We start from the raw sequence: 114,884 nt of genomic DNA on the forward strand, positions 1-114,884 counted from the left end.
TGCGATTACCGCGCGTAAAGTGCCGATTGTGACCGGTGCGGCGCTGGCAGCTTGCTTTGTGGCACCGATTCCGTTTGTCGATAGCACGCCATTAGCGATTGGTTTGCTGGCGATGGGCTACTTCTGCTCGCAGATGCCACAAGGGGCACTTTGGACGCTGGCCAGTGATATTGCACCAAAATCTCAAGTGGCTTCATTGGGTGCGATTCAGAACTTTGGTGGCTTCCTGGGTGCGGCAATGGCACCGATTGTCACCGGCATCATCCTTGATACCACCGGCAAATTTACCAATGTCTTCTTGCTGGGGGCGGGTTTGCTGATGCTGGGCGCGTTGAGCTATGGCTTGTTTGTGCGTAAGCCGCTTGCCGTAAAATAGCCTGAAGTGCCGTCCATCGTCGATTAACTGGTCAATGTGAGCTGAATCGCGCTAGCATTAAACAAACTCTGACTTAACCGAGGATGTTATGGCGATAAAATTGATTGCGATCGATATGGACGGCACGCTACTTAACCCGCAGCACGAGGTCACGGCAGCTGTAAAATCGGCGATTGGGCGTGCGCGGGATAAAGGGGTTTCCATTGTGCTGGCAACCGGTCGCCCTTTAGTCGGCATCGAGCGCTATCTGATGGAACTCGATATGCAGCAGCCTGGCCAGTATTGCATCAGCAACAACGGCGCTTTGGTTCATAGCGCGGTTAACGGTGATGTCGTGGCTGAAAAGACGCTGAGCTTTGATGACTATCTCTACATTGAACAGCTGGCGCGCGACCTCGGCGTGCATTTCCAGGCGTTCGACAAATCCTTCCTCTACACGCCAAACAAAGACATCAGCGAATACACCATCCATGAAGCCAGCCTGACCGGCATTCCAGTGCGTTACCGTGCGGTGGAGGAGATGGACCCCGCCACGCGCTTCCCGAAACTGATGATGATCGACAAGCCACATCTGTTGGATAAGGCGATTGCTGGCCTGCCTGCGCGCGCCCGTGATAGCTACACCATCCTGAAAAGCGCACCTTATTACCTGGAAATTCTCAATCCGCTGGTCAACAAAGGCTACGGCGTGAAAATGCTGGCCGATAAACTGGGTCTGCAGCAGTCGGAAGTGATGGCAATTGGCGATCAGGAAAACGATCTGGCGATGATTGAATATGCTGGAACCGGCGTAGCGATGGGCAATGCGATTGATTCGGTAAAAAGCATTGCGCAGTTCGTGACGAAAACCAATATGGAAGATGGTGTCGCCCACGCTATTGAAGAGTTAGTGCTGTAATCCTTTCTGTTGCGGGCAGCGCGCTGCTGTCCGCCTCTCTGAGTTCATCCCTCAAATGCCGACTGATCGCCATAAATGGCGACACGACGAATGATTGTTCCGATTCCCGTAAAGCATGTCTTCATACTCCAAAAGGGATGAACCAGCGAACGATCAGTCCCGTTTCCACCCGGTGCGCATTGCTACACCATCAATGATCACCCAACGAGGTTGCCCCTGAGTTTCTGCCGAGTGCGCACTGATCCGTCATAAGTGATGCCCCAACCCACACTTAGATCGATTTCGTCGGGTGCACATTTATGCGCCGATGGATTGTCTATTATGTGATCCAGATTGTAGTACAACTTGATATGTTGGTACTACAATCTGCGTCATGGCGTGAGGTGGTGGTTAGTTTTCACGTGTCGAAAGCAGTAATCTGGTGAGCGACCGTCTTTCACTGAATGGAACATCATGACGCAAGAACAATTAAGCAAAACCGAGCGCATCATCCTGACGCTGGGTGAAGAAATTGTCGCAGGGAAGTATGTGCCAGGTGCTGCGTTGCCCGCCGAAGCGGAGTTGTGTGAGCGCTTTGGCACCTCGCGCAACATTATCCGCGAAGTGTTTCGCTCGCTGATGGCAAAGCGGCTAATGGAGATGAAGCGCTATCGTGGCGCTTTCGTCACCTCGCGCAATCAGTGGAATTACCTCGATAGTGATGTACTGCAGTGGGCGCTGGCGCACGACCAAGATCCAAGGCTGATTGCTGCGATGAGCGAAGTGCGCGTGCTGGTGGAGCCCCAAATTGCACGCTGGTCGGCTGAACGCGCGACCTCAACCGATTTGGCGGCGATTGAACAGGCTTATAACGACATGGTTGCTCATCATCTCGATCGTGAAGCGTTCAATGAGGCAGATATCCGCTACCACGAAGCAGTGCTGGCCTCGGTGCACAATCCGGTACTGCAGCAGCTTAATGTGGCGATCAGTCAATTGCAGAAAGCGGTGTTTGCGAAAACCTATATGGCGGATTCCGGCAACATGCCGCGCACCTTAGCCGAACACAAAGCGCTATTCGATGCCATTCGTCATCAGGATGGCGACGCGGCGGAACAGGCGGCAAAAGCGATGATCGCCAGCTCCACCGCCCGACTCAAGGAGATTATGTGACCAGCTATATCGCGATTGATTGGGGCTCGACCAATTTACGTGCCTGGCATTATCAGCAAGGCAACTGTGTTGAGGAGCGCCGTTCAGAAGCGGGCGTCACGCGTCTTGGCGGGCGCACGCCAGCAGAGGTATTTGCCAGTGTGACTGACGGCTGGCCAGTGAACGATGTCCCGGTGGTGATGGCGGGTATGGTCGGCAGTAATGCAGGCTGGCTTGCGGTGCCTTATTTGGGCTGTCCGGTGGCGCTGGACCAACTCAGCAGCCGCCTGACCCGCGTTGAAGATAAAGCATGGATCGTGCCGGGATTGAGCGTCGAACGCGCTGACAACTACAACGTGATGCGTGGGGAAGAGACGCAACTGCTGGGTGCCTTCGAGCTGCAACCTGCAACGCAGTATGTGATGCCTGGCACGCATGCTAAGTGGGTGCAGGTAGATCAACAGCGTGTGCAGGATTTCCGCACGGTGATGACGGGCGAACTGCATCATCTGCTGCTGAAACAGTCGCTAATCGGTGCGGGTTTACCCGAACAGGAAGAGAGTCCCGCCGCTTTCCGTGAGGGCTTAGCGGTCGGCAGCCACGACGCATCGATCCTTTCCCGGCTGTTCGAAGTGCGCGCTTCTCATGTGTTGGGCGCGCGCGATCGCCGCCATATCAGCGATTTTCTATCCGGCCTGTTGATTGGTCATGAAGTGGCGCTGATGACGCAACAAGCGGATCGCAGCCAACCGATCATCATTATTGCCGGGAACGCGCTGGCTCAGCGTTATCAGCAGGCGCTGAAGTTTATCGGTGTGGATTCAATCACGCTGGAAGGCGATCGTGCGTTCCAGCATGGAATAAGGAGTATTGCAGATGACCTGGCAAACTAAGCTGCCGTTGATCGCTATCTTACGCGGCATCACGCCAGAAGAGGCAGAAGCGCATGTGGGCGCACTGATTGATGCGGGTTTTGATGCTATCGAGATCCCGCTGAACTCACCGGAATGGGCCAAAAGCATTGGTGCGATGGTGCAGACTTTCGGCGATAAAGCGCTGATTGGTGCGGGCACTGTGCTGAATCCGGCGCAGGTCGATGAGCTGGCCACGCTCAACAGCAAGCTGGTGGTGACGCCGAATACCGATGCGGCAGTGATCCGTCAGGCCGTGGCGCAAGGGATGATTGTTGCTGCGGGTTGCGCCACCGCCACTGAAGCCTTCACCGCACTTCAGGCGGGCGCCCAGGCGCTGAAAATCTTCCCATCGTCGGCGTTTGGTCCGGGCTACATCAAGGCCTTGAAAGCGGTGCTGCCGCCGGAAGTGCCGGTGTTTGCGGTGGGCGGCGTGACGCCAGAAAACTTGCATGAATTTATGGCCGCAGGCTGCATTGGCGCAGGCTTGGGCAGCGATCTTTATCGTGCTGGCCAGCCGCTGTCACGCACTGTGGAGAAAGCTCGCGCATTTATTGCTGCTTATAAGGATGCTGTACGATGAAAATTACCAAACTGACCACTTATCGCCTGCCGCCGCGCTGGATGTTCCTGAAAATCGAAACCGACGAAGGCATCGTTGGCTGGGGCGAACCGGTGATTGAAGGGCGTGCGCGCAGCGTCGAAGCGGCCGTGCATGAGCTGTCGGAATATCTGATTGGTCAGGACCCGGCACGCATCAACGACTTGTGGCAGGTGATGTATCGCGGTGGATTCTATCGCGGCGGTCCGATTCTGATGAGCGCTATTGCCGGTATCGATCAGGCATTGTGGGATATCAAAGGCAAGGCGCTGGGCGTGCCGGTGTATCAGCTGCTCGGTGGCCTGGTGCGTGACAGCATCAAGGCTTACAGTTGGGTGGGGGGCGATCGCCCGGAAGAAGTGGTCGATGGCATCAAGAAACTGCGCAAGATTGGCTTCGACACCTTCAAGCTGAATGGCTGCGAAGAGATGGGCATTATCGATAATGCGCGCAAAGTGGATGCTGCAGTGAACACCGTGGCACAGATTCGCGAAGCCTTTGGTAAAGAGATTGAGTTCGGCCTCGATTTCCACGGTCGCGTCAGTGCGCCAATGGCCAAAGTGCTGATTAAAGAGCTGGAGCCATATCGTCCGCTGTTTATTGAAGAACCGGTGCTGGCGGAGCAGGCGGAATACTATCCGCGCCTGGCGGCGCAAACCCATATTCCGATTGCGGCGGGCGAACGCATGTTCTCGCGCTTCGAGTTCAAACGTGTGCTGGAAGCGGGCGGCCTGGCGATTCTGCAACCGGATCTGTCGCATGCGGGCGGTATCACCGAGTGCTACAAAATTGCCGCAATGGCGGAGTCCTATGATGTGGCGCTGGCACCGCACTGTCCACTCGGCCCAATCGCACTCGCTGCCTGCCTGCACGTCGATTTCGTGTCACGCAACGCGGTGTTCCAGGAGCAGAGTATGGGCATTCACTATAATCAGGGTGCTGAACTGCTGGATTACGTCATCAATAAAGATGATTTCAAAATGGATGATGGTCACTTCTATCCGCTAAATAAACCGGGCCTCGGCGTGGAAATTAACGAAGAGCTGGTGATTGAAAGAAGTAAAAATGCACCGGACTGGCGCAATCCATTATGGCGTTTCCCAGACGGATCGGTCGCTGAGTGGTAATACCCGCCATACTTCAATTTGTAGATGCGTTGGCTGCGCTCATTCAATTTGAGTAAGCGCTGGGGAGTGTATTCTCTTGCCGCCATTCTGCACGTCGAATTATTTAGGGTTTAAGAATTAATAAAATCTTTTAGATAAAGATATGCCGGTGAAATAAGGCATAGGGCCTCGCTCAGCCTTATCCCGGCAGATGACATTTACCGCCTGTGCGGTTTTACCTTCACTATCCTTACCCTGCATTTGTAGCGGCGTGCTTCGTCACGCCTGAACTACAAACAAGATTACGGAGAAACACCATGGATCTCTCTGCTGTTCAGGCCAAACCAACCCGGCGTCGTTATATTACGCTGTTGATGATTTTTATTACGGTAGTGATTTGTTACGTCGACCGCGCTAATTTAGCGGTGGCCTCTGCCCATATTCAGGAAGAGTTCGGTATCAGCAAAGCGGAGATGGGATATGTCTTCTCCGCCTTTGCCTGGTTATATACCCTGTGCCAGATCCCGGGCGGTTGGTTCCTTGACCGCGTCGGTTCCCGCTTGACCTATTTTATTGCCATCTTCGGCTGGTCGGTCGCCACCTTATTCCAGGGCTTTGCCAGCGGATTATTATCGCTGATTGGCTTGCGTGCGATTACCGGTATTTTCGAAGCGCCCGCGTTCCCGACCAACAATCGCTTGGTCACCAGCTGGTTCCCCGAGCAGGAGCGCGCCTCCGCTGTCGGCTTTTATACCTCCGGTCAGTTTGTCGGTCTCGCTTTTCTGACGCCTTTGCTGATCTGGATTCAGGAACTGCTGAGCTGGCACTGGGTGTTCATCATCACAGGCGGTATCGGCATCATCTGGTCGCTGGTGTGGATCAAGTTTTATCAAGCCCCAAGCCAGAGCAAAGGCATCAACCAGGCGGAACTGGACTATATCCGTGAAGGGGGTGCGATGGTGGACGGCGATGCACCTGCGGCGAAAAAAACGCGCACCAAACTCACCGCAGCCGACTGGAAACTGGTGTTCCATCGCAAGCTGTGCGGCGTGTACCTTGGGCAATTCGCTGTTACCTCCACGCTATGGTTCTTCCTGACCTGGTTCCCGAACTACCTGACACAGGAAAAACACATCTCTGCGCTCACGGCCGGTTTTATGACGACCGTGCCGTTCTTGGCTGCCTTCTTTGGCGTGATTCTTTCTGGCATCGTGGCCGACCGCCTGGTGCGCAGCGGGCGTTCCCTTGGTTTTGCGCGTAAAACGCCGATTATCTGCGGATTGCTGATCTCTACCTGCATCATGGGAGCTAACTATACCAACGATCCGGTATGGATTATGACGCTGATGGCCATCGCATTCTTTGGCAACGGTTTTGCCTCCATCACCTGGTCGCTGGTGTCCTCACTGGCACCGGTGCGTCTGATTGGATTGACCGGTGGGATGTTCAACTTTATCGGCGGATTGGGCGGTATTACTGTGCCGCTGGTGGTGGGCTATCTGGCGCAGGATTACGGCTTTGCCCCGGCGCTGGTGTATATCTCTGCCGTGGCGTTGGTCGGTGCGTTGTCGTATATCCTGTTGGTCGGGGATGTAAAACGCGTGGGGTGATTGCCAAACTACATGGGTTATTTGCAGGGTCGCCATTTATGGCGTAATGCTTGTCAGTTAAGCATTAGGTGATAACGCAGTCTGGTGCCGCTCTGGGGCTGGCTGTCCTCGCGCCGCTCACGCGGTACCTTCACTTCACTCTTCAGCCTGACGGACCGGCGCAGACGGGACTTTCCCTGTCCCGGCTGCACCTTTCGCCAGCATCCATGCTGGCTCTCCTGGCTTCCTCATTCCGTTCAGCGCTGCGAAATGCCATCCCCAGAGCGGCACCAGCCTGCTTGCTAACATCCCTGTACGCTGTTTGATAGGGCACGATGACTCAGGCGATAGCGCTTTTTCTGCCACAAAGGGCACATTGTCTGAGGCCACAGCGCCTCTGCTGCTGCAACGGGCTATTCGCAGCGCTGAGGCGGAGACGTTGTGCCAGGAGCCAGTCGCAGGGATGCGACAGGCAGTTCGGGTAGGCCAGGACGGCCGTACCCGAACGTTCCGGCCGGCACGACGTTGCAGCCGAGGGCACCGCGAAGCGGCGCGAGGACGGCCCGGCAGCAGCAGAGGTGCTGGGGCCCGCACTAACATGCCCACCTGCGCATAATAAAAAAGGCCGCCATTTTAAGAAAATGACAGCCTCACCTGAAGAGCCCCTTAACTGACAAGCATTACGCCATTTATGGCGGCCTTGTGAATGGCAAACTTGCTGCACCCCCTCTCATAATCGCGTAATTTGTTCGGCAACTGTTGGATGTAAGGTTGCCTCATGTCAGAAAAACAACTCACCTTTGCACAGCGTCACCATCAACTTACCAATATCAACGTCTGGACCGCCGATAGCCAGTGGCTGGCGTTTGACGTTCGCCCGTCGGGGGCTTCTTTTACCAGCTTGACCATCGAACGCGTCAACGTGCAGAGCGGTGCGGTCGAAGTGCTGTATCAGGCCCGCGAGGGGGCGCACGTTGGTGTTGTCACCGTTAGTCCAGATCTGCCGCCGCGCTATGTCTGTATCCATGGCCCGGAGCATCCCGATGCACACTGGCACTATGATTTTCATCACCGCCGTGGCGTGATCGTGCAGCAGGGCCATGCCGAGAATCTCGATGCCTGTGACATCACCGCGCCCTACACGGCGGGTGCCTTGCGTGGCGGTTCACATGTTCACGTCTTTAGCCCAGACGGATCGCGCCTCAGTTTTACCTATAACGACCATGTGATGCATGAGAAAGATGCGCGTGACGATCTGCGTAACGTGGGCGTAGCGGTACCGCTGCATCCGGTGTGCCCGCCTAAGCAGCATCCCCGCGAGTATGATGGCAGCCATTACTGCGTATTGGTAAGCCAAACCACGCGCGACCCGCTGCCGGGCAGCGATCAGATTGACCGCGCTTATGAAGAGGGCTGGATTGGCGATCGCGGTTATCAGAAACCCGATGGCAGTTGGCAGCGCTGGGCGCTGGCCTTTATTGGCGATACCCGCGCCGCGAACGGTGACAAAGTCCCCGAAGTGTTTGTAGTGGATCTGCCAGAGGCATCCGGTGATTACGCGAAAGCAGGCGCATCACCGTTGCAAGGCACAGCGGATAAACTGCCTGCGCCACCGGCGGGTGTGCAGCAGCGCCGGGTTACGTACAGCAAAGGATTGGCATTGCAGCCCCGCCATTGGCTGCGCGCCTCACCAGACGGTAGCGTCATCGCTTTTCTGCTGACAGACGATCAGGGTGTCGTGCAGCTGTGGAGCGTTTCGCCAAACGGTGGCGTACCGCGTCAGATTACCCAGCTCAGCAGCAGCATTCAGTCGGCATTCAGCTGGCAGCCGTCAGGCGAGGCAATCACCTTTATTTGCGATAACAGCGTGATGCGCTGTGATGTGGCGACTGGGCACTGTACGCGTTTAACAAAACGCAGCGACCAGCCACCTTCCGGTGATGCGGTAGTGTGGTCACCGGACGGCAAACAGATCGCCTATATGCGGGAAATTGAGGGCTGGCGTCAGCTGTTCTGCGTCAGTGCGACGTCGAAGGCATAGCAGCGGCAGTCGCCAGGCTGGCATCGGTGCCAGCCATTTTTTCACTCTGCAGCACACGGTCATGCGCCGAATTATTGTCAGAACGAAAGTAATCCCACGGCAACAGAATCGTATCTAACACCGCTGAAAACGGCAGATCGATGGCCGCCAGTGGCTTGATCGCCCAACTGGTATTATCGTCGGCAATCATATCTGCGCTGGCACGCGTGCCGGGGTAATAGCCTTGGCTGGCGCCAGTGTGAGTCATGACGCTGGAGCAACCCGAAGTAGTCAAGACGCCACAGACCAGCAGGCCCGTGAGCGGAAAGCTTTTCATCATTTTCATTTCATCATCCCTACAGCCATCACCTCTGGCTGGAGTGTGTCTCCTGCAGCAGCAAAGCTCTGTGGCGATGTCGTGCGATGCAGGCGAAGAATTCCTGAGTGTATGCTATTTCGTCAAAATTGCTGCAAAAAAATACGTATTGCCCTTGAAAGCGATTAAAGCGCACCCATTTTTACCTCAGGGTCGCGTTGCTGTTGCCGACAGGGACAGCAGCGGGCCTCACAACCTGTCCATGGTGGAAGGTTGCCAAAACTTGCTGATTTTCAGGAGTCTTTTTATGCGTAACTTTGATCTCACTCCGCTTTATCGTTCTGCAATTGGTTTCGACCGTCTGTTTAGCCTGCTTGAGTCCAATCAGAACCAGGCCAATGGTGGCTATCCTCCTTACAATGTCGAGCTGGTGGATGAAAACCACTATCGCATCACCATTGCCGTTGCGGGCTTTGCCCAGAGCGAGTTAGATATCACCTCACACGACAACGTGCTGGTTATTCGCGGCGCGCATCCTGAAGAGCAACCGGAGCGCAAATACCTGTATCAGGGTATCGCCGAGCGTAATTTTGAGCGCAAATTCCAGCTGGCCGATCACATCGTGGTGCGCGATGCGCGTCTCGAACTGGGCCTGTTAAGCATCGATCTGGAACGCATCGTTCCTGAAGAGGCGAAACCGCGCCGGATTGAAATCCTTAACTAAGGATGTTGTGTTGAGAAGTGAAACGCCGCAGAAATGCGGCGTTTTTGTTTCTGCAGATCAGGTCCGTACCCATAATCGCTGGCTCACCATGCCACCAAACACATTCACCAGCAGGCCGAGAATAATGACCGACGCCCCAATGATTTCTTGTGCAGACAGGGTTTCGTCCAGAACGAGTACGGCACTCAGGATGCCAACGACGGGCACCAGCAGTGACAGCGGTGCCACACGCCAGGTCTCATAGCGACTGAGCAGATTACCCCAAATCGCATAGCCGACGATGGTGGCAACAAACGCGAGATAAATCAGTGCCAGTACCGTCTGCAAAGAGATGTTGAGCAAATTGGTGACGATCTGAGTCTCACCATCAAACCACCATGAGCAGGCGAAAAACGGCACCACCGGTACCAGTGCACTCCAGACCACCAGAGACATCACCGGCACGTTACGATTTCGCAAAATGATCTTGTTGGTGATATTGCCTAAGCCCCATGACAGTGCTGCTGCCAGCGTCAACATCATGGTCGTCAGGGTAATGCCTGCCGTGGTCTGGCCTTCCATGCCCGCGCTGGCCAACATAAACATGCCAAGTGTCGCCACCAGAATCCCGGCGATGTGGTTCCAACGCAGCTTCTCCGCCAGAAACAAGGCACCCAGTAACAGGGTAAAGAATGCCTGCGCTTGTAAAACCAATGAAGCCAGTCCGGCTGGCATTCCGAGCTTGATCGCCAGGAACAGGAAGGCGAACTGACCAAAACTGATGGTCATGCCGTAGACCACCAGCCAGTGCAGTGGGATCTGCGGGCGCTTCACAAAGAAAATCGCGGGAAACGCCACCAGCGCAAAGCGCAGTCCCGCCAGTAAAAACGGTGGCATGTCATGCAGACCCAATTTGATCACCACAAAGTTCACACCCCACGCCACCACCACACACAGCGCTAACATCATATCTTTGACTGACATACTCGTTCCTTACAGCCGCTTCAGGCAGTTGCCGTCATCGGAGTGGCGATGTCTGCACAACAGTCATCGCCGACAACACGAAAGAAATCATCCACATTCAGCGCCACAGAGCGCTCCAACGCGCCTGCGTTAAACCACAGCGTGCCGACATCACGTAGGCGCGCATCGACGCGCAGCGCCAGCCGGTCATCAAAACTAAAGGGTGGCACCGCACCCATCACGCACTGCGTTAACTCCTGAGCTTTCTCAGGTGCAGCAAAGCTCGACTTCTTGCCACCGATGGCGCGCGCGGCGCTTTTGAAGTTGATCTTGCAGTCGCCCGGCACAATCGCCAGCAGGTAACGCGCATCGGCACCGTCAGGCATGGTCACTTCCAGCACCATCGCTTTGGCGGCCTGATTCAGATCGTTGCCGCGAATGGCGCTGATCACATCGGTCTGGCCGATGGCCTCATGCTCCACCACGCGATATTCCGCGTGGTGTTGATCCAGCAGGGCGGTGATTTTTTCATAGGTATTCATGTTGATCTCCTCGTCGAAGGCCTGGGATTAGCTCCAGGCAATGGCGTGCTTCATTTTTTTGTCGGTCAGGCCAAAGAAAAAGCCCATAGTGATGCGCGTGTCGCCTTCCACGCGATCAATCTCGTGATAAAAAGCAGGATTAAACAGATAGATATCGCCGCTGCGGGGGGAGAACTCACATGCCTCGCTTTGCTCAATCACGCCGGTTTGATATCCAAGTTCACCCGGCGTTTTGAAGCGCTCATCAATCGGCTCCCACTTCTTATTGAAGATGCGCAGCTCACCACCTGCATCGCACTCTTGCAAGCAGACCACGCAGCTCAGTTGATGCAGGATGTTGGTCACGGCCAAACCACTGCCAGCGGCATCGCGCACGATGTTGTCGTTATGCAGTGGGTTGGCAACGCCATTAGCGTGAAAGCGTACAATCGAACCGGCGTAATCGCCCAACTCTGGCTCCCTGGCCGTTTGCAGGCTCTCCAGACGCAGAGAGTGTTTCACCCAGTTGTAGACCTGATCGCGTAGGCAGTGCAGCGAAGGGGGCAACGCAGGCTGAATATCACGCAGTTCGGTGAAATAATTTTCTGGCGCGCGGGTGTGCTTGGCCAAATAGGGGCCGAGAGTGGTCAGTGCCCCGTTAGGGTAGTGCGAGACGCGCACCTCTTGGCGGCACTGTTGCAAATCATTGACCACTGCTTCGCGCACTTCAGGCGTCAGAAAATTGCGCAGCACCAGCAGCGGTACGCGCGCTGTGACAATGTCATCCAGCCAGGCACTTTCGACAAACATCTTAGGATTGATAACGCGTATCTGATTGAAAATGGCCATGCTGATCACTCCCCAAATGGAAATTCATGAAGTTCATGGTTGTTCATACGGTGCCAGTCAGACGCCGTGCCCAGTGCTGTAATAGGTTCAGAAGAGATAATAGTGGTGCTGTTGTTATGCAGACGGTGCAGCGTGAAATAGTTGGGATAAGGGGTGTCATCGGGATGCCACTGCCACGCCCAAGCCTTATCGCGCGTCACAAAAATGGCATTGGCGGCACTGCCGCCCGGTGCCACACGGGCCATTTTTTCACGCAGATAATCACGCGTGAAATCAGCGGGGGTGGCTTGGTCAACGATATATTCCAGATATTCGGCAGAGTCGAAACGCGACTCGGCCATCCCTAATTGTGCGTACACAGTGGGCAAAAAACCGTTGTGCATCATGTACCACTGCGTTGCACCGCTGGTGCGCCATAGCGGATGGGAAAACTCGATACCCTGATTTTTGCTGAGCGTAGCGTGGCGTACATGTACCGCCAAAAAACGACTGTGGCGCAGGCGGTCCACATCAATGCCGGGCAACGCATCGGCGAAAGTGCCTGTGCCGTGCAGGGTGCGAATATGCCCCTGTTCCCGCCACAAACATCCCCAGCCGTTAGGATGTTGCTTGATTGGCCCCTCATGCGTGGCGGTTTCGCCACAACTCATGGCGCGTGCGGCATCGAGCACCGCCGCGGCATCAAACTGGCCGTGTGCCAGAATCATTCTGCACATAGTAAATCTCTCCGTGAAACCAAAGCGGGAACGTCGAGGATGTGATGGAACACCGCCAGCACCTCGTCACGGCTGTCAGCGGCGAGGCGGAAGGTAGCGAGAATCCCGGCATGGCGAGTAAGGTCGGAATAGAGTGAGGATCGCGGTGATACCTCAAACGTCGGCAGATTGAGTGGCGGCAGCAGTTGGCCGCGCTGGTGCTGCGCGATCCAGCGCTCTGCGGCGTCATGCTGCAAACGCTGACGCAGACGCAAGCGCCCAATGGCTTGGGATTGCGGCGAGAAGTGTAGCCGAGGCAAGCCTTTCCCCGCTTCAATCTGAAACGCCACATCGGCCCAGTTGATGCCGGTGACTTCCTGTACCAGATTCACCACCCCCATGCCTGATAAGCGGAAGCCCATTTCCAGGAAGTGCGGTTCACCGTTCACCATAATAAAATCGATGTGAAATGCGCCCTGACGATAACCTAATGTTTCACAACAGAAATTCATCAGGCTGGCAAACGCGGCCGGCAGATGCTGTGCTGACGTTGCCACATGGCCAGATTCGTAGAAGCTGATACAGCCGTCACTGTCGATATGGTGCTCGATCACCTTCTGGCAGCAGGTCAGCGCCATCGCATGGCCGTTATCCACGACACCCTGTAGCGAGTATTCATCACCCGCGAGCCAGCTTTCGACAATAAAGCCACTAAAGCCGCGTCCGCCATAGTTTACGGTGTCCACCAGTTTGGCGATCACCGCATCCAACTGGCTGGCCTCTTCCACCAGCCAGATACCCAGCCCCCCACCGCCATCAACCGGTTTGATCACGCACGGATAGAGCAGCGCATTGCGCGCATCTCGGATGCTAAGCGGCGAGGCAAAGAAGCGGAACTCCGGCTGGGGAAAGCGTGGCCAGGCTTTACGCAAGGCCATGCGCTGTGCGTACTTATCCGGCGGAATAAAGCAAGGTCCGGCATCCGGCCCGGCCAGCAGTTCGCGTACGCGACCGGCGCTGGCGTTGTAGGCTTCAAAGCCTGCCAGCACCACCTGAGGATGTTCCAGTAAGCCCGCGCGCAGACAGGCTTGTAACACATCCCACGGATTTTCCGGGCGATCGAGACGCACAATCAGATCGAACGGCAGCTGAATGCTTAAGCTTTGATAGTCGACAAAGTCGCCCATCTCCGCCAGCACGGTAAAATAGCCCTCACGTTTTGCCACCGCACAGTACGGATTTTGCCCGTCACGGGTGGCGCCAATCTGCAGGAAAATCTTTCTCATCGCGTCGCCTTACCGGGTTAGCGCCCGGAGATCACTTCAGTGACGATGTCTTGCAAGGCACCGTTATTGACCTGAATCACGGCCTTATGTGGATCAAAACGCAGTACGCGTGATAGCGCATCGCCACGCGTTCCATCCAGCAGTGAACTGACTTGCGCGCTGCGCCAGCATTGACGCAGCTGCGCGACTGTCAGGCCGGAAAGTTGCTCTAACTGTTGAGCCAGTAGCACGTCATCGCTGTCACCGCGCAGTAGCGCTCGAATCGACTGCTCATCGGGTGCCTCGTTTAACTGTTTTAGCCAGGCGTTAAGCTGATGGCCCTGCGCGATAAACGGCGAGTAGATCATGCACACCAGCTGTGCTTCATTTAGGCCAAACGCCTGCTCGGCAAACTCCGCTGCACGCTGGCGCGCCCTGTCAATTGCGGCATCGTCCTGATAACGCGCAGCCATTTCCGCTATCAGCTGGGGTGGAAAATCTTTCTGCTCCATCAGGCCGAGGGCAAAGCGCACATATTCGCGAATGCCTTCGGCGTAGCTGCGCTGCATCAGCGTCTCCGCACGCAGACCGCGAATATGTGCCATTAACGTCGGGTTGCCACAGTCCGATTCAGAGAAGCTGAACATCAGCTCATCGAAGCGGAAGTGCATGAATTCGGTCAGTAACGCCCAGTGCGCACCGGCTTCATAGGCGGTGTCCTGATAGATATTGAAGAACAGCGGATCACGCTCCAGCTGCCAGGTGATGCGGTGCGCCGGGGTGACCTGATCGGCACCATAAATGTCGGCAAAGTAGCGTTCCGCCACGCCATCCAGCGTTTGCAGGAAACCGCTAAAGCCGCGTGATTTATCGGCCACAGGGGCATTAAACAGGCGGGAGAGATGGCGAGCCCAGGCCAGATAGGCGGTTTGTTCCTGTGGTGAATCACCCGTGATGATCACATCAACACCACCCTCAAAGTGGGCAGCCAGGCCAAAGGAGTTGACCATGCTGAGGTTGCAGGCGTTGCAAAAGGTCGATCGCGCATCCGCCCGGAAGCGGTGACCATTCATCAGCACATCGTTGCGATTTTGTTGGCGCACGCTGTCGGGCATCGGCAGGTGGCGATCGAAGTGGCGGATTTGCAGGCCGTCGGTCACCAGGCATTCGGTAAAGTCATCGTTGTGAATCTGCAAAGCGCGGTACACGCGATCAATATTCTCCATCACACTGCTGTTCATCGCCGCGTGGCGGTTGGTACTGATGCGCAGTTGGAAGGTGCTGCCGTGCTGCTGCCAAATCAGCCCCTGGATGTAGCGTACATACGCCACCATATAGCTGCTGTCTTTGCCACCGCCATAAGCGAGCAGGACACGGTTGTTCGCAGGGTTTTCGCTGTCGGGTAGGGCGGCCAGTAAACGTTGAGAACAGCGTTGAGCAGAATCGATAATTGCAGGGGTGAGATAGCCTTCAATTTCTCTCATCATGGTGGACAGATTATTCATTTTTCACTTCATCCTTTGGCTAATAAAATCGCAGCTGCCTTGCTGGCGGCAACTGTCGGGAAAATGGGCCACGAAGGTGCAACGGAATGAATGTCTGAGGCTGAATTAACTGATGCAGCCTAAAGTACTTTGAATGTAATCTGATGGATACGCACAGATCAGCACGATATGGGGTGGAACAGATGACGGATGGAACGCGTGAACAGGAGAGTCAGAGTAGTCGCTACCGTCAGATCGCAGAGCAGATAAAACAAGCGATTCACAGCGGATCGCTGCCGCCCGATAGCCGTTTACCTTCGGTGCGCACGCTGGCGACGCAGTACAGTGTCAGTATGACCACTGCGCTGAAAACATTACGCACGCTGGAGGATGAGCACTATGCCGTGGCGCGTCCCAAGTCCGGTTTTTTTGTCGCGTCGCGTCAGATAGAGAAGGTGTTACCCGCCACGATCAATAGCGAGCAGCCGCGTGAAGTGGCGCCGCTGGATGAGCAAACAGAACTGCATTTGGCGATGCTCGGTTCCGATTGTCGAGTGCGGCTGGATCTGGCGAACGGTGATATCTCGCTTTATCCGGTCAAGAAAATTGGCCTGTTGATGCGCCAGATGGGTTACAGCAAACCGGCGCTGCTGGGTAACACCGTGAAAGGTACGGGCTATGCGCCGCTCAAAGCTGAGATTGCACGCCGTGCGGTGGATTATGGCTGCAATATCAGCGCTGATGACATCCTGATCACCAACGGCTGTATTGAAGCGATTTCACTCGCACTGCGGGCGACCACGCGTCCCGGTGATATCGTAGCAGTGGAATCGCCCTGCTACTTCGTGCTGCTACAGATGCTGCATAACCTCAACCTGCGCGTGATTGAAGTGGAAGCTGGGCCAGAGGGCTACGTCAACGTCACCAAACTCACCGCCCTGTTCCAACGCAAAGCCGTGCAGGCTTACCTCACCATCAACAACATCAACAATCCGCTGGGAAAAAGCATTCCCAACGAGCAGAAGGCGTACATTGCACGTCAAGCGGATGAGAACGATGTGGTGATCATTGAGGACGATATCTTTGGTGATACGGCGTTTGGCGATCGCCGGCCCTTCCCGATGCGCGCGTTCAGCCCGAATGCCATTCTGTGCAGTGGTTTTTCGAAAACGGTAGCGCCCGGCATCCGCATTGGCTGGGTGCACAGCAGCAATTACATGCGCAAAATCGCCTCGCTGAAATACACCACCAGCATGGGTACGTCGGTGTTGTCGCAGGCAGCCATTGCCGAACTGCTGCGCAGCGGCGGTTACGATGCGCATCTACGCAAATTGCGTCGTGAGCTCAAGAATCAGATCCACCATATGCGCCAGGCGGTGTTGCGCTATTTCCCGGCGGGCACGCGTGTGTCTGAGCCAGAAGGTGGTTACGTGCTGTGGGTGGAGATGCCAATGCAGGCATTGAACGTGCGCGCACTGTTTCTGAAGGCGCGTAACGCGGGAATTGGCATCGCGCCGGGGCATATCTTTGCTACCGATCACCGCTACGATCACTGTTTCCGCTTGAATGCCGGTTTTGGCTGGAATGCGGAAGTGGAGGAAGCGATAAAACAGCTGGCGCAGTGGTGTCAATTATCGTTAGTGGCGAATAAATAGCGATTATTTGGAAGCGGTTCACAAAGTTAAATAAATGTCGGCGGTTCATCTTATTATTCGCTACCAGTTACTGGAATCGCTAATTTATTCTTGTTTGGCTTGGTTTATTATTAGATCTATGGAATAGATGAAAAGGATAAGTAATGAAGATTTTTGGAAAGGATATCCCTACACGTGGAATCATTATTAGCGCATTGTGGATTTGGACTTTTTTTGCTCTGTCGCATGAATCATCGCCCTATGTTCCGGTGAATAATCCCGGCTGGAAAGGGGTTGTGGCATGGCTATTCATGTTGATCGGAGCCTATGCTTTTTATTCAAGCCTGTTCCGCTTTTACGACTGGTACAATAATAAATAATCAATTAACGCCTCCGAACCTTATTCGAGAGGCGTTATTAAAAGATCGGTTTAGCCAATCTTCTCCAGCTCTTCCGCCAATATCTGCACCGCGCGTTCAATCTGCTCCGCATCCGGTACATAGTTCATGCGCATGCACTGATGCGTATGCGGCGATTCCTGTTCCAGGCCGGGGAAGAAGAAGTGGCCCGGCACCATCAGTACACCGCGCGCTTTCAGACGTTGATAAAGTGCTTCAGTGCTGATTGGCAGGTCACGGAACCACAGCCAGAGGAAAATCGCGCCTTCGGGTTTATGAATCAGACAGCGGTCTTCTGGCAGATAGCGGCGCAGAATCGCAATCGTCTCGCTCACCTTGGCCTGATAGAACGGTTTGATCACCTCTTCCGACAGACGCAGCAAATCGCCGCGTACAATCATTTCGGTCGCGATGGCGGGCCCAATACTGCCTGGCGCTAAGCTAATAATCCCATTCATGTTGCCAATGGCACTGATGGTGTTCTCATCGGCGACGATAATGCCGCAACGTGCACCAGGCAGGCCGAGTTTCGACAAACTCATGCACAAGATGGTGTTTGGGTTCCACAGTGGACGCGCTTCGCTAAAGATAATGCCAGGGAAGGGAACACCGTAGGCGTTGTCGATCAACAGAGGCACGCCATGTTGCTGTGCCAGTGCATCCAGCTGCATCAACTCATCATCGGTGATCACGTTACCGGTGGGGTTGGTGGGGCGTGACACGCAAATCAGACCCACATCGTCATTCAGCGGCAGGTGATCAAAATCAACGTGATACTTGAACTGGCCTTCAGGCAACAGCTCAATGTTCGGCTTGGCAGAAACGAACAGATCCTCTTCTAACCCTGCATCCGCGTAGCCAAGATATTCCGGCGCTAAGGGGAACAGCACGCGCTTTTTACTGCCATCCGCGCGGCGACCGGCGAACAGGTTAAACAGATAGAAGAACGCACTCTGGCTACCATTGGTGAGCGCAATGTTCTGTGCGGAGACTGGCCAGCCCAACTCTTCACGCAGCATCTTCGCCAGCGCATCCAGCAGCAGCGCTTTGCCACGCGGACCGTCATAATTACACAGCGCTTCGCTCAGTTTGCCGTCCTGATGCATCTGCAGCAGTAACTGGTTGAAGTAGTCATTGATGGCCGGGATCTGCGCCGGGTTTCCGCCACCCAGCATAATGGTACCTGGCGTGCGCAGGCCTTCACCCATGTCTTCCATCAGACGTGAGATGCCGGAGTGTTGAGTAAATTTGTCGCCGAACTGAGAAAAGGACATAAGAAGTTAAAACATTGTGAGCAGGGGGAGACCACCATAGCGCCCACCGGGGGCAGGCGCAATGGTTAAAGCAGCAAGCTTACGCCTGAATCTGCGGGTTAACGCAGTTTTTTTCCACCTTACCGCTCAATGCAGCGATCAGGTTATCCACTGCATCACGCGCCATACCGTAGCGAGTTTCATGGGTCGCTGAACCGATGTGCGGCAGGGCGACCACGTTTGGCAGCGTGAGGATTTCTGCCTCGGCGGGGACTGGCTCCACTTCAAACACGTCCAGACCGGCAGCATGGATGGTGCCGTCTTTCAGTGCGGCGGTCAGCGCCTCTTGATCGACCACGGGACCACGGCCAGCATTAATCAGAATCGCGCTGGACTTCATCATCTTGAGCTGTGCTGCACCAATCATATGGTGCGTCTGCTCGGTCAGCGGCAGGCTGATACACACAAAGTCGCTCTCTTTCAGCAGGGTTTCCACATCGCAGGCGCGCGCGCCGAAGCGGGTTTCCGCCTCTTCATGTTGGCGACGTGCGTTATAGAGAATATTCATACCGAAACCGAAGTGCGCACGCTGTGCCAGCGCCAGGCCGATGCGACCCATGCCGAGGATACCGAGGGTTTTGTGATGAACATCCACGCCGTAATATTCTGGCCCGATGCTCTTCTTCCACTCGCCCGCCTTAACCCACTTATCCAGCTCGGTAACACGACGCGCGGTACTCAGTACCAGCGACATCATGGTGTCAGCAACGGTTTCAGTCAGAACCGTCGGCGTGTGCATCAGCAGCACTTTGCGCTGATTGAGCGCATCAACGTCAAAGTTGTCGTAGCCTACTGACACGGTGGAACAGACACGCAGTGCTGGCATGGCAGCCAGCAGATCGCCATTCACTTTGCCACCCGAACCCAACAGACCCTGTGCTTCAGCAAACTGTGCCGCATGCTGTTTAATGGTTTCTGGCGCAATGTTTTGCACTTCAGTGACGGTAAAATGGGCATCCAGTTTAGCGCGCAGATCATCTGGCAGGCTCTTATACAGAATCACAGCAGGTTTCATCTTTTGCTCCCTGTAGAACGTGTGACGGGCGACCAGAGCCGCCCGGAAATGTCATTTTTTACGCTTTCAGGCGTGCTTCGCCCCATGAATCGGTGATGTCTTATTCTCCGCTGGCTTGACGATTAACGTCAGCCACACCGACACCAGCAACGCGGCCCCCATGAAAATGTAGGAGGCGGCAGGGCTGCCGGTTGCGCCATTAAGATAGCCTACAATCCACGATCCGATGAAGGAACCGAGTGCGCCCATGCTGTTGATCAACGCCATGGCACCGCCCGCAACATTGCGCGGCAGCATTTCAGTAATCAGGGCGAAAAACGGACCGTAAGGCGCATACATCGCACCCCCCGCAATCACCAGCAGTGCATAGGATAGCCAGAAGTTGCTGGACCCGACCAAGTACGATCCGAGAAACGCTAACGCGCCAATCAGCAGCAACGGCCAGACGAACAACTTACGGTTCTGCGTTTTATCGGAGGCCCAGGAGACGACAATCATCGCGATGGTCGCGACCAGGTAGGGCACCGCTGAAAGCCAACCCGCTTCCACCATACCCATCTGCGTACCGTTTCGCAAAATCGAAGGCAGCCACAGCACAAATCCGTAAACGCCAATGCTCCAGGCAAAATATTGCATGCACAGAATGATCACGTTGCGATTGCGGAAGGCTTCGCCATAGTTACGTACCGCTTTGATCCCTTCCTGTTCCTTCTGCAACTGGGCCTGCAGGGCGGATTTCTCTTCGTCGCTCATCCATTTGGCCTGCGCAGGCTTATCCTGTACCAGGAACCACCAGGCCACCGCCCAAATCACGGCTGGAATGCCCTCGAAGATGAACATCTCTCGCCAGCCGAAGGCGTTGATCAAATAGCCCGACACCACCGACATCCACAGCACCGTCACCGGATTGCCAAGGATCAGGAAAGTATTGGCGCGTGAACGCTCGGACTTGGTGAACCAGTTGCTGATGTAAATCAGCATCGCGGGCATGACGGCGGCTTCTACCACACCGAGCACAAAACGTATGGCGGCCAGCATCGGGATATTGCTCACCACGCCCGTTAACGAGGCACAGCCGCCCCATAAAATCAGGCACCAGAAAATCAGCTTCTTCACGCTGCGGCGTTCGGCATACACCGCACCGGGGATTTGGAAGAAGAAATAGCCAAGGAAGAACAGGGCACCCAGCAGCGATGACATGCCTTTGGTGATGCCGAGATCGTCATTAATCCCTGCGGCAGAGGCGAAGCTAAAGTTCGCCCGGTCCAGATACGCCAGACTGTAGGTGATAAACACGATGGGCATGATAAACCACCAGCGTTTTGGCGCGATTGTCTGCGATTTCATGGGTGACTCCTCTGTTTTGAGGTGGGCACATTCAATGGATGCGCCTCGAAATAATCTGTTGGTAGAGACAGCTGTATGACATTGATTTGGCACCGTAGCGGCACGAGTTATCGCGCATAGATCAGGCGCACAGTGCCGTCTGACACGTGCAATACCTCGCGCTGCTACGATGTGGTGTAACGATTAATAATCACCAAGCGCAGCGCGCGTTGGCAGCCCTTCACTGTCGCCCGCGACCTGTATCGCCAGCGAACCGATTTTGTTGCCACGCAGAATCGCCTGCGGCAACGATTTTCCTTCCAGCAGTGCGCTGATCAGCCCAACCGCAAAGCCATCACCCGCGCCGACGGTATCCACCACATTATCCACTCGAATCGGTGCGACCTGGCCCTTTTCGCCCTCGGCGGTTTTGTACCAGGCACCGTTGCAGCCGGTTTTGATCACCACTGCGCGCACGCCTTTATCCAGATAGAAGTCCGCGATGGCTTCCGGCTGATGATAGCCGGTCAGGATAAAGCCCTCTTTCTCACCCGGTAGCACCCAATCTGCGTATTCTGCCAGTAAATTCAGCTGCTTACGCATCTCCGCTTCGCTACGCCACAGCACTGGGCGCAGGTTAGGATCAAAGGAGATGGTTTTACCGCGCACGCGCATCTCTTTTGCAGCGTGCTGGGTCAACGCCAGCGAGCTGTCAGAGATCGCAGCCGCGACACCACTCAGATGCAGATGGCGCGCGTTGCCGAAGTAATCGGCGTTGAAATCGTCAGGCGAAAGGTGGCTGGCGGCAGAGCCTTGACGGAAATATTCCACTTCAGGATCTGAACCGTCATCCACGCGTGACTTAAGCTGAAAACCGGTGCGGTAGCGTGCATCGGTGGTGACGCAGTGATGGTCGACATGCTCCTTCGCCAGCTGTTGTAGGGTGAAACGACCAAAGCTGTCATCGCCCACCCGGCTAACCCAACCCACCTGTAAGCCGAGTCGTGCCAGGCCAATCGCCACATTGAGTTCCGCACCCGCAATACGTTTTACGAAATGCTCTGCCGACGCGAGATCGCCAGCCTGCTGTGCGATGAACATTGCCATCGCTTCGCCAATGGTCACGACATCCAGCTGCTTCATAATAGAGTCCTTAAAGCGCACGCAGCACATCAACATAGTGGCGTGTTACCGCCAGCAGATCCGCACCTTCCAGCGGAAATTCAATGCCACGCGGCGCATCTTTCGGCAGGGCGCTGAGCAACGCACGCCAGCTGCCATCGGTCTCATCCAGCGCAATAGCGCGGAAGGTCTCGCCATGCGGCACGGCCGCCTTAACATGAATGTAGCTGACGTAACGGCTGAGCTGAGCGGCAGCCTGCAGCGCGTCTTCTCCCGTCCACTGCCAGTTGCCCATGTCGAACGTCATGTCCAGCGGCAAGGCCGCATCACAGGCGCGGTGGAAGAAGTTCAGCATCGGTGCCAGCTTGCTGTCGGGCTTTTGATCGTTTTCAACCACCAGTGTCACGGGCGATGCGCTGAGCATCTCGGCCAGTTGGCGATCGGAGAGATCAACGAAATGGCCAAGGGCGATTTTCAAACGTTTTGCGCCAATCTGCTCCGCTTCCAACAGGAATTGCGCCAGGCGCGGATTGAGCGCGCCATCTGCCAGCCATAATGCTTCTGGCACGGAGTAGCTGGCGCTGAGCTGCTGCTGCGCAATGGCTTTATTTAGTGTATGTAACCTGAGCAAATCGTCTTCGCTAAACAGTTCACGGCGGATTTCAACGCCATCAGCCCCCGCGGCTTTGATCAGTGGGAGGAGTGCGGTTTGGCCACCTAGCTCGGCAACTTTCTGTGCGCCATAGGCAGCGGCGGTGACGATGATTTCTGGGCTTGCCATTCTTGTTTCTCCTTTTGTCAGGTACGCCAGTTTGCGCACCTACAATCATTCGGTGATGATAAAAACCTAATTGGAACCGGTTCCAAAGAAAAGCCGCAGAATGTGGATTTATGATCCTGCTCACGAAGTGAGCCAGAGAAAGAGGGGTTAGCGCAGCGGCTGGCTGGAGCCGCGCACAATCAATTCACCGGAAAAAACTTGCTCGCTGATCGGTTGTTCATTGCCATCAATGCGGGCAATGACCTGCTCCAACGCCGCATAGCCAATTTGCCATGTGGGCTGTTTCAGCGTGGTGATGCCTACGCCTGCTAATGCTGCCCACTCCAGCTCATCAAACCCCAGCAGGCCAATGGTTTCTCCCCAGTGCAGGTCGAGTCGCTGCAAAGCCCGGGCGACTTGCAACGTCAGTGCGCCGTTGGCGGCCATCACTGCGCAGTGCTTGTCACTATGGCGCTGCTGGAACTCGCGCAGGATTTTTTCCAATTGCTCTGGCTGGTGCAGGGGGATTTCGGCATTTTCCGCCACCACGTTTGCACGTGTTTTGCTGGTGTCATAGAAAGCGCCAAGGCGTTCACGACGGGTGTTGACGCTACCCAAAGGTTCACTGAGGAACAGCAGGGCTTCGTAGCCATTATCCAGCAGGTGCTGCGTGGCAATTCGTGAGGCTTCCGGGTTATTCAGCCCCACCACATCGCAGGCGAAGTCGGGGATTTTACGGTCAATCAGTACCATTGGCAGCATCGACTGTTGTAAGCGCTTGAGCACCTCTTCGTGCATACCAACCGCATTCACCACAATTCCCTCGACCTGATAACTGCTGAGCAGTTGCAGATAATATTGCTCACGGTCGACTTCGTTATTGGTGTTACACATCAGCAAGGTAAAACCCTGCGCGCGGCAGGCCGCTTCAATACCGCTCAACACATCGACGGAATAAGGATTGGTGATATCAGCAATAATCAGGCCGATCAGGCGTGTGCGCCCGCGTTTCAGACCGCGCGCCATCTGGCTGGGACGATAATCGAGATCGGCGATGGCCTGTTCAATGCGGGCTTTAAGATCGGGCGAGAGCAGGTTTACTTCGCCATTAAGATAGCGGGAAACGCTGGTTTTACCGGTTTTTGCCGTGCGGGCAACGTCACTGATTGTGGCTCGTGGCGGCCTGGTTTTCATTGCGTACACCTGAATAATTGAATCAGGCGAAGACTATCACAGCGCGAGCGTCACGCAATCATTGTGCATCAGAAGTGAGGCGTAGTGTCGGTTGCCACAGTGTTTGTAGCGTATCAAGGGGCGCTCCCTCCAGCAGTTGCAGCACCATCTCTGCCACGCACTCGCCAATGCGCTGTTGTGATAGTTGCAGAATGGCATTGACCGGATCTTCAATAATGGTGTCGTGCGGCAAGCCATCATAAACATAAAGCGGGATTGCGTGCGGACCGCTCAAGCGTCCGGCCTGCTGAAGCGCAATCGCCGCGCCTTCCCCCAGTGGCGCACAATCGGTCACGATCGCCTGCGGTGCGATATCCTGTGCCAGCCATAACTGAGTTTGCTGATAGCCAGAACGTCGTGTCATCGGCAATGCGGCCAACATGGTGGGGGCAATCGAAGGAGAGTGCTGCATGAGCGCGTCGACGAACCCTTGACGCCTGTCGAGGATGTAGGTGCAAGGCTCATCGCCACCGAGATAAGCAACACGCGTCAACCCTTGTTGCAGGCAGTGTTCAGCGGCTAACAGAGTTCCTGCATAGTTGTCGTAGTCAAACCAAGCATAGGGCTGCGGTAACTGACTGCGACCGAGCGTAAGAAAGCGAAACCCCTTCTGCTGCAAGCGTTCCAGACGGGCATCATGTGGCATGGTGTGGGTGAGAATCAGCGCATCAAGCGCGCCGCTGCGCAGCATACGCATCAATGTTCGATGCTGGTCCTGCGGTTTGTCCGGCAATATAACCAAGTCGATTTCATGTTGAGCGAGGCGGAGATCAAGCGTCTGCAGCATCTCGCTGTAGTAGCTATCGTTTAGGGAAGCCGTACTGACGGGAAAAACCAGGCCAATGGTATTCGCGCGCCCCGTCTTCAAACGCCGCGCGGCGTCATTAGGGCGATACCCGCGTAAAGTGGCCTCATCTTCTATGCGCTTACGTGTTGCAGCAGCAACATCATCATAACCATTTAGCGCACGACTCACGGTGGTGACAGAGAGGCCGAGGGCGGCGGCAATGGCTTTAAGCGACATGATGTTAACTTCCATTGATCAATTTTTGATCACGCTAGCATAAAGTATTCTTCGGCTCTATCGGTTGCCCTTTAATGAGCGATTTCTCGTCCAAATAGTGTCAAAAATGGCGTAAAAAAGCGCTGAAAAGCCGATCTGCAGAGGCAGACCGGCAATCAACGGGTTAGCTCAACGGGCTCAGCGTAATCTCTACGCGACGGTTTTGTGCTTTACCCGCCTCGGTGGTGTTGCTGGCAATCGGATTGTCCGGTCCCATGCCCTGAGTGCGCAGGCGGTTTTGCGCCACGCCTTGCAGGATCAGGCCGCTGGCCACGCTTTCCGCACGTTGCTGCGACAGGCGCATATTCAGTGCGCGCGTACCGGTGCTGTCGGTGAAGCCCACCACATTCACGGCGGTTTTCGGGTACTCTTTAAGCACCATCGCCACGCCGGTCAGCGTGTTGGCGCCTGCCGGTTTCAGGTTGCTGCTATTGGAGTCGAACGTCACATTATTCGGCATATTCAGCACGATATTGTCGCCCTGGCGCGTCACGCTGACGCCAGTACCGCGCATTTTGTCGCGCAGTTTTGCTTCCTGTACATCCATGTAATAGCCCACGCCACCACCCAGTGCAGCACCTGATGCGGCGCCAATTAGCGCACCCTTACCGCGATCTTTTTTCGATGATGACAACATGCCGACGCCGGCACCCAGCACCGCGCCCAGGCCAGCACCAATACCGGATTTACCCGCTTGCGATTCGCCGGTGTAAGGATTGGTGGTACAACCCGACAGCGCGACGCTGCCACTCACTAACAAGGCCAGCGCTAAAACACGCTTATTCATTGGAAATCCCTCACAATTTTTTACGGGGAAAATGCCCCAAAACGGCACCATTATGCCGTTCAATAATGGGGAAATGCGTGAGGGTGAGTCTTAAAGTGTAAAGAATTGCTTTAAAGATTATCGGGATGACAGAAACAGCTGGTTTGATGATCGTTAATCAGGCCGCAGGCCTGCAAAAATGAGTGGCATGTTGTCGGGCCGACGAATTTAAAACCACGCTTCTTCAATGCCTTCGACAGCGCGATAGCGGGCTCAGAGGTGGTCGGTGCTTCTTTGTAATCGGCATAACGATGCAAAATCGGCTGATTATCGACAAATGACCAGATAAAGCGCGAAAAGTCCTCGCCTTCGGCTTCCAGCGCTAACATCGCGCGGGCGTTATGGATGATGGCCTCCAGCTTGCCGCGATGGCGAATAATCCCGCTGTCCTGCAGCAGGCGTTGCAGGTCAGCTTCATCCATCAGCGCGACGGCATCGGGATCAAATTCATGGAAAGCGCGGCGATAGTTTTCTCGTTTCTTCAATACGGTAATCCACGATAACCCGGCCTGTTGCCCCTCAAGGCACAGCATCTCAAATAAGGCACGCTTATCGGTTTGCGGTACGCCCCACTCGTTATCGTGGTACGCCAGATAGAGCGGATCCTGTGTTACCCAGCCACAACGTTGCATTGCATCACTCCCTTAGCATGAGGAAAAAACAGTTAATCCCTTGACGTAGAGCAGAATAGATTAATAGTTAATCAATGGGTGCCGATAATATACCTGTCATTCTTTGTGCTGCAGCTGCGTGTGCTCGCCTCGGTCACTGAGAGGACTCAGCGTACAGCGCAAATGATTTAGGGTAGACATAACCTTAACGCCCAATCCCTTTCTGGCTCGTCAGGAGTCTTTCATGTTGCAGAAAAGTCAGCGGACAGGCCAGCACATTCTCATGCTGGCTTTTGGCGGTTTTTGGCTGTTGTTTATGGCCATGCCCGCTAGCGCCTGGGGCCAGGCCAGCGGCGATAATGTGGCAGATTACAACGCGATACTGGCTGAAAAAATATCCAGCAATCGCCTGATGCTGACAGAAGATCGTGATATTAGCCTGATGGATGCAGCGCTCAACTCACCCGATGAGGGTGTCATGGTGCTACACAATGAAACGGCCAGCGTGGGGAATGCCCCGTTCGCCAACCGTTATTCGGCAGGTTGGCAGATGCCGATGAGCGAGACGCTGCGTACGGGGCCGGTGGCGCAGTTTGCCGTGGATGATTCGATGATGAGCTGCCCCAAGTGCGAATTTGTTGATGGTAATAACGCCGGTCATATTGCCTCGCTGGGTTGGCGGGTTGATTCCACGCTTGGCTGGATTTCGCCTTGGGCACAGGTTAGCTATAGTCATCAATTGAATTACGATAGCCCTGCCGCCACGCGGGATCGCCCGGAAGAGATCAACCATGAAAGCCGCTGGATGGATGTGAGCGTAGGCGCCAACGTACCCATAGGGCAAAATATGGCGGCCTTTGCCTCCTTTTCCCAAACTGGAGCCGTTATCAGCGGAGAACAATTTATCTATAGTCTCGGCGTCAGCGCCAGCTTCTAATTCCTGCGCGATCCGCCGCATTAAAAAAGGTACACTGACCGCTTAGCGCCTAACCTATCGGCGCTCCGGGTTGGTCAACGTCAGGTTTCTTCATGTCAGTTAAAATCTTATCTTCAACGCTGGTGGGGCTGGATGGCTTTTGCCAGGATCCGCTTGCCGTGTTGCAGCAGGCCGATAACGGCGTGCTGGCGGTTTTGCACAACAATGCGCCGGCATTTTATGCGCTCACGCCACAGCGGCTGGCACAATTGCTGGCGCTGGAAGCGGCCGCGCAGCAACCGAATGATGTCACCTTAGATGACAGCCTGTTCCACAGCGAGGTAGCGCCTATTGCCACGCCGGTCGGGAAATTCGCCATGTATTCCGGTTGGCAGCCGGATAACGATTTTCAGCGTCAGGCCGCCATTTGGGGTGTTGCATTGAGTGAGCCCGTCACCGCCGCCGAGTTAGCCACTTTTGTTGCTTACTGGCAGGCCGAAGGTCGACTGTTCCACCATGTTCAGTGGCAACAGAAACTGGCGCGCAGCGTGCAGATGAACCGCGCGGCCAACGGCGGACAGCCTAAGCGTGATGTGACGCAAGTCAGCAAAACCGATTACGATATTCCCGATGGATTCCGAGGTGAATAATGAAAACGCCCAACGATCTTTTCAGTCGCCTGAAAAAATTTATGCCAGCGGATGTACAGCCGAAATTCAAGAACGGTGAGGAGCTGCTGGCGTGGAATCAGGAGCAGGGCCGTTTACGCTCCGAAGCCATTGTGCGAGAAAACCGTGCCATGAAGATGCAACGCATCATGGGTCGCTCCGGCATTCGTGAATTGCACATGAACTGCTCGTTCGACAACTATCGGGTGGAGAATGATGGCCAACGCAAAGCCCTCGCCTTAGCCCGCGAATATGCCGCCGGTTTTGACAGCAGCATTGCCAGCTTCGTTTTTTCTGGCCGTCCGGGCACGGGTAAAAACCACCTTGCTGCGGCGATTGGCAATGACCTCATTCTTCGTGGCAAAAGCGTACTGATTGTGACCGTGGCTGATTTGATGTCGAGCATGAAAGGCACCTTCAGTGGCGGCAGTGATCTTACCGAAGAGCGCCTGTTGCAGGATCTCAGTCATGTTGATCTGCTGGTGATCGACGAGATCGGCATGCAAAGCGAATCGCGCTATGAAAAGGTGATCATTAACCAGATTGTCGATCGCCGTTCCTCGTCGAAACGGCCGACGGGGATGTTATCGAACCTTGACCCAGCAGGGATGAATGCGCTGCTGGGCGAACGCGTGATGGACCGTATGCGTCTCGGCACCAGTTTGTGGGTGCGCTTCGACTGGGAAAGCTACCGCAGCCGCGTGCGCGGCGATGAGTATTGAGACAGGTGAGCGTGCGATGAAAGCAGCCGGTAAAGGCCCAGCATTACTTCGACTCAACAACCTCAAACGCGTGATGACGCAATTGCGTGCCACTCGTATTACCTCCCGCCAGGATTTGGCGCTCGCGCTCGAACTGAGTAAAAACACCGTTTCCCTGATCGTGGATGATTTACTTGAGCAGGGGCTGATTAACGAACTTGGCCCGGTGAGTGTGGCTGCCGCCGGTCGACCAAAAATTGAAATTACGCTGCGTGCGGAGAAGTTGAAAAGTGCGGGCATCATGGTGGAGCGCAACGCGATTCACTGGCGCGTTTGTGATTACTTCTCACAGGTGATTGCCGAGCAAACCTGGAATACGAACACCGCCGATCCCGCACTGCTGCTGCCGGAGTTGGTGGAAGTGTGCCAGACCTTGCATGCCGCGCATCCCGAGTTGTTAGGTATCGCCGTTGGCTTCCCTGGTATCATCGATCCTCAGCGTGGCTGGGTGCATTTTTCGGCCCATCTTGGCTGGCAGGATGTGGATGTTCTTACGCCACTAAAAAATGCCACCGCGCTGCCGCTGCGTATCATGCACAACGTGAAAGCCGCTGCTTTGCTTTCTGTACAGCAACTCGACCTGAATAAATCGCAAAGCCATTTCTATCTGCGTATTGGTGAAGGTGTCGGGGGGGCGCTGGTGGAACAGGGGGAAGTCCTCGTCGGCAGCAGTTGGACTGCGGGTGAAATTGGTCATATGCAAGTGCAGCCACAGGGTATGCGTTGCAGCTGCGGTCGATTAGGGTGCCTGGAAACACTGGTGAGCAAGCCGGCTGTTCAACAGCAACTGGGCCAACGTAAATCTGGGCTGCGCTGGCAAAACGCTGCCAGTGAACCGCAGATCGTCAATGAGGTGATGACGTCAACCGGACAGCATTTGGGTTCTGCACTCAGCCCGCTGATGCAGCTCGTGAATCCCGCCAGCATCATCATTGATGGGCCGTGGAATAGCCATCCTGCGTTTGTACAGGCTGTGCAACAGACCGCCCAAGCCAGCACCTTAGCCTTTACCTTCACGCATACTCAGCTGCATTTTCTGCCGCAGCGTATCGATCCCGCCAACGGTTTGGCGCTGGCGGTCGTCGAGCAATATGAGCGTGCTATCGCGTAGGGCGAACCCTACGCAATAGTCACACTGTCAATGCCTTGGAATATCAAATGACTCGCTAGCCTTCGTACTGGTGGTGCTCTGCGGCAACTCCGCTTCAACGTTAAACTTCTCCAGCACCAGACCGTGGATTTTCTCCAGTGACACACCTGCGGTTTCCGGCAGATAACGGAAGGTAAAGAAGTACATCCCCAGTGAGAAAATCGCGAACAACAGCAGTGGGAAGCCACCGTGGAACAGATCCAGTAGCAGGGCGCTGCTGTTCATGATCGGGAAGGTGCTGCTGATCACGAAGTTCGCCAGTGACATCGCACAGATTGAGATCCCAACACAAATCGAACGAATCTCCGTCGGGAAAATCTCGCCCAGTACCGTCCAGACGATCTGGCCCCAGGTCATGCCGAAGAAAATCATGTAAGCAAACAGCCCCACCACCGCCAGCATGCCCGGAAGATGATAGAAGAAGGCAATAAACGAATACGCCAGGCAAACGCAGGAGGTGATGGCACCCAGTAAGAGCAGCTTACGACGCCCCACTTTATCGATCAGCACCATGCCTGCCAGCACACCGATGAACTGACAAATAGAGAGCCAGAAGGTTTGTAGCAGCGCGGAATCCGTACTGCCCGCCACGTTCTTTAGCAATGTAGGACCGAAATACTGAATTACGTTGATGCCGCTGATTTGGTTGCCCACGGCCAAACCAATACCGATGACCAACAGCGGGATCGTGGTTTTATCCAGACGCAGACGTGACTTATGTTGCTGCGCAATTTTGTCTGAGAACGAATGTTTAATTTCATTGAACACGCTCTCGGCATGCTCACGGTTGGAGATTTTGGTCAGCGTATCCAGCGCTTCATCGTATTTACCCTTCAGCACGTTCCAACGCGGTGATTCCGGGATAAAGGCGATGAAGAAGATGAAGAGTGCGCACGGCACCAGTGCAGTAGCCAGAATGTAACGCCAGCCCATATTAATCATCACATCGGGGAGCGTTGATTTGGTGATGAAGTAGTTGGTCAGCAATACCACAGATTGCCCGCCGACGCAGCACACCGCATAAAGTGCTGTGGTACGACCGCGAAACTTCGACGGTGAAAGCTCAGCCAGGTAAATCGGTGAAATCACCGATGCCAAGCCAATCGCCAACCCACCAATAATGCGAAAAATCACAAACACCGTGAAATTATGCGCGATAGCAGTACCAATTACTGACACGGTAAACAGTAGGGCAGTGATAGCGAGGGATTTTTTACGTCCTAGTTTGTCACTGAGACGCGGAGCAACAAAGCAGCCGACTAAGCTGCCCAGCAGGATGTTCGAGACGGCCCAGCCGGTTTCAGCGGGCGACAGTTGGAAATACTCACTTAAGGGTTCGATTGCACCGGAAATGATAGAGGAGTCATATCCCATCAACAGCCCGCCAAAAGCCGCGACGGTACAGCAGAGAATGACATACTTCATGTTATAGCGATTTTGCCTGGTATCCATTGTTATAGCCCCTTGTCTCTACGGCCTGAACGCTACGTGTTCAGAAAGAGGAGTGGTGTAGGTTATCGATGTTCAGCGTTATTCACTCAAGGTCATCACATTGGAATATATGTTCTAAATGATGGTTTTTGGATCATTTTTTCCAAGAAGTGTGAGGGAGGTTGCGAAAATTGCGGTTAACGATAACAAAGCCAGGGCCATATTTGGCTGAAAATAGGGGTTTTTTATCATTTTCTATTTAGTTGATGTCGCGATTCTTGTTTTTATTTTTATTAGTATGAAATTTTTATTCTGATAATTGACAATTGCTTATCGCTCTGAGGAATGTTGCCTGCTCGTTTCATTTTTTAGTCGGCTAAGGGCATAATACGTTGATTGACAGGCCATCTTTGCGGACGTCGCAATGAAAACGCAGCGCATCACTCTGGACGATATTGCTACCCTGGCGGGGGTCACCAAAATGACGGTGAGCCGCTATCTTCGTACCCCGGAAAAGGTCAAAACGGAAACGGCGGAGAAAATCGCCAGTGTGATTGCCGAAATCGGTTATGTCCCCGATCCCGCAAACGCCGCAACGGCGAAGCAGAGTCAGCCGCGCATAGGTGTGCTCATTCCCTCATTCAACAACCAAATCTTTGCAGATTTACTGGCCGGTATCGAATCCGTCACCAGTGCGCAGGGCTATCAGACGCTGGTGGTCAACTATGACTACAATGCGCAGCGCGAAGAGGAACAGATTGCCACCGTACTCGCCTTCAATATCAAAGGGCTGATTCTCACCGAGTCAGTCCACACTGTCCGCGCCGAAAAGTACCTCAATGCCGCTAACATCCCTGTGGCCGAAGTCATGGGGCTGACAGAGGCGAGCGGCCGCATCAACGTCGGGTTTGATAACTATCGCGCAGGCTATGACATGACCTCGATGCTGCTGGCCAGCGGCAAGCAACGCGTCATCTATTTTGGTTCGATGTCCGATCGCCGTGATGAGCAGCGCTATGCGGGCTATCGTGATGCGGTTGAAGCCGCAGGATTCCCGGCGGGGCGCATTGTGCCGAATAAAGTCTCTTCGGTCTCGATTGGCACCGGCATGATGACGCTGGCGCGCCAGCTCTATCCAGAAATGGATGCCATTCTTTGCACGAATGACGATTTGGCAGTAGGCGTCTTACAGGAGTGCCAGGCCGCAGGCATTGCCGTGCCGCAGGCGATGGCGATTGCAGGATTCCACGGGTTGGATATTGGCCAGGCAACCACACCGCGCCTTGCCAGCGTGATCACGCCGCGTTTTGAAATGGGAAAAGTGGCGACGGAGATTGTGCTGAAGAAGATTAACCAGCAGCCCACCATCGAACAGGTTAACCTCCATTACCGGCTCTCAATGGGCGCCACCATCTGAAATACCTTCGCTGCGTATCAGTGCGCACCCTACGAAAACCGCGCGCGATCGTCGTAGGGTGGTTAGGCATGGCAAGCGAAAAGCGCTTAACTGACAAGCTTGGCGCTATTCATGGTGAACGGGTCATTAACTCAGTCGCGTGCGGTGCTGGTCGGCGGTGTAATCGAGGGTTGAGCATGATGCGCGCGTTTCAGGAAACGGCTCTCCAGCACATTCCACGAGGTATAGGCCAGTGCCAGCGTAATCACGATGGTTAATCCCAGTCCCAGGAACGCATTGGCATTAAACACCCCAAAGTGCTGCAGAACCTGAATAATCGGCCAGTGATAGAGATACATGCCGTAAGAGAGATCGCCGTACTGGCTGATTTTGACCTCTTTACACAGGTTGGTGCAGAACAGAATCACCACCGATGAGAAGGCAACCGGCTCGATAATGAAGGAGTAGTCGGTATTCTTGAACAGCAAGAACACCACCAACGACACAATGGTAATCTCTTTAAGGCGATCAAAGGTGGGTTGATGCACCGCCAACAGGCTGCCAAAGAAGAAGAATGAAGAGAGCGAGACAAACTGTTTTGCCAGCGTATCGGCTTTTGGACCGTTATACAGCGACGTGAAATAGAAGAACCAGGCGCAGGAGATAACAAAAATGATACTCCAGACTTTCAGCGGGCTCTTCTTCATCAGTGGAATGACAAACGGCAGCAGGACATAGAGCGTCAGTTCAGCCTTGATTGTCCATAGCGAGCCATCCATCGGCTGATTTGGGTTGCTGGTGAACACACCCGGTAGCGAGGCCTGGATAAAGTTAAGGAATGAGAAGTTGGCGAGCAGATACTTAATGGTCTCTTTATTTTTCAGGAAATCCATCAGCGGCAGCGTGGTAAGACACATGCCGATCACGAAGCAGAGAATCACCACAAATATATAAGCGGGCAAGATACGTTGTGCACGTTTAATAAAATAGGATGTCAGTGATTTACTTCTTAAGTAACTTTTTGCAATAAGGAATCCACTTATTGCAAAAAATCCCCTTACGGCAAAATCACTGTTAAGGAAATGAGACAGGAAACGAATATCGGCGTTTCTTGTTACCTCGGCGGAATGCACCAGCATTACGATAAAGGCGAGAGAGAATCGGACGATGTCAAAATTATTTTTTTCGTTCATATCTACATTCTTTCATTGAGTGGCTTGGCACCAAAAAATTCAGGAATTAAATGGCATTAACCCATTAAGATTATTCCTAACTATTCTGGTGCAGATGTTAGCCTATTAGAGGTTCAATGAAAGCAAAATGCAAGGAATGCGCAGTGCCATAAAAACATTCAGACTTTCCTTATGCGTCTATCAGGTTTATCTGAGATGTAAAATAAAAACGCTAACCGATGGCTAGCGTTTTTGAGGGAGGTTAGCGGAACAGTTTGAAGGTCTGCGAGACTTCGTAGCCGGTTATCGACTGTTTGCTTGAAACAGTATTGTAATAAAGATAATAGAGCACCATTAAAACAGTAATGCCCACAGCAATCACTTTCTTCAGCTTTTGGGTTTCCCAAATACACAGGGAAATAAGCACCGGTTCAACCTGCAACAGGAAGTTTGCCAGACGGCCACCGGAGGCATAATCCTGCAGCGCCATCCTCAGTCCTGCACCGAGGGCGAAGGTGATCACCAGGATGTAGTAAGTATTGAACTTAGTGGCATCGAAGTTTTTGATTCTGTTGCTCAGCAGCATAAAGCTAAAGATAAAGACGAAGCCGATATTTTTCAGGTTAGAGAGCGTCAGAATCCCTTGGTCCTGAGTCGATTCCTGATTGGCATATCCCATGGCCCTGTCCCCTAATCCTCCCAGATGACTGGAAAGCAGACTAATCAATGCCGAGCTGCCCATAAACGCAAGAGGTAAGCTGGCGATGACAATCAGAATGGGTATGTATTTGTTCTTTCTTACAATCATTGCCAGCGGAATGAGGATCGCCACAATCCCCGTGGCGTGGCTAATAAAAGAAAGAATAAAGGTGGTAATCATCCCGGATTTACTGCGGCGGGACATATGATAAACAAAGCCCATTAAAAAGGCAGAACATAAACCAAATCGGATCTGGTTCATGTCTTTGTTAATAAATAAGTGAGCCGAGTAGACCGCCAACGCAACGATGGGCAATGGAGTGAGCTTGCGGAAATACCATGCATTGATACCCACCGCGATCACGGTGAAAACATAAATAAAGATATCTGGGTTAGCAGTAAATACGCGAGTAATACCGGCTATTGCATATATCGCAGGTTCATAACGGAATTCTTCTGCTGTGCGCCAGAACCCTTCTATTACTATTTTATCGACGAAATGAACAAAGAAATCACGATACTGGAAATCATCGAGACCCGTACCCAGACCACGAATGCCACCGAAAGTAAAAAGCACTACAACGGCAACAAAATAAACGTATGATCTGATTTGTGCTGTGTTTTCATTTTTACTTAACATAACTTCGACGAGTGCGACGAAAGTCAGGCTAAGACTTATGATCCAGTAAATTCCCATGGTCACAGATTCTTATAGTTTAAAATTTACTTATAACATATGGCCTTGTTAACGTAAACATGAGAAAAGTCTAATTTTTTCTGGTCCGGTATTATAGTGGATGCGGTCAGGTAATATTATTTGTTACTTTACCAGATGTGTTCGTTTATTTGATTTTCTCTGGGGTAAGTGTTGCGTGGCAAAGCCTGAGATTGTGTTTCAGCTTTGTCTTTTGTCACTGTTTTTACTCAGAATCTGGAGCCGTATAGATGAAGTTTCTTCGGTTATTTCCCCTGTTTGTTTTGCTGCATCTTCCTGCGGCTTTTGCCAATAAGGAAATTCCTATCTGGCCAAATGAAGTGTCAGGGAATAATAAAGTCGTTAATTTTAGTAAAAAACCGACCATCAATAATCGCGCTGTCACAAAAGTTGATTCACCTGAAATGATTTATGTTCCGCCTGCAGGAAAAAATAATCACTCGGCTGTGCTAATCATTCCCGGTGGGGGTTTTTCTTATATTATGCAGGATGCTGAAGGGCTCGATGTCGCAAAGGTCTTGAGCCAAAAAGGATATTCCTCATTTGTTTTACTTTATCGCATGCCGCGTGATGGATCAGAGATTAACCGCAATAATGCCTTTTCTGATGTTCAGCGCGCGATGCGCCTCATTCGTGGTCAGGCAACGGCGTATCAAATTGCGGCCAATCAGATTGGGGTGATGGGCTTTTCTGCGGGCGCTTTCCTCGCCGCCAATGTGAGTAACAGCCCCGACGCCAACAATTACAAGGCAGTGGATGCGCAGGATAAGATTTCAGCACGGCCCGATTTTACCGCGCTGATTTATCCGGTGCTGTCGCTGAAAAATGGCGTGACGCACGTAGGCACACGCACGGCGATGTACGGCAAAGATATCAGCCAGCAAGATATTGAGCAGTATTCGCAGGAAGATCGCGTCACGGCCAAAACCCCGCCGACCTTCCTGGCGCAGGCGCTGGATGACGGCACGGCATCCCCTAAAAACACGTTACAGATGTTCGACGCGTTGCGTCAGAACCACGTGAAGGTTGAGATGCACCTTTTCCAGCAGGGCGGGCACGGTTTCGGCACCGGACAGAAAAAGAATATCCCGGCTAAGAACTGGCCAACGCTGTTCAGTGACTGGCAGGCCAGCCTGGTGCCGCAGACGTCATCAACGCACTAGACGTAAGTGGATAAGCGGAAAAGGATTTCCCTGTCCATCAAGCGGCGAGCGGCCGATCACCGAAAATCCCTGACTTTGATAAAAGCCTAAAGCCTGTGGGTTCTGTTCATTCACATCCACTTCAGTCACGCCCATTTTATCAATGGCGTAATGCAGCAACTGTTTGCCAATACCTTTGCCACAAGCTTCTGGATGGACAAACAGCATCTCCAGTCGATGTTCCGCTGTGCCCACAAAACCCCGAATGTGACCTTGTTCATCACGATAAACGCGCAGATCAACCATAGGTAGATATTGATCGCGAACCTGCGGGCGCAGCGACGCAATATCTGCTTCGGACAGAAAATGATGCGTGGCGCGCACTGAGGCTTCCCATAAAACGGTAATGGCATCGAGGTCACTCGCCTGTGCCGGATAAATCCCTTTCATTGCTTTTTCCATCCTGTTTGCTTTCTTAGCCAGAAAGTCTGAAACAGTTCCCACTGGCAATCAACCCCAGACTGGCGGGATAAATTGTTGCAGCCGGGCGGCTTTGCTAGAGTGTCGTGAACTTTAGAGGAATGATCCATGCCCCGCGACAACCGAATGTCCCGCTCCCTACACGCGCTGATTCATCTTGATCGGCACGTTAAACGCGCCACGTCTGAAGCGATGGCCAAGATGCTGGGTACCAATCCGGTGGTGGTGCGCCGTATGATGTCCGGGCTGCGCGAAAAAGGCTATGTGGTGTCGGAGAAAGGGCATGGCGGTGGCTGGGAACTGAGTGTTGAACTCAGCGCCATTACGCTGCTGGATGTTTATCAGGCGATGGGTTCGCCAGCGCTGTTCAGCATCGGGCCTGCTGCCGATCCTTCGCCGTGTTTAGTTGAGCATGCGGTCGATGAGCGTCTGGATCAGGCGCTCAATGAAGCAGAAGCACTGCTGCTCAAACGCTTTAGCCAAATCACCGTGGCCGATATTGCCGATGATTACCTCAATAAAATGGCAAAACTGGGGCTGGAAGCCGAGCCCCATCCGCTGTGCAGTAACGAGTCTTAATCCTGCTTCTGTAAGGTGATCTGCGCGTTATGTTTCATCACGTGCGTGGTCACCGCTGCCTGGAATACCTTGAACATCAGACCGTTGATAAAGGTGGTCAGCGTTAAGGTAAGAAACGCCGTCATCACCCAATCAATCACCGCCACATCGCTGTGCAGCAGGTAAGGGCGATAAATCAGCATACCCACCAATACCGTCCAGTGGCTCATGCAGTAAAAGCAGTGGAACAGATGGCCGAGTAGCGCGTGCTTTTTAGCGGTCCATGCACGCAATCCTGCAAACAATTCCGTTTGGGTAATGGTCATTGAGGTACTGGCCGCTGCCAATGCAATCGCCACACATATCCATACGTCCGGGGTGATCAAGCTGTTCATCTTCTCTCCTGCTCTGTGTTTATCATGTAACTTACAATATTACATGATGGGTTAAGCCGCAAGCATGCAACTTAAGCAGCCTGTGCGCCACATTGGCGAGATTTCGTTATTTATTGGCTTTAACGCTAAACATAGCCAGCGACGGCTTTTTTATAATGCTGCTGACTGGTTAAACCGCCATCAGGAGGAAAGATGGATATTCACGCAGCCTGTATGCATCAACTGATGCTGTGGATTGAAGACAATATTGAACAGCGACTGATTCTGGAAACCGTGGCGCGACGTGTGGGTTACTCGCAGTGGCACTTACAGCGACTTTTTCGCAGCCATACTGGCATTGCGCTGGGCACCTATATTCGTGAGCGGAAGTTAACGGCGTCGGCGATTGCCTTGGTCAATGGTGACCAGCCGCTGATGGAGATCGCGATTAAATACGGCTTTGAGTCGCAGCAGACTTGGTGCCGTACTTTTCGCCGCATGTACGATCTTCCGCCTGGCGCGTTTCGTCGTAAATATCAGCACTGCTTGCCTGATATTGATGGGCCTACGAGTCTTCTGATGTTGCAACCGCAGACCCGCCAGGCGGCATAAAGTATTTACCTGGCGTCGAACCAAAGGCGCTGCGAAAGGCGCTGATGTAGCTGCTGACGCTATCGAAGCCAACCTGCCAGGCCACCTGCTGCACACTTTTACCCGCAGCCAGTCCTTCCAGTGATTTCAGTAAGCGAGACACCTGACGATAGCGCGACAGGCTCATGCCCACCGCACTGGCCCAATGACGGCTCAGGCTACGCGGACTTAATCCCGCCCACTGTGCCAATTCCGGGCCGGTGCGTGCATCTGCGGGATTGTCCATCAATAGGCGTGCAATCTGGCGCAGGCGCGGCTCTTCCGGCAGAGGCAGTGTTAAAGCATGCTCAGTAGATTCATACAGTTCATCGAGAAACACATCACACAACCGGTTATAGCGTTCGCTGCCCCAGGCATCCGGTGACAAACTTGCCAGCCGCTCGGCCAGTGGCTCCAGCACCGAAGGGCAGGAGAGCAGCACAGGATGTTTCGGCAAGGGTGCGCTGAGCGCTTCATCCACTAACACCGTCCAGCCGAGTACGCGACCGGGTCCGATAATCGCGTGTTCAAAGTGCGGTGGAATCCAACCCACCAGGCGTGGCGGATTGGCGAAGATGCCCGACGGCGTGTTTACCGTCATCATCCCCTGCTTCAGGCAATAAAGCTGGCCCGCCGCATGGCTGTGGGTGCGGCTTTCGCGATCGAGCTGTTTCGATAATGACGCCGCAATCACTTTGGGTGCATTGGGTTGCAACAGCCGTTTACGCAGCTCATCCGCACGCGGATCGCCAGAGAAGGTGAGGTTGTCGGTGGGATGGATGAGCATGGGGGATTCCGCAATAGCCAGCGTGAAAGACAGTATAGAATCATGAACAAGCCGATTTTTAAACAGAGCTCAGTTGTTCGGTTTTACTGAATAACTGCATTGTGCAGGCGAGATAAAGAGATTGGAACAAGTGGCGGAGAAGAGTGCAGAAGTAAAGTGCCAACCTTGCTCTACATCCTCAGGCTGAATTTTCTAACTTGTAATGATGGCTTACAGGTTGCCTAAGCCAATCATTTAGAAATGAGTAACAGTAAGATGAAGGTGGCGGAAGATCACAGGAGTCAAATATTAAATATAACTACATGAAAAATATGATTATATTTTTTACATCAATGTTTTTTTATACGCATTTTTATACATACTTATACGTGGTCAAAATTTATACGATTGAATTTTTTTGATGATCTTAGCACTGAATTTTTCACATAGTGCATTTATGAATAGAGGTTCAACACTGACACAATATGAGAGGTAACCTTGCAAGTACTTCTTTTTCTCAATGGGTAAAGTATCCCATTTATGAACAAGACTTCGTATTTCACGCTTTTTCTCTCGTCCTATTGAAATTGTACCCATGTTGGTTATTTTAAGTCCAGTAATAGTCATCCTTGTCTTTTTAGAAGAATGTTGAGTTTTACTTGTGTTTATTATTAAGTGCTTAGGATAATCAATCTTCCTTAAGATATTAGTTATTTTTTTAGGCATCATCCCTAGAATATTAGGGGTGTTGGTTGACAGATAAATATCATCTGCATACCGACTATAAATAATATCTTGAATGTTGCAAATAGACTCGATTGCTTTATCAAGTTTGTTGCATACCAGATTGGATATCATAGGAGATGTTACAGAGCCCATTGTTAACCTACCGTTATAACAGACTAACTTCAATAATAGTTCTGTATCATTGTCATTCCATTGTGGGTGTATTTTATTCTCAATTAAAAACGACAATATATCGTTGTGAGTTATTGATTTAAAAAAATCAACAAAATCGATGCGGAGTAGGTATTTGTTATTTTTGTGTCTTTCTGCATTTTCCTTAACTGATGCCCCATCAAGATAAGCGCTGCATGCAGGATGGACGGGTAGTATTTTAAGGAAATCATCGTGAATTACACGCTGTAGCAATTTCAGTTCTTTATTAGGTTGATAAACAACCCTTGTGCCACCATTTTTCTTGGGAACACTAAATTTATTATAATTTTTACTTGCTGTATCAGCCAGATCATTTATAAAGTCATTTGTCAGGATTAAAGTATCTGAAAGATGTTCAATAAGCATTTTTCATTACCTTTCCAAGTTCACTTTTGAATGCGGGTATCATTATTAAATTTGATAATGCTCTTGCTCTGCTTTTTAGAATTTTAGTTAGTATTTTTTTTGTAGACTCGTGGTTAAAGAACTTTTCAAAGTCCACGCAGGAATAATAAATTTCTTCTCCAACTAGAGTCTTTTTAAATAATCCAAGAGCAATTCCTAATGATAGCATGAAATTGATGCTATTTCTGTTCCTATCTTTTAGATCAATTATATCATAACTAAGATTAGATATTTCCTTGGAACCGATTGGGCCTAGTGAGGCAATTACATATAAAAGAAAGAAAAGTAGTACTTTTGGTGAGTATTGATATTTACCATGAAGATTGTTTTTAGAGACAGAAGACTTTATTTTTCTGCTGAGTCTATCATTAATTTGAGGTATGCACGTCAATATTGTTTTAAAGTCAGTATATATTGTTGGGTTGAACTTTGAGTCGTTGTTTACCCACATTACTGGGCCTGTATTAATAAAAGAATTATGCCTTTCAAATTGTTTATCCAAAATTGGCAATAATTTTTTTCTCAAACTGGGACTAAGTGAAAATGCGCCCAGTTCTGCGACAGTGCCAAAACTCTCGACTAAAATGATTACAATATCAGAAATGTCTGCCAACCATTCTTCTAATGCTAATGCATTTACATTCTTTGAATTTCCACCACTGCTGATTACATCCCAAGCAAGTTCGGCTCGAAATGTTAGATACTCTTTGTGATGTTTCCTGATGTAGTTTTCAAGAATTCCTCTGTTTTTACAGTTTTTTTCTTCTCCACCGCATATAAATAGAATCTTTGGCAAAGAATAGCTCAGTTGCGTTAATTCACTTGCGGAAAAATTCGCGACAAAATCTTTACGAGCACTGAAATATTTAGGATGTTTTGACCACATCAATAATGCCCTTACACAGGTTACGAGGCGCAAGATCGCGAGGTGGCTCGAGGCGAGTGGAGCCTCGTGACGCCTCGCGTTCTTGCGACGAGAAACCAAACAATAGTAACGGGTCGGATATACACCAACCACAAGAAATGCCTAAGCACTTCCAAACTAAGGGTAATTTGAAAGTATCATCAAAATGGTTAACCTGGAAGAAAAAAAAGATTTTAGTAAAAAGTGTTCACACTGTTCACTTTTGATTTTAATCATTTTAAATCAATTATTTAGTTAGTGAAGGGTTAAGGGGGGGTGTACACTTGTGTTCATATGGAGTGATCACTCCGGGCTTAAACGTAAAAAAAAACCGGCCTGAGCCGGTTCGTGATGTGTGGGTTACTGACTGCACGCGGGCAGCCAGTCGGCCTCGCTGTCCTCGTGTAGGGTGAGGTTGGTCTGGACGCCGTTATTTGTTCTGCGCTTCAGCAGGATGCGCTCATATTCCTTAAGCGTCTGCGGCACCGCCTGGCCGAACGCGGTCAGGCTCAGCGGGTGCTGATGGCCGCGCGATTCCATAAATGACAGGTAGGCATGGTACAGATAGCGCTTCGGATTCAGCGGGCGGATATTCGCGTTACCCATAAACAGGCCGGTCGCGGTACTTATCGGCATCAGGTAGGCGCAGAAATCGACCAGCGGGTCAGCCTGGCGTTTAATCTCCAGCGCCTCGCCGGACGTCTGCTGCGCCTGTAGCAGCGCGCGGGCTTCCTCCGGCTGACTGAAGCGCTGCATCAGGTGGCGCACGATAACGGACAGCTCGGTGCTGATTTTGTCCAGCAACTGCGGGTCACGCTCCTTTGCCGGTATCACCTCCGGGAACGTCAGGATTACCCGGCGGCGCGACACGCCGCCGCTGCGGTCGCTGAAGCGCATCGGGTTGTTGTTCACCGCCAGAATGACCGCCGGGATGTGTGCCGAGTAGGCGTCACGGTATTTCGGATCAATTGCCACCGCGTCGCCGCCGGTAATCGCCTTGATGCCCGCGCCGTCGCCGCTCCATTTCTCCTGGTCAGGCAGGATAATCAGCGAGAAGCCCACCACGCTGGCGCGCTCGCGGGAGGATTCCAGCGTGTCGATGGTGGCGGACGTGGTGTTGTCTTTTCCGGCCAGCATTGTGGCAATCGAAGCCATCACGCTCTTGCCGCTGCCGCCGGGGCCGGTGACCTCAAGAAACATCTGCCAGTCATAGCGGTTTGCCAGCACCATAAATAACGCCGCGAGGATACGCTCCTGCTTGTCGTGATTATGCCCGGCGGCCCGCGTTAACCAGCGCCAGAAAGCCGGGGCGTGGTCTGCGAGGTTTTCACAAGCACGCGGCGCGGTGTAGTCCACGCTGTTCACCGTGCGCAGCCAGTGCTCCCGGCGGTGCGGGCTGAACGTGCCGGTGGCTGTATCAAACACGCCGTTACGGAAGCCAATCAGGCGGCGGGACGGTTCCCCCATCTGCGGCACCATCAGTTTGAGCGTGTCCAGTACGCTGCCGATACCGGCAGCCGAGAACGGGGCGCGCACCTTCTGAAACAGCGCGGCGATTTCCCGGCGCAGCGTCTTCGTCTCCATCACCTGCCATGCGCCGTTCTCATAGCGGCAGATTTCTTCCCCGACCGGCGGCACGGCCAGCGCCTGCCCGTAGTGGGCGACCAGCAGCTCCGCCTTCTGGCTGGCGCTCATGGCCTTCAGGTCGGCCTCGCTGACGGATTCAAACGGGCTGAGTGGCTGCGGCTGGGTGAAGGCGGTGAGCTGCGCCTGCGTGGCGATATCCCCCTGCGCCTGCCACATGTCGTTCCAGTCACCCGACACCGGCGGCAGGGCGGCTTTCCCGCCGCAGGCTCTGGCCGCTTCCTCTGCCTTTAGCTGGCCGGTCCCGTTGTCGTCACGGTCGGCGGCAATCAGCATCAGCGCATCAGGATGTGACCCACGCAGCCGCTTCGCCAGCGCAGGCAGGTTGTTGGCGCTCAGCGCCACGTATACCGCCTGGCCGGTCAGCCGGTGCACGGTCAGGCCGGTGGCGTACCCTTCGGTGAGCCACAGCGTTTTGCCGTCCGGCTCGCCAGCCAGCCAGTACGTGCCTTTCACCTGCCCGCCAGGCAGGGTGCGCTTGTCGCCTGCGGCGCTGATGAGCTGCACGTTAACGGGCGTACCGTTTTCGCCGGTCAGGGGGATAAGCACATCCCCGGCGGCAAAGCTGACGCCACCACAGCGCAGCCCATCAGAAAGTGTCAGCGCCTGCGTGCCGTGCAGCCCTTTGGCTGAAAGGTAGGCGTTGTCCGTGCGGCTGACAGCGGCGGCGATAAGCGTCTGCGCCCGTGTGGCGGCATCTGCCTGCGCGCGGGTTCGGTCGGTGGCTTCATCCTGCATAACCGGAGCTGACTCCGGCAGCGTGCCGAGCATCCCGGCCACCCTGACGGCGGCCTCTTTCGTGCTGACGTCGAGTGCTTTTTCCACCAGGTTAAGGCCGTCACCGGCCCCGCACTGGTTACACAGCCAGGTTCCGCGCCCGCCCTGATTGTCGAAGCGGAAGCGGTCTTTACCGCCACAGACCGGACAGGGAGCGTGTCGTCCCCCGGCGTTTACGCTGATGCCGAGGGCGGGCAGAAGCTGCGGCCAGAGTCCGGTGGCCGCCTTTACGGTGTCAGAGACGATATGCTTCATGTGCGCGTCCTCCCTCAGTGCAGCGTCGTGCGGCTGGCGGCCGCAAGCTGGCTGCGGAACAGCTCATCCATCATGGTGACGCCGAGCTGCGTCAGGCGCGGCGGCGCGGTCAGCAGGTCAGGCTCGACCATATCGCCCAGCATGGTGCAGGCCATCTCCATGCCCGCATCGGGGCCGTGGCGGCGCACATAGAAGCCTTCCAGCTCAAGGGCAATGGTCATCTGCAACTCATCGAGCGTGGCGGATACGGTGATGCCGAGGCTTTTGCAGGCGTTCAGGTAACCCTGCGCCAGCGCGCGGCGGTAAACGGCGGTGCGTACCTCAACGGGCAGGCAGGAGTGATTAACGGTCATCATGGCGGGCCTCCGTGGCTAACATGCGGGATTCACAGGTTTCAACGACTTTACCGAGCTGGTCGGTGAGCAGGGCGACGACCGAGGCCAGCGCCGCGCCGTCCGGCACGCAGCCGCGCGCGCTCAGGCAGTTCACCGAGTCGAACATATCGAGCACGGTCACGCCGACCGTGTGCGCGTGCAGCAGGCGCAGATAGTCAGCGTGGGGAATGGGGTAGGTGTCATGATTATTCAGGTGCTGAGAAAGGGTATTCATGCGGCCACCGCCTTAACCGGCAGACGACCGGCAAAGGACAGGACGTAATCGCGGGCAAGACTGGCGCGGGCGCTGCGCTCATCGCCTGCCACGGTTCGCAGCATACAGGGACGTGCGGCGATATCAGTGCGGCGCACGGCGGCAAAAATAAAGGTAAATTCAGAGTGAGCGGCAGTAAGGGCCGTTGTCATGAGGACAATCTCCATTGAGTAGCGGTTAACGCCACCACCGAAGTTTCCACACTCTGGTGGTGACCCGAACGGGGGTGGAAAACCGGCCTCAATGGATACCGGCCAGCCCGAAGGCTGCCCCGCCCGGGCCACCATTACTCGAGATACACAACGGCATAAAAACCGGTGTGCAAAAGACAGGTGCACGAGGGCATAGACACAAAAAAAGACGCAAGGCGCGTCTGGTGTCGCCATTGAGTAACTCGGGTTTCCACGCCCGGCTGCCGATTTTGCGGCAGCACAAAAACTGTATAACGGCCGCTCGCCAGAGAAAAGCCTTTTTTCACACATCGGGGCGTTTTCCTCAGCAATCGGTCAGGACGTGATCGGATTGCGGCGGATTTGATCGGAATTCACCGTCCTCTTTCTTTTCAATCTGCTTTGCAGGCTTCGCTTTCTGACTCAGCACGGAGATATGGCCGTGCATCCCGCCGGTAAAGGCCGGTGCGGTGGCGGGTTTGCCGCTGACGGCTGCCGTCAGGCTTTCCGCGACAAAAGCGGCTTCTTCGCGGGTGAGAGGGTAAGTTTTCGTGCCGAAATTCAGCGTAATCATGCTGCACCTCCGGCGCGCTGCGCGATGCGGGCCTGCATCCAGCCGTCAATCTCTGATGCCAGCCAGGCGACGTTTTTACCGCCGAGGGAAATCTGCGACGGGAACTGCTCACGGCTGATTAAGTCGTAAATGGTCGAGCGTGACAGGCCGCAGGTGCTGATGACTTCCGGCAGGCGCATAAAGCGGTCGCGCGGGTAAAAGGTGTCGCGGGTCACGGGAATGGCGGGGGCCGGTACGGATGAAACTGCGTGCATGGTGTTACCTCATTATGAGTCCGGCCGGTGCTGTCCGGTTACGGTGGTGTCTTCAGGTAACCCCCTATTGTGAGAATATTTTTACTCATGTAAACAAGATGGAATTGGTCAAAAAACAAGCACTTCGTTTTCTGTTGGCCTCTATTAGCCTCTGTTAGCCTTTAAAGGGACATTTGATTTAAGTATCAATTAATAATTGTTAATTAATAGCTAGAAACAATGAAGGTTCGCTCGCCAGAAAAAGGCCTGTTTCTGAAAGGTGTGAACACCGGTGAACACTTAGTGAAGACTTAATTATAAAGTGTTCACTGCTTTATTTATTGTATTCACTATCTTTTTTATCTCAGTGAATACCAGTGAACAGTTATATAAGAAATATAATCTGTTAAGGAGGAATCCCGCACCGGTTCTGCTCTTGTCTGCTCATCGACAGGCGGAAAGCAATGAAATGCGCTGTCCTGTGGTACACGACAGAATGGCCTCATCCTTTACAGACGATGAGAGACCACCATGACCACCCCGGAACAGAAACCTGCCTCACTGGTGCGCTTTGAGAAAGCCCGCGCTGAACATACGGAAAGAATGAGGACGTATAACGGCATCTGCGCTGATATCGCCCGCTGTGAGAAAGAGCAGCAGGCGGCCATCGAGGCAGGGAAAGAAGCCGAGAGCAACTGGCGCACACGCTTCCGTAACCTGCGCGGCAATCTCACTGACGAGCTGCGCGCCGAACATTCTCAGCGCATCGCCAGCCGGGAACTGGCCGATGAGTTTGGCGGGCTGCTGAAAGAACTGGCACTGGATAAGCAGGAGGCGATGCTGAAATGCTGTGGCAGCGCCTCAGAGTACGTGAACTCACACCGCGAGGCGTTTACCGGGTTTGCGGATGCGCACTGGCAGTCAGCCCTGCGTAACGTGAGTCCGTCACTGCTGTGGGCCATTAAGCTGCGTCTCCGTCGTGAAGAACTTTCCCCGACGTTTGCCGGTGATGACCGGGACCGGATTAAGGACGTGGCCGGTCTGGTCGGTGAAGCACTGACCCGGGCAGCGGCGGCTCTGCCGGACAGCGTACTGAAAGAGGCACCGCTGCTGGAGAATATCGGCCTGCATCGTCCTGCGCTGACGGGGGTTGATATGGAACTTTATACGCGCCCCCTGCGCCGCCAGAAGCTGGGGGAATCAATCCTGGCACAGCGTGTAAAACTTCAGGAGGGCAGCCAGAAATGATGCACTGTCCCTACTGCAAAAGCGCGGCACACACCAAATCGAGCCGCTATATGTCAGAACAGGTGAAAGAGCGTTATCACCAGTGTACTAACCTGGACTGCTCCTGCACCTTCAAGACGAATGAGAGCATCACGAAGGTTATCACCGCACCACCACAGCAGGAAAAAGTCCCGGAAGCGCCACCGGAACCGGTAAGAGAACGCCAGACGCTGGGCCGCTACGGTTCCGCATTCCGCCAGGTTCATTAATCCCGCACAGCCGCTGCCCGGCCAGCGGCTTTTTTGTGCCTGCCCTTTGTCTTTCTGAAGCCCTTTTTCTGGCCAGCCGCTTTGTAAAGAGCCGTGCATGCATAGCGTGCATGAATCTGCATGCAAAACCATGCACTGCATTCCCTCATTCAGGCCGTGCCGGGCAGGGCCCGGCCCGCATCATGCATCTGCATGAAAAGTGATGCATAAAGCGGGCAGGCGTGGCGGGGATAGCATTGCGCGCTAGCCATGAATTATCTTTAAAGAAGAAATGCAGGAGTGCTTAATGCAATATAATGGAAGTCTTGTGAGTTAGTGAGTTCGAAGGACACAGTACATTTAAAAAATAACAACATTTTATTTAATTTCTAATAAATACAGTTGGTTATGTCGTGCCTTTGATAAGTTATTATGAATGTTTTGAGCACTCATTGATAACGACTCATAAGCAAAACTATCTGATTAGATGAATTTTTTGCAGTCGGAGCTAAAGCAACTTATTGATTATTTTGGGGTGCATTGTTAATGTTAGATAAAAAAAGGAGATGAAAATGCATGCTTTAGCGCCGTATCTATTTCGTTGCTATAACCCTAATGCTGCCAAAGAGCAGCGTTATTCTGCACTAAGCAATATTAGAGATAATGATCTTCTTGATATTATTGGTGATTTTATCGATAAGTATGACAGCGACTTTATACTCTACGAGGCTACAAAACAAGTATTTAGATTCAATGAGGTAGTAAGGGATGATAATAACCGAGAGATTTATGGTTGGTTTGAATCAGGATATTATGGAACAAAGACAGACATTATTAATATTGAAACTGGAGTAGTTGATTTTGAAAAAACAAAAAATAATGCTGAAATCATAAGGTACTATGTTCATTTTTATATTCCCCGAGATGTAAATGAAGCTATGGCTTTTTTACATACTTATAGAGGGGACGGAATAAAAACGTTGTTCATGAATTTATTTTCTGAATATTTCAAGGGGGTTACTAATTTGGTTCTGCAAATGAACCCATTAGCTTATGATAAAGCCATTGAAAAATGGTTGGATGCGGTTGCCAAAGAAGTAAGAGTAACAAAGTTTCATGGAGTTAGCGACGTTGCTGAACAAGCGAGAAAACTAGGTCATAACGAACAAGAATTAATAATTAAACCACCACGAAAGTCAGGCCTAGGAAGGCTTCGCGATTACTTTACGGCAGGTTCCGAGCAAGCCCAGTTAGTTGAAGTATTAAAAGAGTATGGGGAAACTGTTAAAACAGTAGTCGAACTGGGTGATGGTAGAAAAAGAACTTTCAGAATAGGTACCAGTGCTAAAGGTGCTGTATGTGAGATAATCTTTGATGAAGAACAGGTTGTCTTCGACGATGGTATGCCTGAGCTGGAATCACTAAATTTAATGGTTGATAAAATTATTGAGGAATACATCCAGCTTCTTTATCGTGGTTTGGCAATAAGGAGAGCGTAATGAGTTCAAAAATTAATGTCTGCGACGTTCTGGTTGGACACTTCCGCACATTACGCGATGCTAGAACAGACAAAATTAGCTTTTATGATATTTTCACCTTTATTATTTCACCAATTCTAGCCGCTGCGTTATTCACGATTTTCGGGAAAGGTGTTACAAAAGACCTGATTTCTCTATTGGTAAACTTTAGTGCTATTCTGACAGCATTATTACTAAGCGTGTTAGTTTTGGTGTATGATCAAGAATCAAAAATAAGGCAAAACCAAGCTGCTGATACATTTTATGAGGCTAAGAAAACCCTTCTAACGGAGTTATATTATAATATCTGCTATTCTATCCTTTGTGGCGTTTTGTTAGTGGTATTATGCTTTGTGGTTTCAATGTTCCCTGTTAGTGGAGATGGTTACTTTATTAGTGATACTCATTCATATTATTTTGGTAAGATTGATTTGACATTGAAGTTTAACTTCATTAATTATATTTTATGCCCATTGGTTATGTTTTTTTGTGTTCATTTGATTTTGAATATAGTCATGATTGTAAAGAGAATGCATGCTTTATTAACATTAGCCTAATTTATATTACCGAGCAAACACTTAAATATGCTTGCTCGGAATATTTAAATTATTCATATAGCATGTCTGAATAAGCTTGCAGCATCACCCTTCTACTTTCGATGTGTTGAGCATGATTGTAAATGCCTCTGATTTTATTCCTATCAACATGAGCAAGTTGCAACTCAATCCATGCGCTTTCATATCCACTTTCATGCAATATTGTGGACATTGTATGTCTAAAACCATGGCCTGTAGCTCTTCCTTTATATCCTAAAAGTTCGATGACTTGAGAGACGCTTTCTTTGCTAATTGGTTTTTTTCTATTATTTCTACCAATAAAAATATAAGGATAGTTACCAGTTATAGGTTTGAGTTGTTCAAATATACATTTTACTTGTGTTGATAATGGTATTAAGTGAGGACGTCGCATTTTCATTCTTTCTGCTGGTATTTCCCAAACACCTCTTTCAAGGTCAACTTCATTCCATGTGGCAAAGCGCATCTCCTGAGTTCTTACACCCGTCAACATGACAATTTTTGTAGCATTCTTAGTGATGATGCTTCCGGTATATGCTTCCAGATCGCGAACAAAATGACGCAACTCTTCCACTGATAAATATGGATGATTCTTTTGCTTAGGTACAGCCAATGCGATAGCTAAATCAGGTGCCGGATTGTACTCAGCTCTGCCAGTAATAATTGCATAGCGAAACACCTCACCACAGCGCTGCCGCACCTTACGCGTTTTCTCTAAGGCGCCACGATTTTCAATACGACGCAGCACCTCAAGCAATTCTAATGGCTTGATCTCTGATATAGGGCGATTACCAATGAATGGAAATACATCTTGCTCGAAGGTTTTTATGATCTCCTCGCGATAAGCCACCGTCCAACGATCAGCCTTATTCGTATGCCATTCACGGCTTATAGCTTCGAACGAGTTCTCACTGGAAATTTTAAGCGCCAACTTTTTAGCCTTGCGCTCCTCTACTGGATCAATTCCATTAGCTACCTGCTTGCGCGCCACATCACGCTTCTCTCGCGCTTCAGCAAGTGATACGAGGTTGTATGAGCCAAACGACATCAGCTTAGCTTTGTCGTTGAAGCGATAGCGAAAGCGCCAGCCTTTGCTGCCATCCGGGTTGATGAGTAAAGCTAGCCCGAGGCCGTCGCTAAGGGTATAAGGCTTTTCTAAGGGTTTTGCGCGTCGAATTTGTATGTCTGTGAGTGCCATGTGTATAAGTTTGAAGTGTGTATAAAAATCCTATACGTATCACTATACACATTTGTCGTGGATTTTGGCAGATACTGTAGGACTAACACGGACGAAGATTTAATGCATATATCTGTTTTTGAATGTAATTAAAAATAATGTCGGAAGACTGCGGAAGTGTGGTGGCGGAAGATCACAGGAGTCGAACCTGCCCGGGACCGCTGGCGGCCCCAACCGGATTTGAAATCCGGCCGCCTCACCGGAGACGACGATCTTCCTCTGAAGATGCCGCACAATTATAGCGACAACCCAGCGCGAAATCTTGATCTCACCCGTGCGCTACAGCACGTTCTCGCCGTGAAGTTGGCGATATTCCTTGGGCGTAGTGGCGTAACTCTTCTTAAACACCGAATAGAAATACTGCAGCGACGGATAGCCGCACATCTGCGAGATCTCATTGATGTTGAGTGATGAAGAGGCCAACAGCTCGCGCGCTTTCTCCAGTTTTTCGCGATGGATCATGGCGTGAATGGTGTCGCCGGTCTCGTCACGGAAACGCTTTTCCAGGTTTGAGCGTGACATGCCAATCGCATCCAGCACCTGTTCCACTTTGATGCCTTTGCAGGCATTGAAGCGGATGTAGTGCATGGCCTGAATCACGGCGGGATCGCGCAGCGAGCGGAAATCGGTAGAGCGCCGGGCAATCACTTTGACCGGCGGTACCAGAATGCGCTGCAGCGGCAGGGTTTGTTTATCCAGCAAACGATGCAGCAATTTGGCGGCTTGATAGCCCATCTGTCGCGTGCCTTGTGCGACGGAAGAGAGCGCCACGCGTGACAAATAACGCGTCAGCTCTTCGTTATCAATGCCAATCACCGTGAGCTTTTCTGGCACCGGGATTTTGAGATGCTCGCAGGCTTGCAGCAGATGGCGGGCGCGCGCATCAGTGACGGCAATAATGCCGGTTTGCGGTGGCAGCGTCTGTAGCCAGTCGGCGAGACGGTTCTGCGCGTGCTGCCAGTTCTCGGGCGCGGTTTCCATACCTTGGTACACCACTCCCTGATAACGCTCGCGCATCACCAACTGACGAAACGCCTGCTCGCGCTCTTGCGACCAGCGCTTGCCGCTGGACGCGGGCAAACCATAAAAGGCAAAGCGGTTGATGCCTTTCTCTTTCAGATGCAGAAAGGCACTCTCCACCAGTGCGGCGTTGTCAGTGGCGATGTAATGCACCGGCGGATAATCCTGCGGCTGATGATAAGAGCCGCCGACGCCGACGATCGGCACCGAGACGTTAGCTAATAACGTTTCGATGGTGCTGTCGTCGTAGTCGGCAATCACCCCATCGCCGAGCCACTCGCGGATATTCTCAATACGGCAGCGAAAATCCTCCTCAATGAAAATATCCCAGTCGGTTTGCGAGGCCTGCAAATATTCGCCGACCCCTTCCACAACCTGGCGGTCATACACCTTGTTGGCGTTGAACAGCAACGTAATGCGGTAACGTTTCTCATGCATGGTGGCGCGTCCCTTTAAACCCTCAGCGCATTGCATAGCACGGCGGCAAGGACAGCAGAAATGGTTTGCGCCACAGTGTGATCGCCCACGCGATTACACCCGGCGACGCGTGGCGGTATCCATCCACACCGCCAGCAGCAAAATGGCGCCTTTCACGATGTATTGCCAGAAGGTTGGGACATCCATCATGCTCATGCCGTTATCCAGTGAGGCCATGATAAACGCGCCCATTACCGCACCGGCTACCGAACCGACACCACCCGCGAGGCTGGTGCCGCCAATCACACAGGCGGCAATCGCATCCAGCTCAGCGATGTTACCTGCCGATGGCGATCCGGCACCAAGGCGCGAACTGAGGATCAGCCCGGCAATCGCTACCATCACACCGTTGATGGCGAAGACGGCCAGTTTGGTGCGCGCCACGTTAATGCCAGAAAGCCGCGCGGCGTCAATGTTGCCGCCAATAGCGTAAATGCGGCGGCCAAAGGCGGTGCGCGTCGCCATAAACATCCCCGCCAGCAACAGCAGTGCCAGCAGCAAGACCGGGGTAGGGACGCCACGATAGTCATTCAACAGCCAGATCGCGCCGAGTACCACAACGGCAGTGATCGCCTGACGTGCCACGGCTCCGGTTGCAGCCGGTTGGGCCAGTCCTAACTGCTGACGACGCAGACGCAAGCGCCATTGCCAGAGGATAAACAGTGCGAGTCCAACAAAACCAAAGCCGAAACCCACGCCGCCGGGCAGATAACTCTGCCCAATCTGCGACATCGCCGGGCTGGTCGGCGCTACTGTGGTGCCGTCAGTGATACCGACCAAAATGCCACGAAATGCCAGCATACCCGCCAGCGTCACAATGAACGAAGGCACTTTGCGATACGCCACCCACCAACCGTTCCAGGTGCCAAGCAACAGACCCATCACCAGCGTGACGACAATGGTGAGGGGCAGAGGCCAGCCAAGCCAGACATCAAAAATCGCCGCTGCGCCGCCCAGCAAGCCCATCATCGACCCCACTGAGAGATCGATTTCCGCCGAGATAATCACAAACACCATGCCGACCGCGAGGATGCCGGTGATCGCCGTCTGGCGCAGCAGGTTCGAGACATTACGTGGACTTAGCCAGGCCCCGTCGGTGGTCCAGGTGAAGAACAGCGCGATCATCACAATCGCCCCCAGCATCACTAAAACTTGCAGATTAAGGCGAGGAAACTTGCTGGGTGTCGGTGTGCTCGGCAGGCTTTGTGTACTCTCAGTTTTAAGCATAATGTTCACTCCGTAGAGCGGCTTCCATCACCTGCTCCTGAGTCAGATTGTTGTTAATCAGATCGGCTTTGATTTGCCCTTCATGCATCACCAAAACGCGATCGCTCAGGCCCAGTACTTCGGGCAGCTCGGACGAAATCACAATCACCGCAATGCCCTGTTGCACCAGCGCGTTAATCAGCAGGTAGATCTCCTGACGCGCGCCTACATCAATACCGCGCGTGGGCTCATCCAGAATCAGGATTTTGGGGTTAAGCAGCAGACACTTAGCAAGAATGGCTTTTTGTTGATTGCCGCCGCTGAGTCGCCCAATCGCCAGTTCGGGCGAGGAGGTTTTCACCCGCAGGCGGCGAATCGCATCGTTAATGGCTTGCTGTTCGGCGGCTTCATCCACGGTGGAGAGGCGATGGCTGAACTGGTCGAGCGCTGCCAGCGTGATGTTTTTCCCCACGCCCATCAGCGGCACAATACCGTCTTTTTTCCTGTCTTCTGGCACCATGGCGATGCCGTGCGCAATCGCTTCGCGGCAGTCGCGAATCGTTACGGGCTGGCCGTTAATGGCAATCTCGCCCTGCCAGCGACCGGGCCAGACGCCAAACAGACACTGTACGGTTTCGGTGCGTCCGGCCCCGACCAGCCCAGCAATCCCAAGGATTTCGCCGCGCTTGAGGCTGAATGAAACGTTATTGACCCGGCGCACATGGCGATTAACCGGATGCCAGGCGGTAAGGTTTTTCACTTCCAGTATCGTTTCACCAATCTCGTGGGGCTGATGCGGATAGAGCGCGGTTAGCTCACGGCCGACCATCATGGTGATGATGTCATCCTCGCTCAGGCCGGCTGCTGGGCGCGTGGCGATGTGCTGCCCATCGCGGATCACGCATATGGTGTCGGAGATGGCCCTCACTTCATTGAGTTTGTGCGAGATGTAGATGCAGGCGATACCGTGCTCACGCAGGTTATTGATGATGCTTAACAGCACCTCGGTCTCCTGCTCAGTGAGCGATGACGTGGGTTCATCCAGAATCAGCAGTCGCACCTGTTTGTTGAGCGCCCGCGCAATCTCCACCAACTGCTGCTGGCCCAGCCCCAGCTCCCCCACTTTGGTATCGGGCGAGACATCCAGCTTGACCCGTGCCAGCAGCTGCTGGCAGCGCAGCGTCATGGTTTCATCATCCACCATGCCAAAGCGCCCCAGTTCGGCACCGAGGAAAATGTTCTCCATCACCGTGAGCTGGCGAACCAGCGCCAGCTCCTGATGGATAATCACAATGCCTTTGCGTTCGGTATCGCGGATGGTCTGGGCCTGTATCGGATCGCCAGCAAAGTGGATTTCACCGTCAAAATCACCGTGCGGATAGAGCCCGCACAGGATTTTCATCAAGGTGGATTTGCCCGAGCCATTCTCACCGCACAGTGACATCACTTCGCCTGCCTCCAGACGCAGACTGATATCATCCAGCGCCTTTACCGCGCCAAAACGCTTAGTGATGTGCTTCATTTCCAGCAGCATGGGGTTGCTCCTCGCAGTGGCGCTTAGAGTTCGCTCTGTTTGTGGAAACCGTCTTTCACCACGGTGCTTTCGATATTGTCTTTATTGACCGGGATCGGCGTCAGCAGGCGTGAGGGCACCTCTTTCAGGCCATTATTGAGCTTGCCGTTGCTGGCGGGCGTTTGGTTATCGCCCAGTTCTACCGCAATCTTCGCCGCTTCGGTGGCGAGTTCGGTGATGGGTTTGTACACCGTCATGGTTTGGGTGCCGTTCATGATGCGCTTGATGGCGGCCAGGTCGGCATCCTGGCCCGATATCGCCACTTTGCCTGCCAAGCCTTGCGCACTCAGCGCCTGAATCGCACCGCCTGCGGTGGCATCATTGGAGGCGACGACCGCATCAATGTGGTTGCCGTTGGCAGTCAGGGCGTTTTCCATAATTTTCAGCGCGTTCTCAGGTAGCCAGGCATCCACCCACTGATCGCCAACCACTTTAATGCTGCCGTTATCAATATAAGGTTTTAATACTTTCATCTGCCCAGCGCGGAACAGACGCGCGTTATTATCCACTGGCGAACCGCCCATCATAAAATAGTTACCTTTAGGCACCTGTTTCACAATGCTTTCAGCCTGCAATTCCCCGACTTTTTCATTATCAAAGGAAATATAAAAATCGATGTCCGCATTATTAATCATACGGTCATAAGCCAGCACTTTAATGCCTTCGCGTTTGGCTTCCGCCACCACATTACTTAATACTTGACCGTTGTAAGGAATGATCACCAGCACATCGACACCGCGGTTGATCATATTTTCAATTTGCGACATCTGCGTTTCTTCATTGCCGTTGGCCGACTGCACAAAAACGCTCGCCCCCAAGGATTCGGCTTGTTTAACAAAAATGTCGCGGTCTTTCTGCCAGCGCTCCAGGCGCAAATCATCGATCGCCATACCGATTTTCACTTCTTTCGCTGCACCTGTTTGGCTAAACAGGGCCAGCGCGGCACAGGCGGCTAACAGCGTGTATTTCATTTTCATCATGGTCATCCTGTAGGTTGAGGCTATTGTCGTTGTAAGGCTATGAACCAAGCGGATGAATTGTTGCCTTGAGTTTCAGGCAACATCAATTACTGATTTTTATCCTGCTATTACGTTTTTTTGTTTATTTCTGATTCTTTGAGCGCGATCGAGAATTCCCGGTTTTTGCGAGCGTGCGCACAATTAATAATTATCTTAATTTGAGTGTGAAATATCGTAATTGAGTCTGGCGATAACCCCTTAGCAAAATAATGATTCACTGCTGACCATTCGGGTCTGATGCTAAGGAGCAACACATGCACGCTTATTTCGACCAGCTCGATCGCGTTCGTTATGAAGGGGCCAAATCCACCAACCCACTGGCGTTTCGCCATTACAATCCTGATGAAGTGATTCTCGGTAAAACCATGGCGCAGCACCTGCGCTTTGCCGCGTGTTACTGGCACACCTTCTGCTGGAACGGTGCGGATATGTTTGGTGTCGGTGCGTTTGATCGCCCGTGGCAGAAAAATGGCGATGCATTGCAGCTGGCGAAACAGAAGGCGGACGTCGCGTTTGAGTTCTTCCACAAGCTGAATGTGCCCTATTACTGCTTCCATGATGTGGATGTCTCGCCGGAAGGCGATTCACTGCACAGCTATCGCGAGAACTTTGCCGCAATGACCGACAAACTGCTGGAGAAACAGCAGGAAACCGGCGTGAAACTGCTGTGGGGCACCGCCAACTGCTTCACCCATCCACGTTACGGTGCCGGTGCGGCAACCAGTCCTGACCCAGAAATCTTTGCCTGGGCTGCCACGCAGGTGTGCAGCGCGATGCAGGCCACGCAAACGCTGGGCGGTGAAAACTACGTGCTGTGGGGAGGACGCGAAGGTTACGAAACCCTGCTGAATACCGACCTGCGCCAGGAGCGTGAACAGATTGGCCGCTTTATGCAGATGGTGGTGGAGCATAAACACAAAATCGGTTTTCAGGGCATGCTGCTGATTGAGCCGAAACCTCAGGAGCCTACCAAACATCAATATGACTACGATGTAGCCACGGTGTACGGCTTCCTGAAACAGTTTGGTCTGGAGAAAGAGATCAAAGTGAACGTCGAAGCTAACCACGCCACGCTGGCAGGTCACTCTTTCCATCATGAAATTGCCACGGCTATTGCGCTGGGCATTTTTGGATCGGTGGATGCCAACCGCGGCGATGTGCAGTGCGGCTGGGATACCGACCAGTTCCCGATTAGCGTCGAGGAGAATGCTTTGGTGATGTACGAGATCATCAAAGCAGGCGGATTCACCACTGGCGGCTTAAACTTTGATGCCAAAGTGCGCCGCCAAAGCACCGATAAATATGACCTGTTCTACGGCCACATTGGTGCTATGGATACCATGGCGCTGGCGCTCAAAGTTGCGGCGCGCATGGTGCAAGACGGCGAGCTGGATAAACGCGTGGCGCAGCGTTATAGCGGCTGGAATGGTGAGTTCGGCCAGCAAATTTTGAAAGGCGAGTTTTCACTGGCCTCGCTGGCAGCGCATGCTCAGCAGCAACACTTGAACCCGCAGCACCGCAGCGGGCGCCAGGAGCAATTGGAAAATCTGGTGAATCACTACCTTTATGATTTTTAACCGCATCAGGAGCTGAACATGGTTATCGGGATCGATTTGGGCACCTCTGGCGTCAAAGTGGTGCTGCTGGATGCGCAAGGGCAGGTTATCGCGGTGGAAACGTCGCCGTTGCAGGTGTTACGTCCACAGCCGTTGTGGAGCGAGCAAGATCCCGAAAGCTGGTGGCAGGCCACGGATGTCGCCATGCAGGCGCTGGCGCAGCAGCACGATCTCAGCGAGGTGAACGCGATTGGCCTGAGTGGTCAGATGCACGGCGCCACCTTGTTGGATGCCGACCATCAGGTGCTGCGTCCCGCTATTTTGTGGAACGACGGGCGCAGCAGCGAGCAGTGTCGTGAACTGGAACAGCGCGTACCGGACTCACGCCAGATCACCGGCAACCTGATGATGCCAGGTTTTACCGCACCCAAGCTGCTATGGGTGCAACAACATGAACCCGAGGTGTTCAACAAGGTGGCGAAGGTCCTGCTGCCGAAAGATTATCTGCGTTGGCGCATGAGCGGCGATTTCGCCAGCGACATGTCCGATGCAGCGGGCACGATGTGGCTCGACGTGGCAAAGCGCGACTGGAGCGATGCCATGCTTAGCGCCTGCGATCTCAACCGCAGCCAGATGCCCGCGCTCTATGAGGGCAACCAGGTTACCGGAACCTTATCGCCTGACGTTGCCGCACGTTGGAAAATGAACGCGGTACCGATCGTGGCGGGCGGCGGTGATAACGCAGCGGGCGCGGTGGGTGTGGGTATGGTGTCGCCGGGTCAGGGGATGTTGTCGCTCGGCACCTCCGGCGTCTATTTCCTGGTGAGCGATGGCTATCTCAGTAACCCGCAGCGCGCGGTGCACAGCTTTTGCCATGCGCTGCCCAATCGCTGGCATTTGATGTCGGTGATGTTGAGTGCCGCGTCCTGTCTTGATTGGGCTGCGGCATTAACGGGCTGTGCCGATGTGCCCGAACTGCTGACGGAGGCCGAGAAAGCGAACCCAGATGTCGCGCCGGTTTGGTTCCTGCCGTATCTCTCTGGCGAACGCACACCGCATAACAACCCGCAGGCGCAGGGCGCCTTTTTTGGCTTAACCCATCAGCATGGCCGGCCGGAGCTGGCGCGTGCTGTGCTGGAGGGGGTGGGATTTGCACTGGCCGAGGGGATGGAGGCGGTGCATGAATGTGGCGTGCAGCCGCAAACAGTGATGTTGATCGGTGGCGGGGCGCGCAGTGCTTACTGGCGGCAGATGCTGGCGGATATCAGTGGGTTAACGTTGGATTATCGCCACGGCGGTGAAGTGGGCCCGGCACTGGGCGCGGCGCGGTTGGCACAGAGGGCGATTGATCCGCACAGCGAGTGGCCGGAGCCGGAGTTAGTCCAGCGTCATCAACCCGATAGCGCACGCCATCGCGCCTATCAGCCGCAGCGTGAGACGTTCGCGCAATTGTATCAACAGCTGAAACCGCTGATGTCCTGATTTGGTCGGGTGATGGCCGGATGAGGTCGTGGATTTTGCTTTTATTCCGCTATGATGGGCAAGTCGGGTGCATTCTAATAGCCTGATTTGCCCTAATCACTATCGGAGCCCACTATGTCGCAGCCTGTCTATTTCCTGGTTCTACCTGGCGTGATGGCGCTCGATCTGACCGGGCCCGCCGAAACCTTGCAGCTGGCCGATGGCCATTTTGCGCTGCACTACATCGGTCCACAGCCGAGTGTACGCTGCTCCACTGGCATGACGCTTGCTGATATCGCGCCGTTGCCCGATGCCTTACCCGACAACAGTTTGCTGGTGGTGCCCGGTGTGTATGACTCTAAAGTCTGGTTCGATACCGAACCGGCCGCCATCGCCCGCGAGTGGTTACGTCTGCAGCAATCTGCCATTCAATCCAAACGCATCACGCTGGTCTGTATTTGTTCCGGTGCCTTGCTCTCCGCGCAGGCTGGGTTGCTCAATGGCGTGCAGTGCACCACGCACCACGATGTATTACCGCGACTGAAAGCGGCAGCACCGGCGGCGTTGGTGAAAGATAACCGCGTGTTCGTAGAAGATCATGGCATCTGGACCAGTGCAGGCATTACGGCGGGTATCGATCTGGCTTTGCACCTGATCAACCGGCTGTGCGGCGCGCAGCAGGCGTTGCAGGTTGCTCGAGAGATGGTGGTGTGGTTCCGCCGCTCGGGCGACGATCCACAACTGTCGCCGTGGCTGCGTTATCGCAACCATCTGCACCCCGCTATTCATCGCGCGCAGGATGTGATGATTGCCCATCCTGAAAACGACTGGTCGCTGACGGCCTTGGCGGAGCGCGCGCACGTTAGCGAGCGCCATCTGACGCGCCTGTTCCGCCAGCATCTCGGCATCAGCGTGCGGGAATACCATGAGCAGTTGCGCCTGGTGATTGCGCGCCAGCGCCAGCAGCAGGGTGAAGCCGCTGAGAAAGCGGCGCTGGCGGCGGGATTCTCCTCGGCACGCCAGTTACGCCGCGCCCATCAGCGCTGGGATGATCAGCTCACCAGATGATGTTTATCCATGCGTTTGAGCAGCATCGCCAGTAATAAACTGCCAACCAGCGTGACACCGAATACCCACGGCAAATCGAGCCACGGACGTGACATATCGTCGTAATGGTTGGTGCGCAGATAGTGGATAAACAGCGCGTGGAAACCGTAAATTGGCAGCGAGTAGCGCGAAATCGTTGCCAGCATCGGCAGTGTGCGGTTGTTCAACACATTCTTGAACAGCACCAGTAAGCTAATAGCGGCAATAAACACCAGCGGACCACAGTAGAGATACCAGGTATCGTTGAAGGCGCCGTTGATCTTCAGCATCTGTTTCGTGCCGAGCGTAATCCCCATCCAGCAGACAATAAAGCCCAATCCCGCCAGCCAGCTGATGCCACGTTTATCGGTTTCCATGCAGCCAATCGCCCGCCCCAGCAGCGCATACAGCAGATAGTAGATGCTGTCACCACTGACATAGAGATTCACCGGCAGCCAGTGAAACGGCCCGAGTGACTGGCTAACGGTATTCGGATTAGCCAGCACCGCCAACACCACCACCAACAGTGCCACGTAGCGCGGTTGCACGTTTTTTACCTGAATCAGCGGTGATAACAGATAGATGCCGATGATGGCGAAGAAGAACCACAGGTGATAGAAAACCGGTTTTTGCAGCAGCTTCAGCAGCGAGCGGCCTTCGCTGATTGGCGTCAGCCAGGTGATATAGGCTAGTGCCACTGCGCTATAGAACAGCAAACACAGCACGATGCGCAGCAGATGCCGCCCTTGCGCGCTGCGTTCACCGAAGAACAGGTAGCCGGAAATCATAAAGAACAGCGGCACGCAGACGCGCGACGCCGAGTTGAGCAGGTTGGCCACATCCCAACTGATGCCGGTGACCGCCATCGGGCCGGTGATATACCAAGTGGTGGTATGAATAACGATCACCATCAGACAGGCGACCGCACGCAAGTTATCGATCCAGTGTATTTTTTGCGACATGGCTTCCTCGTGCATGAACTGTGCAAAAGGGTAGCCAGTGAGCAGCGCGTCAACAACCTTTGGCCCGGAAATTCGGATCACTCTTGGTGAGTTAAGAGCGGTTTTCGTAGGGTGCGTACTTATGCGCACCGGATGACGAGGTCGCCATTAATGGCGACCCTACAACCGTTTGTTTGACTCAATCGCGTACCAAGAACTTCTCAATCACCGCTTCGTTCGGCTCCACACCCAGACCTGGCTCGCTCGGCAACCACGCATAGCCATCTGCAATGCGCACCGGGTTTTTCGCCAGCGAGCGACTGATCTCACCCGGCTCCACGCAATACTCCATCACCAGCGCGTTCTCAATCGCACACAGGAAATGCAGCGAGGCGGCGGTATTGATGTCGGTGGTGAAGTTGTGGTTACACACTTTACGACCACGACTGTGCGCGTAGCTGGCGATCTCCATCGCCTGAGTAAAGCCGGTACGCGTCAGGTCGATTTGCACGATGTCGATGCCGCCTTCATCAATCAGGCGCTGGAAACCCACCACCGAACACTCTTGTTCACCGGCGGCGATATGCTGCTGACACGCGGCAGAGACCTGACCGTAACCGGCATAGTTATCCGGGTGCAGCGGCTCTTCGATCCAGAACAGGTTGAGATGCTCATAGCGCTGGCTGCGGCGCACAGTAGTTTTGGCATCCCAGACATGACCGACGTCGAGCATCAGATCGACGCTGTCACCCATCGCCTCACGCAGCGCTTCCAGATAGCGCAGATCCATGGCTTCATCGGTGCCAAACGGTTCCCAGCCAAATTTCACGCCAGTGTGTCCGGTATCAATGGCGTGCTGCGCGCGCGCCACCGTTTCTTCGACGCTGTACTGGAACATGTTGGAGGAGTAAACGCGCATTTTGTCGCGCATCGCGCCGCCCAGCAGCTCAACAATCGGTTTGCCTAGCGCTTTGCCTTTGATATCCCATAAGGCGATATCAATGCCCGCCATCGCCTGCAGCACGGCACCGCTGCGCCCGTAGTAAATGGTGGCTTTGTGCATCTTCTTCCACAGGCGGCCGGTCTCCAGCGGATTTTCACCGATCAGCAGCGATTTCAGCCCGGTGACCATGGTGTGCGAGTAAGGCGCTTCGATGATGGCTTTGGTGACATACGGGCTGCCATCCACTTCACCCCAACCGGTGATGCCCGCATCGGTGGTGATTTTGATAAGCAGCGCATCCTGTGAGCTATCTGTACGCTGCTCAATAACCGGCAGGCGCAGATAAAACGCCTCAACGTTGGTGATCTTCATCGTGGTTTTCCTGGTGTAAAGGCAATCAATAAAGCATCAGCCCACAGCGGAACGCTGCTGTCGGCGCTGCGTAATCAAAGTCTCGTAGTCCACATCCAGTGCCTGAATGCGGATGTGGTTTTCAATCTCGTCGGTCATTTGCGCGATGTCGCCTTCGGCGAACACGTTGATCAGCCGCTGGTGCTCTTCAATGATGTCGCTCATCGATTTACCCATGGTGGAGAGGCCGAAAATCACCGTCAGCTGGCGCGCAATTGACTCCCACAAATTGCTCAGGACCGGGTTGTGGGCAAAGCTGCACAGCGTGCGATGAAAATCGGTATCCGCCGAGGCAAAGCCATACACATCATCGTTTTGCATCATGGTCTGCATCTGCGCCACGCCCTGATAAAGCTGCGTCAGTTGCTCAGTGCCATTACGACCCGCTTCAATGGCACGGCGACAGGCCAGCGTTTCCAGGGGGATACGCACATCGATAATCTGCTCCAGCCGCTGATGGGAGATCTCCATCAAACGGATGCCTTTATACGGCTCGCTGGTGACGATGCCCTGGCTCTCCAGAATGCGTAGCGCTTCACGAATCGGTACGCGGCTCATGCCGAGCTTGGCGACCAGATCCGGTTCGGCGATGCGGTCGCCGGGTAAAATCAACCCGCGTGAGGCGGCGCTGAGAATGGCGTCTACGGCATGATCGACCAGCGTGCGCGGGCGCGCGGCTTGCCAGTTGCCGTCGGTAGCAGCTTCCTGCGCCAGCGGTGCGCTGCTTTTACGGCTTGAGGTAGATGATTTTCCTGCCATGGTGATTGTCCTGTTTATACCTGCCGGGTCACGAACTGACCAAAGCCGGGTTCAACCTGCATCTGGTCATCCTGGAATACCGTGACACCACGAATAAGTGTGCGCACCACTTTACCCTGACAGCGCATGCCTTCAAATGCGCTCCACTTGCCTAAGCCCTGAAACTTCGCGCCTTCCACGGTCCAACTCTGCTGTGCGTTGTAAAACACCAAGTCGGCATCAAAACCGGGTGCAATCGCCCCTTTTTTGCCCCACAGCTGGAAGGCTTTGGCCGGGCCGCTGGCGGTCATGCGGGCAAACTCCGTGAGGGCCAGGTCACGATCGATATGTGCCGCGCTGAAGAACATCGGACTTAATGTTTCCACACCGGTTAACCCCATTCCGGCGTCCCAGATGCTGGCTTCACCGGCTTGCTTCTGTCCCGGCGTGTATGGGCAGTGGTCAGAGGCGATCATGTCGACATCGCCACGCAGCAGCACTTGCCACAGGGCATCGACCACTGGACGCGGGCGAATCGGCGGACCGCAGCGCGCATTCGGTCCGATGCGTACCAAATCATCTTCGTCCAGAATGAGATAGTGCGGACAGGTTTCGAAACTGGCGCGCACCTTGCCTTTAGCAGCAACGATGGTTTCGGCGGCGCGCGCAGAGCTGACATGAACAATGTGGCAGCGTGCGCCGGTCTCTTGCGCCACCGCCAAGACACGACCCACGGCTTCTATTTCGGCGATTTCTGGCCCGGCCAGCGCATGCGCACGGGTATCTTTGCGTCCGGCGCGGCGCAGTTCGCTGCCTGCGCCGATCAGGATGTCGTGGTTCTCGGCGTGAACGCCAATCAAGCCATCAAAGGTTGCCAGCTCTCGCATTGCACGCAGCAGGCCATCGTCGTCGAGGCGCGGTAAACCTTTTTCGTCAGTGGCTTCGCCGTTGGGTGCACCACTGCACAGGAATGCTTTGAATGCCAGTGCCCCAGCCTGATCCAGCGCCGCCAGTTCGTGCACGTTGCGCCCGTCCAGCCCGGCCCACATGGCGTAATCCACCGAGCTATTTTCAGCCAGCCAGCGCTGTTTGGCGGTGAAGTTGTTCAGCGTGGTCGCGGGCGGCAGTGAGTGCGGCATTTCGACAATGGTGGTGACGCCATGCGCAGCCGCACCGCGCGTGCCTTCGCGCAACTCCTGCTCGGGGAAATCATGCGAACCGGTGAAATGGGTATGTACATCAATGGCACCAGGCACGATCAGGAGTCCCTGCGCATCAATGATCTCATCGACACCCGCAGCCATGGCGCCGGGTGTTAACACGCCGCTGATTTTGCCATTTTCAATCAGTAGATCAGCGGGTGCGGTACGGGTTTCGGTGACGACCAGCCCATTAATAATTAACGTTTTCATCTCTCTACTCCTGCCTGCGTCACCAGTGCGAGATAAGGCACTGGCTGAGACGGATCGAGCCAGCCAATGTCACTCAAGAGCTGGCTGAAGTGGTTAAAATCGGCTTGTGAAATCTCGCAATTCACCGCAAAGACATGAGCTTGCTGATAGGCGGCTAAGCCAGTGATCAGCGCATCGATCGGATAATGGGGATAAAAGTGCTGAACTTGTGCTGCCAGTGCTTCGGCATCATGCGTGGCGATCCACGCCAGCGCCTGCTGAATGGCGCGTGAGAAGGCAGCAAAGGAAGCGGCTTTCTCAATAAGCACATCAGCACGCGCGATATAGGCACTCCACGGCACATTGCCGCACAGTGAGGCGAGGCTGGTGACGCTGGCTAACTGCCCAGCCGCAATGGCGGGTGCCAGCATATGCATGGCATGCAGTGCATAGTCGGCATCGCCTACGGCCACGGCGGCGAAATCCTGCACCTGATCGCCACTACCCGCAATCAACTCAACCTGATCTTGCAAACCCTGCTGTGACAGCAGCCAGCGAAAGGTCAGTGTCGCGGTGCCAACATTCCCGACATCCAGCATGCGTTTGCCGCGCAAATCACTCAGCTTAAAATCGGGCTGAGCCTGCGCTGCCGCCAGAAACCACGGGTTAGCCGCCACCGAGGCGCAAAAGCACTGCAACTCAGCGCCGTGTTGCTGGAAGTGCTTCATCACTACCATCGGGCCGCCCAGCGTCAGGTCTGCTTCACGGCTCAACACTGCCGGCACTTGTCCGCCCTGCACGGTATGGCCGCCCGATGCGCTGGTGGTGAAGGTCACCTGCAAGTTTTCGGCGGCAAACAAGCCGAGGCTCTCTGCAAGATAGTGGGCGCAGTAATAGATGCGCGATTCGCTGGCATCACCCTGATTAAAAATTAACGTCTGCATCAGCTGCGTGCCTCCGTGACAAAACTGCCGTTCAGTGCGGACATGTCACTGACGCCGCACCAGTGGCTGATGGCGGTGATCTCATTCATCCAGCCGGAAAGCAGATCGAACACTGCGCTTTCTCCACCTGCTACCAGAGCACTGATGATCGGTCGCACGCTGAGGGACAGTGAGGCCCCCAGACAACGTGCCACTACCGCATCGCTGCCGCAGCGCACGCCGCCGTCCAGCAGCAGCGGAAGACGGGTCACCGCCTGCAAATCGGCGAGCTGGTCGACTGGCGTGGCCCAGCGCGCACTTTGGCGCAGGCCAATATTCGACGCGATAATGCCGTTGACACCGTGCTGTGCGGCTGGTGCCGCATCGTCGTGATGCAAAATACCTTTTAGCCATAGCGGTAGTTGGTGTGCAGCGCAGTGTGCCGCCACCTCATCTATCTGCTGCCAGTGCCACACTGGAAATGCCGGTAAGGGTTCAACGCCCGGCTGCGTGCCGCCGATGGTGTGCCAGCCGCGCTGTTTGAGCGCTTCACCAATCGAGAATCCGCCCGGCTGTAAGCCCGGCACCGGATGCACCGGTGCCAGCACGGTGAGAACGATATTTTTAAATCCGGCTTGTGCAGCCTGATCAATTAAATCTTTGATACGCCCAACATCACCCGCCGCGCGCAGTTGTAACCAGCAGCGATCGTACTCCTCACCAATCTGCTCCAGCGGCGTGACGGTCTCTTCGGAGATCACCAGCGGCAGCTGCAGGCGTTTGCAGGCGCGGGCAATTGGCAATAAACCCTCTTCATGAAAGAGACGGTCACCGGCAAAAGCACCCACGCCCAGCGGGGCCGACCAGCTTTGATTAAGCAGCGTGGTCTGAGTGCTGATTGCCTCATTACCCTGCAACACTCTTGGCAGCAAGCGAAAACGGCGCAGCGCCTGCTGATTGGCATCGGGTTCGCCCGTTAGCGCATCCGCAGGCTGGCCCTGCATGTAGCGGAACAAGGCATCACCGAGACGTTCACGAGCGGCAAGATCATGCATTGGCATGCTGGGCCTCCGTCGCATTCTCATGTTCGAGGAAGGTGGCGAAGGCCGGTGTTTTCGGATTCTGCAAAATGGCCGGTGGCCCTTCTTCAATCAGCGTGCCGTTCTGCAGGAACACCACGCGATCGGCAACGCCCGCCGCAAAGGCAATGTCATGGGTGCTGATGATCATGGTGATACCGGTTTGTGCCAGGTTACGCATGGTCTGGTTCACTTCACGCACCAGTTCAGGGTCAAGCGCCGAGGTCGGCTCATCGAACAGCAGGATTTGTGGCTCTGCTGCCAACGCGCGGGCGATGCCGACACGCTGTTTCTGCCCGCCGGACAGCTCATGCGGCAGCGAGGCGGCGAAATCCTGTAATCCCACCATCTTCAGGGCGCGCATCGCTTTGGCACGGGCAATTTCGGGTTGAGCACCCTGCACACGCAGCAGAATACTCATCACGTTTTCGAGCGCAGTGAGGTGATCAAACAGCGCGAAGTGCTGGAACACGATACCGATACCAGATTTGGCACGGTTAGTTGGCAGATGACGGGCAGCCAGAGGGCGGCCGTTTTCATCGCTGCCCATAAAGTGGCCTTCGGTCTGGATGGTGCCGCTGCTGCGCGGCGTGAGCGCCAGAATCGATTTCAACAGGGTACTTTTACCGGAGCCGGAACGACCGAGCAGCACCACCACTTCGCCGCGGCGCACAGTCAGCGACAGGGATTTCAGTACTGCTTTACCGGCGTACTCGACGCAGAGTTTGTCCACTTCCAACACGGGTGCAGCGGTTTGCGTATCCCAGCGACGTTTGGGCAACTGCATGGCCATCACTTCGGCTTCTGCAGGCAGTTTTGCCAGCCGTGCACGGGCACGGCGCGCACGTTCATCGAGGTTGTAGAACTTCTCCAGCCACCACTGACCGCCCGCCAGTAGCGTAGAGAGAATCAAATAAATGCCGCCCGAGGCCACCAACACCGGAATAAACAGGAAGTTCTGCGACACGATGGCTTGGCCGCGCATGGTGAGTTCGTTGACGCCGACGACGGAAGCCAGCGAGGTCGATTTCAGCAGGCCAACGGTTTCATTGCCCATGGTCGGCAGAATGGCGCGCAATGCCTGTGGGATCACCACATGAATCATCTCCTTGGTGCGCGAATAGCCAAAGGCCTGTGCCGCCATGCTCTGATCGCGGTCAGTGGCGATGATACCGCCGCGAATGATTTCGGCGCAGAAAGCCGTTTCATTAATCATCAGCGCCAGTAATGCACTGGTGAACGGGCTAAAACGTAAGCCGAATTCGGGCAGTACGTTATAAAGGAGAATCAACTGCAGCAGCACCGGCGTGCCGCGCAGCAGATAAATGTAGGTTTTCACCGGCACACGGATAAACCAGTGCTTTGAGGTGCTGGCTAACGCCAGGAAAAAGCCAATCAGGATGCCGCCCGCTAATGCGCCAACCAATAGTTGAACAGCGATGACGGCTCCTTCCCACAGGTAAGGGAAGGTCAGGTACTTAAGAAAATCATCCAAGGCGTTATCTCCCTCAATGCGATCGCTTGGGTTGCCCGTGATGCAGCAACCCAATTGATCCGACTGAGTTTATGCATTAACCACGTGCAACAACCGGACGTTCAGCAGCGCTGCCCTGACCCCAGTAATCCAGCAATTTCTTCTGCGCACCGCTCTCCTGAATCACCTTCATGGCATCCAGTACCGCACTGCGCAGCGTGGCGTTGTCTTTGGCAATCGGGAAGCCAACCATGATTGGCAGGTCAACGGTAAAACCGCTTTCCAGCGTTTTGTCGGCTTTGGCGATAGCGATGGCAGAACCGGCTTCGGTCAGGTAGATATCCGCACGACCGCTTTTCACCGCCTGAATGCTGTTGTCAGTGTTTTGCACCATCAACATGCTGACCTCTGGTTTACCAGCAGCGGTGCATTTGGCGCTCTGCTCAGGCACCAATTTGTTGGCTTCGTAAGAGCCCGCAGCGGCGGCCACGGTTTTGCCACACAGGTCATCAACGGTAGTGATCTTCTTCGGGTTGCCTTTCGCCAGAATCGAGCCATCCTGCACCTGCATTGAGGCGACAAAAGCGATCTGTTTCAGGCGTTCATCAGTGACGTACAGCATTGGACCGATATCGGCACGACCACTGGAAATAGAGGTCAGCAGCACGTTGAATGAACCGGTCTGATAGCTGTGTTTTGCACCGAGGCAACTGCTGATACGTTCGAACAGTGAAGGGTCCAACCCTTCGATAATGCTCGGATCTTTCTCTGACGGGGCTTCAAAACCTTTGGTGTATCCGCCGAGACCCACTACCAGATCTTTGCCTTTCAGAGACGGATATTTGGTTTGCAGCGTCTTGCACTGCGCCATCGCCGCAAAGTCGCTGGCGGTGGGAGTAATGGGATCGGTGCTGGCCGCTTGGGCGCTGGAGAGTCCAGCTAATAAGGTGCCGGTGATGCCAGAGATCAGTAATGCGATGCGTGCAAATTTCATAATAAGGTTCCCCTGGTGCTGGTGAATGTGTAAGCGATGACCTTGTTTTTTATGAATCTCTATACGGGTACTGCGACTTCAATAACCTCTTGCAACATCAACCTGGTTGCGCAGCGGATGGCCACTGCGGTAACGCACCAGGTTATCGATAAACACCTCAAGGCAGCCCTCAAGATAGGCACTGTGATCGTCGAGACTGCAATGCGGCGTCATCACCACGCCGGGTGTGTTCCACAGTGCATCGTCGACGGGTAGCGGCTCTTGTGGATAGACATCCAGTACTGCGCCTGCCAGCTCTCCGGCGCACAGCTTTTCGCGCATTGCGGTGTAGTCGAATACCGCGGCACGACCGACAATCACGATGCCTGCGCGGGCAGGCAGCAGATCGAGACGGCGACGGTCAAATAGCATTTCGGTCTGTGGCGTGAGCGGTAGCGTTGAGACCAGCACATCCACCTGCGGCAGAAGATCGTCCATCGCATCAATGCGGATGCAACGCGCCACGTCGGCGTCACATTGGCCGCTGCGCGTCACGCCAATCACGCGATAACCTTGCGCGGTTAGCAGTTTGGCCGCCGCCGCGCCAATACCGCCGACGCCGAGCAGCAGAACGGTTTTGCCACGCGCACAGCCACCGAAGGTTGGGCGCCATAGGCGCTGAGCCTGATCCTGCAGAAAACCCGGAATGCCAAAGTTGAACATCAACGCCGCCATCAGAATGAACTCGGCGCCTTTATCGCCGTGCACGCCGGACGCATTGGTCAGCGTCACACCCTGTGGCAGATGCGCCAGCCACTGCTCAACGCCGGCCGACATCACCTGCACCCAGCTGAGGTGCGGTGCGCTGAAGGTATCCAGCGCCAGTTTGCGTCCGCTCCACAGCAGATCGCAGTTAGCGAGGAACGTGGCGGTCTGCGCCGGGTCGCTGTTTTCCGTGAGCGTGAAGTGGCTACGGAGTTTTGGGTGCGCATCCAGATGCTGCTGAAGCACTTCCCGTGAAAGGTGCAGGGCGAGTGGAGCGCTGGCGTCGTTTTCGATATGAATATGCATTAGCGCATCGCCGTGACTTCCATCTCGACCAGCAGGTCAGGATGGTTGAGTTGAATACCGACGGTGGCGCGTGCCGGGAACGGAAACTGGAAGAACTCGCTGTAGGCGGTGTTCATCTCGTTGAAGGTGCTGAGATCGGTGAGATAAATCGTCACGCGAACCACATTGTCGAAGGTCATCTGCGCTTCGCTCAGCAAATCGCCAACGTTTTTGAGCACCTGGCGGGTCTGGCTGGCGATATCGCTGCCAATAATCTGTCCGCTGTAGGGGTCAATCGCCACCTGACCAGAAATAAACAGCATCGGTTCGTTCAGCACAGCAGCGGAAAGCGGAGCCGGGCCCATGGGGCGGTCACTGGCATTCATTCCCGGATAAGCAATTGCGGTCTTCATGGTGAAATTCCAAGCAAAACTGTTTCACCGCAATTTCGTATACGATTATACAAGTGTCAATGTGCGATTTTTGACCAATAGGTCGAAAAGGTGATCAGAGTCACGTAATAGGTTTTTGCTATTCAGTGACTATTTATCTGAAATGAAAGAGATTGTTTGGAATTTTCTGAACCAGTGAGCGTGGTTGTTTTAATCGTATACGATTTTCTTATCTCATGGAGTTTGTGCCTTAGACCGCAGCAAAACCCCCTTCGGATGTGCCAGGATTTCCGGCTGCACAATCCGCGGTCAAAGGGTATACTGTCGCACTCTTTTTTAATCGACCCTTATCGCGTACTCAACATGCAAAAGTTTGATACCAAGACCTTTCAGGGCCTGATCCTGACCTTGCAGGATTACTGGGCGCGTCAGGGCTGCACCATCGTCCAGCCGCTGGACATGGAAGTGGGCGCTGGCACTTCACACCCAATGACCTGCCTGCGCGCCATCGGCCCGGAGCCTATGGCGACCGCCTATGTGCAGCCTTCGCGCCGTCCTACCGATGGTCGCTACGGTGAAAACCCGAACCGTTTACAGCACTACTATCAGTTCCAGGTGATGATCAAACCTAACCCGGACAATCTGCAAGAGCTGTACCTGGGGTCACTGCAAGAGCTGGGCCTGGATCCGACCGTGCACGATATTCGTTTCGTGGAAGATAACTGGGAAAACCCAACGCTGGGTGCCTGGGGACTGGGTTGGGAAGTGTGGCTCAACGGCATGGAAGTGACACAGTTCACCTACTTCCAGCAAGTGGGGGGCATGGAGTGCAAGCCGGTGACCGGTGAGATCACTTACGGTCTGGAGCGTTTGGCGATGTATATCCAGGGCGTCGACAGTGTTTACGATCTGGTGTGGAGCGACGGTCCATTTGGCCAAACCACCTACGGTGAAGTGTTCCATCAGAACGAAGTGGAACAGTCGACCTACAACTTTGAATACGCGGATGTGGACTTCTTGTTCTCCTGCTTTGAGCAGTACGAGAAAGAAGCACAACAGCTGCTGGCGCTGGAAAAACCCCTGCCGCTGCCGGCTTATGAGCGCATTCTGAAGGCGGCACACAGCTTTAACCTGCTGGATGCACGCAAGGCGATCTCGGTGACCGAGCGTCAGCGCTATATCCTGCGTATCCGCACCCTGACGAAAGCCGTGGCGGAAGCCTATTATGCGTCTCGTGAGGCGCTCGGTTTCCCCATGTGCAACAAAAACAAGTAAGAGGCAGCCATGACCGATAAAACTTTCCTGGTGGAAATTGGCACCGAAGAGTTGCCTCCGAAAGCGCTGCGCAGCCTGGCAGAAGCCTTTGCCGCGCACTTCACCGCTGAGCTGGATGGCGCCGGTTTGGCGCACGGCGAAGTCAGCTGGTTTGCTGCGCCACGCCGCCTGGCGCTGAAAGTGGCCCAATTGGCCACAGCACAGGCCGATCGTGAAGTGGAAAAACGTGGCCCAGCGATTGCTGCCGCGTTTGATGCCGATGGCAATGCCACCAAAGCAGCCGAAGGTTGGGCGCGCGGTAACGGCATCACCGTGGATCAGGCTGAGCGTCTGAGCACTGATAAAGGCGAATGGTTGGTGCATCGCGCGGCGGTGAAAGGTGAAACCGCCCAAGCACTGCTGCCAGCAATGGTAGTGACCGCGCTGAGCAAGCTGCCGATTCCAAAACTGATGCGTTGGGGCGCAAGTGACGTGCAGTTCGTGCGTCCGGTGCATACCGTAACGCTGCTGCTGGGCGATGAGCTGATCCCTGCCACCATTCTCGGTATTCAGTCCGATCGAGTGATCCGTGGTCACCGCTTTATGGGTGAGCCGGAGTTCGCGCTGGACAACGCCGATCAGTATCCACAACTGCTGCTGGAACGCGGTAAAGTGGTGGCTGATTTCGCTACGCGCAAAGCCAAAATCAAAACCGATGCGGAAGCAGCAGCGCAGCAGTTGGGCGGTATCGCCGATCTGAGCGACAGCCTGCTGGAAGAAGTCGCCTCGCTGGTGGAATGGCCAGTGGTGCTGACGGCGAAATTCGAAGAGAGGTTCCTCGCGGTGCCTTCTGAAGCGCTGGTTTACACCATGAAGGGTGACCAGAAGTACTTCCCGGTGTATGCCGCCGACGGCAAACTGCTGCCGCACTTCATCTTCGTGACCAACATCGAATCGAAAGATCCGCAGCAAATCATCTCCGGTAACGAGAAGGTGGTGCGCCCACGTCTGGCCGATGCTGAGTTCTTCTTCAACACCGACCGTAAAAAGCGTCTTGAAGATAACCTGCCACGTCTGGAGACCGTGCTGTTCCAGAAAGAGCTGGGTACGCTGCGTGATAAAACAGATCGCATTCAGGCACTGGCAGGCTGGATTGCTGCACAGATTGGTGCTGATGTGAATCATGCTACCCGCGCGGGCCTGCTGTCGAAGTGTGACTTGATGACCAACATGGTGTTTGAGTTCACCGATACACAGGGCGTGATGGGCATGCACTATGCCCGTCATGATGGCGAAGCAGAAGACGTGGCCGTGGCGCTGAACGAGCAGTATCAACCGCGCTTTGCCGGTGATGCGCTGCCATCAAACCTCGTGGCTTGTGCTGTGGCCATCGCTGACAAGATGGATACCCTTGCTGGCATCTTCGGCATTGGTCAGCATCCGAAAGGCGATAAAGATCCGTTTGCACTGCGCCGTGCTGCGCTGGGCGTGCTGCGTATTATCGTTGAGAAGAACTTGCCACTCGACCTGCAAACCCTGACTGAAGAAGCAGTGCGTTTGTATGGCAGCAAGCTGAGCAACGGCAAAGTCGTGGATGAGGTGATCGACTTCATGCTGGGTCGTTTCCGTACCTGGTATCAGGAAGAGGGTCACAGCGTTGACACTATCCAGGCGGTGCTGGCTCGTCGTCCAACGCGTCCGGCGGATTTTGATGCACGCATGAAAGCAGTATCCCACTTCCGTACTCTGGAAGCGGCGTCTGCGCTGGCTGCGGCCAACAAGCGTGTCTCCAACATTCTGGCCAAATCGACCGAAACCCTGAACGACAGCGTGCAGGCCTCACTGCTGAAAGAGAACGCTGAGATTCAGTTGGCGACCTTCGTGACGGCGCTGGGTGACAAATTGCAGCCATACTTCGCGGAAGGCCGTTATCAGGATGCGCTGGTAGAACTGGCACAACTGCGTGAAGCGGTCGATAACTTCTTCGATAACGTGATGGTGAATGCTGACGAAGCAGAAGTGCGAATTAACCGCCTGACGCTGTTGGCACAACTGCGCGCGCTGTTCCTGCAAGTGGCGGATATCTCTCTGCTGCAGTAAGCGATGTGTTGAAGTGAACCAAAGGGACGAGCGATCGTCCCTTTTTGTTTTTTTAAAACGAGGTGTCCCAGGTGATATGGGAAGGATAATCTTGAGAATGATGCAGAATACGAGCAATGACGATTTGCTCAGGTTCAACGCGGTAGATGACGATATGTTCGCTGTGGATGATGGAGTAAAAACCACGGCCATAATCTGTGCGGCGTCGTCCCAGGTTATTTACCTGAAGGCTGGAAAATAATTTATTTATTTTCATGGCATAGCGATCAGCCTGTGGTTCACCAAAATTCCAGCATCCATAAAGCCAGATAGTCAGTAAATCTTCACTCGCTCTCGGTGTTATCACTATTTCTTTTTTCATAAATGCCTGCCCTGGCTTTCGCTCTCCGTAGAAAATCGTCTACGTCCCAAGGAATGGGCTCTCCACTGTCCATCCCCTCCTGAATCAACCTTCTTAAATTCTCCAGCTTCGACGCCGCCTGCTTCTCCCGCAGTAAACGTAGCGAATCGCGCACCACTTCGCTTTGGGTACGGTAGTCACCGGACTCCACCAGAGATTCAACAAACTCGCGCAGTTCATCACCTAAATCGATTGTCATGGTACGTGCCATCATCGTGTCCCAATGTAAGAAATATTCTTACATCATGGCACATTTTTGAGCAATGCGGAATCGGCGTTGCAGCGCAGTTACAGACAGAACTGCGAAGCAACGCGAAGGGTTAAGCGGAAGTGTCGAACAGGCGGGCGTCGCGTAGCAGGTGATCGTTGCCCCGGCGGCGGGTAAAGCCGCTACGGTCAAAGAACTCCAGAATTTGCACGGCAATTTTACGTCCTGTGCCAAGTTGATTACGAAAGTCGGCGGCGCTGGTACTGCCACCGTTGGCGGCACGCTGGCGAATCAGATCGGCGAAGATCTGGATCTGGTCACTGCGGTAGTAGCGATCGCGCACGATCGCGGTAATGTGTCCGAGGCGTGCAGCGGTGAGCAACAGGCTGCGAATGGTTTCTTCGTCTTGCTGGCTGGCGGTCGCGATATCACGTACCCACAGCGGTTGGTCACTAAAGAGTGGGCCAACCTGCTGCCACAGCGCCTCTTCCTGCGGATTAAAACGTGGCTCGAAATCTGGCAGATGCAGCCAACCGTGCTGATGCTGCAAATGGCCTTGCGACAGCAGTTGATCAATCAGCGCGATCACCTGTTCCGGCGGCTGGTGCGGCAAAGCCACGCGGCGCAAGCGATCGCGTCCGATGCCCGGCACTTCAGGATGTTGCTGGTGAAACGCAGCGAGAGCTTCCAGCAGACGCAACTGCCAGGCCGCAGCTTGTTCAGCGGCCATTAAGGCGCTGCCAAGCCGAACTGGCGCAACCTTGCCCACCAGCACATGCAGCGCCTCATCGTTAAGCTGGCGTGCCCAGGCAAGTTCGGCCAGCTCGGTCGGATGATGTGTGAGGTGCGCTTGCAGGCTGGCTTCATCACTCTCTGCTGCGGCCAACTGCTGTAGCCAGTTGAGATAGTCAGGTTGGCGCTTGCCGCGTTTTTTGTTGTTGAGCAGCACTACGCGGCCACCACCCAGCGTTTGCTGCGCATTGCTGTCACGAATGATCAATTGATCATTCTCCGCCAGCCACAGCGGTTCGTTGAGTACCAGTTCCGCCAGATTGTCAGCCAGCAGGGTTAAGCGGCCAGTGGCATGGCTGGCAGCATGATGGAGATGCACCGGTTGCGAGGCATTTTTCAGCGGATGCAGCAGACGCAACGCCACAATCGATCGCTGGGTGCCTTGAGGTTGCGGTTGTGCTAACAGCCAGTCGCCGCGTGCGATCTGCGCTTTTTCCACATCGCCGACGATATTCAATGCGATACGTTCACCGGCTTGCGCGCGCGTTACGGATTGGTTCTGGGCATGAAGCGAGCGCACACGCACGGGCAAATTTAAACGGCTTAACCACAGGGTATCACCGACCGTCACCTCACCCGCTAAGGCCGTTCCCGTCACCACCAGTCCGCTGCCTTTCAGCGTGAAAGCACGGTCTATGGCCAGACGAAAGCGGCGTCCCGTCTCGAACTCGGGTTCACGCAGGTTGCTCAGGTGCTGACGTAACGCTTCAACACCCTGCTGGGTTGTGCTGCTGGTGACAAACTGCGGTACCGCCGACCAGCCGAGCTGCCGTGTTAGCTCTGCCACCTGTTGCTGCACTTCAGCGATGCGTACGGCGTCCACGCGATCCGCCTTGGTCAATGCCACGCTGAGCGGAGGCTGCCCGGCCAGCGTTAACAACAGCAGATGCTCGCGGGTTTGCGGCATCACGCCATCATCACAGGCTACCACCAACAGCGCGTGGTGAATGCCACCAATCCCCGACAGCATATTGGCGAGGAACTTCTCGTGCCCTGGCACATCGATAAAGCCGATCACGCGGCCATCCGGTTGCGGCCAGTAGGCATAGCCGAGATCGATGGTCATGCCGCGCCGTTTTTCCTCTGGCAGGCGATCGGCATCGACCCCGGTCAACGCCTGGAGAAGCGAGGTTTTGCCGTGATCGACGTGTCCAGCGGTGGCGATAATCATGCGGTTAAGGTCCGTATCAGCGCCGCTTCATCTTCAAGGCAGCGCAAATCCAGCCACAGTTTGCTGTCCTGAAGGCGTCCGATCACGGGGCGTGGCAAGGCGCGCCAGCGTTGTGCCAGTGCGGTCAATGCACTGCCGTGACCGGATTTGGGGCTAAAGGTGAGGGCAAAACTGGGTAAGCGTTCAACGGGTAGCGATCCACTGCCGATTTGCGACGAACAGGCGGCGATAGCCAGTGAATACTCCGCGCCATACGTGTGTTCCAGCGCCGGGAGCAGGCGTTCGGCCTGCTGCAAAATGTCATGTGCAGGACGGGTGAGCAGACGCAGAGCAGGTAAGGCTTCCCGTAATGTTTCTGGCTGACGGTAGAGCTGTAAAGTGGCTTCCAGCGCTGCCAGCGTCATTTTATCCACGCGTAAGGCACGCTTGAGCGGATGTTGTTGCAACCGGTCGATAAGCGCCTGCTTGCCGACAATAATCCCTGCTTGAGGGCCGCCCAGTAGTTTATCGCCGGAAAAACTCACCAAATCGACACCTGAGGCAATCAGCTGCTGCGGCATCGGCTCGGCGGGCAAATTAAAAGCAGTCATGTCGATCAGCGAACCGCTTCCTAAATCAGTGATCACCGGCAGTTGATGTTCGGCCGCTAACGCCACCAGCTCGGCTTCCGACACCGCATGGGTGAAGCCCTGAATCTGGTAGTTACTGGTGTGAACCTTCATCAACAAGCCGGTGTTGTCGCTGATGGCGGTACGATAATCTTTCAGATGGGTACGATTAGTGGTGCCAACTTCAACCAGCTGGCAGCCCGCCTGGCGCATCACATCGGGGATGCGGAACGCGCCGCCGATTTCTACCAGCTCACCGCGAGAGACAATCACTTCGCGACCAGGCGCCAGTGCTGCCAGCATCAGCAGCACGGCTGCGGCATTGTTGTTCACGACACAGGCCGCTTCTGCACCTGTCAGTTCGCAAAGCAGTTCACTGACGGCACGGTCGCGATGGCCGCGTGTGGCGTCATTCAGCGCATACTCCAGCGTCACCGGTTGGCGCAGGCAGGCGGTAACGGCCTCAATCGCGCGCTCACTTAACGGGGCACGACCGAGGTTGGTGTGCAGCACGGTCCCAGTAAGATTGAACACCGGGCGCAGTGCACTTTGTTGCTGTTGCTCGATGCGGCGCTGCGCTTCCTGCGGCCAGTCAGTGTGCCAACTGGGCAGTGATTGATGTTGCTGGATATGGGTTCGCGCTTCTTGCTGCATGTCGCGCAGTTGGCGCGTAGTCAAAGCGGTGCCGGATTGCATCAGCAGCGGCTGCAGAGCGGGATCGCGCAGCAGGCTGTCGATAGCAGGCAGTTGCGTAAAGAGGGTTTTCATCAAATCACTTAGCTGGAAGGCGGAACGGTACGGGCAAAACTTTCCCGCTTGAACAACGTCTCTGCCAGTTTCACCAGTGCCGGGCGATTCACGCACCAGTTTGGTAACACGCGGCGGAAATTGAGATAACCAATCATGCAGCCAGTGGCGATATCCGCCAGATTGAGGGTGCCGTTATTGAACACTTCACCCTGTGCGGCGGCTGTCTCCAGGGCATCAAGGCCGCGCTGAATTTTCTCTCGGTTGCGCAGCAGCACCTCTTCGGATTGCTGATCGCCGGGACGCATCTGTTCACGCACAATCATCACGGCGGCATCGTTAATACCATCCGCCAGTTTTTCCAACTGACGGATCTGCAACGAGAGCAGGGCATCATCGGGGAGCAACGCAGGGGCATCGCCGCGCAGTTCGATCGCCTGAGCAATAATGGAGGAGTCAAACCAGGTGAGATGATTGTCGTCAACCAACGCCGGGACTTTGCCCAACGGGTTGTACTGCGGCACGTGGCTCTCTTCAACCCAGGGCGACTGGTTAACGAATTCGAACACCAGACCTTTTTCCAGCAGGATCACTGAGATTTTGCGTACAAAAGGGCTGGTATAGCTGCCAATCAGTTTCATTGAACGCCTCCGTGTTAAAGGGTGGTGTGCGGCATTAAAAAGGATCGCCTGGTTGATGCTCGCCGTAAACGGTGATCCTACGATTGCCCGGTGACCCCAATGTTTCGTAGGTGCGCATTAATGCGCACCGGTAATTCAACGCATTAGTCCCCTGGAAACATAAACGGATTCAAACTGCTGCGCGCGAATCCTTCTTGCTCCATGCGTGCGTCCAACACCAAGGAAGCCAAATCATCGGCCACGGGTTCGACGGCCGGATCCTTCTCCTGATACAGCATCTTCAGGTAGGTGCCACAGTCACCACAGCTTTCGGCTTTCACCGCGGCTTTTTCACTGTCGAGTGACCAGTAGTGCAAATCGCGCGTCTGCTCGCAGTTGGAGCACTTGCTGCGCACCACGTACCATTCACTTTCGCACAGATTACAGTGTAGATAGCGCAAGCCCTGCTGACCGACATCCATATGCACTACGCTGGTCACCGGCACACTGGCGCACACCGGGCAGAACTGGCGATGCTCACCGTATTCCGCGCGGGCTTTACCGGGGATCAGTGCTGCCATCTGCGCCCAATACACCGATAATGCCGCCCAGATAAACGGCGACTTATCGCTGCTGACCTGTGCAAACTCACCTTCCAGCAACGCGCTGGCTAAGCCTTCCAACTCCGAGGCGGAGGCTTTTTCCAGATTCTCCAGTACCGCCAATGCCTGGCCGCTCATCTCTGGCTTCAGCTCAGCAATCAGCGAATGCAGCAGGCGCTGCCAGTGTGCATCGCGTGGATAGGTATGGATATCGAGTGGCGGTTTGCCCAGCTCGGCGCTTTCTGCCAGACGCTGGCGTAAATCGACCTGTAGCGGGTGATCATACAGCACGATTTCCTGCGCTTGCGCGATCACGGCGGCAAAGCGCAAATAATCGCCGAGCGGGTTCTTCGCTGCCAGCTCACGCAAACGTGCCGCACGGCGGCTGTATAAATTTTTCAGCCGAGGGAAAAGCAACGGCGGAATCTGTGCCGCCGTGTTTTTTTCGCTTTTCTCCAGCTGGTCCTGCGGGATGATGCGAATACTCATCAGGGACGTTTTTCCTGTTGTGTTTGGCGTTGGCGCTGCTCGCGATACCAGCGCGGGTGATGTTTCTTCGCCCACGCAGCCGGAACCCAGCCCTCAACCATGGCGGTAATGGTGCCTTTGACCCATAGGGCCGCGTAGATATGCACCATAATCACCACGATCAGTGCCACAGCTGAGACCGAATGCACCACCAGAGCGGCGCGAATCAGCGGAATGGCAAAGGCGCCCGCGAAATATGGACGCCAAATGATAATCCCGCTCACCAGCAGCATGACTAAGCTGATGATAGCAGCCCAGAACACACACTTCTGCCCGAAGTTGTATTTGCCGGTATCACCCACCTCTTCATTACGGACGATTTTGTGGATGTTTTTCGCCCACACCAGGTCATCACGCGTGATCAGATTATGTTTCCAATAGCGCAGGAACATGATGATGAAAGCAGCAAACATCACGACACCAATAAAGGGATGCAGAATTCGCGCCAGTTGTGGTGTCCCCAGCACGTGCATTAGCCAGTTGAAAGAAGGAAAGAAGAAACCCAGCCCGCTCAAGGCGGCGAAGACAAAACAGAACGCGACAATCCAGTGATTGATGCGTTCGGGTGCGCTGTAGCGCACCAGACGATCGCGCTTTTTCATTCTTCGCTCTCCTCTTTGTCGTGCAGGTTGTCTTCCTCATCTTCCACTCGGTTCGGACCGACGCCGACATAGTGGAACACCGAGGCGGCGAAGGTGGCGGCAAAACCGATGGCCGCCAGCGGTTTCCAGATGCCTTTCCAGAAAGTGACCGCCGGGCTGATACTCGGATTCTCCGGCAAACCGTGATACAGCTGCGGTTTGTTGGCATGGTGCAGCACATACATGACATGCGTGCCGCCCACGCCTTCAGGATCGTACAAGCCCGCATTGTCATAGCCGCGCGTATTCAGCTCCGCCACGCGTTCTGCCGCCAGCGCCTGCATATCGGTTTTGCTGCCGAAATGAATCGCGCCGGTCGGGCAGGTTTTCACACACGCCGGTTCCTGACCCACATTGACACGATCGACGCATAACGTGCATTTATACACGCGGTTGTCGTCTTTATTCAGTCGCGGTACGTCAAACGGACAGCCCGCAATGCAGTAGCCGCAGCCAATGCACTGTTCGGACTGAAAATCGACGATGCCGTTGGCGTACTGAATGATCGCGCCTTCAGAGGGACAGGCTTTCAGGCAGCCAGGATCGGCACAGTGCATGCAGCCGTCTTTGCGGATTAGCCACTCTAACTTGCCGTTCTCCTCCACTTCTGAGAAGCGCATCACCGTCCAGGATTTGGCCGTTAAGTCCGCTGGATTGTCGTACACCCCAACGTTATGCCCGACCTCGTCCCTGATGTCGTTCCACTCCGAACACGCCACCTGACAAGCTTTGCAACCGATACAGGTGGTGACGTCGATCAGTTTAGCCACCTCCTGCTGATGATTACGCGCCTGTGGGGCAGGCGTGAAACCATTGGTGGCGGAGCGGCGGATAATGTCTTGTGATTGATAAGCCATCTACGTTCTCCTACACCTTCTCAACGTTGACCAGGAACGCCTTAAACTCCGGCGTCTGCGTGTTGGCATCACCGACAAACGGCGTCAGGGTATTAGCGATAAAGCCTTTTTTCGCCACACCCTGATAGCCCCAGTGAATGGGAATACCGATGGTATTGATGGTTTTACCCTCGACACTCAGCGGTCGGATTCGCTTGGTGACTACCGCCTTAGCTTTGATATAGCCGCGATTGGAGCTCACTTTCACCGTATCGCCCTGCACGATGCCCAGCTGGTTGGCCAGCTTCTCGCCAATCTCCACAAACTGTTCCGGCTGCGCGATAGCATTGAGCAACGCGTGTTTGGTCCAGTAGTGGAAATGCTCGGTGAGACGATAAGTGGTGCCGACATAAGGGAACTGCTCCGCTTTACCCATCGCCGCCAGATCGTCTTTGAACACGCGTGCTGCCGGGTTCGAAATGACGTTCGGGTGCAGTGGGTTGGTGCCAAGCGGCGTTTCAAATGGCTCGTAGTGTTCCGGGAATGGACCTTCGGCCATTTTATCGAGCGCGAACAGGCGGCCCATACCTTCTGGCTGCATGATAAATGGCCCCACATTGCTGCCTGGCGCGGCGGTGCTGTAGTCCGGAATATCCATGCCGCCCCACTTACTGCCATCCCACTTAAGGATTTGCCGTTTCGGATCCCACGGATTGCCCTGCGGATCGGCCGAGGCGCGGTTATAGAGGATGCGGCGATTGAGCGGCCATGCCCAGCTCCAGTTCAGCGTGTTGCCCAGGCCACTCGGGTCGGTGTTATCGCGCCGCGCCATCTGGTTGCCATCCGGCGTCCAGCTTCCGGCGAAAATCCAGCAGCCGCTACTGGTGCTGCCGTCATCTTTTAGCTGCGCAAAACTGCTGAGCTGTTGGCCTTTTTTCACCAGCAGTGTGCCTTTGTCGTCGAACACATCCGCCAGCGCTTTGCCGTTGCTCTCCATCGCCACTTCTTCCGATGCCGGGTTGTCGGGTGTCAGGTAGTTCCAGGTCATGTTCAGCACCTGTTCTGGCAACGCACCACCTTCGCGCGCGTACATCTCGCGCAGACGCAGATAGATACCGGAGAGGATTTCGCCGTCATTACGTGCTTCGCCTGGCGCATCCTGGCCTTTGAAGTGCCACTGTAGCCAGCGGCCAGAGTTCACAATCGAGCCGTTCTCCTCGGCAAAGCAGGTGGAGGGCAAGCGGAAGACTTCGGTTTGAATCTTCGCCGGTTCCACATCGTTAAACTCACCGTGGTTTTGCCAGAAGGTCGAGGTTTCCGTATTGAGCGGGTCGATGGTCACCAGGAATTTCAGCTTCGACAGCGAATCGATCACTTTACGTTTGTTCGGGAACGACGCCACCGGGTTAAAGCCTTGGCACAAGTAGCCGTTCACTTTCCCCTGCGACATCATTTCGAAGTACTGCAAGACGTCGTAGCCTTTATCCCATTTGGGCAGCCAGTCAAAGCCCCAGTTGTTCTCGGCCTGCGCTTTGTCACCGTAGAAAGCCTTCATCATGCTGACAAAGAATTTCGGGTAGTTGCTCCAGTAGTTCACCTGGCCAGGCAGGGTGGCTTTCGGCGTATTGGCGGTGAGATAGGTTTGCAGATCGGTCTGTTTCTCCGACGGCAACGTCATGTAGCCGGTCAGGCTTTGCGACAGCAGACCAAGATCGGTTAGCCCCTGAATATTGGAGTGTCCACGCAGCGCATTGACGCCACCCCCCGCCATGCCCATGTTGCCGAGCAACAGCTGGATCATCGCCATGGTGCGGATGTTCTGCGCACCAACCGAGTGCTGCGTCCAGCCCAATGCATACAGGAACGAGGTGGTACGATCGCGTACGCTGGTTTCACCCAACAGCTCGCAGACGTGCAGGAAGTCCGCTTTGGGCGTACCGCAAATGCGCTCTACCATCTCAGGTGTGTAGCGGCTGACGTGCTGTTTCAGCAGGTTCCACACGCAGCGTGGATGCTGCAGGCTGTCATCGCGTTTGGCAAAGCCGTCATCACCCAGCTCGTAGTTCCAGCTGGTTTTATCATATTTGCGATTGGCTTCGTCGTAGCCGCTGAACAGGCCGTCCTCAAAATGATAATCCTCACGCACAATCAGGCTGGCGTTGGTGTACGCCTGCACATATTCATGCTGGATTTTGTCATTTTGCATCAGCCACAGCAGCACGCCCGACAGGAAAGCGATGTCGGTGCCGGAACGAATTGGCGTGTAAAAGTCTGCCACCGATGCCGTACGCGTGAAGCGCGGATCGATAACAATCAATTTGGCTTTGTTGTGAATCTTGGCTTCCATCGCCCAGCGGAATCCCACAGGATGCGCTTCAGCGGCGTTACCGCCCATCACAACGATCAGGTTGGCATTACGGATGTCGACCCAGTGGTTGGTCATCGCACCGCGACCAAATGTTGGAGCAAGACTTGCTACCGTTGGTCCGTGTCAGACGCGTGCCTGGTTGTCGACCGCTAACATGCCGAGCGATCGGGTAAATTTCTGGGTTAAGTAGCCGGTTTCATTGCTGGAGGCCGAAGCACACAGCATGCCAGACGAGAGCCAGCGGTTGACCGTCACACCCGCGGCATTCTGTGCGATAAAGTTGGCGTCGCGATCGGCTTTCATCAATTTGGCGATGCGGTCAAAGGCGTCATCCCAGCTAATGCGCTGCCATTTATCTGAACCTGGCGCGCGGTATTCGGGGTAGTGCAGGCGGCTTTCACTGTGGACAAAATCCAACAGGCCAGCACCTTTCGGGCACAATGCGCCACGGCTCACCGGATGGTCCGGGTCACCCTCAATGTGGAAAATGGTCTCTTTGGCGTTTCTCGCGCCGTCACCGAGGCTATACATTAATAAGCCACAGCCCACTGAGCAGTAAGTGCAGGTATTACGGGTTTCGCGGGCACGCAGCAGCTTGTACTGTCGTGTCTCCGCCAGCGCCACCTCTGGCGTAAAGCCGAGGAGTGCTGCCGTTGTCCCTGCCATACCGCCAGCGCAAATCTTGAAGAATTTTCTTCGGCTGACGTTCATGGAATATCCTTTCGACATGGCTACACATTTTTATTTTTGCTGAGGGTTGGATCGAGGCTCACAATGACCCAACTAACAGTGAGAGAATAGCAGCGAAATAATACCACTGCATTTGTGGGGTTGTTGGTTGAGGCGAGCAAAGTGAAAGTAAAAGCACAAGAAAGTCACCAGAGTGTGAGTGAGATCAAAGGCGCAGCGCAGGCGCAAGTCAGACAACGGCGCGATATCACCTTGGCTGAAACCGATTGGTTGGCCGAAGAGGTGCCCATCGCGCTGGTGTACAACGGTATTTCTCATGTGGTGATGATGGCAACGCCCAATGATTTGGAGGCGTTTGCGCTCGGTTTCTCGCTCTCAGAGGGCATTATTGATAAGCCAGAAGAGATTTTCGGTATGGATGTGGTGCCGGGCTGCAACGGTATCGAAGTGCAAATCGAACTCTCCAGTCGTCGCTTTATGGCACTAAAAGAGCAGCGCCGCGCGATGGCGGGACGCACCGGCTGCGGCGTGTGTGGCGTGGAGCAACTCGACCAAATCGGCAAGCCGCTGCAACCTCTGCCGTTTACCCAAACCTTTGATCTGGCCAATCTCGATGCGGGTTTGGCACAACTGCGCGATTATCAGCCCATCGGCAATCTTACTGGATGCACGCACGCCGCGGCATGGATGTCGCTCCAGGGGGAATTACAGGGGGGGTGTGAAGATGTGGGCCGCCATGTGGCGCTGGATAAATTGCTCGGGCATCGCAGCCAGCAGCCGTGGCAGCAGGGTGCCGTGCTGGTCTCCAGCCGCGCCAGCTATGAAATGGTGCAGAAGTCGGCGATGTGCGGGGTGGAGATTCTGTTCGCGGTTTCGGCGGCGACGCAGCTTGCCGTGGAGGTTGCCGAGCGTTGCAATCTGACACTGGTGGGATTCAGTAAGCCAGGACGCGCCACGGTTTATAGCCATCCGCAGCGCTTGCGTTAAACCACCTGCACCTGTGGCAATGCTTGCTGTAACGCCGCCAGCGCGCCCGCTTTGGCGGGTCCGCTATCGCAGATTAGCAGATCCACTTCACTAATCGGCGCGTACAGGGTGCGACTTATTACGCCGAGCTTGCTGTGGTCAGCTAATAACAGGGTGCGATGGGCTTGCTGCACCATAGCGCGGGCAATCGCGGCTTCGTGTGGATGGAAACTGCTGGCACCGTTTTTTGCATCAATGCCGACTGGCGACAGCAAAGCGACATCGGCGCGGTAGCGATAAATTTCACCGACTGTCATCTCCCCCCGTGTTTGCTGTGCGCCCGCCATCATCATACCGCCGAGTAAAATCACCTGATTATTCAGCGTGTCATGCTCTTCAGCAGCGCTCAATGCCAAAGCAGCCTGCAAACTGTTGGTGATGATGGTGAGGCCGGACATGGTGCGCAGCTCCTCAGCCAGCATAGTAGTGGTGGTGCCGGCATCGAGAAACAGCGTCTGGCCTGGCTGCAAATGCTGCGCTGCCGCTACAGCGATGGCGCGTTTTTCTCTCGCCTGCGCGTTGCGACGTACCTGTAACGGCGGCTCCGGCTGGCTATCCACTGCCACCAATCCCCCGTGTACGCGGCGTGCTAGACCCTGTGCTTCCAGTTCAATAATGTCACGCCGCGCCGTTTCCCGGGAAATACCCAACTCTTTAATGATGCGCTCGGTGCTGACCTGATGCTGCGTGGTCAGTAGGGCACGAATGCGGTGTAAGCGGGTTTCCTGCAGCATGACTTTTCCCTGTGACGTAATGATCTGGGCCTAAGCTTACCTGAGTGTCATCACGGCGTCATGTGTATTTGGTTGTATTTGTGTATTTGGTTGCATTTATCAATAAAGCAGGCATGATATCTGCAAATGGTTATACATCATGCACCCCTTTCACCTTCGCAACGGGAGTTACCATGGCTACACGTTCCACCATCATGGACACCAACAGTTTTCGTGCTGAGCACGCCGAGGGTCTGGATGCGGCAACCCGCCAGCTGACAGACAAGCGCAGCAAAGTGTTGGGCGAGTCATATCGCCTGTTTTATCGTAAACCGGTGCATCTGGTGCGCGGGGAAGGGCAGTATTTGTGGGATGCCGCAGGCAACAAATATCTGGATGTGTATAACAACGTGGCGAGCATTGGTCACTGCCATCCGGCGGTGATTGAAGCGGTGAATCAGCAGATGAAAATGCTGAATACCCACACCCGTTACCTGCATGAACGTATTCTGGATTACACCGAAGAGCTGCTGGCAACCACGCCAGACGCCATCGACCGTGCCATGTATATGTGTACCGGGTCGGAAGCTAACGATTTGGCGATTCGTGTGGCGCGCGCCTACAGCGGCGGTACCGGGATTATTGTGTCGCAGGAGGCCTATCACGGCACCAGCGATCTCACCTCCGGCGTCTCACCAGCACTGGGTAGCGGCCAGCCACTGGCGGCCACCACGCGCCTGGTTTCACCGCCCGATGCCTACCGCGTCAATGCGCCTGATCTCGGCGAATGGTTTGCCAACGAAATCCAGAAACAGATCGATGACATGAAAGCGCACGGCATCAAGTTTGCAGGCTTCCTCGCGGATTCAATCTTCTCTTCTGACGGTGTGTTACCGAACCCTCGGGGCTTCCTGCAAAAAGCAGTGGATGTGGTGCACGCCAACGGCGGTATTTTTATTGCTGATGAAGTGCAGCCAGGTTTTGGCCGAACCGGCGATGCCTTCTGGGGCTTTGCACGTCACGGCGTGGTGCCAGACCTCGTCACCACGGGTAAACCCATGGGCAACGGTATTCCGGTTTCTGGTCTGCTGGCGAAAAGTCATGTGCTGGCCGCGTTCAGCGATGATATCCCTTACTTCAACACTTTCGGGGGTAATCCCGTGGCGATGGCGGCCGCCCAAGCGGTGTTGACCGTCATTAAAGAAGAGGGCTTACAGGAGCACAGCCGCATGGTGGGTGCCAAGCTACTTGCAGAGTTGCTGAAGTTGATGGATCGCCATGACAGCATCGGCGATGTCCGTGGCGCGGGTCTGTTTATTGGTTTTGAGTTGGTGCAAGACCGTGATAGCAAAACGCCAGACAAAGCGCTGGCGCTGGACCTCACTGAGAAGCTGCGCGATCACCACGTTTTGACATCCGTGGCAGGGCCGTATGGCAACGTGCTGAAACTGCGTCCGCCGTTGGCGTTCCAGGAAGCAGACATCGACTGGCTGGTGGGCGCGTTGGACAAGTCACTGACCGAATTGGGTCGCTAAAATACCGCAGCGGTATCAGGATGATGATCCGGGTCGCCATCAATGGCGACCCGGCATACACAAGGTGTAACCCTGCGTGCGGTGCTTTTCCCAGATTCATCAAATCCTTATCATTACTAAGGCATTGATAACCCTTTTCCCGATCATGATTTTAACTATAATGATCCGACTGCTTACGCGGCACCCTGTAAAGGTGATGCTGTAAAACACTAAATGGAGAGGAAGAACATGAGTTATTCACTGCCATCCCTGCCTTACGCATACGACGCACTGGAACCACACTTCGACAAGCAGACGATGGAAATCCATCACTCTAAACACCACCAGGCTTACGTCAACAACGCTAACGCAGCGCTGGAAGGTACCGAATTCGCTAACCTGCCGGTTGAAGAACTGATCGCTAAATTGGATCAGCTGCCAGCAGACAAAAAAGGTCCACTGCGTAACAACGCAGGCGGCCACGCTAACCACAGCTTCTTCTGGAAAGGCCTGAAACTGGGCACCAGCCTGCAAGGCGAACTGAAAGCAGCCATCGAAAAAGATTTCGGCAGCGTTGAAGCTTTCCAGGCTGAGTTTGAGAAAGCTGCTACCACCCGTTTCGGTTCAGGCTGGGCGTGGCTGGTGAAAAAAGGCGACAAGCTGGCTGTGGTTTCTACTGCTAACCAGGATAGCCCACTGATGGGCGAAGCCATCTCTGGCGCATCTGGTGAGCCAATCATCGGTCTGGATGTGTGGGAACACGCATACTACCTGAAGTATCAGAACAAACGTCCTGATTACATTAAAGCGTTTTGGAACGTGGTGAACTGGGACGAAGCAGCTGCACGCTTCGCTGCTGCTAAGTAAGTTCTGGATAACGTCCACTGATAGCTGGAACTCCTAAGTGCCAGTTAGCATAAAAATATCAACACCCTGCTGGCGCTGAGCGAACAGGGTGTTTTTTTATATCTGAACCATGAGCAAAATACAGCGAGGATGTTTTATTAAAAAATGTCTATTTAAATTATTAAGTTGTTTTTGTGAGAGCCCGCCATTTTTTAAAGTATTAACCAAAATAAATAATTCCTTGTTGATATGGTAACCCTTGTCAACCAACAGGGAGGTTCGCAGCATGCCAATTGAAGGGAAATTTACGGTCAATGATGCACATTGGTCGCCATTGAAGATCTTAGGCATTGGGGAGTTTATAGCTTTTTCTGGTCAAGGAAGTTACAGAAATCATGGAGGCTGTGCTCATATTCCTGGCCAGGGGCCGATTCCACCGGGTAAATATTGGGTTGTTGATTGAGCCATGGGCGGCAAGTTGAACCAGTTGAAGAATTACGTTAAGGACTTATGGACGGGGAACGACCACTCAGAATGGTTTGCTTTATACCGCGATGATAATCAAATCGACGATTATACGTGGATTAAAGGCGTCGAAAGAGGCCAATTTCGCTTGCATCCTGGAAGTATTTCAGAAGGTTGTATAACATTGCCTCACTACGTTGATTTTCAACGGATAAGGCAAGGGTTATTACGAACAAACAAGATCTGGGTACCGGGCATGGCTGGATTAAAATCTTACGGGACAATTGAGGTGGTGGCCAATGGCACAACTTGCCCGTAAAGCCCTTTTAATGATATTTAGCTTGGTAGTATCGGGTGTTTTATGTTTACAACAGCCTGTAAATGAATTGATTCACCGACTAGTCTGGAACCATGTAAGTCATAATATTGCTAATCAACTCACCCTCTCCATTGATGGACGTGCAGATCCGGAGCCTTATGACTCATTGATATTTTATCTGACTACTTACGTTTTTTTTATATTAAGTGTTATGTTTTATGGTTTTTTTAAATTTATATTATTTGAAAGTAAAAAAAAGAGCATAAGCTCGGCATTATTGGATTTATTAGTGAACATTGGGAAAACGGTGTTCGTGCTGACAACCCTCTTGGGTACTATCTACCTTATTCCCTCCGAGATTGGAGAAGGTTCACAGCACACGAGCTTAATCATGGCAGTATTGCTGCTTATATCAGCATTAGCAACCTTCACCCTGTACCAGCTATTACGATTGCTTTTCAAGCGCCTTGGGTGGGCTTGATCCATCCTATCTTTAAACAAAAAATAAACGAAAATTTGTTACGGCGATCTTTTGGTCTCCATTAACTCGCCGTTGATAATTTGGGTCATATAGTTCTGTCTGTTCTCACGTAAAGAAATATAATTATGTCTACGATTACACATTCCGAGCCGAAAAATATTGCTTCGGCAGCGCTGTTTTTGCCTTTAGTTAGTGGTAAGTATCGTCCTAATAAGTTGTGGGATAGCCAAGTTTTTCGCCTTAAATTTGCCTTAAGGTCTCTGGTTTTTCCTGCAACTACCTTTAATTATCTCAACCAGCTATCACAACTGTCTTTTTTATCAGAGTTGATTAAGAGCCAAGGATTATTGCCTGCAAAGCCGCACCGTCCCTATTTATCTGCCAAGATGAGTGTGGCACAGCGAGCACAAGCGATTCTTGATCACTATCAACTGATAGATCAGCTTGATAACCCGACGCTTCGTCAATTACTGCTTAGCTCTGCAAGTAATTTGCTCGCCAGTTTTACGGGCAAGAATAATGAGCAGTTTGCTATATTGTGCAGTTCCGGTTTTTACGACCGTGAAGGTGAAGTCACGTTGGTATTGCGTTATCAAGACGTCACTATAGCCTCGCTCTCTTTTTCCATTATTCAGGAAAAAGGCAAGCGCACATTATTGATTGGTGGATTGCAGGGACCGCGTAAACACATCTCTAACGATGTGATCCGCGATGCGACTAAAGCTGCACATGGCCTCTTCCCAAAACGTTTGTTGATGGAAGCGGTATTTATTCTGGCGCAGCAGTGTGGTGTGCAAACGATAACTGCGGTGGGGGATACCACGCACGTCTTCCGCAGCCTGCGCTATCGCCACAGTAAAGGTGATAAGTTCTTTGCCAGTTACAGCGAGTTTTGGTTGTCGCTGGGCGGAGAAGCACGAGCCGATGAACTGTTTACGTTGCCGCTACAGATGGAAAGGAAAGCGCTGGAAGAGATTGCCAGCAAGAAACGTGCGGAATATCGCCGTCGCTATGCACTGCTGGATGCGCTAAACACCCAAGTGCTACAGGCAGCAGGGATTGAACCCGTGACGGAGGAGAGCGCAGAACGCGACGTATCACACGCCGCGTAAAGGCTTATCAGAACGGCTGCTTCGCGTAGCCGGTCATCACCTTCAAACCCATCTCACGTCCGAGCGCGGTCATTGGATGCACCACCACCAAGCCGCGCACGCTCTTCTTAAATGCGCCCATGTTGGCTTGTTCTTTCTTGGTGATCTCACGGCTGAAGCCCAGTTTTTGCAACTGTTGCGCTTCTTTGCTCAGCTTTTCGTCGCGTACGCTACGCAGACGTTCGATTTCCTGCACCAGCTTCTCTTTTTCACGCAGCAGCTCGCCGAGTTTTTCGGCATCGCCAGATTCAAGCAGCTGGGGTTCTTTGCGATTCAATGCGTCCAGTTGGTCACTGAGCAGTTTGATCTCGGCTTTTTCTTGTTCTTTCATCAGGGGAAACTCGTTAAGGAAAACAGGCAAAGGATACATCAAATTGGGGCACATTTGCAGCAGAGTGGGGATTTGCGATGCGGCGAAGTGTAAGGGCGCAGTGCACAGGCCCTTAAATCGCGGGCTTCTTAAATGCCTGCTTGTGCGAGATACGCGATATCAGTTCGGTCAGTGAGAGCACCATGGTGGAACGGACCATTTGCAGATAGCGCTGTTGTTGCATACTGCGCAACGCATCATCATCACGGGTGAAATCCGGTTGTGGCGGCCAGGCAACCACGCAATGCAATTCACCGAACGGGCCCAGGATCTCATCGTCAGTAAAACGATAATCGTTGGTATCGTGATTTAACTCTTCACGCAGCGCCAGCAACAGCTCGCAGTCTTCGTATTCATGACGATTAATCACACCCAAACCGTAAATAAGCTTCAGGCGTACTGAGAGCTCACCCAGTGGGCCATCGCCTAGCAACAAGGGTTCAACCGCATACTTCACGGCATAGTCGTCTTTGCGGAAAACCTGTAACACCAGCAGGTTCACCGCTTCGGCAAGTAACTCAACGGCGGCGATCAGGAAGCTTCTCACCGATCGACCGGCGTTCAGGCGCTCAAGCACCCGGTTTTCAAAAGCTTGCTTCTCTTCCATTATTGCCTGCATCGTTCAGATACCGCCGACGGGCACGGAAAATGCCGTGCCCGAGTGTGCTATTAAAGGGCGCGCATTATGCCATAGCGTTGTAAGCACTCACCACTGAGGTGACCACTTCGCTATTGGCTTCCAGCCCTGAGATCTCCGCCAGCGTGTCCTGTGGCCCTTTTTCAGCCAGCAGTGTGGCCAGTTCTTGTGCCTGTGGGTCGGCTTCGCTGCGATAGTGCATCGCGGCTGCAATCCCCTGCACCAGATTGGTGTGTGGCAGCTGGTATTCAAGGGTACCCAGCGTAGGTTTGATCAGACGGTCGCCTGCGCTCAGTTTACGCAACGGCTGGCGGCCAACACGCTCCACATCATCCTTCAGGTAAGGATTTTCAAAACGAGTGAGGATTTTCTGGATGTAAGCAGCGTGCTTGTCGGCATCAAAGCCGTAGCGCTTGATCAGTACTGCGCCGCTCTCCTGCATCGCACCCTGTACCACTGCACGCACCTTCTCATCCAGAATGGCATCACGGATGGTGGCGTGGCCGGCTAACTGACCAAGATACGCGGTGATGGCATGGCCGGTGTTCAGCGTGAAGAGTTTGCGCTCCACAAACGCCATCAGGTTGTCAGTCAGCTCCATGCCGGGAATGTTCGGCAATTCACCTTTGAACTGGGTTTTGTCTACAATCCACTCGCTGAAGGTTTCAACGGTCACTTCCAGCGGATCGTTGCTACCGGCTTCGGACGGCGGCACGATGCGATCTACAGCAGAGTCAACGAAGCCAACGTGCTCTTCAACCCACGCGTGATACTGCTCTGGTAGCGCTTTCAGCACATGCTGTTTCAGCTGGCTGGTGCCGCGCACCATGTTTTCACAAGCAATGATGTTCAGCGGACGGACATTACCGCTATCACTGCGTTTGGCCAGACCCTTCGCGACACCGCCTGCAATGCGCTCCAGAATTTGTGGACCAACCGCCGTGGTAACGATATCAACCTCAGCAATCAGCGTGACGATATCGTCGCTGGTGCTGTTGACTGCACTCACACCTTTAACAATTTCAACTTTTGCCTGCTCGCCAACCACGTGAACCGGATACTCATGACGGGCGTTAAGGGCATCAAGAACCACCTGATTCACATCCGCGAACACCAGTTCGATACCGGCATCTGCCAGCAACTTACCAATAAAACCGCGGCCGATGTTACCTGCTCCAAAATGTAACGCTTTCATAAAGTTGACCCATATCAAATGACGAAAGGGCGGGCAAATCCGCCCCGGATAAGTGGGACGGGCTTGCCCGCCCCAGGGAAGTTAAAACGCGATTTACGCTTTAGGTGACAACAATTCCAGCACTTCCTGCACGCTGGTGGTATTCGCCAGCTTCTCGATCACGCTGTCATCATCCAACGCGTTAGTCAGGCTGGTAATCACTTGGATGTGTTCGTTATTGCGAGCCGCAATACCAATTACCAGGCGAGCCACGTCATCCGCATCTTCACCAAACAGCACACCCGCCGGATACTGGCAGAACACCACGCCGGTTTTCAGCACACGATCTTTTGCTTCCACAGTACCGTGTGGAACGGCGATAGACTCACCCAGATAGGTTGGAGTCAGCTTCTCACGCTCCAGCATCGCTTCAACATATTCTGGCTGAACGTAACCGCCTTTCACCAACTGCTCACCGGCAAAGCGAATCGCCTGCTCTTTGTTGCTGGCACTCAAGCCGAGGAACACGTTGTCCGCGCCCAGTTTGAACAGATGTGAACTGCCGTCGTCATAGCTGTCAGCCAAGGTGGTCTGCACGGTTTCACGATGCGCTTCGCTGCGATTTGCCGCCACCAGACGCTCGGTCAGGTTGCTGTAAAGCGCGCTATCAAGGAAGTTGTTCAGTGAAATGTGCTGAGCCTGTGGCGCCTGACGCATAGCGCGCTCGGTCAGATCGCGGTGGGTAATCACCAAATCGACGTCGCCCGGCAGCGAGTTAATTGCGCTGTTGGTCACTGAGATGTTGCTCAGACCGGCATCCTGCACTTTCTTACGCAGCACACCTGCACCCATGGCGCTGGAACCCATACCGGCATCACAGGCCACAATGATTTTACGCACGTGGCTCACGTCAACGCTGTTGGCATCGGCAATAATCGGAGAACCGGCAACGGCCTGGCCTTTTGACTGTGCTTTCATGTCACGCATACGCTGGGTAGCGGCTTCGATATCATCATCTTCTTTCACTTTGCTGGTTTTCAGCAGGATTGAAGAGACCACGAAGGAGACCGCAAACGCAGCAATGATGGCAGCGATGTTAGCGAAGTAAGCGCCTTTAGGTGTCATTGCCAGTACTGCCAGGATTGAACCTGGAGAAGCAGGAGACACCAGACCACCGTTCAGTACGGTCAGGGTGAACACACCGGTCATACCACCGAGGATTACCGCCAACAGCAGACGTGGCGCCATCAGTACGTACGGGAAGTAAATTTCGTGGATACCACCAAGGAAGTGGATGATCGCTGCACCGCCAGCAGACTGTTTGGCGCTTCCGCGACCAAAAATCATGTAGGCAACCAGAACGCCCATACCCGGACCTGGGTTCGCTTCAATCAGGAAGAAGATAGATTTACCGGCTTCGCTCGCCTGCTGGATACCCAGTGGAGAGAAGATACCGTGGTTGATGGCGTTATTGAGGAACAGGATTTTGGCCGGTTCAACAAAGATAGAGGTCAGTGGCAGCAGGTTGTTCTGCACCATCAGGTTTACGCCCGCCGCAAGGATGTGTGACAGACCTTCAACTAATGGACCGATGCCGATGAACGCCAGCAGCGCCAGCAACATACCGATGATACCGGCAGAGAAGTTGTTAACCAGCATCTCGAAGCCGCTTTTGATCTTACCATCAACCATACGGTCAAAGGTTTTGATCGCCCAGCCGCCCAGCGGACCGGCAATCATCGCGCCGAGGAACATCGGCATATCCGCACCGACGATCACGCCCATGGTCGTAATGGCACCCACCACGCCGCCGCGATCGCCGCCTACCAAGCGTCCACCGGTGAAACCGATCAACAATGGCAGCAGGTAAGTGATCATTGGGCCGACGAGCTTCGCCAGCGTTGCATTTGGAATCCATCCGGTTGGGATGAACAGTGCAGTGATGATACCCCAGGCGATAAACGCACCGATGTTAGGCATCACCATGTTACTCAGAAAGCGACCAAAGCTCTGAACCTTGACCTTCGCTGATGAGGACATAAACCCACCCCTTATTGAGACGCGCTGCAATAAGAGCGCGGTTGTTTTTGTTAAGACTTTTATTGAGCCGTTCCGGCGCGGGCCGTGGCATCACTGTATGCACGCGGACTCTAGCACTAGTTTATTACGCTGCGTAGCATCCGGGGTAAGTGTGATGCAGATCACTATAAATTGGGGTGATGAGGGGGCTATAAGGTGATGTTGATCACACAATTAGAGTGTAAGAAAAGTACGATGGCTAAAATATAAGCAAAACAAGGTGATAAATGTGACTTAAGTCACCATTAGGGCTGTTCGATTTGTTTCATAAATGTGATTTGGATCACAAACAATTTTTGGTTGAAAATGCGCCAGATCACACAATGGTGAAGCAGAAAACCGAGCTGTAAGGAAGTGACGAAAAATCTGAAAAAACAGCCGCGATATTAACGGCTGTAGAGGCGACCTTGAGGTCGCCCGCGAAGTCACTAAAGCCTGAGGTTACAAACCACCCTGCACGGCATTTTGCGCTTGAGTCAGCGCCTGTGCGTTGCTGGAAAGGTTGCTCATTAAGGTATTGTACTGCGTGGCCTGTTCCTGGGTCGGGAACTGCACACCGCTATCGTTGAAGGTCACACGGGTACCCTGTGATTGCAGATAGTCACCCGTTTGTACCGCAGCCTGACTCAGCGCTTGCAGCTGTGGCAGAAGCGGAATCAAGGTGCCAGCAGGTTGCGTGACCACTTTGGCATAGAGGCTGTCATAAACTTTCTTCAGATCGTCTGGCTGCTTAAGTGTGGCTTTGCTGCTGTCGGCCTGCATTTTCGCGCTCTGAATCTGCTGTGACAGCACGCTCAGATTGCCACTCGCCTGACGCAGACTGTCACGACGCGTCAAATAATCCTGAGGCACGCGAATCGCAGCCAGTTCATCAACCACGGGTCGCATACCTTGTTCAACCGCCTGATTGGCCTGCTGTGAGAAGCCATACAAAATGGCGTAGTCGCTGGCGTAGTTACCGAAAGTCTGCTTCTGGTTTTCGCTCAGGCTTGGCAGATGTTCGCCGCTACGCATCGCGGTGTTCTGCAGGAAATCGGTGAAAGCTTTACGCTGATCGCCTTCTTTATCGCCACAGGCGGTAAGTTGCAGCACAACCAGTGCGCTGATCATAAGCATGCCGGTACGCATCCAGATGCGGGATAATCCTGACGCCATGTTGAACTCCTGTTATGGCTAACTAAATTCGATTCGGTGGGGATGGTCCTAAAGAATAGTGCAATGGCCTGGTGTGTACAACGGGTTGAGGCGCGGCAAACGGTGGGAAAAGGCGCACTCTGGTGCGCCGAATGAGGGTAATAAAAGAAATGTGCGATTGCGGGCAGCCCTAAAAGCCATAAACACCCAGCCGCATCAGCCTGTTTGCGCTGATAAGACGCAGGTGCGGTGGCGATTTAGAACACCAGTGCTTGCCCATCCTTTCGGCTTTCAGTGGCGGCAATGTAGAAGCCCTGCGGGTCACGCACAATCGCCTGTGCCCCGCCGAAGTTATAGCTTTGCAGCGGATCTTCCACCGTAATCTGGTGACCCATTTCGCGCAGTTTCGCCAGCACGTTACGGTCGATACCCGGTTCAACCACCACTGCGCGACCTTGCTCGACGCGCCAGCGCGGTGCATCAATGGCTGCCTGCGGATTCTGCTTGTGCTGCATGATGCGCAGCGCCAGTTGCAGATGCCCCTGCGCCTGCATCGGGCCGCCCATCACGCCAAACGACATCAATGGCTGTCCCGCCGCATCCAGCGCAAACGCCGGAATAATGGTGTGGAACGGACGTTTGCTGCCGGCCACCACGTTCGGATGCTGCGGATCAAGTGAGAAGCCGCAACCGCGATTCTGCAAGCTGATGCCGGTGCCTGGCACCACCACGCCCGAACCAAAGCCCATGTAGTTGGACTGAATAAACGACACCATCATGCCGCTGGCATCGGCGGTCGACAGATATACGGTGCCGCTCTGCTGCGGTGAACCGAAGGTAAAATCCCCGGCCTGGTCAGGATTGATCAGCTGAGCGCGCTGCTTGAGGTAGCTGTCGCTGAGCAGCAACTCTGCTGGAAATTCCAGATGGTCGTAATCGGTGACGTAACGATCCAAATCGACCAGCGCCAGCTTCATCGCTTCAATCGACAAGTGCAGCCACGGCACGGAATCCGGCGTGTAGCTGCCGATGTCCCACTGCTCCAGAATGCCGAGCGCAATCAAGGTCGCGATGCCCTGACCGTTGGGCGGGAGCTCCTGCACCGAACCCTTGGCAAACGGGCGTGATAGCAGATCCACCCAATCGGCACGATGGTTGTTGAGATCGGCCATGCTGAGCGCTGCGCCGTGCTGCTCGGCAAATGCCACTATTTTCTCGGCCAGCTCACCCCGATAGAAGGCTTCACCCTTGGTTTCGGCGATTTTCTGTAACGTCGCGGCCTGCGCTGGGTTACGGAACAGTTCCCCGGCACGCGGCGGTTGGCCGTCTGGCGCAAAGCACTCGGTAAAGCCTGGCTGGGATTTCAGTTTGTTGTAGCCGCGTTGCCAAAGATGGGCGATCAGCGGCGAAACCGGGAAGCCGTCACGCGCATATTCAATGGCCGGTTGCGCCAGCGTGGTCAGCGGCAAGGTGGCAAAGCGTTCTGCCAGCGTGACCCAGGCAGAAACCGCACCTGGCACGGTCACCGCTTCCCAACCGATTTCAGGCATGGTGCTCTGTCCTGCAAAGCGTTCTGCATTCCAGCTGGCGGGGGATCGGCCGGAGGCATTTAAGCCATGCAGCTCTTTTCCATCCCAGATAATGGCAAATGCATCGCTGCCGATGCCGTTGCCAGTCGGTTCCAGCACCGTCAGCGCCATCGCGCTGGCAATCGCTGCATCCACTGCATTACCGCCCTGTTGCAACATGCGCATCCCCGCCTGTGCGGCCAGCGGCTGTGACGTGGCGACCGCATTGCGGCCCATCATTGGGGCGCGGTGCGAGGCATAACTAACGTTGAAATCCAAATCGCTCATAACGGTTCCTTAATGTGAGTCATTGCGCGGATCAAGCGCGTCGCGCAGTCCGTCACCCAGCAGATTGAAGCCCTGCACGGTGAGAAAAATCGCCAGCCCAGGGAAAATCGACATCCAGGGTGCCTGTTCCAGATAGCCCTTAGCGGTGTTCAGCATCGCGCCCCAGGAAGGTGAGGGCGGCTGTTGGCCGAGTCCGAGGAATGACAGGCTGGCTTCGGTAATAATGGCGGAAGCAATCGCCAGCGTGGCCTGCACCAGAATCGGTGACAGCACGTTGGGCAACACATAACGCAGGATGATCCAGCGGTCCGGCAAACCGATGGCGCGCGCCCCGTCGATATACTCTTCATGGCGGATGGCAATCACCTGGCCGCGCGTCAAACGGGCAAAGATCGGCATGGCGGAAAGCCCAATGGCGATCATCGCATTGGATAAACTCGGCCCAAGAAACGCACCCAACGCAATCGCCAGAATCAGAAACGGGCAGGCCAGCAGCGCTTCGATAAAGCGCGAGATAATGCCATCGCACCAGCCCTGCCAGTAACCGGCAATTAAGCCCAGCGGCACACCAATCAAAATGGCAATCATCACGGAGATGCAGCCTGCCAGCAGTGAGGTGCGCGCCCCCCAAATCAGACGCGACAGAATATCGCGGCCCAGCTCATCGGTACCCAACCAGAACAGCGCGGAAGGGGCTTTGCGCACGGCAAGGAAGTTTGCCTTGATCGGGTCGGCCGGTGCCAACCAAGGGGCCAGCAACGCCACGGCTACAAACAGCAGCACGATCACTGTGCCGATCAGCGCGCTCTTATTACGCAGAAATTTCTTCAGCACCCGGCGGTTGGGCTTTGCAACCGCAGGCACTGCGCCTGCTGTTAACACCTCGCTCATGGTTAGCCTCGCATTTTCGGGTTAATTAACAGATAGAGCACATCGGCCAGCAGGTTCAGCAGCAGGAAGCCGATCGCCACCACCAGCACCACGCCCTGAACCACCGCGTAATCACGGTTAAACACCGCATCGACAATCATCTTGCCGAAACCGGGTAGGGTGAAAACCTGCTCGGTTAACACCGCACCGCCCAGCAGCTCACCAAACAGCAAGGTGGTGAGCGTGACGATCGGCATCAGCGCGTTACGGAAGGCATGCTTCAGCACCACTTTGGGGGCCAGCAGACCTTTGGCGCGCGCGGTGCGGATGTAATCAGCCTTTAGCACGCTGATCATCGATGCTCGTGTATGGCGCATCAGTGTGGCGGCGAGGCCAGTCCCTAGCACTAAAGCGGGCAGCAGCAGCGTTTTCAGGTTCTGCGCCACATCTTCACTGATGGGTACAAAGCCGGAGGCCGGTAACCATTGCAGATGCACGGAAAACAGCAGGATCAGCAGAATGCCTAGCCAGAAATGCGGCACCGATATGCCGGAGAGCGCGACAAAATTGGTGGTGTGATCGACCCAGGTGTCTTTGCGCACCGCCGCGATAATGCCCATGCTGATGCCAATCCCCAGCGCAATCACCATCGCCAGCAGCGACAGCTCCAGCGTTACCGGTAACTTACTGGCGATCAGCGAAGTCACCGGCTCTTTGGTGCGCAGTGACATGCCCAGATCCCCCTTCAGCGCATTGCCGATCCACGAGAAATACTGCGTGGGAATCGGATCATCCAGGTGATATTCCGCCCGCAGCTGTGCGATGACCGCGGGATCGCGCTCCTCACCCGCCATCGCCAGCACCGGATCGCCCGGCAGCAGCTTTTGCAGCGCAAACACCATGATGCTCACCAGCAGCAGCGTGGGGATCGCCAGCAATAAGCGTTTAACAATCAGTTCCAGCATCATCGCTCCTCAGCGGTTTACTGCGCCAGGCTCACACCCGCGAGGCGTACCAGACCATCAGGCCAGGCTTTAAAGCCCTGCAGTTTTTTTGTCATGCCAAAGATGCGCGGCTCGAAGTAGAGATAGGCAATCGGCATATCGGTTTGCAGCTGATTCACCACCTTGGTGTACAGCGCCTGACGCTGCGCCTGATCGTTGGTGAGGCGTGCGGCACTCAACCACTCATCAACCTGGGCATTGCTGTAGCGACCGTCGTTGAGCGTGCCTTTGCTGTTGATAAACGAGTAGATGCTGCCGTCGGGATCGGGACGGCCGGACCAGCCGGATAAGCTGAGCTGGTAATCGCCACGCTGCTGACGATCCAGCAAGCTGGCGAACTCACTCATCTGCAAGTTGAGGTTAATGCCCGCTTCACCGACCATCGCCTGAATCACCTGGCCGACCTGCTGTGCGGTTGGGTTGTTGGTGACCAGCAGCGTTAGATTGAGCGGCGTGGTGACACCCGCCGCCTTCAGCAACGCTTTGGCTTTCTCCACATCGCGTGTACTGATTGGGGTGTTGACGTGATAGGGACTGACCGGTGAAAACGCCTGGTTGGACGGGGTATATAACCCTTCAAACGCCACCTGATTCAGCGCGTCGCGGTCAATTGCCAGCGAGAAGGCTTCGCGTACACGCGGATCTTTCAGCGGACTGTTGGCGTCTGCCTTGCCGTTATTGATATTGAAAGTGATGCCCTGATAGCCGAGGCCGGTGACTTTGGCCAGCGCCAACTTGCTGTCGCCTTCTACCGTTTTCACATCGCTGGCCGCGACGCCTTCCGTCAGGTCGAGATCGCCTGCGCGCAGGTTGGCGAGACGCACTGAGGCATCCGGGATCGGCAGGAAAATCACTTTATCGAAGTGGTATGCGCTTTTGTTCCAGTAGTTTTCAAAGCGGGTTAGCACGATACGGTCCTGCTGCACGCGGCTGGAAAACTGATACGGACCGGAGCAGACAGGATGCGTCGCGAAATCTGGTTTTTTGGCCGCTTCCGTTGCCAGCATGGCGCCAGCGCGGTCGGTGAGCTGGCTGAGCAGCGCCGCATCCGGTGTTTTCAGGTGGAATTTCACCTGCATCGGCCCGCTCACTTCCACGCTTTCAATAGAGGATATTTCGCTTTTACGCAGCGAGCCCGGCAGCGTCAGTGCGCGCTCGATATTGAACTTCACCGCGTTTGCATCAAACTTCTCGCCATCCTGGAAGGTCACTCCCTCGCGCAGGTTCATAGTCAGGGTTTTGCCATCGTCGCTCCACGCCCAATCCGTTGCCAGGCCGGGCACCACTTTCAGGTTCTCATCCACATCCACCAAGCGGTCGCACATAGCCGCAAACACGAAACGTCCGTAATAGGTGCGCGCCAGATGCGGATCGAGCATGTCCGGGTCGGCTCCCAGGCCAATGCGAATCACGCTTTCCGCCTGACTGTGTGCACTGGCACCGAGTAAGAGCAGGCCGCTTAAGGCCGTGAGTAAGGATAAACGAGCTTTCTTCACAGGCGAATCTCCAGAGGGTTAGGCTTGTTGCTTGACCGCCTGCTCAAACAGCGCGCGGCGACGTAAAAAGGCGGCAGAAGGTGGTGCAATCACGATGACGCTGCGATCGCGGTTAATCTCTTGCCAGCGATGACAGGCAATCTGGCGGCCACCGCTCAGCACTTGGTTAATGGGTTCAAACTGACGGCAATCCGATGTCGCCCATGGGCAGCGGGTGTGAAAACGACAACCACTGGGCGGATTGGCTGGATTGGGCAGATCGCCCTGCAACATCGGAATCTGGCGGCTGACACCCGGTTGCATCTGCGGCGCGGAGGCGATCAGCGCTTGGGTGTAGGGGTGCAGCGGCGCATCAAAAATCTCGTCCACGGTGGCGACTTCAACAATCTGTCCGAGGTACATCACTGCCACGCGATCGCTCATATGGCGAATCACCGCCAGACCGTGCGCCACGATGATCATCGTCAGGCCAAACTGCTGTTTCAGGCTTTCCAGCAGATTCACCACCTGCGCCTGCACGGAAACGTCTAAGGCGGAAACTGGCTCATCGCCCAGCAGCAATTTGGGTTGGGAGGCGAGGGCACGGGCGATGCCGATACGCTGACGCTGACCGCCGGAAAATTCGTGCGGATAACGCTCTGCCCAGGCCGCAGGTAAACCCACGGTGCGAAGCAGTTCCGCAACACGAGCATGGCGCGCCTCTCGGCTCAGTTTTTCATGCAGCCACAGCGGCTCGCCGACAATCTGTTGCACCGTCATGCGTGGATTCAGCGAGGCAAAGGGGTCTTGAAAGATGATTTGCAGTTCACGGCGTAGTTGATTAAGGCGTGCGCCGCTGGCATCGGTAATGCTTTCACCCTGGTAGAGTACTTCCCCGGCGCTGGCGGCCAGCAGACGCAGCAGCAAACGTCCCAAGGTCGATTTGCCTGATCCTGACTCGCCGACAATGGCCAGCGTTTCGCCCGGCATCACCTGTAACGACACGCGATCCACCGCCGTGGCGCCGCGATTGCGTTTGAGTAAGCGGTTGGGCCCGGCGAAGGTTTTGCTTAAATCGCGGCACTCTAAAATCGGTTTCATGCGGTCTCTCCCAGCGTGACATGCTGTTCCAGTGGGGCGCGGAAACAGGCAACCTGATGATCGTTCGCCAGTGCACGCAGTGCTGGGCGGTTGTGCTGACAGCGGAGTTCGGCAAACGGGCAACGATTGGCAAAGCGGCAGCCCGCAGGCATGTTATCCGGCAGCGGAACCTGGCCGGGAATTGTCGCCAGGGCGCCGCTGCGCGCGCTCAGGCTGGGAATCGACCCCATCAGACCAATGGTGTACGGATGCTGGGGATCGTTGAAAATCGCTTCCACGCTGCCGGTTTCCACCACCTGACCGGCGTACATCACCGCGACGCGCTGCGCGACTTCGGCCACCACGCCCAGGTCGTGGGTGATCATCAATACGGCGGTACCGGTTTCCTGCTTCAGGGTATTCAGCAGCGCCAGAATCTGTGCCTGAATGGTGACGTCGAGCGCGGTGGTTGGCTCATCGGCGATCAGCAATTTTGGATTGTTAATCAATGCCATGGCGATCATCACACGCTGGCGCATGCCACCAGACAGTTGATGGGGATAGGCTTTCAGACGCATCTCCGGCGCGGGGATTTGCACTTTTTGCAGGATCGCCAGTGCCGCTTCCATCGCGGTGCGGCGATTAACATGGCGATGGCGCATCACTGCTTCACTCAGCTGGTCGCCTAGGGTAAAGGCCGGGTTGAGCGAGGTCATTGGCTCCTGGAAAATCATCGCCAGCTGATTGCCGCGCAGGCTGGCGTAGTCGCTGGCGCTGAGATCGCGCAGGCTGCGCCCGTCGAACTGCATCTCGCCCTGTAAAATCTCAGCGCTGGCGGGTTGCAGGCCCATCAATGTGAGTGAGGTGATGCTTTTGCCGCAGCCCGATTCCCCAACCAGTGCCAGCGTCTCACCGGCATGCAGCGTCAGAGAGATGTCGTCCAATACCGTGACGGGCGAACCGCGAAACTGCACACGCAGATTGCGAACGGCAAGCACCGGATGATCGTTCATGGCGTCTCCTCTTGATGGCTGTAAAGCGCTTCAAGCAGCGCCTGTTGCAGCGCCAGTAAGTGTTCGCGCATTGCGGCAGCGGCTTCATGCGGCTGGCGTTGCGCGATGTGATTCACCAGGCGCTGGTGATGGTCGTCGTAGTTGTTGAGGCGAGCGGGCGTGCGCGCCTGCACCCGCAGATGTTGCCAGCCCGGATCGCGGCGCACGGCATCCACGGCATCGAATAATCCCAGCATCAAGCGATTTCCGGCGGCTTCGGCGATGGCGCGATGAAAGGCGCTGTCCCACAGTTCGTGCTGGTCGCCATCCTCTGGGGCAGTGATGCCATTCATGCGTTCCAGCAGGCGCTTCATCAGTGCAATCTGCTCTTTACTGGCGCGCAGGGCGGCCAGCCGCGCCAATCCTGGTTCCAGCTGCAAGCGGGCTTCCATCACCTCCAGCAGGTTCGACTGCTGCGGCAGATCGTGCAGCGCCAGCGGCTGTACCGGTGCCGCCGGGCCAACAAAGGTGCCTTTGCCCTGTTTGCGCCAGATACGTCCCTCCTCTTCCAGCACGTCGAGGGCGCGGCGGATCTCACGGCGTCCGACGCCAAAACGCTCCGCCAGTTCACGTTCCGTGGGCAGCGCGCGGTCGGGCTGCTGCTCCTGTTGCTGGATCAGTTGGCGCAATTGCTCCAGTGCAGAACTGGAGTTGCGGGCGCTATCTGACGTGTGACTCATGATTGGTTCGCCTGTTTAAGCATCAGAAAAAGATCGGTAATCCCGGATTAACCAGCACTTTTACTGATGAAAGGCTGAGCAATCGGCTTTATCAGCTTAGGCAAGAAGCGAACCAATATTGAATTGGTTCAAAGATGACAGGCACGTGACAGGAATAACCCTTTGAACAGTAAGTAAAAGTTTTTTCGGGCTTCGTTTAAAACTGCGAGGTGCATCAATATTCGCGGAGGAAGGTGCGCTTCATGTTGGTGCGCCTGCGCTGCATGACTGTGCAATACACTAGAGGTTAAAGGCGTTGTTCAGATAAATAGTGTTAAATTTCAATATTTTGAAATATTGGCACTTTTTTTGAATGTGTTTAAACAGATGCAGGAGCGATTGCGGGTAACCGACGTCGCCAGACAATTTGCAATGGGTCACTAGGGTTCCGGTCGAAAGATGCTGGTCCGAGAGTGACCGACCGTCCTCTGACGGTTACACGGCGGGACAAAAGCCCGGGAGGAAAGCGAGATCGTTGCTCGCCGCCTCCTGCTTTTTTTCGCCCGTTAACGCCAGAGGAACCATCATGATCAAAGCCTGCCTTCGCTTGCTGTTGCTTTGCACCGTCGCACTATTCAGCGTCAATACGCTGGCTGCCGACAAACCCTCCTTCAAGATCTGTTGGTCCATTTACGCGGGCTGGATGCCATGGGATTACGCCCAGCAGAGCGGCATCGTGAAAAAATGGGCCGATAAATACGGCATCGACATTCAGTTTGTGCAGGTCAACGACTACATCGAATCGGTGAACCAATACACCGCTGGTGGCTTTGACGGCTGCACCATGACCAACATGGATGCGCTGACCATTCCAGCGACCGGCGGCGTGGACAGTACGGCGCTGATTGTTGGCGACTACTCCAACGGCAATGACGGCATTCTGCTGAAAGGTAAAGGCAACATCGCCTCGCTGAAAGGCAAACCGATCAATCTGGTTGAACTCTCTGTGTCACATTACTTGCTGGCGCGTGCACTGGAAAAATCCGGCATGAGCGAGAAGGATGTCAAAGTGGTGAACACCGCTGATGCCGATCTGGTGGCGGCGTTTGGCACCTCGGACGTGCACTCTATCGTGACCTGGAACCCGCTGCTGGCCGAAGCAGAGAAGCAGCCGGACAGCCATTTAATTTTCTCTTCAGCACAAATTCCTGGCGAAATTCTCGATTTGCTGGTGGTGAATAGCGCCACCTTGAAAAAGTATCCGCAGCTGGGCAAGGCGCTGACCGGTGCCTGGTATGAAACGCTGAAAACCATGTCCGGCCCAAGTGACAGCGCCAAAGCTGCCCGCACGCAAATGGCGCAGGCTTCCGGCACCGATCTGGCGGGCTTCGATCAGCAGTTGGCCGCCACTCACCTGTTTAGTGATGCCAAAACCACCCTCGATTTTGTCGATAGTCCGCAGCTGAAAGCCACCATGCAGCTGGTCGCAGAGTTCTCCTTCAAGCACGGATTACTGGGCGAAGGCGCACCGAGTGCCGATGTGGTGGGCGTGGAAACGCCAGCAGGCAATTGGGGCGATACCAACAACCTGAAACTGCGCTTCACCGATGAGTTCACCAAACTGGCCGCTGCGGGTCAGCTATAAGCGAGACGATGCCGATGCGTAAATTGATCAACTACACACCGCTGCCGCTCGGTCGCCTGCTGCTTGGCATCCTGCCGCTGCTGGCGCTGCTGCTGGTCTATCTGTTCGCGTCGGATGCGCGTCTCAGCCTGAACGCCGCAGACAAACTGCTGCCGGGATTTAACGCGATGGGGGACGCCATCAGTCGCATGGCGTTTCAGCCCAGCCCGCGCACGGGGGAATATCTGCTGTGGACCGACACCGCCGCCAGCCTGATGCGTCTGCTGAGCGGCGTGGCGATCAGCGCACTGTTGGCGCTGGCGATTGGCCTGTTCACCGGTGCACTGCCGGTGGTGCGTGCGGTGCTGGCGCCGCTGGTGACGGTGGTGGCGCTGGTGCCACCGCTGGCGATCCTGCCAATTTTGTTTATCTGCTTTGGCCTCGGTGAAGTGTCGAAAGTGGTGCTGATCGTGATCGGCATTACTCCGCTGATTGCGCGCGATTTACAGCTGCAGGTGGAGAAAATCCCGCGCGAACAGTTGGTGAAAGCGCAGACGCTTGGTGGGCACAGCGCACAGATTTTGTGGCGCGTGATCCTGCCGCAGCTGATGCCGCGTTTGCTGGATGCGGTGCGCCTGTCACTGGCATCGGCGTGGTTGTTTCTTATTGCTGCTGAAGCGATTGCCGCCACTGAAGGGTTGGGTTACCGCATCTTCCTGATGCGTCGTTATCTGGCGATGGATGTGATTTTGCCGTACGTGGCGTGGATCGCGCTGCTGGCCTTTGTGCTCGACCTGCTGCTGCGGCTGATCAGCCGTCGTTGCTGGCCGTGGTATCACGCGAAATAACGGGAGATCGAGCGATGCCATTACTGCAACTGAAAAATCTGGAAAAACACTACGGCGATCAGGTGGTGCTGGAGCGCCTCAATATCGATGTGGAAGAGGGGGAGTTTGTGGCGATTGTCGGAGCATCCGGCTGCGGCAAAACCACGTTCCTCAATATGTTGCTCGGTACTGAATCACCGACCAAAGGGCAACTGCTGCTGGAGGGGAAGCCAATACCTGACGAACCCGATGCCCATCGCGGCGTGGTGTTTCAGCGCTACTCGGTATTCCCCCATCTGACTGTGCTTGGCAATGTGATGTTGGCCGAAGAGTTCAGCACTGCCCGTTGGTTGGGGCGGGTGTGGGGCAAAAAGCGGCAGGCGATTCGTCAGCGTGCGCAGGCGATGTTGGCTCAAGTTGGACTGGAGCATGCGCAAAGCAAATACCCGCATCAGCTTTCGGGCGGTATGCAGCAACGGCTGGCGTTGGCGCAGGCGCTGATGAAACAGCCGCGCATCCTGCTACTTGATGAGCCGTTTGGTGCGCTCGATCCCGGTATCCGCAGTGAAATGCACCAGCTGATTACTCAGCTATGGCAGCAGCACAACCTGACCATTTTTATGATCACCCACGACCTGAAAGAGGGCTTCGGCCTGGCTTCACGCCTGCTGGTGTTCGACAAACTGCGTCATGACCCACACGCGCCGGAAGCTTGGGGCGCGACCATTACTTACGACCTGCCGCTCGATCGCGCTCAGCCTACTGCTGGCCTGCCGTCTGAGCCGCAAGTGGCTTAAAGGAGAAGAGTATGAATGCCTATCAAACACGGTTACCAGCAGGATCGCACTGGTCACTGGTGATGCGCAGCGGAACGGCCCTGACGGTGACTGATGTCGAAGGGGGGGCCAACGTGGGCCTGCTGTTTTACAACCCAGAAAACCTGCTGGAGCGGTACAACGCGCCCGATACCCTAAAGTGTCAGCACACGTTTCGCCTTACGGAAGGCCACTGTTTGTATTCCGATATGGGACGTGTTTTCTGTGGTATCGAACAGGACAGCTTTGGTTGGCACGAAACGGTGTGCGGCACCCTGAACGCTCAGCAAACTGCCGCCCGTTTTGGCGTCAGTGATTATCAGGAAGCGCGCAATCTGCGCCATCAAAATGGCTATGACAGCTTCCTGACTGAACTGGCGAAATACGGTTTAGGTCAGCGTGATATGGCTTCTTGCCTCAACCTGTTTGCCCAAGTACGCGCCGATGATAACGGTACGCTGCAACTTGAAAAGCAGGGTACGCCTGGTGCAAGTGTGCGTCTGCGCTTCGCCATGGACACGCTGGTGATTCTGCATACCTGTCCACATCCCTTAACCACGGCCAACGATTATCCGCGCCAGCCGATACAGATCGAACTCGACAGCCAGCGCGCGCCGCTGCCTGAAATCTGCCTTCAGCGCGGTGAAAACCAGCGCGGTCTGCGCAACAACGCGTTGTATCAACTGCAAGGGGAAGTCTGATGATCAATGAAAGTATGCTTAACCTTGCCGACGCGCAGTTCCAGCAACAGGTGAACGCCGGCGATTACTGGCTCCAGCGCATTGAAGCAGGCCAGACATTGCGTATTACCGACCTGGAAGGTAATCAGGCCGCCGATACCCTGTTCTTTAACGCTGACGACACCGCCGAGCGCTACAGCATGAGCGATACGTTGCGCGGGCAGAAGAACGTTTTTCTCACTGCGGGCAGCGTGCTGCGTTCCAATTTAGACCGCCCGATGTTGACGATAACTGCCGATACCTGTGGTCGCCACGATACCCTGGGCGGCGCCTGTTCCTGTGAGAGCAACACCGTGCGCTACGACCTGGAAAAACGCCACATGCACTCCTGCCGTGACAGCTGGATGCTGGCAGTAGCAGCGAATCCGGCCTTCGGTCTGACGCGGCGCGACATTACCCACAACATCAACTTCTTTATGAATGTGCCAGTGACGCACGAGGGTGGCTTGACCTTCGCCGACGGGATCTCCGCTCCGGGCAAATATGTCGAGATGGTGGCGGAGATGAATATCCTGGTACTGATCTCCAACTGTCCGCAGCTTAATAATCCCTGTAACGGTTACAACCCGACGCCGATCTTAGTCAGCGTGTGGTGAATCTTTGACGCAACGGGACGACCCGTTTTTAGCCGTCATTGTCCATGCAGGACGACCTGCCGTAATAAGAGATTTCACCCATGATTGATCGCGTATTGATTGCCAACCGTGGCGCGATTGCCGTGCGCATTATCCGGACCCTGCAAGCCATGAATATTCGGGCGATTGCGGTCTATGCCGAAGCCGACCGCCACGCGCGCCATGTGCGTCTGGCAGATGAAGCCTGGTCGCTGGGCGATGGCCAGGTTCGAGATACCTACCTCAACCAGCAAAAAATACTGGAAATTGCCGCGCAGAGTGGGGCGCAGGCTTTGCATCCGGGTTATGGCTTCCTCAGTGAAAATCCTGAGTTTGTTACGCGCTGTGAAGCGGCCGGCGTGCAGTTCCTTGGCCCAACAGCCGAGCAGATGGCGGCATTTGGATTGAAACATCGCGCTCGCGCACTGGCACAGGAAAATCAGGTGCCGCTGTTGCCGGGTAGCAGCTTGTTGACCTCTCTGGACGAAGCGCGAGTGATGGCAGGACAGATTGGTTATCCGGTGATGTTGAAAAGCACCGCAGGCGGCGGTGGCATCGGTATGCAGCGTTGTGATGATGCCACGCAACTGGATGTCGCCTTTACCCGCGTAAAACGTCTTGCTGGCAATAATTTCGCCGACGATGGCGTATTTTTAGAGAAGTTCATTGCGCAGGCGCGCCATATTGAGGTGCAAATTTTTGGCGATGGTGCGGGTAACGTGATGGCATTGGGCGAGCGTGACTGCTCGGCGCAGCGTCGCAACCAGAAAGTGATGGAAGAGACACCGGCACCAGGATTGAGCGATGCCGTTCGCGCCGAGCTACAGGCTACGGCGGTGCGGCTGGCGTGCGCGGTCAACTATCGCAGCGCGGGTACTGTGGAGTATGTCTACGATGATGCCAGCCAGCAGTTCTGGTTCCTGGAAGTGAATACCCGTTTGCAGGTCGAACACGGTGTCACGGAAATGGTGTACGGCGTCGATTTAGTACACTGGATGGTCGCGCTGGCGCAGCAGCAGTTACCGCTGCTCAACACTTTGCAGCCAGTGGCTAACGGCCATGCTATCCAGGTGCGACTCTATGCCGAAGACCCGGCCAAACAGTTCCAACCGAGTGCCGGTTTGCTGAGCCACGTCCAGTTCCCGACGGAAAGTGAAAACGCCACGCTGCGCATCGACAGTAGCGTAGATACTGGCATGGAGGTGTCGCCGTTCTACGATCCGATGCTGGCAAAAGTGATTGTGCATGCGGCCAGCCGAGAAGTGGCATTGCACAGCATGGCGCAGGTGCTGGACGCTACCGAGCTGTACGGCATCGAAACCAATTTACTGTGGTTGCGCCATCTCTGTTCGCTGCCAGAAGTACAGCAGGGCCGCATCATCACCGCCACCCTGGGCGGCGTACAGTGGCAGCCGCCCACGCTGGATGTTCTCAGCGGCGGCACCTTGACCACGGTGCAGGATGCGCCCGGTCGCGTCGGCTATTGGCATGTCGGTGTGCCGCCGTCTGGCCCATTTGACCGCCGTGCGTTCCAGTTAGGTAATCGCCTGCTGAATAACGACGCGCAGGCGGCGGGACTGGAGATCACCCTGCGTGGTCCTACGCTGCGTTTTAACCAAGCGTGCAGCTTTGTCATTACCGGGGCACCGATTGCCGCGCAGCTGGATCAGCAGACATTAACAATGCACCAGATTGTCAGCGCACAGGCCGGGCAAACCCTGACACTGGGCGATATCAGTGAGGGATGCCGCAGCTATCTGCTGCTGGCAGGGGGCTTGAATACCCCGCGCTATCTCGGCAGCCGCAGCACCTTTACGCTCGGCAAGTTTGGTGGTCACGCCGGGCGCGCTTTGCGTGCGGGCGATGTATTGCATCTTGCCGATCCGCAGGTGCTGGCAACGGCAGACTTGCCTGGCGAGTTGGTGCCGGAACTTAACGGCGAATGGCAGCTGCGGGTGATTTACGGCCCGCACGGCGCACCCACTTTCTTTACCGATGAAGACATTGCGGAGTTCTTTGCCGCCGAGTGGCAGGTGCACTACAACTCCAGCCGTACCGGCATTCGCCTGATCGGACCTAAACCAACCTGGGCACGAAGCGACGGCGGGGAAGCGGGTATGCATCCCTCCAACATTCACGATAACGCCTATGCCTTCGGCACGGTGGATTTTACCGGTGATATGCCGGTTATCCTCGGCCCTGACGGCCCCTCACTCGGTGGATTCGTCTGTCCGGCCACGGTTATCGAAGCCGATCTGTGGAAGCTCGGACAGCTCAAAGCTGGGGATCGTGTGCGCTTCCTGCCGATCGATCTTAACAGTGCAGATCAACTGGCGCAGGCAGAGCGTGAAGCGATCATCAAACTGCAATCAGCACCGCTTACAGTGAACGCGGCGCTGCCCCTTATTGATCCGCTAATGCACCATCAGGTGGCAGAAAATGGCCGTCCATCGCTCAGTGTGCGTGCGGCAGGTGATCGCTTCCTGTTGGTGGAGTACGGCGATTTGATGCTAGATATCGCCCTGCGTTTCCGCGTGCACGCGTTGATGCAACAGCTGGAAGCCCATCCGCTGCCGGGTCAGCTGGAATTAACACCGGGCATCCGTTCGCTGCAGGTGCACTACGATGCACAGCGCTGTGCGAGAAGTGAGCTATTGGCGCAAATTTTGCACATTGATAGAGCGCTGGGCGATCTCAGCGAGGCCGCCGTGCCATCGCGTACGGTGTGGTTACCGCTCAGCTGGGATGATGAGGCATGCCGTGAGGCCATTACTCGGTACAGCCAGTCTGTGCGCCCTAATGCGCCCTGGTGCCCCAGCAATATCGAATTTATCCGCCGCATCAATGGTCTTGAGAGCATCGATGAGGTGAAGGAGATTGTGTTCAGTGCCGCCTATCTGGTGATGGGACTGGGCGATGTCTATCTCGGTGCACCCGTAGCGACGCCGCTCGATCCGCGTCATCGCTTGGTGACCACGAAGTACAATCCGGCGCGAACCTGGACCGCGGAAAACTCAGTGGGGATTGGTGGTGCTTACATGTGCGTGTACGGCATGGAAGGACCAGGCGGTTACCAGTTTGTCGGGCGCACGATGCAGATGTGGAACCGCGATCGGCAGACCGCGGCGTTCACGCAACCTTGGCTGCTGCGTTTCTTCGATCAAATCCGGTTTTATCCGGTCAGTGCAGACGAATTACTGACGATTCGTGAGCGCTTCCCGTGGGGTGACTATCCGCTGCGTAGCGAAGAGGGCAAATTCCGCCTCGCAGATTATCAGGCAATGCTGGTGGAACAGGCTGGGGAAATCGACGCCTTCCAGCAACAGCGTCAGCAGGCATTCGATAGCGAATTGGCGCGGTGGCGTGCTGAAGGGCAATTCACCTTTGATAGTCAGTTGCAGGAACAAAGTACCGAAGAGATTACGATACCTGCGGGTTGTAGCCCGGTAGAGAGCCAGGTGGCAGGTAGCGTGTGGCAATGGTTGGTTGACGAAGGCAGTGACATTGAAGCGGGGGCCACAGTTGGCATTCTCGAATCAATGAAGATGGAAATCCCGATCGTGGCGCCGGTGAGCGGAAAAATCCATAGCCTCTATCGCCAGGCCGGGCAGCAAGTGCAGGCGGGTCAGTTACTTATGGTGATCGATTCTTCTGCGACATAAGTAAGAATAAAAAATAATCAGTAATCAGGCAGCAAAGCCGGGGATTTGACCCATACTAAGAGTCCCGGTTTATTGTTGCATTGCTCTGACATCTTTTCGCAGTGTGCAACAGGCTGTGTCCCGTAACGGTCTTATAAAAACAATGCTTAGACTGGTTCGGGATACAGCCTGATTTGGCCGGTTTCAGCGCCTGGTGGCGCTTACCTCTCTACTTTCACGTGCTTCATAGTGAGTTTTAAGGAGTTCTCTATGGAAATAAAAGATCCAATGGTCGAGTTGCTTAGTAGCCTTGAGCAGATTGTTTTGACACGTGACGCGCAGCAATCCGTATCAGAAATATCACTCAATCAGGTTTCAGTTCCCGAGCCGCAGCGTTTACGCGAAATGACCGGCATGCAGGTGGATGAGTTCGCCCGCGTGATGGGGGTGAGCGTTTCATCTGTAAAAAGCTGGGAGGCGCAACGTACGCGCCCATCCGCTACGGCACGTAAACTGATGAAGTTGTTGCAAGCAAACCCGTATTTGGGGCGGCAACTGCTGGAGTAAGTTCGACTATCGGTTCTCTGACCCGCCTGCACGGCGGGTTTTTTTCAGCTCAATCCCCCGTATTTCGCTGCCTGTTTCACAAACCAACTCTCCGGTACGCTGTGCGGCGGCTGCGCCAGTTGCCCGATACCGTGCTGAATAATTTGCTCGGCCTGGGTCCACAATTGCTTATCGCCTTCATTTAACAACTGAATCTGAATCTGCTTTTCCACTAGATAGATACGGGCAAAGTGTGGATCGAATTGTACGATGGCGCGGGTATTATCGATGATATCCGCCAGCTTGATGGTTTGCGCTTCAGGTGAGGCTTGAGCGGTATGCCGGAAGTGCGCCAGTTTGCGCGCGGCGCGGTTCTTCGCATCAGGCTGGGCGCTGTCCGTGAGCATATCGACCAGTTGGGCGACGCGTGAGCCAAAGTGACTTTCAATATCCTGTAACGTGCTCGGTGTATCTTCTACCGTGTCATGCAGCCAGGCGGCGGCAATCATCTGTTCATCATTGCTGACGCTACGTACCAATTCTGCCACCGCAGCAGGATGCACAATATAGGGCTCATCGGTATATTTGCGGCGCTGTCCCGCAGCGGCATGGGCCTGCGTGGCATAACGGCGCGCTTGCTCTTCCAGTGAATCACGCATAAATCATTCTCCTGAAGAAAAGTCGCTTGCAATTATCTAGCGCGCTATCTATATTCAATTGCATGAACAGTAATCAAGATGACAAAAAAGTGCAGCAGACGCCACTCCAGTTAGATCAGCAGCTCTGTTTCGCGCTGTATTCGGCAAATCTTGCGATGCATAAAGTCTATCGCCAGCTGTTGGCCCAGTTGGAAATTACTTACCCACAGTATTTGGTGATGCTGGTGTTGTGGCAACAAGACGATGTGACGGTCTCGGAGATTGGCGAACAGCTGTTTCTCGATTCCGCCACCTTGACGCCACTGCTGAAGCGTTTAGAGAGTGCGGGTTTGTTACGCCGTCAGCGTTCTCGTGAGGATGAGCGTCAAGTTGTCGTTACCTTAACGGATGAAGGACGAGCGTTGCGTGAAAAAGCGCAGACGATTCCTGAAGCGGTGCAGTGCGCTTCGTCCTGCGACGACGACACCATGGCTGCGCTGAAAAGCCAGTTGGATGATCTGCGCGCCAATCTCAATCGAGCCAAGTAAAGCATTAGGGATGTCGCAAGGGCGGCATCCTGGATATCAAGGTAAATACTGCACATAATTATATAGTGCGCGATTATATAGCGAATAAAGTGAGGTTATTATGTCTTTAGAGAAAGTTGTTTATACCGCAAAAGCTAAAGCTACTGGCGGCCGTGATGGTCGCGCGACTTCTTCTGACAATGTGCTGGATGTGAAGCTGGGCGTACCTAAAGAGATGGGTGGGGCTGGCGGTGAAGTTACTAACCCAGAACAGCTGTTCGCGGCGGGTTATTCAGCGTGTTTCCTCGGTGCGATGAAGTTTGTGGCTGGCCGCGACAAAATCGCCATGCCAAAAGACGCGTGGATTGAGGGTGAAGTGGGTATCGGTCCTATCCCAACCGGTTTTGGTATTGAAGCCAAGTTGAATATTCACCTGCCAGCAATGGACGCAGCTGAAGCACAGAAGCTGGTTGATGCGGCACACATTGTTTGCCCGTACTCTAATGCGACGCGCGGTAATATTGATGTGACACTGAACATCATCAGCTAATGCCGTTGTGATGATAAAAAGGGGCTCCGTCAGGAGCCTTTTGTCATTTGATGGGGTCGGAACAACAATTGTCTGGTCTTACCATTGGTTAAATGTTCTACTGCTGCGCTGCACGCACCCTCATTGCCGTTCCGGTTCAGATTCGTCCCGTTCCTGCTTGTTGCTTGTGCATTTCTCTCTCACGGACGAACTCTATTGACTTTAAATAGTCACATTTAAGGTTGGTTTATTGACACCGG

Annotated in this window: 110 protein-coding genes, 1 tRNA gene, 1 pseudogene and 1 riboswitch (1 of these 113 only partly in view); of the genes and pseudogenes, 43 read left to right on the forward strand and 69 right to left on the reverse strand. The window is 54.4% G+C overall.

Translation table 11 applies throughout. The features are described from left to right. The 8 genes from F3J38_RS19210 to F3J38_RS19245 all read left to right on the forward strand — a co-directional run. Positions 1-376, forward strand: partial view of an MFS transporter gene (locus F3J38_RS19210; protein WP_167141014.1) — the 3' portion only. Its footprint begins 914 nt before the window's first position; 376 of the gene's 1,290 nt are visible here — the last part of the coding sequence; its start codon lies off the left edge, out of view; it ends in the stop codon at positions 374-376. Between the two features lie 88 nt (positions 377-464). After that, entirely contained in the window at positions 465-1,274 is an 810-nt protein-coding gene (gene yidA, locus F3J38_RS19215; protein ID WP_167141016.1) for a sugar-phosphatase, read from the forward strand. A gap of 453 nt (positions 1,275-1,727) precedes the next feature. Further along, a complete protein-coding gene (locus tag F3J38_RS19220; RefSeq protein ID WP_167141018.1) occupies positions 1,728-2,426 on the forward strand; it encodes a FadR/GntR family transcriptional regulator in 699 nt (232 codons plus the stop codon). Continuing rightward, positions 2,423-3,298, forward strand: coding sequence for a 2-dehydro-3-deoxygalactonokinase (locus F3J38_RS19225; protein ID WP_167141020.1), 876 nt, complete (start codon positions 2,423-2,425; stop codon positions 3,296-3,298). The genes F3J38_RS19220 and F3J38_RS19225 overlap by 4 nt, the downstream gene beginning before the upstream one ends. Then, positions 3,282-3,899, forward strand: coding sequence for a 2-dehydro-3-deoxy-6-phosphogalactonate aldolase (locus tag F3J38_RS19230; protein ID WP_167141022.1), 618 nt, complete (start codon positions 3,282-3,284; stop codon positions 3,897-3,899). The genes F3J38_RS19225 and F3J38_RS19230 overlap by 17 nt, the downstream gene beginning before the upstream one ends. Continuing rightward, positions 3,896-5,044: a galactonate dehydratase gene (gene dgoD / locus F3J38_RS19235; protein ID WP_084932873.1), complete on the forward strand. Its 1,149-nt coding sequence runs from the start codon at positions 3,896-3,898 to the stop codon at positions 5,042-5,044. The genes F3J38_RS19230 and dgoD overlap by 4 nt, the downstream gene beginning before the upstream one ends. Before the next feature lie 296 nt (positions 5,045-5,340). Then, a complete protein-coding gene (locus F3J38_RS19240; RefSeq protein WP_034829994.1) occupies positions 5,341-6,633 on the forward strand; it encodes an MFS transporter in 1,293 nt (430 codons plus the stop codon). Positions 6,634-7,390: 757 nt separating this feature from the next. After that, complete coding sequence (locus F3J38_RS19245; protein ID WP_167141024.1) at positions 7,391-8,653, forward strand: YidR family protein; 1,263 nt, start codon at positions 7,391-7,393, stop codon at positions 8,651-8,653. Here F3J38_RS19245 and F3J38_RS19250 read toward each other — a convergent pair. Next, a complete protein-coding gene (locus F3J38_RS19250) occupies positions 8,631-8,978 on the reverse strand; it encodes a YceK/YidQ family lipoprotein (RefSeq protein WP_167141026.1) in 348 nt (115 codons plus the stop codon). The two genes, F3J38_RS19245 and F3J38_RS19250, sit on opposite strands and share 23 nt — an antisense overlap. 277 nt (positions 8,979-9,255) lie before the next feature. On the opposite strand from F3J38_RS19250, the gene ibpA reads away from it, so the two are divergent. After that, positions 9,256-9,672, forward strand: coding sequence for a small heat shock chaperone IbpA (gene ibpA, locus F3J38_RS19255; protein ID WP_100701655.1), 417 nt, complete (start codon positions 9,256-9,258; stop codon positions 9,670-9,672). Between the two features lie 57 nt (positions 9,673-9,729). Here ibpA and F3J38_RS19260 read toward each other — a convergent pair whose 3' ends face one another. From F3J38_RS19260 to F3J38_RS19285, 6 genes are read right to left on the reverse strand one after another with little or no spacing between them, the layout of a single operon-like run. Further along, entirely contained in the window at positions 9,730-10,635 is a 906-nt protein-coding gene (locus tag F3J38_RS19260; protein WP_167141028.1) for an EamA family transporter, read from the reverse strand. A 20-nt stretch (positions 10,636-10,655) separates the two neighbouring features. After that, entirely contained in the window at positions 10,656-11,156 is a 501-nt protein-coding gene (locus F3J38_RS19265) for a YbaK/EbsC family protein (protein WP_167141030.1), read from the reverse strand. 27 nt (positions 11,157-11,183) lie between these two features. Further along, entirely contained in the window at positions 11,184-11,984 is an 801-nt protein-coding gene (locus F3J38_RS19270; RefSeq protein ID WP_167141032.1) for a 2OG-Fe(II)-dependent halogenase WelO5 family protein, read from the reverse strand. 5 nt (positions 11,985-11,989) lie between these two features. Beyond that, a complete protein-coding gene (locus F3J38_RS19275; RefSeq protein ID WP_167141033.1) occupies positions 11,990-12,700 on the reverse strand; it encodes a class II glutamine amidotransferase in 711 nt (236 codons plus the stop codon). Beyond that, positions 12,688-13,965, reverse strand: a complete 1,278-nt coding sequence (locus F3J38_RS19280; protein ID WP_167141035.1) for an ATP-grasp domain-containing protein — start codon at positions 13,963-13,965, stop codon at positions 12,688-12,690. The genes F3J38_RS19275 and F3J38_RS19280 overlap by 13 nt, the downstream gene beginning before the upstream one ends. A gap of 17 nt (positions 13,966-13,982) precedes the next feature. Further along, positions 13,983-15,449 carry a hypothetical protein gene (locus F3J38_RS19285; protein WP_167141036.1) on the reverse strand — a complete coding sequence of 489 codons (1,467 nt, stop codon included), beginning with the start codon at positions 15,447-15,449 and terminating at the stop codon, positions 13,983-13,985. A gap of 182 nt (positions 15,450-15,631) precedes the next feature. Between F3J38_RS19285 and F3J38_RS19290 the strand changes: the two genes are divergently transcribed. Together F3J38_RS19290 and F3J38_RS19295 are read left to right on the forward strand one after the other, a co-directional pair. Continuing rightward, positions 15,632-17,083 carry an aminotransferase-like domain-containing protein gene (locus F3J38_RS19290; protein ID WP_167141037.1) on the forward strand — a complete coding sequence of 484 codons (1,452 nt, stop codon included), beginning with the start codon at positions 15,632-15,634 and terminating at the stop codon, positions 17,081-17,083. Positions 17,084-17,226: 143 nt separating this feature from the next. Further along, positions 17,227-17,442: a hypothetical protein gene (locus F3J38_RS19295; RefSeq protein ID WP_084932900.1), complete on the forward strand. Its 216-nt coding sequence runs from the start codon at positions 17,227-17,229 to the stop codon at positions 17,440-17,442. Between the two features lie 50 nt (positions 17,443-17,492). Here the strand turns inward: F3J38_RS19295 and F3J38_RS19300 are convergent, their stop codons facing one another. The 9 genes from F3J38_RS19300 to F3J38_RS19340 all read right to left on the reverse strand — a co-directional run bounded on the left by F3J38_RS19300 (position 17,493) and on the right by F3J38_RS19340 (position 26,750). Further along, positions 17,493-18,734: a valine--pyruvate transaminase gene (locus F3J38_RS19300; protein WP_167141039.1), complete on the reverse strand. Its 1,242-nt coding sequence runs from the start codon at positions 18,732-18,734 to the stop codon at positions 17,493-17,495. A gap of 79 nt (positions 18,735-18,813) precedes the next feature. Then, on the reverse strand, positions 18,814-19,788 hold the full coding sequence (ghrB, locus tag F3J38_RS19305; RefSeq protein ID WP_167141041.1) for a glyoxylate/hydroxypyruvate reductase GhrB: 975 nt from the start codon (positions 19,786-19,788) through the stop codon (positions 18,814-18,816). 66 nt (positions 19,789-19,854) lie between these two features. Next, positions 19,855-21,135, reverse strand: a complete 1,281-nt coding sequence (locus F3J38_RS19310; protein WP_167141043.1) for an MFS transporter — start codon at positions 21,133-21,135, stop codon at positions 19,855-19,857. A gap of 183 nt (positions 21,136-21,318) precedes the next feature. After that, on the reverse strand, positions 21,319-22,257 hold the full coding sequence (locus F3J38_RS19315; RefSeq protein WP_167141045.1) for a sugar kinase: 939 nt from the start codon (positions 22,255-22,257) through the stop codon (positions 21,319-21,321). A gap of 10 nt (positions 22,258-22,267) precedes the next feature. Then, entirely contained in the window at positions 22,268-23,017 is a 750-nt protein-coding gene (locus F3J38_RS19320) for a sugar phosphate isomerase/epimerase family protein (RefSeq protein WP_167141047.1), read from the reverse strand. Between the two features lie 147 nt (positions 23,018-23,164). Then, positions 23,165-24,190 carry a LacI family DNA-binding transcriptional regulator gene (locus F3J38_RS19325; RefSeq protein WP_167141049.1) on the reverse strand — a complete coding sequence of 342 codons (1,026 nt, stop codon included), beginning with the start codon at positions 24,188-24,190 and terminating at the stop codon, positions 23,165-23,167. 58 nt (positions 24,191-24,248) lie between these two features. Beyond that, positions 24,249-25,253, reverse strand: coding sequence for a LacI family DNA-binding transcriptional regulator (locus F3J38_RS19330; protein ID WP_167141051.1), 1,005 nt, complete (start codon positions 25,251-25,253; stop codon positions 24,249-24,251). Positions 25,254-25,416: 163 nt separating this feature from the next. Next, positions 25,417-26,079 (reverse strand): OmpA family lipoprotein, encoded by a 663-nt coding sequence (locus F3J38_RS19335; protein ID WP_167141053.1) that lies wholly within the window; start codon positions 26,077-26,079, stop codon positions 25,417-25,419. Positions 26,080-26,189: 110 nt separating this feature from the next. Beyond that, complete coding sequence (locus F3J38_RS19340) at positions 26,190-26,750, reverse strand: DNA-3-methyladenine glycosylase I (RefSeq protein WP_167141055.1); 561 nt, start codon at positions 26,748-26,750, stop codon at positions 26,190-26,192. Between the two features lie 223 nt (positions 26,751-26,973). On the opposite strand from F3J38_RS19340, the gene F3J38_RS19345 reads away from it, so the two are divergent. From F3J38_RS19345 to F3J38_RS19360, 4 genes are all read left to right on the forward strand, one after another. Next, positions 26,974-27,666 carry an autotransporter gene (locus F3J38_RS19345; RefSeq protein WP_167141057.1) on the forward strand — a complete coding sequence of 231 codons (693 nt, stop codon included), beginning with the start codon at positions 26,974-26,976 and terminating at the stop codon, positions 27,664-27,666. 92 nt (positions 27,667-27,758) lie between these two features. Next, positions 27,759-28,295, forward strand: coding sequence for a primosomal protein DnaT (gene dnaT / locus F3J38_RS19350; RefSeq protein WP_167141059.1), 537 nt, complete (start codon positions 27,759-27,761; stop codon positions 28,293-28,295). Beyond that, the gene (gene dnaC, locus F3J38_RS19355) at positions 28,295-29,035 is read left to right on the forward strand and encodes a replicative helicase loader DnaC (RefSeq protein ID WP_167141061.1); all 741 of its coding nucleotides are present in this window, start codon (positions 28,295-28,297) and stop codon (positions 29,033-29,035) included. The genes dnaT and dnaC overlap by 1 nt, the downstream gene beginning before the upstream one ends. Before the next feature lie 16 nt (positions 29,036-29,051). Continuing rightward, positions 29,052-30,185 (forward strand): ROK family protein, encoded by a 1,134-nt coding sequence (locus tag F3J38_RS19360; RefSeq protein WP_167141338.1) that lies wholly within the window; start codon positions 29,052-29,054, stop codon positions 30,183-30,185. Between the two features lie 27 nt (positions 30,186-30,212). Here F3J38_RS19360 and F3J38_RS19365 read toward each other — a convergent pair whose 3' ends face one another. Then, the gene (locus F3J38_RS19365) at positions 30,213-31,676 is read right to left on the reverse strand and encodes a sugar porter family MFS transporter (RefSeq protein WP_167141063.1); all 1,464 of its coding nucleotides are present in this window, start codon (positions 31,674-31,676) and stop codon (positions 30,213-30,215) included. Positions 31,677-32,079: 403 nt separating this feature from the next. Here F3J38_RS19365 and F3J38_RS19370 point away from each other — a divergent pair, with 403 nt between their 5' ends. Next, the gene (locus F3J38_RS19370; protein ID WP_167141065.1) at positions 32,080-33,072 is read left to right on the forward strand and encodes a LacI family DNA-binding transcriptional regulator; all 993 of its coding nucleotides are present in this window, start codon (positions 32,080-32,082) and stop codon (positions 33,070-33,072) included. A 131-nt stretch (positions 33,073-33,203) separates the two neighbouring features. Here F3J38_RS19370 and F3J38_RS19375 read toward each other — a convergent pair whose 3' ends face one another. Next, a complete protein-coding gene (locus F3J38_RS19375) occupies positions 33,204-34,244 on the reverse strand; it encodes an acyltransferase family protein (protein ID WP_167141067.1) in 1,041 nt (346 codons plus the stop codon). Positions 34,245-34,485: 241 nt separating this feature from the next. Beyond that, the gene (locus F3J38_RS19380) at positions 34,486-35,619 is read right to left on the reverse strand and encodes an EpsG family protein (RefSeq protein ID WP_167141069.1); all 1,134 of its coding nucleotides are present in this window, start codon (positions 35,617-35,619) and stop codon (positions 34,486-34,488) included. Between the two features lie 422 nt (positions 35,620-36,041). Between F3J38_RS19380 and F3J38_RS28135 the strand changes: the two genes are divergently transcribed. Continuing rightward, positions 36,042-36,800, forward strand: a complete 759-nt coding sequence (locus F3J38_RS28135) for an alpha/beta hydrolase (protein WP_369411021.1) — start codon at positions 36,042-36,044, stop codon at positions 36,798-36,800. Here F3J38_RS28135 and F3J38_RS19390 read toward each other — a convergent pair. Further along, positions 36,789-37,229, reverse strand: coding sequence for a GNAT family N-acetyltransferase (locus F3J38_RS19390; protein ID WP_167141072.1), 441 nt, complete (start codon positions 37,227-37,229; stop codon positions 36,789-36,791). The two genes, F3J38_RS28135 and F3J38_RS19390, sit on opposite strands and share 12 nt — an antisense overlap. A gap of 138 nt (positions 37,230-37,367) precedes the next feature. On the opposite strand from F3J38_RS19390, the gene F3J38_RS19395 reads away from it, so the two are divergent. Further along, positions 37,368-37,838: an Rrf2 family transcriptional regulator gene (locus tag F3J38_RS19395; protein WP_167141074.1), complete on the forward strand. Its 471-nt coding sequence runs from the start codon at positions 37,368-37,370 to the stop codon at positions 37,836-37,838. Here F3J38_RS19395 and F3J38_RS19400 read toward each other — a convergent pair. Beyond that, the gene (locus F3J38_RS19400) at positions 37,835-38,212 is read right to left on the reverse strand and encodes a DUF1360 domain-containing protein (RefSeq protein WP_205298334.1); all 378 of its coding nucleotides are present in this window, start codon (positions 38,210-38,212) and stop codon (positions 37,835-37,837) included. The genes F3J38_RS19395 and F3J38_RS19400 overlap by 4 nt on opposite strands. Before the next feature lie 192 nt (positions 38,213-38,404). On the opposite strand from F3J38_RS19400, the gene F3J38_RS19405 reads away from it, so the two are divergent. Next, on the forward strand, positions 38,405-38,803 hold the full coding sequence (locus F3J38_RS19405) for a helix-turn-helix domain-containing protein (RefSeq protein ID WP_167141076.1): 399 nt from the start codon (positions 38,405-38,407) through the stop codon (positions 38,801-38,803). Here F3J38_RS19405 and F3J38_RS19410 read toward each other — a convergent pair. From F3J38_RS19410 to F3J38_RS19450, 9 genes are all read right to left on the reverse strand, one after another. After that, positions 38,757-39,608 carry an AraC family transcriptional regulator gene (locus tag F3J38_RS19410; protein ID WP_167141078.1) on the reverse strand — a complete coding sequence of 284 codons (852 nt, stop codon included), beginning with the start codon at positions 39,606-39,608 and terminating at the stop codon, positions 38,757-38,759. The genes F3J38_RS19405 and F3J38_RS19410 overlap by 47 nt on opposite strands. Before the next feature lie 372 nt (positions 39,609-39,980). After that, complete coding sequence (locus F3J38_RS19415; protein ID WP_167141079.1) at positions 39,981-40,892, reverse strand: retron St85 family RNA-directed DNA polymerase; 912 nt, start codon at positions 40,890-40,892, stop codon at positions 39,981-39,983. Then, positions 40,882-41,817 carry a retron St85 family effector protein gene (locus tag F3J38_RS19420; RefSeq protein ID WP_205298335.1) on the reverse strand — a complete coding sequence of 312 codons (936 nt, stop codon included), beginning with the start codon at positions 41,815-41,817 and terminating at the stop codon, positions 40,882-40,884. The genes F3J38_RS19415 and F3J38_RS19420 overlap by 11 nt, the downstream gene beginning before the upstream one ends. A 378-nt stretch (positions 41,818-42,195) precedes the next feature. Continuing rightward, positions 42,196-44,511 (reverse strand): primase-helicase zinc-binding domain-containing protein, encoded by a 2,316-nt coding sequence (locus F3J38_RS19425; protein WP_167141081.1) that lies wholly within the window; start codon positions 44,509-44,511, stop codon positions 42,196-42,198. A gap of 14 nt (positions 44,512-44,525) precedes the next feature. Beyond that, positions 44,526-44,867 carry a DUF5375 family protein gene (locus tag F3J38_RS19430; RefSeq protein WP_167141083.1) on the reverse strand — a complete coding sequence of 114 codons (342 nt, stop codon included), beginning with the start codon at positions 44,865-44,867 and terminating at the stop codon, positions 44,526-44,528. Then, positions 44,854-45,120 carry a hypothetical protein gene (locus F3J38_RS19435; RefSeq protein WP_019106103.1) on the reverse strand — a complete coding sequence of 89 codons (267 nt, stop codon included), beginning with the start codon at positions 45,118-45,120 and terminating at the stop codon, positions 44,854-44,856. The genes F3J38_RS19430 and F3J38_RS19435 overlap by 14 nt, the downstream gene beginning before the upstream one ends. Next, complete coding sequence (locus F3J38_RS19440) at positions 45,117-45,641, reverse strand: host cell division inhibitor Icd-like protein (RefSeq protein WP_167141085.1); 525 nt, start codon at positions 45,639-45,641, stop codon at positions 45,117-45,119. Before F3J38_RS19440 ends, F3J38_RS19435 begins: the two co-directional genes overlap by 4 nt. Positions 45,642-45,654: 13 nt before the next feature. Beyond that, positions 45,655-45,903: a hypothetical protein gene (locus F3J38_RS19445; RefSeq protein WP_167141087.1), complete on the reverse strand. Its 249-nt coding sequence runs from the start codon at positions 45,901-45,903 to the stop codon at positions 45,655-45,657. Continuing rightward, positions 45,900-46,157 carry a helix-turn-helix transcriptional regulator gene (locus tag F3J38_RS19450; RefSeq protein ID WP_167141089.1) on the reverse strand — a complete coding sequence of 86 codons (258 nt, stop codon included), beginning with the start codon at positions 46,155-46,157 and terminating at the stop codon, positions 45,900-45,902. Before F3J38_RS19450 ends, F3J38_RS19445 begins: the two co-directional genes overlap by 4 nt. Positions 46,158-46,667: 510 nt before the next feature. Between F3J38_RS19450 and sid the strand changes: the two genes are divergently transcribed. The 4 genes from sid (at position 46,668) to F3J38_RS19470 (ending at position 49,685) form a co-directional block, all read left to right on the forward strand. After that, positions 46,668-47,384 (forward strand): capsid size-determining scaffold Sid, encoded by a 717-nt coding sequence (gene sid, locus F3J38_RS19455; protein ID WP_167141091.1) that lies wholly within the window; start codon positions 46,668-46,670, stop codon positions 47,382-47,384. Next, positions 47,381-47,632: an ogr/Delta-like zinc finger family protein gene (locus F3J38_RS19460; protein WP_167141093.1), complete on the forward strand. Its 252-nt coding sequence runs from the start codon at positions 47,381-47,383 to the stop codon at positions 47,630-47,632. The genes sid and F3J38_RS19460 overlap by 4 nt, the downstream gene beginning before the upstream one ends. 551 nt (positions 47,633-48,183) lie before the next feature. Then, entirely contained in the window at positions 48,184-49,110 is a 927-nt protein-coding gene (locus tag F3J38_RS19465) for a hypothetical protein (protein ID WP_167141094.1), read from the forward strand. Beyond that, complete coding sequence (locus F3J38_RS19470) at positions 49,110-49,685, forward strand: hypothetical protein (protein ID WP_167141095.1); 576 nt, start codon at positions 49,110-49,112, stop codon at positions 49,683-49,685. The genes F3J38_RS19465 and F3J38_RS19470 overlap by 1 nt, the downstream gene beginning before the upstream one ends. A gap of 49 nt (positions 49,686-49,734) precedes the next feature. On the opposite strand, the gene F3J38_RS19475 is transcribed toward F3J38_RS19470, so the two are convergent. From F3J38_RS19475 to xylF, 6 genes are all read right to left on the reverse strand, one after another. Continuing rightward, positions 49,735-50,901: a tyrosine-type recombinase/integrase gene (locus F3J38_RS19475; protein WP_167141096.1), complete on the reverse strand. Its 1,167-nt coding sequence runs from the start codon at positions 50,899-50,901 to the stop codon at positions 49,735-49,737. Positions 50,902-51,063: 162 nt separating this feature from the next. After that, positions 51,064-51,158, reverse strand: a tRNA-Sec gene (locus tag F3J38_RS19480). Positions 51,159-51,219: 61 nt separating this feature from the next. Continuing rightward, the gene (xylR, locus tag F3J38_RS19485) at positions 51,220-52,398 is read right to left on the reverse strand and encodes a D-xylose utilization transcriptional activator XylR (RefSeq protein ID WP_167141097.1); all 1,179 of its coding nucleotides are present in this window, start codon (positions 52,396-52,398) and stop codon (positions 51,220-51,222) included. 93 nt (positions 52,399-52,491) lie between these two features. After that, positions 52,492-53,664: a xylose ABC transporter permease XylH gene (gene xylH / locus F3J38_RS19490; protein WP_167141098.1), complete on the reverse strand. Its 1,173-nt coding sequence runs from the start codon at positions 53,662-53,664 to the stop codon at positions 52,492-52,494. Continuing rightward, positions 53,657-55,177 (reverse strand): xylose ABC transporter ATP-binding protein, encoded by a 1,521-nt coding sequence (locus F3J38_RS19495; protein WP_167141099.1) that lies wholly within the window; start codon positions 55,175-55,177, stop codon positions 53,657-53,659. The genes xylH and F3J38_RS19495 overlap by 8 nt, the downstream gene beginning before the upstream one ends. A 23-nt stretch (positions 55,178-55,200) precedes the next feature. Continuing rightward, positions 55,201-56,193, reverse strand: a complete 993-nt coding sequence (gene xylF, locus F3J38_RS19500; protein WP_167141342.1) for a D-xylose ABC transporter substrate-binding protein — start codon at positions 56,191-56,193, stop codon at positions 55,201-55,203. Positions 56,194-56,489: 296 nt separating this feature from the next. Between xylF and xylA the strand changes: the two genes are divergently transcribed. The 3 genes from xylA (at position 56,490) to F3J38_RS19515 (ending at position 60,320) form a co-directional block, all read left to right on the forward strand. Next, the gene (gene xylA, locus F3J38_RS19505; RefSeq protein ID WP_167141101.1) at positions 56,490-57,812 is read left to right on the forward strand and encodes a xylose isomerase; all 1,323 of its coding nucleotides are present in this window, start codon (positions 56,490-56,492) and stop codon (positions 57,810-57,812) included. A gap of 18 nt (positions 57,813-57,830) precedes the next feature. Next, entirely contained in the window at positions 57,831-59,273 is a 1,443-nt protein-coding gene (gene xylB / locus F3J38_RS19510) for a xylulokinase (protein WP_167141103.1), read from the forward strand. Positions 59,274-59,387: 114 nt separating this feature from the next. Continuing rightward, on the forward strand, positions 59,388-60,320 hold the full coding sequence (locus tag F3J38_RS19515) for a GlxA family transcriptional regulator (RefSeq protein WP_167141105.1): 933 nt from the start codon (positions 59,388-59,390) through the stop codon (positions 60,318-60,320). Here the strand turns inward: F3J38_RS19515 and F3J38_RS19520 are convergent. The 10 genes from F3J38_RS19520 to F3J38_RS19565 form a co-directional block, all read right to left on the reverse strand. Continuing rightward, on the reverse strand, positions 60,305-61,300 hold the full coding sequence (locus F3J38_RS19520; protein ID WP_167141107.1) for an acyltransferase: 996 nt from the start codon (positions 61,298-61,300) through the stop codon (positions 60,305-60,307). The genes F3J38_RS19515 and F3J38_RS19520 overlap by 16 nt on opposite strands. A 178-nt stretch (positions 61,301-61,478) precedes the next feature. Next, a complete protein-coding gene (locus F3J38_RS19525; RefSeq protein ID WP_167141109.1) occupies positions 61,479-62,594 on the reverse strand; it encodes a mandelate racemase/muconate lactonizing enzyme family protein in 1,116 nt (371 codons plus the stop codon). A 36-nt stretch (positions 62,595-62,630) separates the two neighbouring features. After that, positions 62,631-63,392 carry a GntR family transcriptional regulator gene (locus F3J38_RS19530; RefSeq protein WP_167141111.1) on the reverse strand — a complete coding sequence of 254 codons (762 nt, stop codon included), beginning with the start codon at positions 63,390-63,392 and terminating at the stop codon, positions 62,631-62,633. Positions 63,393-63,406: 14 nt separating this feature from the next. Beyond that, positions 63,407-64,783, reverse strand: a complete 1,377-nt coding sequence (locus tag F3J38_RS19535; protein ID WP_167141113.1) for a dihydroorotase — start codon at positions 64,781-64,783, stop codon at positions 63,407-63,409. Further along, positions 64,780-65,706 carry an ABC transporter substrate-binding protein gene (locus tag F3J38_RS19540; protein ID WP_167141115.1) on the reverse strand — a complete coding sequence of 309 codons (927 nt, stop codon included), beginning with the start codon at positions 65,704-65,706 and terminating at the stop codon, positions 64,780-64,782. The genes F3J38_RS19535 and F3J38_RS19540 overlap by 4 nt, the downstream gene beginning before the upstream one ends. Continuing rightward, positions 65,706-66,746 (reverse strand): alpha-hydroxy acid oxidase, encoded by a 1,041-nt coding sequence (locus F3J38_RS19545; protein WP_167141117.1) that lies wholly within the window; start codon positions 66,744-66,746, stop codon positions 65,706-65,708. The genes F3J38_RS19540 and F3J38_RS19545 overlap by 1 nt, the downstream gene beginning before the upstream one ends. Next, the gene (locus F3J38_RS19550) at positions 66,733-68,259 is read right to left on the reverse strand and encodes an amino acid ABC transporter permease/ATP-binding protein (RefSeq protein ID WP_167141119.1); all 1,527 of its coding nucleotides are present in this window, start codon (positions 68,257-68,259) and stop codon (positions 66,733-66,735) included. The genes F3J38_RS19545 and F3J38_RS19550 overlap by 14 nt, the downstream gene beginning before the upstream one ends. A 76-nt stretch (positions 68,260-68,335) precedes the next feature. Further along, on the reverse strand, positions 68,336-69,232 hold the full coding sequence (locus F3J38_RS19555) for a transporter substrate-binding domain-containing protein (protein ID WP_167141121.1): 897 nt from the start codon (positions 69,230-69,232) through the stop codon (positions 68,336-68,338). Positions 69,233-69,310: 78 nt separating this feature from the next. After that, positions 69,311-70,282, reverse strand: a complete 972-nt coding sequence (locus tag F3J38_RS19560; RefSeq protein ID WP_167141123.1) for a D-2-hydroxyacid dehydrogenase — start codon at positions 70,280-70,282, stop codon at positions 69,311-69,313. Next, positions 70,282-70,674, reverse strand: a complete 393-nt coding sequence (locus tag F3J38_RS19565) for a RidA family protein (protein ID WP_167141125.1) — start codon at positions 70,672-70,674, stop codon at positions 70,282-70,284. Before F3J38_RS19565 ends, F3J38_RS19560 begins: the two co-directional genes overlap by 1 nt. A gap of 342 nt (positions 70,675-71,016) precedes the next feature. Between F3J38_RS19565 and glyQ the strand changes: the two genes are divergently transcribed. Together glyQ and glyS are read left to right on the forward strand one after the other, a co-directional pair. Beyond that, positions 71,017-71,928: a glycine--tRNA ligase subunit alpha gene (gene glyQ, locus F3J38_RS19570; RefSeq protein WP_034827699.1), complete on the forward strand. Its 912-nt coding sequence runs from the start codon at positions 71,017-71,019 to the stop codon at positions 71,926-71,928. A gap of 9 nt (positions 71,929-71,937) precedes the next feature. Further along, a complete protein-coding gene (gene glyS, locus F3J38_RS19575) occupies positions 71,938-74,007 on the forward strand; it encodes a glycine--tRNA ligase subunit beta (protein WP_167141127.1) in 2,070 nt (689 codons plus the stop codon). A 52-nt stretch (positions 74,008-74,059) separates the two neighbouring features. Here glyS and F3J38_RS19580 read toward each other — a convergent pair whose 3' ends face one another. From F3J38_RS19580 to fdnG, 9 genes are all read right to left on the reverse strand, one after another. Then, on the reverse strand, positions 74,060-74,368 hold the full coding sequence (locus F3J38_RS19580) for a type II toxin-antitoxin system RelE/ParE family toxin (protein WP_167141129.1): 309 nt from the start codon (positions 74,366-74,368) through the stop codon (positions 74,060-74,062). Next, complete coding sequence (locus F3J38_RS19585) at positions 74,331-74,618, reverse strand: type II toxin-antitoxin system ParD family antitoxin (RefSeq protein ID WP_167141344.1); 288 nt, start codon at positions 74,616-74,618, stop codon at positions 74,331-74,333. The genes F3J38_RS19580 and F3J38_RS19585 overlap by 38 nt, the downstream gene beginning before the upstream one ends. A gap of 109 nt (positions 74,619-74,727) precedes the next feature. After that, positions 74,728-76,578, reverse strand: a complete 1,851-nt coding sequence (gene selB, locus F3J38_RS19590) for a selenocysteine-specific translation elongation factor (RefSeq protein WP_167141131.1) — start codon at positions 76,576-76,578, stop codon at positions 74,728-74,730. Further along, positions 76,575-77,954 carry an L-seryl-tRNA(Sec) selenium transferase gene (gene selA, locus F3J38_RS19595; RefSeq protein WP_167141133.1) on the reverse strand — a complete coding sequence of 460 codons (1,380 nt, stop codon included), beginning with the start codon at positions 77,952-77,954 and terminating at the stop codon, positions 76,575-76,577. Before selA ends, selB begins: the two co-directional genes overlap by 4 nt. An 8-nt stretch (positions 77,955-77,962) precedes the next feature. After that, on the reverse strand, positions 77,963-78,574 hold the full coding sequence (locus F3J38_RS19600) for a glutathione S-transferase (RefSeq protein ID WP_167141135.1): 612 nt from the start codon (positions 78,572-78,574) through the stop codon (positions 77,963-77,965). Between the two features lie 143 nt (positions 78,575-78,717). Beyond that, complete coding sequence (fdhE, locus tag F3J38_RS19605; RefSeq protein ID WP_167141137.1) at positions 78,718-79,644, reverse strand: formate dehydrogenase accessory protein FdhE; 927 nt, start codon at positions 79,642-79,644, stop codon at positions 78,718-78,720. Beyond that, positions 79,644-80,285 carry a formate dehydrogenase cytochrome b556 subunit gene (fdoI, locus tag F3J38_RS19610; RefSeq protein WP_167141139.1) on the reverse strand — a complete coding sequence of 214 codons (642 nt, stop codon included), beginning with the start codon at positions 80,283-80,285 and terminating at the stop codon, positions 79,644-79,646. The genes fdhE and fdoI overlap by 1 nt, the downstream gene beginning before the upstream one ends. Then, complete coding sequence (gene fdxH, locus F3J38_RS19615) at positions 80,282-81,181, reverse strand: formate dehydrogenase subunit beta (RefSeq protein WP_167141141.1); 900 nt, start codon at positions 81,179-81,181, stop codon at positions 80,282-80,284. Before fdxH ends, fdoI begins: the two co-directional genes overlap by 4 nt. A 10-nt stretch (positions 81,182-81,191) precedes the next feature. Next, positions 81,192-84,239 carry a formate dehydrogenase-N subunit alpha gene (fdnG, locus tag F3J38_RS19620; RefSeq protein ID WP_167141346.1) on the reverse strand — a complete coding sequence of 1,016 codons (3,048 nt, stop codon included), beginning with the start codon at positions 84,237-84,239 and terminating at the stop codon, positions 81,192-81,194. Between the two features lie 183 nt (positions 84,240-84,422). Here fdnG and fdhD point away from each other — a divergent pair, with 183 nt between their 5' ends. After that, positions 84,423-85,205: a formate dehydrogenase accessory sulfurtransferase FdhD gene (gene fdhD, locus F3J38_RS19625; protein ID WP_370661733.1), complete on the forward strand. Its 783-nt coding sequence runs from the start codon at positions 84,423-84,425 to the stop codon at positions 85,203-85,205. Here fdhD and F3J38_RS19630 read toward each other — a convergent pair. Continuing rightward, entirely contained in the window at positions 85,202-85,978 is a 777-nt protein-coding gene (locus F3J38_RS19630; RefSeq protein ID WP_167141145.1) for a DeoR/GlpR family DNA-binding transcription regulator, read from the reverse strand. The genes fdhD and F3J38_RS19630 overlap by 4 nt on opposite strands. Positions 85,979-86,151: 173 nt before the next feature. Here F3J38_RS19630 and F3J38_RS19635 point away from each other — a divergent pair, with 173 nt between their 5' ends. The 5 genes and pseudogenes from F3J38_RS19635 (at position 86,152) to F3J38_RS19655 (ending at position 90,694) form a co-directional block, all read left to right on the forward strand. Continuing rightward, on the forward strand, positions 86,152-87,492 hold the full coding sequence (locus F3J38_RS19635; protein ID WP_167141147.1) for an aspartate aminotransferase family protein: 1,341 nt from the start codon (positions 86,152-86,154) through the stop codon (positions 87,490-87,492). 228 nt (positions 87,493-87,720) lie between these two features. Next, on the forward strand, positions 87,721-88,338 hold the full coding sequence (gene sodA / locus F3J38_RS19640; RefSeq protein WP_034827730.1) for a superoxide dismutase [Mn]: 618 nt from the start codon (positions 87,721-87,723) through the stop codon (positions 88,336-88,338). 265 nt (positions 88,339-88,603) lie between these two features. After that, positions 88,604-89,101: pseudogene (locus F3J38_RS19645) on the forward strand (DUF2778 domain-containing protein). Further along, entirely contained in the window at positions 89,082-89,582 is a 501-nt protein-coding gene (locus tag F3J38_RS19650; protein ID WP_167141149.1) for a hypothetical protein, read from the forward strand. The pseudogene F3J38_RS19645 and the gene F3J38_RS19650 overlap by 20 nt, the downstream one beginning before the upstream one ends. 125 nt (positions 89,583-89,707) lie before the next feature. Beyond that, entirely contained in the window at positions 89,708-90,694 is a 987-nt protein-coding gene (locus F3J38_RS19655) for a VirK/YbjX family protein (RefSeq protein WP_167141151.1), read from the forward strand. Between the two features lie 7 nt (positions 90,695-90,701). On the opposite strand, the gene F3J38_RS19660 is transcribed toward F3J38_RS19655, so the two are convergent. From F3J38_RS19660 to F3J38_RS19715, 12 genes are all read right to left on the reverse strand, one after another. Then, positions 90,702-91,064, reverse strand: a complete 363-nt coding sequence (locus F3J38_RS19660) for a YibL family ribosome-associated protein (protein ID WP_038643877.1) — start codon at positions 91,062-91,064, stop codon at positions 90,702-90,704. Between the two features lie 112 nt (positions 91,065-91,176). Further along, positions 91,177-91,722, reverse strand: a complete 546-nt coding sequence (mtlR, locus tag F3J38_RS19665) for a mannitol operon repressor MtlR (protein ID WP_205298337.1) — start codon at positions 91,720-91,722, stop codon at positions 91,177-91,179. A gap of 64 nt (positions 91,723-91,786) precedes the next feature. After that, positions 91,787-92,935: a mannitol-1-phosphate 5-dehydrogenase gene (mtlD, locus tag F3J38_RS19670; RefSeq protein WP_167141155.1), complete on the reverse strand. Its 1,149-nt coding sequence runs from the start codon at positions 92,933-92,935 to the stop codon at positions 91,787-91,789. 93 nt (positions 92,936-93,028) lie between these two features. Further along, positions 93,029-94,954, reverse strand: a complete 1,926-nt coding sequence (locus F3J38_RS19675) for a PTS mannitol transporter subunit IICBA (RefSeq protein ID WP_167141156.1) — start codon at positions 94,952-94,954, stop codon at positions 93,029-93,031. 480 nt (positions 94,955-95,434) lie between these two features. Then, complete coding sequence (locus F3J38_RS19680; RefSeq protein ID WP_167141158.1) at positions 95,435-96,148, reverse strand: DUF3053 domain-containing protein; 714 nt, start codon at positions 96,146-96,148, stop codon at positions 95,435-95,437. Between the two features lie 236 nt (positions 96,149-96,384). After that, positions 96,385-97,983, reverse strand: coding sequence for a gamma-glutamyltransferase family protein (locus tag F3J38_RS19685; RefSeq protein ID WP_167141160.1), 1,599 nt, complete (start codon positions 97,981-97,983; stop codon positions 96,385-96,387). Between the two features lie 9 nt (positions 97,984-97,992). Continuing rightward, entirely contained in the window at positions 97,993-98,874 is an 882-nt protein-coding gene (locus F3J38_RS19690; protein WP_167141162.1) for an ABC transporter permease, read from the reverse strand. Positions 98,875-98,876: 2 nt separating this feature from the next. Continuing rightward, a complete protein-coding gene (locus tag F3J38_RS19695) occupies positions 98,877-99,818 on the reverse strand; it encodes an ABC transporter permease (protein WP_034827746.1) in 942 nt (313 codons plus the stop codon). A gap of 17 nt (positions 99,819-99,835) precedes the next feature. Beyond that, positions 99,836-101,353, reverse strand: coding sequence for an ABC transporter substrate-binding protein (locus tag F3J38_RS19700; RefSeq protein WP_167141164.1), 1,518 nt, complete (start codon positions 101,351-101,353; stop codon positions 99,836-99,838). Positions 101,354-101,371: 18 nt separating this feature from the next. Further along, entirely contained in the window at positions 101,372-102,433 is a 1,062-nt protein-coding gene (locus F3J38_RS19705; RefSeq protein WP_167141166.1) for an ABC transporter ATP-binding protein, read from the reverse strand. Further along, positions 102,430-103,425 carry an ABC transporter ATP-binding protein gene (locus F3J38_RS19710; RefSeq protein WP_167141168.1) on the reverse strand — a complete coding sequence of 332 codons (996 nt, stop codon included), beginning with the start codon at positions 103,423-103,425 and terminating at the stop codon, positions 102,430-102,432. Before F3J38_RS19710 ends, F3J38_RS19705 begins: the two co-directional genes overlap by 4 nt. After that, positions 103,422-104,144, reverse strand: coding sequence for a FadR/GntR family transcriptional regulator (locus F3J38_RS19715; RefSeq protein ID WP_167141170.1), 723 nt, complete (start codon positions 104,142-104,144; stop codon positions 103,422-103,424). The genes F3J38_RS19710 and F3J38_RS19715 overlap by 4 nt, the downstream gene beginning before the upstream one ends. A 408-nt stretch (positions 104,145-104,552) precedes the next feature. After that, a riboswitch (guanidine-I (ykkC/yxkD leader) is annotated at positions 104,553-104,647 on the forward strand. Positions 104,648-104,709: 62 nt separating this feature from the next. On the opposite strand from F3J38_RS19715, the gene F3J38_RS19720 reads away from it, so the two are divergent. The 7 genes from F3J38_RS19720 (at position 104,710) to F3J38_RS19750 (ending at position 112,951) form a co-directional block, all read left to right on the forward strand. Continuing rightward, a complete protein-coding gene (locus F3J38_RS19720; RefSeq protein ID WP_167141172.1) occupies positions 104,710-105,768 on the forward strand; it encodes a putative urea ABC transporter substrate-binding protein in 1,059 nt (352 codons plus the stop codon). Between the two features lie 14 nt (positions 105,769-105,782). After that, positions 105,783-106,595 carry an ABC transporter permease gene (locus tag F3J38_RS19725; protein WP_167141174.1) on the forward strand — a complete coding sequence of 271 codons (813 nt, stop codon included), beginning with the start codon at positions 105,783-105,785 and terminating at the stop codon, positions 106,593-106,595. A gap of 14 nt (positions 106,596-106,609) precedes the next feature. After that, complete coding sequence (locus F3J38_RS19730; RefSeq protein WP_167141176.1) at positions 106,610-107,371, forward strand: ABC transporter ATP-binding protein; 762 nt, start codon at positions 106,610-106,612, stop codon at positions 107,369-107,371. Between the two features lie 11 nt (positions 107,372-107,382). Further along, positions 107,383-108,090, forward strand: a complete 708-nt coding sequence (locus tag F3J38_RS19735) for an urea amidolyase associated protein UAAP1 (RefSeq protein ID WP_167141178.1) — start codon at positions 107,383-107,385, stop codon at positions 108,088-108,090. Continuing rightward, positions 108,090-108,725 carry an urea amidolyase associated protein UAAP2 gene (locus tag F3J38_RS19740; protein WP_167141179.1) on the forward strand — a complete coding sequence of 212 codons (636 nt, stop codon included), beginning with the start codon at positions 108,090-108,092 and terminating at the stop codon, positions 108,723-108,725. The genes F3J38_RS19735 and F3J38_RS19740 overlap by 1 nt, the downstream gene beginning before the upstream one ends. Positions 108,726-108,805: 80 nt before the next feature. Then, entirely contained in the window at positions 108,806-112,405 is a 3,600-nt protein-coding gene (gene uca, locus F3J38_RS19745) for an urea carboxylase (protein WP_167141181.1), read from the forward strand. 249 nt (positions 112,406-112,654) lie between these two features. Then, complete coding sequence (locus F3J38_RS19750) at positions 112,655-112,951, forward strand: HTH-type transcriptional regulator (RefSeq protein ID WP_167141183.1); 297 nt, start codon at positions 112,655-112,657, stop codon at positions 112,949-112,951. 44 nt (positions 112,952-112,995) lie between these two features. On the opposite strand, the gene F3J38_RS19755 is transcribed toward F3J38_RS19750, so the two are convergent. After that, complete coding sequence (locus F3J38_RS19755) at positions 112,996-113,589, reverse strand: HD domain-containing protein (RefSeq protein WP_167141185.1); 594 nt, start codon at positions 113,587-113,589, stop codon at positions 112,996-112,998. A gap of 62 nt (positions 113,590-113,651) precedes the next feature. On the opposite strand from F3J38_RS19755, the gene F3J38_RS19760 reads away from it, so the two are divergent. Further along, positions 113,652-114,116 carry a MarR family winged helix-turn-helix transcriptional regulator gene (locus tag F3J38_RS19760; protein WP_167141187.1) on the forward strand — a complete coding sequence of 155 codons (465 nt, stop codon included), beginning with the start codon at positions 113,652-113,654 and terminating at the stop codon, positions 114,114-114,116. A 100-nt stretch (positions 114,117-114,216) separates the two neighbouring features. Next, complete coding sequence (locus tag F3J38_RS19765) at positions 114,217-114,645, forward strand: organic hydroperoxide resistance protein (RefSeq protein ID WP_167141189.1); 429 nt, start codon at positions 114,217-114,219, stop codon at positions 114,643-114,645. The last annotated feature ends 239 nt before the right edge of the window (positions 114,646-114,884 follow it).

The sequence above is a fragment of the Candidatus Pantoea formicae genome, assembly GCF_011752625.1.
Taxonomy (GTDB): Bacteria; Pseudomonadota; Gammaproteobacteria; order Enterobacterales; family Enterobacteriaceae; genus Pantoea; species Pantoea formicae.

Bases quoted from the DNA above. Each gene is read 5' to 3' on its own strand.
- yidA (WP_167141016.1), top strand. From the start codon at position 465: ATGGCGATAAAATTGATTGCGATCGATATGGACGGCACGCTACTTAAC.
- F3J38_RS19220 (WP_167141018.1), top strand. From the start codon at position 1,728: ATGACGCAAGAACAATTAAGCAAAACCGAGCGCATCATCCTGACGCTG.
- F3J38_RS19230 (WP_167141022.1), top strand. From the start codon at position 3,282: ATGACCTGGCAAACTAAGCTGCCGTTGATCGCTATCTTACGCGGCATC.
- dgoD (WP_084932873.1), top strand. From the start codon at position 3,896: ATGAAAATTACCAAACTGACCACTTATCGCCTGCCGCCGCGCTGGATG.
- F3J38_RS19240 (WP_034829994.1), top strand. From the start codon at position 5,341: ATGGATCTCTCTGCTGTTCAGGCCAAACCAACCCGGCGTCGTTATATT.
- F3J38_RS19245 (WP_167141024.1), top strand. From the start codon at position 7,391: ATGTCAGAAAAACAACTCACCTTTGCACAGCGTCACCATCAACTTACC.
- F3J38_RS19250 (WP_167141026.1), bottom strand. From the start codon at position 8,978: ATGAAAATGATGAAAAGCTTTCCGCTCACGGGCCTGCTGGTCTGTGGC.
- ibpA (WP_100701655.1), top strand. From the start codon at position 9,256: ATGCGTAACTTTGATCTCACTCCGCTTTATCGTTCTGCAATTGGTTTC.
- F3J38_RS19260 (WP_167141028.1), bottom strand. From the start codon at position 10,635: ATGTCAGTCAAAGATATGATGTTAGCGCTGTGTGTGGTGGTGGCGTGG.
- F3J38_RS19265 (WP_167141030.1), bottom strand. From the start codon at position 11,156: ATGAATACCTATGAAAAAATCACCGCCCTGCTGGATCAACACCACGCG.
- F3J38_RS19270 (WP_167141032.1), bottom strand. From the start codon at position 11,984: ATGGCCATTTTCAATCAGATACGCGTTATCAATCCTAAGATGTTTGTC.
- F3J38_RS19275 (WP_167141033.1), bottom strand. From the start codon at position 12,700: ATGTGCAGAATGATTCTGGCACACGGCCAGTTTGATGCCGCGGCGGTG.
- F3J38_RS19280 (WP_167141035.1), bottom strand. From the start codon at position 13,965: ATGAGAAAGATTTTCCTGCAGATTGGCGCCACCCGTGACGGGCAAAAT.
- F3J38_RS19285 (WP_167141036.1), bottom strand. From the start codon at position 15,449: ATGAATAATCTGTCCACCATGATGAGAGAAATTGAAGGCTATCTCACC.
- F3J38_RS19290 (WP_167141037.1), top strand. From the start codon at position 15,632: ATGACGGATGGAACGCGTGAACAGGAGAGTCAGAGTAGTCGCTACCGT.
- F3J38_RS19295 (WP_084932900.1), top strand. From the start codon at position 17,227: ATGAAGATTTTTGGAAAGGATATCCCTACACGTGGAATCATTATTAGC.
- F3J38_RS19300 (WP_167141039.1), bottom strand. From the start codon at position 18,734: ATGTCCTTTTCTCAGTTCGGCGACAAATTTACTCAACACTCCGGCATC.
- ghrB (WP_167141041.1), bottom strand. From the start codon at position 19,788: ATGAAACCTGCTGTGATTCTGTATAAGAGCCTGCCAGATGATCTGCGC.
- F3J38_RS19310 (WP_167141043.1), bottom strand. From the start codon at position 21,135: ATGAAATCGCAGACAATCGCGCCAAAACGCTGGTGGTTTATCATGCCC.
- F3J38_RS19315 (WP_167141045.1), bottom strand. From the start codon at position 22,257: ATGAAGCAGCTGGATGTCGTGACCATTGGCGAAGCGATGGCAATGTTC.
- F3J38_RS19320 (WP_167141047.1), bottom strand. From the start codon at position 23,017: ATGGCAAGCCCAGAAATCATCGTCACCGCCGCTGCCTATGGCGCACAG.
- F3J38_RS19325 (WP_167141049.1), bottom strand. From the start codon at position 24,190: ATGAAAACCAGGCCGCCACGAGCCACAATCAGTGACGTTGCCCGCACG.
- F3J38_RS19330 (WP_167141051.1), bottom strand. From the start codon at position 25,253: ATGTCGCTTAAAGCCATTGCCGCCGCCCTCGGCCTCTCTGTCACCACC.
- F3J38_RS19335 (WP_167141053.1), bottom strand. From the start codon at position 26,079: ATGAATAAGCGTGTTTTAGCGCTGGCCTTGTTAGTGAGTGGCAGCGTC.
- F3J38_RS19340 (WP_167141055.1), bottom strand. From the start codon at position 26,750: ATGCAACGTTGTGGCTGGGTAACACAGGATCCGCTCTATCTGGCGTAC.
- F3J38_RS19345 (WP_167141057.1), top strand. From the start codon at position 26,974: ATGTTGCAGAAAAGTCAGCGGACAGGCCAGCACATTCTCATGCTGGCT.
- dnaT (WP_167141059.1), top strand. From the start codon at position 27,759: ATGTCAGTTAAAATCTTATCTTCAACGCTGGTGGGGCTGGATGGCTTT.
- dnaC (WP_167141061.1), top strand. From the start codon at position 28,295: ATGAAAACGCCCAACGATCTTTTCAGTCGCCTGAAAAAATTTATGCCA.
- F3J38_RS19360 (WP_167141338.1), top strand. From the start codon at position 29,052: ATGAAAGCAGCCGGTAAAGGCCCAGCATTACTTCGACTCAACAACCTC.
- F3J38_RS19365 (WP_167141063.1), bottom strand. From the start codon at position 31,676: ATGGATACCAGGCAAAATCGCTATAACATGAAGTATGTCATTCTCTGC.
- F3J38_RS19370 (WP_167141065.1), top strand. From the start codon at position 32,080: ATGAAAACGCAGCGCATCACTCTGGACGATATTGCTACCCTGGCGGGG.
- F3J38_RS19375 (WP_167141067.1), bottom strand. From the start codon at position 34,244: ATGAACGAAAAAAATAATTTTGACATCGTCCGATTCTCTCTCGCCTTT.
- F3J38_RS19380 (WP_167141069.1), bottom strand. From the start codon at position 35,619: ATGGGAATTTACTGGATCATAAGTCTTAGCCTGACTTTCGTCGCACTC.
- F3J38_RS28135 (WP_369411021.1), top strand. From the start codon at position 36,042: ATGATTTATGTTCCGCCTGCAGGAAAAAATAATCACTCGGCTGTGCTA.
- F3J38_RS19390 (WP_167141072.1), bottom strand. From the start codon at position 37,229: ATGAAAGGGATTTATCCGGCACAGGCGAGTGACCTCGATGCCATTACC.
- F3J38_RS19395 (WP_167141074.1), top strand. From the start codon at position 37,368: ATGCCCCGCGACAACCGAATGTCCCGCTCCCTACACGCGCTGATTCAT.
- F3J38_RS19400 (WP_205298334.1), bottom strand. From the start codon at position 38,212: ATGAACAGCTTGATCACCCCGGACGTATGGATATGTGTGGCGATTGCA.
- F3J38_RS19405 (WP_167141076.1), top strand. From the start codon at position 38,405: ATGGATATTCACGCAGCCTGTATGCATCAACTGATGCTGTGGATTGAA.
- F3J38_RS19410 (WP_167141078.1), bottom strand. From the start codon at position 39,608: ATGCTCATCCATCCCACCGACAACCTCACCTTCTCTGGCGATCCGCGT.
- F3J38_RS19415 (WP_167141079.1), bottom strand. From the start codon at position 40,892: ATGCTTATTGAACATCTTTCAGATACTTTAATCCTGACAAATGACTTT.
- F3J38_RS19420 (WP_205298335.1), bottom strand. From the start codon at position 41,817: ATGTGGTCAAAACATCCTAAATATTTCAGTGCTCGTAAAGATTTTGTC.
- F3J38_RS19425 (WP_167141081.1), bottom strand. From the start codon at position 44,511: ATGAAGCATATCGTCTCTGACACCGTAAAGGCGGCCACCGGACTCTGG.
- F3J38_RS19430 (WP_167141083.1), bottom strand. From the start codon at position 44,867: ATGATGACCGTTAATCACTCCTGCCTGCCCGTTGAGGTACGCACCGCC.
- F3J38_RS19435 (WP_019106103.1), bottom strand. From the start codon at position 45,120: ATGAATACCCTTTCTCAGCACCTGAATAATCATGACACCTACCCCATT.
- F3J38_RS19440 (WP_167141085.1), bottom strand. From the start codon at position 45,641: ATGTGTGAAAAAAGGCTTTTCTCTGGCGAGCGGCCGTTATACAGTTTT.
- F3J38_RS19445 (WP_167141087.1), bottom strand. From the start codon at position 45,903: ATGATTACGCTGAATTTCGGCACGAAAACTTACCCTCTCACCCGCGAA.
- F3J38_RS19450 (WP_167141089.1), bottom strand. From the start codon at position 46,157: ATGCACGCAGTTTCATCCGTACCGGCCCCCGCCATTCCCGTGACCCGC.
- sid (WP_167141091.1), top strand. From the start codon at position 46,668: ATGACCACCCCGGAACAGAAACCTGCCTCACTGGTGCGCTTTGAGAAA.
- F3J38_RS19460 (WP_167141093.1), top strand. From the start codon at position 47,381: ATGATGCACTGTCCCTACTGCAAAAGCGCGGCACACACCAAATCGAGC.
- F3J38_RS19465 (WP_167141094.1), top strand. From the start codon at position 48,184: ATGCATGCTTTAGCGCCGTATCTATTTCGTTGCTATAACCCTAATGCT.
- F3J38_RS19470 (WP_167141095.1), top strand. From the start codon at position 49,110: ATGAGTTCAAAAATTAATGTCTGCGACGTTCTGGTTGGACACTTCCGC.
- F3J38_RS19475 (WP_167141096.1), bottom strand. From the start codon at position 50,901: ATGGCACTCACAGACATACAAATTCGACGCGCAAAACCCTTAGAAAAG.
- xylR (WP_167141097.1), bottom strand. From the start codon at position 52,398: ATGCATGAGAAACGTTACCGCATTACGTTGCTGTTCAACGCCAACAAG.
- xylH (WP_167141098.1), bottom strand. From the start codon at position 53,664: ATGCTTAAAACTGAGAGTACACAAAGCCTGCCGAGCACACCGACACCC.
- F3J38_RS19495 (WP_167141099.1), bottom strand. From the start codon at position 55,177: ATGCTGCTGGAAATGAAGCACATCACTAAGCGTTTTGGCGCGGTAAAG.
- xylF (WP_167141342.1), bottom strand. From the start codon at position 56,193: ATGAAAATGAAATACACGCTGTTAGCCGCCTGTGCCGCGCTGGCCCTG.
- xylA (WP_167141101.1), top strand. From the start codon at position 56,490: ATGCACGCTTATTTCGACCAGCTCGATCGCGTTCGTTATGAAGGGGCC.
- xylB (WP_167141103.1), top strand. From the start codon at position 57,831: ATGGTTATCGGGATCGATTTGGGCACCTCTGGCGTCAAAGTGGTGCTG.
- F3J38_RS19515 (WP_167141105.1), top strand. From the start codon at position 59,388: ATGTCGCAGCCTGTCTATTTCCTGGTTCTACCTGGCGTGATGGCGCTC.
- F3J38_RS19520 (WP_167141107.1), bottom strand. From the start codon at position 61,300: ATGTCGCAAAAAATACACTGGATCGATAACTTGCGTGCGGTCGCCTGT.
- F3J38_RS19525 (WP_167141109.1), bottom strand. From the start codon at position 62,594: ATGAAGATCACCAACGTTGAGGCGTTTTATCTGCGCCTGCCGGTTATT.
- F3J38_RS19530 (WP_167141111.1), bottom strand. From the start codon at position 63,392: ATGGCAGGAAAATCATCTACCTCAAGCCGTAAAAGCAGCGCACCGCTG.
- F3J38_RS19535 (WP_167141113.1), bottom strand. From the start codon at position 64,783: ATGAAAACGTTAATTATTAATGGGCTGGTCGTCACCGAAACCCGTACC.
- F3J38_RS19540 (WP_167141115.1), bottom strand. From the start codon at position 65,706: ATGCAGACGTTAATTTTTAATCAGGGTGATGCCAGCGAATCGCGCATC.
- F3J38_RS19545 (WP_167141117.1), bottom strand. From the start codon at position 66,746: ATGCCAATGCATGATCTTGCCGCTCGTGAACGTCTCGGTGATGCCTTG.
- F3J38_RS19555 (WP_167141121.1), bottom strand. From the start codon at position 69,232: ATGAAATTTGCACGCATCGCATTACTGATCTCTGGCATCACCGGCACC.
- F3J38_RS19560 (WP_167141123.1), bottom strand. From the start codon at position 70,282: ATGCATATTCATATCGAAAACGACGCCAGCGCTCCACTCGCCCTGCAC.
- F3J38_RS19565 (WP_167141125.1), bottom strand. From the start codon at position 70,674: ATGAAGACCGCAATTGCTTATCCGGGAATGAATGCCAGTGACCGCCCC.
- glyQ (WP_034827699.1), top strand. From the start codon at position 71,017: ATGCAAAAGTTTGATACCAAGACCTTTCAGGGCCTGATCCTGACCTTG.
- glyS (WP_167141127.1), top strand. From the start codon at position 71,938: ATGACCGATAAAACTTTCCTGGTGGAAATTGGCACCGAAGAGTTGCCT.
- F3J38_RS19580 (WP_167141129.1), bottom strand. From the start codon at position 74,368: ATGAAAAAAGAAATAGTGATAACACCGAGAGCGAGTGAAGATTTACTG.
- F3J38_RS19585 (WP_167141344.1), bottom strand. From the start codon at position 74,618: ATGGCACGTACCATGACAATCGATTTAGGTGATGAACTGCGCGAGTTT.
- selB (WP_167141131.1), bottom strand. From the start codon at position 76,578: ATGATTATCGCCACCGCTGGACACGTCGATCACGGCAAAACCTCGCTT.
- selA (WP_167141133.1), bottom strand. From the start codon at position 77,954: ATGAAAACCCTCTTTACGCAACTGCCTGCTATCGACAGCCTGCTGCGC.
- F3J38_RS19600 (WP_167141135.1), bottom strand. From the start codon at position 78,574: ATGAAACTGATTGGCAGCTATACCAGCCCTTTTGTACGCAAAATCTCA.
- fdhE (WP_167141137.1), bottom strand. From the start codon at position 79,644: ATGAGTATTCGCATCATCCCGCAGGACCAGCTGGAGAAAAGCGAAAAA.
- fdoI (WP_167141139.1), bottom strand. From the start codon at position 80,285: ATGAAAAAGCGCGATCGTCTGGTGCGCTACAGCGCACCCGAACGCATC.
- fdxH (WP_167141141.1), bottom strand. From the start codon at position 81,181: ATGGCTTATCAATCACAAGACATTATCCGCCGCTCCGCCACCAATGGT.
- F3J38_RS19630 (WP_167141145.1), bottom strand. From the start codon at position 85,978: ATGCTGCAGGAAACCCGCTTACACCGCATTCGTGCCCTACTGACCACG.
- F3J38_RS19635 (WP_167141147.1), top strand. From the start codon at position 86,152: ATGGCTACACGTTCCACCATCATGGACACCAACAGTTTTCGTGCTGAG.
- sodA (WP_034827730.1), top strand. From the start codon at position 87,721: ATGAGTTATTCACTGCCATCCCTGCCTTACGCATACGACGCACTGGAA.
- F3J38_RS19650 (WP_167141149.1), top strand. From the start codon at position 89,082: ATGGCACAACTTGCCCGTAAAGCCCTTTTAATGATATTTAGCTTGGTA.
- F3J38_RS19655 (WP_167141151.1), top strand. From the start codon at position 89,708: ATGTCTACGATTACACATTCCGAGCCGAAAAATATTGCTTCGGCAGCG.
- F3J38_RS19660 (WP_038643877.1), bottom strand. From the start codon at position 91,064: ATGAAAGAACAAGAAAAAGCCGAGATCAAACTGCTCAGTGACCAACTG.
- mtlR (WP_205298337.1), bottom strand. From the start codon at position 91,722: ATGCAGGCAATAATGGAAGAGAAGCAAGCTTTTGAAAACCGGGTGCTT.
- mtlD (WP_167141155.1), bottom strand. From the start codon at position 92,935: ATGAAAGCGTTACATTTTGGAGCAGGTAACATCGGCCGCGGTTTTATT.
- F3J38_RS19675 (WP_167141156.1), bottom strand. From the start codon at position 94,954: ATGTCCTCATCAGCGAAGGTCAAGGTTCAGAGCTTTGGTCGCTTTCTG.
- F3J38_RS19680 (WP_167141158.1), bottom strand. From the start codon at position 96,148: ATGGCGTCAGGATTATCCCGCATCTGGATGCGTACCGGCATGCTTATG.
- F3J38_RS19685 (WP_167141160.1), bottom strand. From the start codon at position 97,983: ATGAGCGATTTGGATTTCAACGTTAGTTATGCCTCGCACCGCGCCCCA.
- F3J38_RS19690 (WP_167141162.1), bottom strand. From the start codon at position 98,874: ATGAGCGAGGTGTTAACAGCAGGCGCAGTGCCTGCGGTTGCAAAGCCC.
- F3J38_RS19695 (WP_034827746.1), bottom strand. From the start codon at position 99,818: ATGCTGGAACTGATTGTTAAACGCTTATTGCTGGCGATCCCCACGCTG.
- F3J38_RS19705 (WP_167141166.1), bottom strand. From the start codon at position 102,433: ATGAAACCGATTTTAGAGTGCCGCGATTTAAGCAAAACCTTCGCCGGG.
- F3J38_RS19710 (WP_167141168.1), bottom strand. From the start codon at position 103,425: ATGAACGATCATCCGGTGCTTGCCGTTCGCAATCTGCGTGTGCAGTTT.
- F3J38_RS19715 (WP_167141170.1), bottom strand. From the start codon at position 104,144: ATGAGTCACACGTCAGATAGCGCCCGCAACTCCAGTTCTGCACTGGAG.
- F3J38_RS19720 (WP_167141172.1), top strand. From the start codon at position 104,710: ATGATCAAAGCCTGCCTTCGCTTGCTGTTGCTTTGCACCGTCGCACTA.
- F3J38_RS19725 (WP_167141174.1), top strand. From the start codon at position 105,783: ATGCGTAAATTGATCAACTACACACCGCTGCCGCTCGGTCGCCTGCTG.
- F3J38_RS19730 (WP_167141176.1), top strand. From the start codon at position 106,610: ATGCCATTACTGCAACTGAAAAATCTGGAAAAACACTACGGCGATCAG.
- F3J38_RS19735 (WP_167141178.1), top strand. From the start codon at position 107,383: ATGAATGCCTATCAAACACGGTTACCAGCAGGATCGCACTGGTCACTG.
- F3J38_RS19740 (WP_167141179.1), top strand. From the start codon at position 108,090: ATGATCAATGAAAGTATGCTTAACCTTGCCGACGCGCAGTTCCAGCAA.
- uca (WP_167141181.1), top strand. From the start codon at position 108,806: ATGATTGATCGCGTATTGATTGCCAACCGTGGCGCGATTGCCGTGCGC.
- F3J38_RS19750 (WP_167141183.1), top strand. From the start codon at position 112,655: ATGGAAATAAAAGATCCAATGGTCGAGTTGCTTAGTAGCCTTGAGCAG.
- F3J38_RS19755 (WP_167141185.1), bottom strand. From the start codon at position 113,589: ATGCGTGATTCACTGGAAGAGCAAGCGCGCCGTTATGCCACGCAGGCC.
- F3J38_RS19760 (WP_167141187.1), top strand. From the start codon at position 113,652: ATGAACAGTAATCAAGATGACAAAAAAGTGCAGCAGACGCCACTCCAG.
- F3J38_RS19765 (WP_167141189.1), top strand. From the start codon at position 114,217: ATGTCTTTAGAGAAAGTTGTTTATACCGCAAAAGCTAAAGCTACTGGC.